This is a genomic window from Novosphingobium sp. 550D, assembly GCF_057401885.1.
In genome coordinates, this window is sequence record NZ_CM171613.1 from 2,594,307 (window position 1) to 2,707,880 (window position 113,574).

104 protein-coding genes, 3 tRNA genes and 2 riboswitches (2 of these 109 running past the window's edge) are annotated in these 113,574 nt (G+C 60.8%); of the genes, 56 read left to right on the top strand and 51 right to left on the bottom strand.

Annotation, left to right across the window (positions count from 1 at the left end; all coding sequences use genetic code 11):
- The 4 genes in view from AC2S2E_RS12285 to AC2S2E_RS12300 are tightly spaced (at most 59 nt apart) and all read right to left on the bottom strand, a layout consistent with a single transcriptional unit that may run on beyond the window.
- Positions 1-367: the beginning of a CCA tRNA nucleotidyltransferase gene (locus AC2S2E_RS12285; RefSeq protein ID WP_486522528.1), read on the bottom strand. The gene continues 800 nt to the left of window position 1, outside the view; only the first 367 of its 1,167 coding nucleotides appear in the window; it begins with the start codon at positions 365-367; its stop codon lies off the left edge, out of view.
- 7 nt (positions 368-374) lie between these two features.
- Positions 375-971, bottom strand: a complete 597-nt coding sequence (locus AC2S2E_RS12290; RefSeq protein WP_476103840.1) for a CoA pyrophosphatase — start codon at positions 969-971, stop codon at positions 375-377.
- Positions 968-1,537, bottom strand: a complete 570-nt coding sequence (locus AC2S2E_RS12295; RefSeq protein WP_476103837.1) for a DUF1285 domain-containing protein — start codon at positions 1,535-1,537, stop codon at positions 968-970. Before AC2S2E_RS12295 ends, AC2S2E_RS12290 begins: the two co-directional genes overlap by 4 nt.
- A gap of 59 nt (positions 1,538-1,596) precedes the next feature.
- Positions 1,597-2,112 carry a GNAT family N-acetyltransferase gene (locus AC2S2E_RS12300; RefSeq protein WP_476103835.1) on the bottom strand — a complete coding sequence of 172 codons (516 nt, stop codon included), beginning with the start codon at positions 2,110-2,112 and terminating at the stop codon, positions 1,597-1,599.
- An 83-nt stretch (positions 2,113-2,195) separates the two neighbouring features.
- Between AC2S2E_RS12300 and AC2S2E_RS12305 the strand changes: the two genes are divergently transcribed.
- The 3 genes from AC2S2E_RS12305 (at position 2,196) to folP (ending at position 5,286) form a co-directional block, all read left to right on the top strand.
- Positions 2,196-2,774 (top strand): ribonuclease HII, encoded by a 579-nt coding sequence (locus AC2S2E_RS12305; RefSeq protein ID WP_486522529.1) that lies wholly within the window; start codon positions 2,196-2,198, stop codon positions 2,772-2,774.
- A gap of 216 nt (positions 2,775-2,990) precedes the next feature.
- Positions 2,991-4,184: a DNA methyltransferase gene (locus AC2S2E_RS12310; RefSeq protein WP_486522530.1), complete on the top strand. Its 1,194-nt coding sequence runs from the start codon at positions 2,991-2,993 to the stop codon at positions 4,182-4,184.
- 19 nt (positions 4,185-4,203) lie between these two features.
- Positions 4,204-5,286, top strand: a complete 1,083-nt coding sequence (gene folP, locus AC2S2E_RS12315) for a dihydropteroate synthase (protein WP_486522531.1) — start codon at positions 4,204-4,206, stop codon at positions 5,284-5,286.
- Positions 5,287-5,493: 207 nt separating this feature from the next.
- On the opposite strand, the gene AC2S2E_RS12320 is transcribed toward folP, so the two are convergent.
- Positions 5,494-6,918, bottom strand: a complete 1,425-nt coding sequence (locus tag AC2S2E_RS12320) for a sigma-54-dependent transcriptional regulator (protein ID WP_486522532.1) — start codon at positions 6,916-6,918, stop codon at positions 5,494-5,496.
- A gap of 214 nt (positions 6,919-7,132) precedes the next feature.
- Between AC2S2E_RS12320 and AC2S2E_RS12325 the strand changes: the two genes are divergently transcribed.
- The 10 genes from AC2S2E_RS12325 to gcvPB all read left to right on the top strand — a co-directional run bounded on the left by AC2S2E_RS12325 (position 7,133) and on the right by gcvPB (position 16,818).
- Entirely contained in the window at positions 7,133-7,258 is a 126-nt protein-coding gene (locus tag AC2S2E_RS12325) for an aa3-type cytochrome c oxidase subunit IV (RefSeq protein WP_486522533.1), read from the top strand.
- A 22-nt stretch (positions 7,259-7,280) separates the two neighbouring features.
- Positions 7,281-8,399: an NAD(P) transhydrogenase subunit alpha gene (locus tag AC2S2E_RS12330; protein ID WP_486524596.1), complete on the top strand. Its 1,119-nt coding sequence runs from the start codon at positions 7,281-7,283 to the stop codon at positions 8,397-8,399.
- A 12-nt stretch (positions 8,400-8,411) separates the two neighbouring features.
- Complete coding sequence (locus AC2S2E_RS12335; protein WP_273619060.1) at positions 8,412-8,708, top strand: proton-translocating transhydrogenase family protein; 297 nt, start codon at positions 8,412-8,414, stop codon at positions 8,706-8,708.
- The gene (locus AC2S2E_RS12340; RefSeq protein WP_486522534.1) at positions 8,708-10,258 is read left to right on the top strand and encodes an NAD(P)(+) transhydrogenase (Re/Si-specific) subunit beta; all 1,551 of its coding nucleotides are present in this window, start codon (positions 8,708-8,710) and stop codon (positions 10,256-10,258) included. The genes AC2S2E_RS12335 and AC2S2E_RS12340 overlap by 1 nt, the downstream gene beginning before the upstream one ends.
- Positions 10,259-10,270: 12 nt before the next feature.
- Entirely contained in the window at positions 10,271-10,576 is a 306-nt protein-coding gene (locus AC2S2E_RS12345; protein ID WP_486522535.1) for a hypothetical protein, read from the top strand.
- 255 nt (positions 10,577-10,831) lie between these two features.
- Positions 10,832-11,992 (top strand): deoxyguanosinetriphosphate triphosphohydrolase, encoded by a 1,161-nt coding sequence (locus AC2S2E_RS12350; RefSeq protein WP_486522536.1) that lies wholly within the window; start codon positions 10,832-10,834, stop codon positions 11,990-11,992.
- A gap of 103 nt (positions 11,993-12,095) precedes the next feature.
- Positions 12,096-12,196, top strand: a riboswitch (glycine riboswitch).
- Positions 12,197-12,313, top strand: a riboswitch (glycine riboswitch).
- 34 nt (positions 12,314-12,347) lie between these two features.
- On the top strand, positions 12,348-13,535 hold the full coding sequence (gene gcvT / locus AC2S2E_RS12355; RefSeq protein ID WP_476103818.1) for a glycine cleavage system aminomethyltransferase GcvT: 1,188 nt from the start codon (positions 12,348-12,350) through the stop codon (positions 13,533-13,535).
- Entirely contained in the window at positions 13,532-13,903 is a 372-nt protein-coding gene (gene gcvH, locus AC2S2E_RS12360; RefSeq protein WP_476103816.1) for a glycine cleavage system protein GcvH, read from the top strand. The genes gcvT and gcvH overlap by 4 nt, the downstream gene beginning before the upstream one ends.
- A 6-nt stretch (positions 13,904-13,909) precedes the next feature.
- Positions 13,910-15,265, top strand: a complete 1,356-nt coding sequence (gene gcvPA, locus AC2S2E_RS12365; protein ID WP_486522537.1) for an aminomethyl-transferring glycine dehydrogenase subunit GcvPA — start codon at positions 13,910-13,912, stop codon at positions 15,263-15,265.
- Positions 15,265-16,818: an aminomethyl-transferring glycine dehydrogenase subunit GcvPB gene (gcvPB, locus tag AC2S2E_RS12370; protein ID WP_486522538.1), complete on the top strand. Its 1,554-nt coding sequence runs from the start codon at positions 15,265-15,267 to the stop codon at positions 16,816-16,818. Before gcvPA ends, gcvPB begins: the two co-directional genes overlap by 1 nt.
- Before the next feature lie 51 nt (positions 16,819-16,869).
- Here the strand turns inward: gcvPB and AC2S2E_RS12375 are convergent, their stop codons facing one another.
- Together AC2S2E_RS12375 and AC2S2E_RS12380 are read right to left on the bottom strand one after the other, a co-directional pair.
- Complete coding sequence (locus AC2S2E_RS12375; RefSeq protein ID WP_486522539.1) at positions 16,870-17,778, bottom strand: DMT family transporter; 909 nt, start codon at positions 17,776-17,778, stop codon at positions 16,870-16,872.
- Between the two features lie 64 nt (positions 17,779-17,842).
- Positions 17,843-19,360, bottom strand: a complete 1,518-nt coding sequence (locus tag AC2S2E_RS12380) for a TadA family conjugal transfer-associated ATPase (protein ID WP_476103804.1) — start codon at positions 19,358-19,360, stop codon at positions 17,843-17,845.
- A gap of 114 nt (positions 19,361-19,474) precedes the next feature.
- Here AC2S2E_RS12380 and AC2S2E_RS12385 point away from each other — a divergent pair, with 114 nt between their 5' ends.
- Complete coding sequence (locus tag AC2S2E_RS12385; RefSeq protein ID WP_486522540.1) at positions 19,475-19,816, top strand: HNH endonuclease; 342 nt, start codon at positions 19,475-19,477, stop codon at positions 19,814-19,816.
- A gap of 142 nt (positions 19,817-19,958) precedes the next feature.
- On the opposite strand, the gene AC2S2E_RS12390 is transcribed toward AC2S2E_RS12385, so the two are convergent.
- The 7 genes from AC2S2E_RS12390 to AC2S2E_RS12420 all read right to left on the bottom strand — a co-directional run bounded on the left by AC2S2E_RS12390 (position 19,959) and on the right by AC2S2E_RS12420 (position 27,988).
- Complete coding sequence (locus AC2S2E_RS12390) at positions 19,959-20,393, bottom strand: hypothetical protein (RefSeq protein ID WP_486522541.1); 435 nt, start codon at positions 20,391-20,393, stop codon at positions 19,959-19,961.
- 270 nt (positions 20,394-20,663) lie between these two features.
- Positions 20,664-20,921, bottom strand: a complete 258-nt coding sequence (locus AC2S2E_RS12395) for an ATP synthase F1 subunit epsilon (RefSeq protein ID WP_486522542.1) — start codon at positions 20,919-20,921, stop codon at positions 20,664-20,666.
- A 3-nt stretch (positions 20,922-20,924) separates the two neighbouring features.
- On the bottom strand, positions 20,925-22,361 hold the full coding sequence (gene atpD, locus AC2S2E_RS12400; protein ID WP_476103790.1) for a F0F1 ATP synthase subunit beta: 1,437 nt from the start codon (positions 22,359-22,361) through the stop codon (positions 20,925-20,927).
- A 29-nt stretch (positions 22,362-22,390) separates the two neighbouring features.
- Positions 22,391-23,263, bottom strand: a complete 873-nt coding sequence (locus tag AC2S2E_RS12405; protein WP_476103787.1) for a F0F1 ATP synthase subunit gamma — start codon at positions 23,261-23,263, stop codon at positions 22,391-22,393.
- Between the two features lie 30 nt (positions 23,264-23,293).
- Positions 23,294-24,823, bottom strand: coding sequence for a F0F1 ATP synthase subunit alpha (atpA, locus tag AC2S2E_RS12410; protein ID WP_476103785.1), 1,530 nt, complete (start codon positions 24,821-24,823; stop codon positions 23,294-23,296).
- Between the two features lie 66 nt (positions 24,824-24,889).
- Positions 24,890-25,444 (bottom strand): F0F1 ATP synthase subunit delta, encoded by a 555-nt coding sequence (locus tag AC2S2E_RS12415; protein ID WP_476103783.1) that lies wholly within the window; start codon positions 25,442-25,444, stop codon positions 24,890-24,892.
- Between the two features lie 372 nt (positions 25,445-25,816).
- Entirely contained in the window at positions 25,817-27,988 is a 2,172-nt protein-coding gene (locus AC2S2E_RS12420) for a primosomal protein N' (RefSeq protein ID WP_486522543.1), read from the bottom strand.
- A gap of 198 nt (positions 27,989-28,186) precedes the next feature.
- Here AC2S2E_RS12420 and fsa point away from each other — a divergent pair, with 198 nt between their 5' ends.
- The 5 genes from fsa (at position 28,187) to cysS (ending at position 33,418) form a co-directional block, all read left to right on the top strand.
- Entirely contained in the window at positions 28,187-28,837 is a 651-nt protein-coding gene (gene fsa / locus AC2S2E_RS12425; RefSeq protein ID WP_476103779.1) for a fructose-6-phosphate aldolase, read from the top strand.
- A gap of 20 nt (positions 28,838-28,857) precedes the next feature.
- On the top strand, positions 28,858-30,672 hold the full coding sequence (gene cobT, locus AC2S2E_RS12430) for a cobaltochelatase subunit CobT (RefSeq protein ID WP_476103777.1): 1,815 nt from the start codon (positions 28,858-28,860) through the stop codon (positions 30,670-30,672).
- A 31-nt stretch (positions 30,673-30,703) separates the two neighbouring features.
- Complete coding sequence (locus tag AC2S2E_RS12435; protein ID WP_486524659.1) at positions 30,704-31,294, top strand: hypothetical protein; 591 nt, start codon at positions 30,704-30,706, stop codon at positions 31,292-31,294.
- A 58-nt stretch (positions 31,295-31,352) separates the two neighbouring features.
- Positions 31,353-31,871 (top strand): DUF2846 domain-containing protein, encoded by a 519-nt coding sequence (locus tag AC2S2E_RS12440; RefSeq protein WP_486522544.1) that lies wholly within the window; start codon positions 31,353-31,355, stop codon positions 31,869-31,871.
- 77 nt (positions 31,872-31,948) lie between these two features.
- Positions 31,949-33,418: a cysteine--tRNA ligase gene (cysS, locus tag AC2S2E_RS12445; RefSeq protein WP_486522545.1), complete on the top strand. Its 1,470-nt coding sequence runs from the start codon at positions 31,949-31,951 to the stop codon at positions 33,416-33,418.
- Between the two features lie 44 nt (positions 33,419-33,462).
- Here cysS and AC2S2E_RS12450 read toward each other — a convergent pair whose 3' ends face one another.
- Together AC2S2E_RS12450 and AC2S2E_RS12455 are read right to left on the bottom strand one after the other, a co-directional pair.
- On the bottom strand, positions 33,463-33,888 hold the full coding sequence (locus AC2S2E_RS12450; RefSeq protein ID WP_486522546.1) for a hypothetical protein: 426 nt from the start codon (positions 33,886-33,888) through the stop codon (positions 33,463-33,465).
- A complete protein-coding gene (locus AC2S2E_RS12455) occupies positions 33,878-34,066 on the bottom strand; it encodes a hypothetical protein (RefSeq protein ID WP_476103769.1) in 189 nt (62 codons plus the stop codon). The genes AC2S2E_RS12450 and AC2S2E_RS12455 overlap by 11 nt, the downstream gene beginning before the upstream one ends.
- A 112-nt stretch (positions 34,067-34,178) precedes the next feature.
- Here AC2S2E_RS12455 and AC2S2E_RS12460 point away from each other — a divergent pair, with 112 nt between their 5' ends.
- A complete protein-coding gene (locus AC2S2E_RS12460) occupies positions 34,179-34,829 on the top strand; it encodes a S24 family peptidase (RefSeq protein ID WP_476103767.1) in 651 nt (216 codons plus the stop codon).
- Between the two features lie 16 nt (positions 34,830-34,845).
- Here the strand turns inward: AC2S2E_RS12460 and AC2S2E_RS12465 are convergent, their stop codons facing one another.
- Positions 34,846-35,361, bottom strand: coding sequence for a thioredoxin family protein (locus AC2S2E_RS12465; protein WP_486522547.1), 516 nt, complete (start codon positions 35,359-35,361; stop codon positions 34,846-34,848).
- A gap of 94 nt (positions 35,362-35,455) precedes the next feature.
- Between AC2S2E_RS12465 and AC2S2E_RS12470 the strand changes: the two genes are divergently transcribed.
- Complete coding sequence (locus tag AC2S2E_RS12470) at positions 35,456-36,142, top strand: MBL fold metallo-hydrolase (protein ID WP_476103762.1); 687 nt, start codon at positions 35,456-35,458, stop codon at positions 36,140-36,142.
- A gap of 16 nt (positions 36,143-36,158) precedes the next feature.
- On the opposite strand, the gene AC2S2E_RS12475 is transcribed toward AC2S2E_RS12470, so the two are convergent.
- Positions 36,159-36,572 (bottom strand): MAPEG family protein, encoded by a 414-nt coding sequence (locus tag AC2S2E_RS12475; RefSeq protein WP_476103760.1) that lies wholly within the window; start codon positions 36,570-36,572, stop codon positions 36,159-36,161.
- 161 nt (positions 36,573-36,733) lie between these two features.
- On the opposite strand from AC2S2E_RS12475, the gene rpmF reads away from it, so the two are divergent.
- The 5 genes from rpmF (at position 36,734) to AC2S2E_RS12500 (ending at position 39,861) form a co-directional block, all read left to right on the top strand.
- Positions 36,734-36,913 (top strand): 50S ribosomal protein L32, encoded by a 180-nt coding sequence (gene rpmF / locus AC2S2E_RS12480; protein WP_127707171.1) that lies wholly within the window; start codon positions 36,734-36,736, stop codon positions 36,911-36,913.
- 43 nt (positions 36,914-36,956) lie between these two features.
- Positions 36,957-38,024, top strand: coding sequence for a phosphate acyltransferase PlsX (plsX, locus tag AC2S2E_RS12485; RefSeq protein ID WP_486522548.1), 1,068 nt, complete (start codon positions 36,957-36,959; stop codon positions 38,022-38,024).
- Between the two features lie 14 nt (positions 38,025-38,038).
- Positions 38,039-39,007 carry a beta-ketoacyl-ACP synthase III gene (locus AC2S2E_RS12490; protein WP_486522549.1) on the top strand — a complete coding sequence of 323 codons (969 nt, stop codon included), beginning with the start codon at positions 38,039-38,041 and terminating at the stop codon, positions 39,005-39,007.
- A 123-nt stretch (positions 39,008-39,130) separates the two neighbouring features.
- Positions 39,131-39,424: an integration host factor subunit alpha gene (locus AC2S2E_RS12495; protein WP_486522550.1), complete on the top strand. Its 294-nt coding sequence runs from the start codon at positions 39,131-39,133 to the stop codon at positions 39,422-39,424.
- Positions 39,425-39,453: 29 nt separating this feature from the next.
- Positions 39,454-39,861: a MerR family transcriptional regulator gene (locus AC2S2E_RS12500; RefSeq protein WP_486522551.1), complete on the top strand. Its 408-nt coding sequence runs from the start codon at positions 39,454-39,456 to the stop codon at positions 39,859-39,861.
- A gap of 1 nt (position 39,862) precedes the next feature.
- On the opposite strand, the gene AC2S2E_RS12505 is transcribed toward AC2S2E_RS12500, so the two are convergent.
- Positions 39,863-40,423 (bottom strand): SixA phosphatase family protein, encoded by a 561-nt coding sequence (locus AC2S2E_RS12505; RefSeq protein WP_476103750.1) that lies wholly within the window; start codon positions 40,421-40,423, stop codon positions 39,863-39,865.
- 6 nt (positions 40,424-40,429) lie between these two features.
- Entirely contained in the window at positions 40,430-43,204 is a 2,775-nt protein-coding gene (locus AC2S2E_RS12510) for an ATP-dependent DNA helicase (RefSeq protein WP_486522552.1), read from the bottom strand.
- A gap of 390 nt (positions 43,205-43,594) precedes the next feature.
- Here AC2S2E_RS12510 and AC2S2E_RS12515 point away from each other — a divergent pair, with 390 nt between their 5' ends.
- Positions 43,595-45,187, top strand: coding sequence for a lysine--tRNA ligase (locus tag AC2S2E_RS12515; protein ID WP_486522553.1), 1,593 nt, complete (start codon positions 43,595-43,597; stop codon positions 45,185-45,187).
- Positions 45,188-45,413: 226 nt separating this feature from the next.
- Here the strand turns inward: AC2S2E_RS12515 and AC2S2E_RS12520 are convergent, their stop codons facing one another.
- The 3 genes from AC2S2E_RS12520 to ettA form a co-directional block, all read right to left on the bottom strand.
- Positions 45,414-46,100 (bottom strand): prolyl hydroxylase family protein, encoded by a 687-nt coding sequence (locus tag AC2S2E_RS12520; protein WP_476103743.1) that lies wholly within the window; start codon positions 46,098-46,100, stop codon positions 45,414-45,416.
- 73 nt (positions 46,101-46,173) lie between these two features.
- Positions 46,174-47,175, bottom strand: coding sequence for an RcnB family protein (locus AC2S2E_RS12525; RefSeq protein ID WP_486522554.1), 1,002 nt, complete (start codon positions 47,173-47,175; stop codon positions 46,174-46,176).
- 208 nt (positions 47,176-47,383) lie between these two features.
- Positions 47,384-49,063 carry an energy-dependent translational throttle protein EttA gene (gene ettA / locus AC2S2E_RS12530; protein WP_476103739.1) on the bottom strand — a complete coding sequence of 560 codons (1,680 nt, stop codon included), beginning with the start codon at positions 49,061-49,063 and terminating at the stop codon, positions 47,384-47,386.
- A gap of 154 nt (positions 49,064-49,217) precedes the next feature.
- Between ettA and AC2S2E_RS12535 the strand changes: the two genes are divergently transcribed.
- Positions 49,218-50,489 carry a M28 family peptidase gene (locus AC2S2E_RS12535; RefSeq protein WP_486522555.1) on the top strand — a complete coding sequence of 424 codons (1,272 nt, stop codon included), beginning with the start codon at positions 49,218-49,220 and terminating at the stop codon, positions 50,487-50,489.
- Here AC2S2E_RS12535 and AC2S2E_RS12540 read toward each other — a convergent pair whose 3' ends face one another.
- The gene (locus AC2S2E_RS12540; protein WP_486522556.1) at positions 50,490-51,554 is read right to left on the bottom strand and encodes a hypothetical protein; all 1,065 of its coding nucleotides are present in this window, start codon (positions 51,552-51,554) and stop codon (positions 50,490-50,492) included. It lies immediately after the preceding gene.
- A gap of 145 nt (positions 51,555-51,699) precedes the next feature.
- On the opposite strand from AC2S2E_RS12540, the gene AC2S2E_RS12545 reads away from it, so the two are divergent.
- From AC2S2E_RS12545 to prsR, 4 genes are all read left to right on the top strand, one after another.
- Complete coding sequence (locus tag AC2S2E_RS12545; RefSeq protein WP_486522557.1) at positions 51,700-53,232, top strand: methyl-accepting chemotaxis protein; 1,533 nt, start codon at positions 51,700-51,702, stop codon at positions 53,230-53,232.
- Between the two features lie 130 nt (positions 53,233-53,362).
- Positions 53,363-54,748, top strand: a complete 1,386-nt coding sequence (locus tag AC2S2E_RS12550; protein WP_486522558.1) for a TIGR03013 family XrtA/PEP-CTERM system glycosyltransferase — start codon at positions 53,363-53,365, stop codon at positions 54,746-54,748.
- A 1-nt stretch (position 54,749) separates the two neighbouring features.
- The gene (prsK, locus tag AC2S2E_RS12555) at positions 54,750-56,861 is read left to right on the top strand and encodes an XrtA/PEP-CTERM system histidine kinase PrsK (RefSeq protein ID WP_486522559.1); all 2,112 of its coding nucleotides are present in this window, start codon (positions 54,750-54,752) and stop codon (positions 56,859-56,861) included.
- 1 nt (position 56,862) lies between these two features.
- On the top strand, positions 56,863-58,224 hold the full coding sequence (gene prsR / locus AC2S2E_RS12560; RefSeq protein ID WP_486522560.1) for a PEP-CTERM-box response regulator transcription factor: 1,362 nt from the start codon (positions 56,863-56,865) through the stop codon (positions 58,222-58,224).
- 214 nt (positions 58,225-58,438) lie between these two features.
- Here prsR and AC2S2E_RS12565 read toward each other — a convergent pair whose 3' ends face one another.
- Together AC2S2E_RS12565 and panB are read right to left on the bottom strand one after the other, a co-directional pair.
- Positions 58,439-59,485, bottom strand: coding sequence for a DUF475 domain-containing protein (locus tag AC2S2E_RS12565; RefSeq protein WP_486522561.1), 1,047 nt, complete (start codon positions 59,483-59,485; stop codon positions 58,439-58,441).
- Positions 59,486-59,505: 20 nt separating this feature from the next.
- Entirely contained in the window at positions 59,506-60,378 is an 873-nt protein-coding gene (gene panB, locus AC2S2E_RS12570) for a 3-methyl-2-oxobutanoate hydroxymethyltransferase (RefSeq protein WP_486522562.1), read from the bottom strand.
- 200 nt (positions 60,379-60,578) lie between these two features.
- Between panB and AC2S2E_RS12575 the strand changes: the two genes are divergently transcribed.
- On the top strand, positions 60,579-62,108 hold the full coding sequence (locus AC2S2E_RS12575; RefSeq protein WP_486522563.1) for an amino acid permease: 1,530 nt from the start codon (positions 60,579-60,581) through the stop codon (positions 62,106-62,108).
- A gap of 54 nt (positions 62,109-62,162) precedes the next feature.
- Here the strand turns inward: AC2S2E_RS12575 and phoB are convergent, their stop codons facing one another.
- The 8 genes from phoB to AC2S2E_RS12615 form a co-directional block, all read right to left on the bottom strand.
- Positions 62,163-62,852: a phosphate regulon transcriptional regulator PhoB gene (gene phoB, locus AC2S2E_RS12580; protein WP_168605257.1), complete on the bottom strand. Its 690-nt coding sequence runs from the start codon at positions 62,850-62,852 to the stop codon at positions 62,163-62,165.
- Between the two features lie 30 nt (positions 62,853-62,882).
- Positions 62,883-63,563 carry a phosphate signaling complex protein PhoU gene (phoU, locus tag AC2S2E_RS12585; protein ID WP_476103718.1) on the bottom strand — a complete coding sequence of 227 codons (681 nt, stop codon included), beginning with the start codon at positions 63,561-63,563 and terminating at the stop codon, positions 62,883-62,885.
- Between the two features lie 120 nt (positions 63,564-63,683).
- The gene (locus AC2S2E_RS12590; RefSeq protein ID WP_486522564.1) at positions 63,684-64,940 is read right to left on the bottom strand and encodes a sensor histidine kinase; all 1,257 of its coding nucleotides are present in this window, start codon (positions 64,938-64,940) and stop codon (positions 63,684-63,686) included.
- 140 nt (positions 64,941-65,080) lie between these two features.
- Positions 65,081-66,472 carry an amidase gene (locus AC2S2E_RS12595; RefSeq protein ID WP_486522565.1) on the bottom strand — a complete coding sequence of 464 codons (1,392 nt, stop codon included), beginning with the start codon at positions 66,470-66,472 and terminating at the stop codon, positions 65,081-65,083.
- A gap of 67 nt (positions 66,473-66,539) precedes the next feature.
- On the bottom strand, positions 66,540-68,039 hold the full coding sequence (locus tag AC2S2E_RS12600) for a CoA-acylating methylmalonate-semialdehyde dehydrogenase (protein ID WP_486522566.1): 1,500 nt from the start codon (positions 68,037-68,039) through the stop codon (positions 66,540-66,542).
- 15 nt (positions 68,040-68,054) lie between these two features.
- Positions 68,055-69,470: a sodium:solute symporter family protein gene (locus AC2S2E_RS12605; protein WP_486522567.1), complete on the bottom strand. Its 1,416-nt coding sequence runs from the start codon at positions 69,468-69,470 to the stop codon at positions 68,055-68,057.
- A complete protein-coding gene (locus AC2S2E_RS12610) occupies positions 69,467-69,709 on the bottom strand; it encodes a hypothetical protein (protein ID WP_486522568.1) in 243 nt (80 codons plus the stop codon). The genes AC2S2E_RS12605 and AC2S2E_RS12610 overlap by 4 nt, the downstream gene beginning before the upstream one ends.
- A 39-nt stretch (positions 69,710-69,748) precedes the next feature.
- Positions 69,749-70,864: a P1 family peptidase gene (locus tag AC2S2E_RS12615; protein ID WP_486522569.1), complete on the bottom strand. Its 1,116-nt coding sequence runs from the start codon at positions 70,862-70,864 to the stop codon at positions 69,749-69,751.
- A 236-nt stretch (positions 70,865-71,100) separates the two neighbouring features.
- Between AC2S2E_RS12615 and AC2S2E_RS12620 the strand changes: the two genes are divergently transcribed.
- From AC2S2E_RS12620 to AC2S2E_RS12630, 3 genes are all read left to right on the top strand, one after another.
- Positions 71,101-71,646 carry a cupin domain-containing protein gene (locus AC2S2E_RS12620; RefSeq protein WP_476103706.1) on the top strand — a complete coding sequence of 182 codons (546 nt, stop codon included), beginning with the start codon at positions 71,101-71,103 and terminating at the stop codon, positions 71,644-71,646.
- A 175-nt stretch (positions 71,647-71,821) separates the two neighbouring features.
- Complete coding sequence (gene aptA, locus AC2S2E_RS12625) at positions 71,822-73,123, top strand: omega-aminotransferase AptA (protein ID WP_486522570.1); 1,302 nt, start codon at positions 71,822-71,824, stop codon at positions 73,121-73,123.
- 177 nt (positions 73,124-73,300) lie between these two features.
- Positions 73,301-75,496, top strand: coding sequence for a TonB-dependent receptor (locus tag AC2S2E_RS12630; protein ID WP_486522571.1), 2,196 nt, complete (start codon positions 73,301-73,303; stop codon positions 75,494-75,496).
- Between the two features lie 102 nt (positions 75,497-75,598).
- Here the strand turns inward: AC2S2E_RS12630 and AC2S2E_RS12635 are convergent.
- The 4 genes from AC2S2E_RS12635 to recJ form a co-directional block, all read right to left on the bottom strand.
- A tRNA-Glu gene (locus AC2S2E_RS12635) sits at positions 75,599-75,673 on the bottom strand.
- Positions 75,674-75,702: 29 nt separating this feature from the next.
- Positions 75,703-75,777 (bottom strand) — tRNA-Glu (locus tag AC2S2E_RS12640).
- A 28-nt stretch (positions 75,778-75,805) separates the two neighbouring features.
- Positions 75,806-75,880: transfer RNA gene (locus tag AC2S2E_RS12645), tRNA-Glu, on the bottom strand.
- Between the two features lie 129 nt (positions 75,881-76,009).
- Positions 76,010-77,800 carry a single-stranded-DNA-specific exonuclease RecJ gene (gene recJ / locus AC2S2E_RS12650; protein WP_486522572.1) on the bottom strand — a complete coding sequence of 597 codons (1,791 nt, stop codon included), beginning with the start codon at positions 77,798-77,800 and terminating at the stop codon, positions 76,010-76,012.
- Positions 77,801-78,005: 205 nt separating this feature from the next.
- Between recJ and AC2S2E_RS12655 the strand changes: the two genes are divergently transcribed.
- From AC2S2E_RS12655 to AC2S2E_RS12670, 4 genes are all read left to right on the top strand, one after another.
- The gene (locus tag AC2S2E_RS12655) at positions 78,006-78,752 is read left to right on the top strand and encodes a hypothetical protein (protein WP_486522573.1); all 747 of its coding nucleotides are present in this window, start codon (positions 78,006-78,008) and stop codon (positions 78,750-78,752) included.
- Between the two features lie 179 nt (positions 78,753-78,931).
- The gene (locus AC2S2E_RS12660) at positions 78,932-79,360 is read left to right on the top strand and encodes an AHH domain-containing protein (RefSeq protein WP_486522574.1); all 429 of its coding nucleotides are present in this window, start codon (positions 78,932-78,934) and stop codon (positions 79,358-79,360) included.
- Between the two features lie 30 nt (positions 79,361-79,390).
- Positions 79,391-80,014: a hypothetical protein gene (locus tag AC2S2E_RS12665; protein WP_476107871.1), complete on the top strand. Its 624-nt coding sequence runs from the start codon at positions 79,391-79,393 to the stop codon at positions 80,012-80,014.
- Between the two features lie 29 nt (positions 80,015-80,043).
- On the top strand, positions 80,044-80,577 hold the full coding sequence (locus AC2S2E_RS12670; RefSeq protein ID WP_476107870.1) for an EF-hand domain-containing protein: 534 nt from the start codon (positions 80,044-80,046) through the stop codon (positions 80,575-80,577).
- 53 nt (positions 80,578-80,630) lie between these two features.
- On the opposite strand, the gene trmFO is transcribed toward AC2S2E_RS12670, so the two are convergent.
- The 3 genes from trmFO to gyrA form a co-directional block, all read right to left on the bottom strand.
- On the bottom strand, positions 80,631-81,986 hold the full coding sequence (trmFO, locus tag AC2S2E_RS12675; RefSeq protein ID WP_486522575.1) for a methylenetetrahydrofolate--tRNA-(uracil(54)-C(5))-methyltransferase (FADH(2)-oxidizing) TrmFO: 1,356 nt from the start codon (positions 81,984-81,986) through the stop codon (positions 80,631-80,633).
- Between the two features lie 274 nt (positions 81,987-82,260).
- Positions 82,261-82,608, bottom strand: a complete 348-nt coding sequence (locus tag AC2S2E_RS12680) for a DUF952 domain-containing protein (protein ID WP_486522576.1) — start codon at positions 82,606-82,608, stop codon at positions 82,261-82,263.
- Positions 82,605-85,337, bottom strand: a complete 2,733-nt coding sequence (gyrA, locus tag AC2S2E_RS12685; protein WP_486522577.1) for a DNA gyrase subunit A — start codon at positions 85,335-85,337, stop codon at positions 82,605-82,607. Before gyrA ends, AC2S2E_RS12680 begins: the two co-directional genes overlap by 4 nt.
- A gap of 319 nt (positions 85,338-85,656) precedes the next feature.
- On the opposite strand from gyrA, the gene AC2S2E_RS12690 reads away from it, so the two are divergent.
- Complete coding sequence (locus AC2S2E_RS12690) at positions 85,657-86,913, top strand: tetratricopeptide repeat protein (protein ID WP_476107865.1); 1,257 nt, start codon at positions 85,657-85,659, stop codon at positions 86,911-86,913.
- Positions 86,914-86,967: 54 nt separating this feature from the next.
- On the opposite strand, the gene AC2S2E_RS12695 is transcribed toward AC2S2E_RS12690, so the two are convergent.
- Entirely contained in the window at positions 86,968-87,633 is a 666-nt protein-coding gene (locus AC2S2E_RS12695) for a carbonic anhydrase (RefSeq protein ID WP_486522578.1), read from the bottom strand.
- A gap of 157 nt (positions 87,634-87,790) precedes the next feature.
- Between AC2S2E_RS12695 and lipA the strand changes: the two genes are divergently transcribed.
- On the top strand, positions 87,791-88,735 hold the full coding sequence (gene lipA / locus AC2S2E_RS12700) for a lipoyl synthase (protein ID WP_476107863.1): 945 nt from the start codon (positions 87,791-87,793) through the stop codon (positions 88,733-88,735).
- A gap of 6 nt (positions 88,736-88,741) precedes the next feature.
- Positions 88,742-89,179, top strand: coding sequence for a type II toxin-antitoxin system RatA family toxin (locus tag AC2S2E_RS12705; RefSeq protein WP_486522579.1), 438 nt, complete (start codon positions 88,742-88,744; stop codon positions 89,177-89,179).
- A 125-nt stretch (positions 89,180-89,304) separates the two neighbouring features.
- Here AC2S2E_RS12705 and AC2S2E_RS12710 read toward each other — a convergent pair whose 3' ends face one another.
- From AC2S2E_RS12710 to AC2S2E_RS12720, 3 genes are read right to left on the bottom strand one after another with little or no spacing between them, the layout of a single operon-like run.
- Complete coding sequence (locus AC2S2E_RS12710; RefSeq protein WP_476107861.1) at positions 89,305-89,832, bottom strand: CinA family protein; 528 nt, start codon at positions 89,830-89,832, stop codon at positions 89,305-89,307.
- On the bottom strand, positions 89,829-90,359 hold the full coding sequence (locus AC2S2E_RS12715) for a hypothetical protein (protein ID WP_486522580.1): 531 nt from the start codon (positions 90,357-90,359) through the stop codon (positions 89,829-89,831). The genes AC2S2E_RS12710 and AC2S2E_RS12715 overlap by 4 nt, the downstream gene beginning before the upstream one ends.
- On the bottom strand, positions 90,359-91,525 hold the full coding sequence (locus tag AC2S2E_RS12720; protein ID WP_486522581.1) for a bifunctional 2-C-methyl-D-erythritol 4-phosphate cytidylyltransferase/2-C-methyl-D-erythritol 2,4-cyclodiphosphate synthase: 1,167 nt from the start codon (positions 91,523-91,525) through the stop codon (positions 90,359-90,361). The genes AC2S2E_RS12715 and AC2S2E_RS12720 overlap by 1 nt, the downstream gene beginning before the upstream one ends.
- Before the next feature lie 73 nt (positions 91,526-91,598).
- Here AC2S2E_RS12720 and dusB point away from each other — a divergent pair, with 73 nt between their 5' ends.
- The 7 genes from dusB to hflX all read left to right on the top strand — a co-directional run bounded on the left by dusB (position 91,599) and on the right by hflX (position 101,021).
- On the top strand, positions 91,599-92,612 hold the full coding sequence (gene dusB, locus AC2S2E_RS12725) for a tRNA dihydrouridine synthase DusB (protein ID WP_486522582.1): 1,014 nt from the start codon (positions 91,599-91,601) through the stop codon (positions 92,610-92,612).
- On the top strand, positions 92,612-93,766 hold the full coding sequence (locus tag AC2S2E_RS12730; RefSeq protein ID WP_476107857.1) for a two-component system sensor histidine kinase NtrB: 1,155 nt from the start codon (positions 92,612-92,614) through the stop codon (positions 93,764-93,766). Before dusB ends, AC2S2E_RS12730 begins: the two co-directional genes overlap by 1 nt.
- A 4-nt stretch (positions 93,767-93,770) precedes the next feature.
- On the top strand, positions 93,771-95,186 hold the full coding sequence (ntrC, locus tag AC2S2E_RS12735) for a nitrogen regulation protein NR(I) (protein ID WP_486522583.1): 1,416 nt from the start codon (positions 93,771-93,773) through the stop codon (positions 95,184-95,186).
- A gap of 76 nt (positions 95,187-95,262) precedes the next feature.
- Positions 95,263-97,521 carry a sensor histidine kinase gene (locus AC2S2E_RS12740; protein WP_486522584.1) on the top strand — a complete coding sequence of 753 codons (2,259 nt, stop codon included), beginning with the start codon at positions 95,263-95,265 and terminating at the stop codon, positions 97,519-97,521.
- 25 nt (positions 97,522-97,546) lie between these two features.
- Positions 97,547-98,932: a nitrogen assimilation response regulator NtrX gene (gene ntrX, locus AC2S2E_RS12745; RefSeq protein ID WP_476107854.1), complete on the top strand. Its 1,386-nt coding sequence runs from the start codon at positions 97,547-97,549 to the stop codon at positions 98,930-98,932.
- 149 nt (positions 98,933-99,081) lie between these two features.
- Positions 99,082-99,696 carry an RNA chaperone Hfq gene (gene hfq / locus AC2S2E_RS12750; RefSeq protein ID WP_486522585.1) on the top strand — a complete coding sequence of 205 codons (615 nt, stop codon included), beginning with the start codon at positions 99,082-99,084 and terminating at the stop codon, positions 99,694-99,696.
- Positions 99,696-101,021 (top strand): GTPase HflX, encoded by a 1,326-nt coding sequence (gene hflX, locus AC2S2E_RS12755; RefSeq protein ID WP_476107877.1) that lies wholly within the window; start codon positions 99,696-99,698, stop codon positions 101,019-101,021. Before hfq ends, hflX begins: the two co-directional genes overlap by 1 nt.
- A 30-nt stretch (positions 101,022-101,051) precedes the next feature.
- Here the strand turns inward: hflX and mazG are convergent, their stop codons facing one another.
- The 4 genes from mazG to AC2S2E_RS12775 all read right to left on the bottom strand — a co-directional run bounded on the left by mazG (position 101,052) and on the right by AC2S2E_RS12775 (position 105,643).
- The gene (gene mazG, locus AC2S2E_RS12760) at positions 101,052-101,798 is read right to left on the bottom strand and encodes a nucleoside triphosphate pyrophosphohydrolase (protein ID WP_486522586.1); all 747 of its coding nucleotides are present in this window, start codon (positions 101,796-101,798) and stop codon (positions 101,052-101,054) included.
- A 121-nt stretch (positions 101,799-101,919) separates the two neighbouring features.
- Positions 101,920-103,182, bottom strand: a complete 1,263-nt coding sequence (locus AC2S2E_RS12765) for an MFS transporter (RefSeq protein WP_486522587.1) — start codon at positions 103,180-103,182, stop codon at positions 101,920-101,922.
- Positions 103,183-103,236: 54 nt separating this feature from the next.
- Positions 103,237-104,028, bottom strand: a complete 792-nt coding sequence (locus AC2S2E_RS12770; protein WP_486522588.1) for a 2-keto-4-pentenoate hydratase — start codon at positions 104,026-104,028, stop codon at positions 103,237-103,239.
- Positions 104,029-104,134: 106 nt separating this feature from the next.
- Positions 104,135-105,643: a UxaA family hydrolase gene (locus tag AC2S2E_RS12775; RefSeq protein WP_486522589.1), complete on the bottom strand. Its 1,509-nt coding sequence runs from the start codon at positions 105,641-105,643 to the stop codon at positions 104,135-104,137.
- A gap of 164 nt (positions 105,644-105,807) precedes the next feature.
- Here AC2S2E_RS12775 and AC2S2E_RS12780 point away from each other — a divergent pair, with 164 nt between their 5' ends.
- The 5 genes from AC2S2E_RS12780 (at position 105,808) to AC2S2E_RS12800 (ending at position 111,086) form a co-directional block, all read left to right on the top strand.
- On the top strand, positions 105,808-106,827 hold the full coding sequence (locus tag AC2S2E_RS12780; protein WP_476107848.1) for a LacI family DNA-binding transcriptional regulator: 1,020 nt from the start codon (positions 105,808-105,810) through the stop codon (positions 106,825-106,827).
- Between the two features lie 124 nt (positions 106,828-106,951).
- Complete coding sequence (gene kduI / locus AC2S2E_RS12785) at positions 106,952-107,788, top strand: 5-dehydro-4-deoxy-D-glucuronate isomerase (RefSeq protein WP_486522590.1); 837 nt, start codon at positions 106,952-106,954, stop codon at positions 107,786-107,788.
- 7 nt (positions 107,789-107,795) lie between these two features.
- Positions 107,796-108,560, top strand: coding sequence for a 2-dehydro-3-deoxy-D-gluconate 5-dehydrogenase KduD (gene kduD / locus AC2S2E_RS12790; RefSeq protein ID WP_486522591.1), 765 nt, complete (start codon positions 107,796-107,798; stop codon positions 108,558-108,560).
- Positions 108,557-109,567, top strand: coding sequence for a sugar kinase (locus AC2S2E_RS12795; RefSeq protein WP_476107845.1), 1,011 nt, complete (start codon positions 108,557-108,559; stop codon positions 109,565-109,567). Before kduD ends, AC2S2E_RS12795 begins: the two co-directional genes overlap by 4 nt.
- Complete coding sequence (locus tag AC2S2E_RS12800; protein WP_486522592.1) at positions 109,554-111,086, top strand: carboxylesterase/lipase family protein; 1,533 nt, start codon at positions 109,554-109,556, stop codon at positions 111,084-111,086. The genes AC2S2E_RS12795 and AC2S2E_RS12800 overlap by 14 nt, the downstream gene beginning before the upstream one ends.
- Here AC2S2E_RS12800 and AC2S2E_RS12805 read toward each other — a convergent pair.
- Entirely contained in the window at positions 111,083-111,463 is a 381-nt protein-coding gene (locus tag AC2S2E_RS12805; protein WP_486522593.1) for a cupin domain-containing protein, read from the bottom strand. The genes AC2S2E_RS12800 and AC2S2E_RS12805 overlap by 4 nt on opposite strands.
- Entirely contained in the window at positions 111,463-112,776 is a 1,314-nt protein-coding gene (locus AC2S2E_RS12810) for a pectate lyase family protein (protein ID WP_486524597.1), read from the bottom strand. The genes AC2S2E_RS12805 and AC2S2E_RS12810 overlap by 1 nt, the downstream gene beginning before the upstream one ends.
- A 373-nt stretch (positions 112,777-113,149) precedes the next feature.
- Here AC2S2E_RS12810 and AC2S2E_RS12815 point away from each other — a divergent pair, with 373 nt between their 5' ends.
- Positions 113,150-113,574, top strand: the 5' portion of a protein-coding gene (locus AC2S2E_RS12815) for a TonB-dependent receptor (protein ID WP_486522594.1). 2,455 nt of this gene lie beyond the right edge of the window; only the first 425 of its 2,880 coding nucleotides appear in the window; it begins with the start codon at positions 113,150-113,152; the stop codon falls past the right edge of the window.

Below are 113,574 nucleotides of genomic sequence, written 5' to 3' on the forward strand. Positions count from 1 at the left end.
CGTTGATCGTGAAATCGCGCCGCGCCGCATCATCACGCCAATCCTGCGCAAAGGCGACCGTTGCGCGCCGCCCATCGGTGGACACATCATGACGCAGCGTCGTTATCTCCACCGGACCGCCCTCCAGCACCGCCGTCACCGTGCCATGTTCGATCCCGGTGGGCACGGTGCGAATGCCCGCCGCCTTGCATCGCGCCATCACTTCATCGGGCAGCAGCGGGGTTGCCGCATCAATATCCTTGACCGACAGGTCCAGCAGCGTGTCGCGCACCGCGCCGCCCACCCAACGCAAGGGGCCAACAGCGGCCACCAATTGCGCCAGATCATCCCGGCTCATCCAGCCGTCACGTTCAAGAAATTGCGTCATACCACTTTCAGATTTTGGGCCAATTCAGCCGTTGGGATAGATTGGCCAGAATGGCCCCGGTAATGCCCCAGATATGATGCCCTTCCCAAGGGATTTCGACCAGATGGCGCAGCTTGCCCTGCCATTCAATGGCGCGGCTTTGATGGTTGGCCGGGTCCATGACAAAGTCGAAGGGGGCCTCAAACCATTCCGCCACTTCATCGGGATTTGGCACCAGCGGCAGATCGGGCGGGATCAGCGCCAGAACCGGCGTTACCGCATAGCCAGATCCGGTAAGGAATGTGTCCAGAGGGCCGATGATGTCCACATGGTGCGGATCAATGCCCAATTCCTCATTTGCCTCACGGACGGCGGCGTCGATTTCATTCTCGCCGGGGTCAAGGCGGCCTCCGGGCAGGGCAACCTGTCCCGCATGGGCGCGCATCGTGCCGGGGCGGTGGATCAGTAAAACGCCGGGATTGGCCCTTTCGGTGACGGCAATCAACACGGCGGCGGGTTTGAATTCGACCATGCCTTCGGTGCGCGGATCGGGGAAAAGCGCGGGCGCAGGCCCGGCCATTCCGGCCTGATACAACCGTTCCAGCTTATGCCGCAGATTGCTCATTGCGGGGTAAGGGGGAAGTTTATCCCCAGACTATCCACAGCCAGTCCACCGTCTGTGCCATCGCCTGTACCGGGGTTTTCCAGCGCCATATCCACCAATTGTCCCCAAGTGGAGCGATTGATCCGCGCCAGACACCCATGGCGTACGCCAAGGTAAATGGCGGGCGTTTCCGCATCGCCCCGCGCGATCAAGGGATGGTCCGGCCCGGCAATCACCGTGTCATCGGTGTTCAACCGAAACGCCAGTGCCCCGTCAATCCGCGCCACATCCACCGCGACAAAGGCGGCATCGGCCACCGCGATCCTCTGTCGATCCTGCGGCGTGACCAGCCAGTGTTGGCCCGCTTCATCGCGCATCAACAGTGTTGAAAAGGCCCTCACCATGGCCGGACGGGTGATCGGCCCGCCCTGATGCCACCATGATCCGTCGGCACGGATCTCCATCTGGCTGTCGAGTTCTTCGGCCGGATGCCATTGATCGACCGGCGGCAGGCGGCGCTGTGCCACCATGTCGGCGATTTCCTGCAACGAAAGTGCGGCCAGATCGGGGGGCGGAGTATAAGGCATATCGGCAATATGGGGCAGGCGGTGGCTATGCGCCAGTGGTCCGTCTGCCCAAATTCTGTTTAAGCCCAGGGGCCAAGCATGCCCTTTTGCGGAAGAACGGCGGTGTTGTCACAGCGCACCAGCAGGCGGTGCTGTTCAAACGGTCCGGGCAATTCCCATTCGCCGGTGGGCGCATTGGTAAAGCCCCAGAAGCGGCCATAATATTCCGGGTCGCCAATCATCACCATCGGCAGCGGCGCCTGCGGGTTCATGGCCGAAATCGCGGCGGTGACCAGCGCCTTGCCAAAGCCGCGCCCCTGAATTTCGGGCAGGACGGCCACAGGGCCGACCATGACCATCGGATGGCGCCGCCCATCGGGATCGGTCAGCGCGACCGGCCAGCATTGGATCGAGCCGACCAGATGCTGTTCCTCGTCCACCGCGGCAAAGGAAAGCGCGGGCAGCCATTCGGCATCGCCGCGCACCTTATAGGCGGTGCGTCCGCGTCGTTCCGGCTCGAACGCACGATCAAGCAATTCCTCGACGAGCGAGGGGTCGACATTGTCCAGCGGAATGAGCGAGGGTTCGATTGCCATAATGCCCGGCGCGTTAGGGCAGGGGGGCACCATATGCAAGGAAATGCTTGCAGGGCGCAGGCTGTCGCGCCACGGATCGGCGCATGATCTTTGGTGTGGACGAAGCGGGGCGCGGCCCCTTGGCGGGGCCTGTTGTGGCGGGCGCGGTGTGGTTGGCCGACAGCGCCATTGCGGGGCTGAACGACAGCAAGAAATTATCGGCGAAAAAGCGCGGGCCATTGGAGGCGCGCATCATGGCCGAGGCGCATTGGGCCATTGGCGTGGTCGAGGCCGATGAGATCGACCGCATCAACATCTTTGCCGCCACGATGCTGGCCATGACGCGGGCTGTGGCCGGGCTGGTGGCCAAGGTGGGTGAACCGGCGATGGTGCTGATCGACGGCAACAAGACGCCGCAGGGGCGGGTCGCGGACTGGCGATGGGCGGCGCGGGCGATTGTGGGGGGCGATGCCAGTGAGGCGGCGATTTCGGCCGCCAGCATCATCGCCAAGGAACACCGTGATCGGGTGATGCGTGAATTGGCGGCGCTGCACCCGCATTATGGGTGGGACCGGAACGCCGGATATGGCACGGCGGAGCATCTGGCCGCGCTGCGTGAACATGGGGCCACGGTGCATCATCGGCGGTCCTTCGCGCCGGTTGCTCAATTGCCGCTTTTGTAAAAATTTGCGGTGTGAGTCTGCTTTGTCACGCCACTAGATGTTGAGTCTGTCGATTCGCCTGTGACTCTATCCCTTGTGTCAGACTCTTTCTGTTCTCCTGTTCTTGACTCGGTTCATACGCCGCGACTCGTGGTGACTCCACGAGTCGGGCCTTGACGAGAGTCTGTGTTTGAATCATTGAGGGGGTGTTAGAGACACTTATTCACAGGAATTATCATGGGCAACGTCCTTCTCAAGGAGCGCGCACGCTCCACCCCGGCTCCGCGCAAGATCGCCAGCCGCATCAGGAAGGATCTTGTCCTCAAGCCGGTCGAAACGCCCAAGGCCGACCTGCCGCTGGGCCGCATTCTGGACGGTGATTGCATCGAGGCGATGCGCAGCATCCCCACGGCCAGCGTCGATATGGTGTTCGCCGACCCGCCGTATAACCTTCAGCTCGGCGGCGACCTTGCCCGCCCGGATGGCAGCCATGTCGATGCCGTCACCAATGATTGGGACAAGTTCGACAGTTTCGGCACCTATGACCGTTTTACCCGCGCCTGGCTGGCCGAAGCGCGCCGCGTGTTGAAGCCTAATGGCTCGCTTTGGGTGATCGGTTCGTATCACAACATCTTCCGCGTCGGCGCGATCCTTCAGGACATGGGCTTTTGGATCCTGAACGATATCGTGTGGCGCAAATCGAACCCGATGCCCAATTTCAAGGGCACGCGCTTTACCAATGCCCATGAAACGCTGATTTGGTGCAGCATGGGCGAGGAGGCGAAATACACGTTCAATTATCGCGCGATGAAGACGTTGAACGATGAGCTTCAGATGCGCAGCGACTGGGTGCTGCCGATCTGCAACGGGGCCGAGCGGTTGAAGAAGGGCGGGTCGAAGGTCCACCCGACGCAAAAGCCCGAAAGCCTGCTCTATCGCGTGATGCTGGCCACGACCAACAAGGGCGATGTGGTGCTTGACCCGTTCTTTGGCACCGGCACGACCGGGGCTGTGGCCAAGCGTTTGGGTCGGGAATGGATTGGTTGTGAGCGTGAGCAGAACTATCGCGATGCCGCGATGGAACGTATCCAAATGGCGCTGCCTCTGGACGAATCCGCCATCAGCACGATGAAGAGCAAGCGCGCCGCGCCCAAGGTTCCCTTCGGCACGTTGATCGAAACCGGCTGGATTAAGCCGGGCACGGTTCTGACCGGCAAGAAGGGGCGCAATCGTCCGGCCTTTACCGCCGTGGTGCGCGCGGATGGCTCGCTGGTTTCGGACAAGATTGAAGGCTCGATCCATTCCTGCGGTGCGCAATTGCAGGGCGCGCCCAGCTGCAACGGCTGGACCTTTTGGAACATCGAGCATGAGGGCAAGATGAAGCCCCTCGACGCCATCCGTCAGCTTTATCTGCTGGCAAACGAGGACTGATCGGGTTTAGACGCGGCGCATGACTGTATATTTGCGCCCGATCGCCCTTGTCGACAGCCCCCAGTCCGAGGATGGTGAAGCCATCCGTCTGGCCGGGGGGCTGACTTATGCCAGCCGTTTTGCGCTGATCCGGCGCGAAGGCGGCAAGATTGTCGAACGCACCCGCTTTGGCGTGGCCGAGGCGGGGCGTGTGATCCGCGGCGATGTTGAGGAACAGTGGGAGGCTTTGCGCAACCCCCGCGCGCCGCTGATCATGGGCGAGCGCATCATCCGCCTTGATCAGCCCCAGATCATGGGCATTTTGAACATCACGCCCGACAGTTTTTCGGACGCCGGGCGCAACATGTCCGGCCCCAATGTCGCCATCGCCCATGCCGGCGCGATGCTGGAGGCAGGCGCGGCCATCATCGACATTGGCGGCGAAAGCACGCGCCCCGGCGCCCCCCCGGTGTGGGAAGGCGACGAGATCGAGCGCATTGTCCCCGTGATTGAAAAGCTGTCGCGTACCGGGGCGGCCATCAGCGTCGATACGCGCCGCGTGGGGGTATTCGAGGCTGCCTTGGCCGCGGGCGGGCATTTGTGGAACGATGTGTCGGGCCTGCGCCATGATCCGCGCAGCCGGGAATTTGCCGCCCATTCCGGCGCCCCGGTCTGCATTATGCATGCGCCGGGTAAGGGGGACGACCTGCACGATGACGGGATCTATCAGGACGTCGTGCTGGATGTCTTCGACTGGCTCAAGGCTCAGCGCGATGCGGCCGAGGCGGCAGGCGTGGCGCGGGACAGGATCCTGCTCGACCCCGGCATCGGCTTTGGCAAGACGTTGCAGGAAAACCTCGCGCTGATGAATGGTTTGCCGCTGTTCCATGCGCTTGGCTGTGCTTTGCTGGTCGGGGCCAGCCGCAAGCGGATGATCGGCGCGCTGTCCAATGAAGCGCCTGCGGATAAGCGTCTGGGCGGCTCGCTGATGCTGGCGACGAAGATGATGGACGCCGGGGTTCAGGTCATCCGCGTGCATGATGTGGCGCAGACGGTGCAGGCCTTGCACGTGTGGCGCGGGGTGCGGGACGCAGCGCTGACGGATTTTGGGCAGTTGGTTTAGGGTTAAGGGTGCCTCCGGCGGGCAAAGGGTCTTAACCCTTTGCGATCCCTTTAAGGGGTGGCGCTCCTAATCGTCCTTGTGCGAAGTTGCCGCGCCGCAGGCTATGAAACCACTTCGCGGATCGGCGTTATTTGGCAGGCCAAACGCTAAATTAACGGGATTGCAAAGGGTCGGGACCCTTTGCCCGCCGGAGGCTCAAATTAAAACCTAAGCCGCATCCCCAATGCCAAGCTCGCTCAATTTGCGATAGAGCGTCGAACGCCCGATCCCCAACCGCCGCGCCACTTCGGTCATACGCCCGCGATAATGGCCAATGGCCAGCCGGATGACGTCGGCCTCGATGTCTTCGAGCGGACGCAGATTGCCGTCGGCAGTGAACAGCATTACGCCCGCGCTTTCATGGGTAACGCCGCTATTTGCGCCAATGGGCTCGGCGGAAATCATGCTGGACAGCTGCGGGAAGTCGTCGGCGGTCAGCGCATCGCCATCACAGAAAACCGCAGCGCGGAAGAGCACCGCTTGCAATTGCCGAACATTGCCGGGCCAGTCATAGGCAGACAGCAGCGCCAGCGCCCCATCGGTAATGCCCAGTTGGCGCAAGCCGGGTTGCTCGCCAATCCGGGCCAGAAAATGCCGCGCCAGCGCCGGAATATCCCCCAGCCGCGCACGCAGCGGAGGCAGCGCCACTGTGGTTGCACAAATTGCCGCGTGCAATTCGGGCAGGAAATCGCCGTGGAGGATCAATTCCTTGAGAGGATAATTCGACGCCGCGATCAGGCGCACATCCACACGAAATGCATGGCGCGCGCCAATCGGTCGGCATGACCCCGTGGTCAGATATTCGGCCAGCCGCGCCTGAACCCCGATGGGCAGGCGGTCGATCTCATCAATGACCAGCGTTGCACCATCGCAATATTGGATCGCGCCCATTTGCCGGTCAAACGCGCCCGGAAATGCACCCTTTTCGTGGCCGAACAGGGCCGATTCAATTGAATTGCCCGGCGTTGACCCGGCATTGACGATACGCAGCGGCATTTTTGCGCGTTGCGAAGCGGCGTGAATGGCGCGCACCAGCATTTCCTTGCCGGTCCCGCTTTCGCCTTCGATCAGCAAATGGCCCTGACCCCGCGCCGCCTTTGCCGCAATGGCCAAAGCGGTGCGGAAGGAGGGCGCGGCCCCGATCATCGATTCAAAATCGGCAGGACCGTTCATCTTTTCGGTCAGCGGCTGCAATTCATCGCGCGGCGTTTCCCGCGTTGTGGCGTTGCGCAGCGCGCTCATCAACCGGTCGGGCGCGATGGGTTTGATCAGGTAATCGGTTGCCCCCGCACGCATGGCCTCGACCGCCAACAAAGGCGACGCCGACGTGGTCAGCATCAGGATCGGCAGCGCCGGACGGCGCCCGCGCAAATCGGCAATCAGCGAGCAGGCCTCGTCACCGGGCACCCATTGGTCAAGGATGACCGCGCCCAATTGCATGCCCTGACGCGTGCCCAGCATGGCCACCGCCGTTTCGGCATCATTGACCACCAGCGTCCGCCACCCTTCACGCGCGGCCAGAGCCGTGATCAGGCGGCTCTGCGCCGGTTCATCATCGATCAGCATCAACAGGCGCTGTTCGGATTCTGCCATATTTGCCCGGTCTGTCGTCATGGCTTTGGCATTTAGCCAATATGGGTAAAGACCTGCTTAAACCTGTCTTGTTTCGGGACCGGAATTCTTCTGAGGCCAATCCTACCTTTGGGCCATTTATCGCGGCGACATTCGAATGGGGCAGTTTTGCCTTGTGCCTCATGGGCGTGGTGATAAGAATTGCACAAGAACTAATGGGACAGGGGAAAAATCAATGGCGCAAAGTCAGGATATTACCGCGGCCAAGCAAACCTATGAAGGTTTCATTCGGCTGATCAAAATCAGTACCCCCATTATTGCTATTTTGGCTGCCTTCATCGTCTACCTTATCTCCCGCTGAAAGGTCTGGAATGGCTGAAAAATTGCGTATCGCTGCTCTTTGTGAAAGGGCGGCGGGGGAAACGCGCGTCTGTGTGACGCCGGAAACGGTCAAGAAATTCACGGCCTTGGGCGCTTTGGTCGCGGTGGAAAGCGGGGCGGGGCATGCCGCCTCGATTGCTGACGCTGATTATGCGGCTGTGGGCGCCATTGTCGGTGATGCGGCCTCGGTTGTGGCGGGCGCGGATATCGTGATGGGGGTTCAAGGGCCGGATGTGGCGATGCTGTCCGGTGCAAAACCGGGCGTATGGGTCGCGGCGGGGCTGGATCCTTTTGGCCAGCGTGCGCGGGTTGATGCCTATGCGGCGGCCGGTGTTGAGGCGCTGGCGATGGAATTCATGCCGCGCATCACCCGTGCGCAGTCGATGGACATCCTTTCGTCGCAATCCAACCTTGCCGGTTACAAGGCGGTGATTGATGCAGCGGCTACCTATGGTCGCGCCTTTCCGATGATGATGACGGCGGCGGGCACGATTTCGGCGGCCAAGGCCTTTATCATGGGCGTGGGCGTGGCGGGCTTGCAGGCTATCGCCACCGCGCGCCGTCTGGGCGCGCAGGTGTCGGCCACCGACGTGCGCAGCGCGACCAAGGAGCAGATCCAGAGCCTTGGTGCCAAGCCGATCTTTGTTGAAAAGGTCGCCGGCATCGAGGGCGAGGGCGCGGGTGGTTACGCCACCGAAATGAGCGCGGAATATCAGGCGGCGCAGGCCGAACTGGTGTCCAGCCATATTGCCAAGCAGGACATTGTCATCACCACGGCGCTGATCCCCGGACGGGCCGCGCCGCGTTTGATCACCGATGCCCAGATTGCCACGATGAAACCCGGCAGCGTCATTTTCGACCTTGCCGTGGCGCAGGGCGGCAATGTCGAGGGCAGCTTGCCCGATCAGATTGTCGAGCGCCATGGCGTCAAGATCATGGGCTATTCCAATACGCCCGCGCATCTGGCCGCCGATGCTTCGGCGCTGTTTGCGCGCAATCTCTACAACTTCCTCTCGGCCTTTTGGGACAAGGAGGCGGGGCGACCCGTTCTGGACGAGGAAATCGGCAATGCGATCCGGCTGACGCACGGCGGCCAGGTCGTCAATCCACGACTGCTCTGAGGGGAGGGCATTATGGACTTTATCTCGATCCTGTCGATTTTCGTGCTGGCGTGTTTCGTCGGCTATTATGTGGTGTGGTCGGTCACGCCTGCGCTGCACACGCCCTTGATGGCGGTGACCAATGCCATTTCCTCGGTGATCGTGGTGGGGGCGCTGATCGCGGCGGCGGCCAGCGGGATTGGCGCTGCGGGCGGCGTGTCGAAATGGCTGGGGCTGGGCGCGGTGGTGCTGGCCTCGGTCAACATCTTTGGCGGTTTTGCGGTGACGGCGCGCATGCTGGCCATGTATAAGAAGAAGGAGAAGAAGTGATGGAACATGTCACAACTCCTTCATGGGCGATGTTTGCCTATCTTGTTTCCGGCGTGTTGTTCATTCTGGCGCTGCGCGGCCTGTCGTCTCCGGCCACCAGCCGTTCGGGCAATCGCTATGGCATGATTGGTATGCTGATTGCGGTCGCCACGACGTTGGTGACGCATTTTCCTTTAGCACAGTATTATGAACATACGCCGCCTGATGGTTTACCGTTTTACGGTCCTGACTTTGGATCGTTTGCGCTGATTGTCGCTGCAATTGCTTTGGGCGGCGGGATCGGTTTTGTCATCGCTCGGCGGATTGCCATGACGGCGATGCCGCAATTGGTGGCGGCGTTTCACTCGCTGGTTGGGATGGCGGCGGTGATGGTGGGCTGGGCGGCCTATCTCAATCCTGAGGCTTTCGGGATTTCAGAAAAACACGTTGCTTTTATTTTGCACAGTATAACTGAACAAGAGGCTGCTGCTGGAGTGGTTCGGGGTGAACATACTGTTACGACAGTATATATCGCCGCCCAATCCTGCATCGAAATGGGCCTTGGCATCGCGATTGGTGCGATCACGTTCAGCGGCTCGATCATCGCCTTCCTCAAGCTGGCGGGCAAGATGTCGGGTTCGCCGATCATGCTGCCGGGGCGCCATGTCATCAACCTTGGCACGATCATCGCGATCCTTGGCCTTGTCGGCTATTTCACGATGGATCAGTCGCTCTGGGTGATCGGCCTGATCACGCTGCTGGCCTTCATCATCGGCTTCTTGCTGATCATTCCGATTGGCGGGGCGGATATGCCGGTGGTGGTCTCGATGCTCAATTCCTATTCGGGCTGGGCCGCCGCCGCGATGGGCTTCACGCTGCATAACAGCGCGATGATCATCACCGGCGCGCTGGTGGGGTCTTCGGGCGCGATCCTGAGCTACATCATGTGCAAGGCGATGAACCGCAGTTTCATCAGCGTGATCGCGGGCGGATTTGGCGCAGCGCCGGAAGCGGCCAGCGGCGCGGCCAAGGAACAGCGCCCGTGGAAGCGCGGCAGCGCCGAGGACGCGGCCTTCCTGATGAAGGAGGCCGAGAGCGTCATCATCATCCCCGGCTATGGCATGGCGGTGTCTCAAGCTCAGCACGCGCTGCGCGAAATGGCCGATGTGCTGAAAAAAGAAGGCGTCAGCGTCAAGTATGCCATTCACCCGGTTGCCGGGCGAATGCCGGGCCATATGAACGTCTTGCTGGCCGAAGCAAATGTGCCCTATGATGAAGTCTTCGAACTGGAGGACATCAATTCCGAGTTCGGCCAGTGCGACGTTGCTTTCATCATCGGCGCCAATGACGTGGTCAACCCCGCCGCCAAGACCGACAAGTCCAGCCCGATCTATGGCATGCCCGTCTTCGACGTGGACAAAGCCAAGACCGTCATGTTCGTCAAACGCTCGATGGGCGGCGTGGGTTATTCAGGTGTTGATAATGATGTCTTCTACATGGACCAGACCATGATGCTGCTGGCCGACGCCAAGAAGATGGTGGAAGACATCGTCAAGGCGCTGGCCCACTAAAGGGTCCATTGAATGCGTAAAGTTCTGACAGTCCTTGCCCTTACCCTTGCCCTGTCGGGCTGTGTTCAGGGGATCGCCAGAGGCCGGGTGAAATCGGCCCTTGTCGGGGCGGGGCTGTCCGAACCGGTGTCGGCCTGCATGGCCGAGCATATGGTGGACAAGCTGACCATCACCCAATTGCGCCAGTTGGAGGCGTTGCAGGGGCCAAAGCGGTCGCTGTTTGATTACGTGATGGCGGTGCGCCGAATTCAGGACCCGGAAGTCATTCGCGTGACGGCGGCGGCGGCTGGGTTGTGCATGAGCGGGTGGGAAAGATAAGGTTTGCCTCCGGCGGGCAAAGGGCGGTGGCCCTTTGCAATCCCATTAATGGGTGGCGTGAAATTGCCCGGTTGTGTGATGATTTTTAAAGCCTGCGGCGCTGGTTATGGGCGCCGCAGGCTTTATCATTTCAACGCCGCGTCCGACACCTGAGGCAGAACCCGTGGCGCAACAAAGACAGTAATAGGAGCGCGAGGGACAAGTCCCTCGCATTTTCCCCTTTTTCTTCAACTGAAATCCGCCTACCCCAACCCGATGCCTCTATCCCCCCTGGCCTGTGACCCATCGCAAACCCTTGGCCGTGAATTCGCGCTGGAAGGCTCGATCGCCCGCGGTCCGCGCAGCCCGTATCAGCGCGACCGCGACCGGATCATCCACTCGATTGCGTTCCGACGTTTGCGCCATAAAACGCAGGTTTTCGTTGCCCCCGACGGAGATCACTACCGCGTCCGCCTGACCCACAGCCTTGAGGTGGCCCAGATCGGCCGCGTCATTGCCCGCGTGCTGGGGCTGGACGAGGATTTGACCGAGGCGCTCTGCCTTGCCCATGACATCGGCCACCCGCCCTTTGGCCACAGCGGCGAGGACGCGTTGGACGAAGCGCTCAAAGAGCAGGGTGGATGGGACCACAATGCCAATACGCTCCGGACGCTGATGCGTCTGGAAAGCCCTTATTGCGAGCATGAGGGGCTGAACCTGACTTGGGAGACGCTGGAGGGGCTGGCCAAGCATAACGGGCCGGTGCGCAATCCCAACTGGGCGTTGGCCGAACTGGATGCGGCCTATCCGCTGCATCTGGGCGAATGGTCATGTCTTGAGGCGCAGGTGGCCGCGATTGCCGACGACATCGCCTATGACAATCATGACATTGACGATGGGCTGCGCGCCGGATTCCTGCATCTCGACGATCTGTTGACCCAACCCTTCGTGGCCGAACAATGGTGCGCGGTGGAGGCAAAGCACCCCAACGCCCCTCATGACCGCAAATTGCGCGAACTGGTGCGCAGCCAGATTGGCATCATGGTCAATGACGTCATCGCGCAAACGCAGGCCCGCACGGCGGGCATGGCCAGCATCGCCGATGTGCGCGCCGCCACGCGTGCCAGCGTCGCCTTCTCGCCCGCGATGGGTGAGGCCGAGCGTACGCTGAAGCGCTTTATGTACGCCAAGCTCTATTATCACCCCGAACAACTGGCCACGGCGGAAAAGGCGCATCAGGTCGTATCGGGCCTGTTTGCTGCCTATCGCGAAAATCCGGGGCACATGGGGGCGGATTGGGCCGCGCGCCTGCCTGCGGCTGAACCTCAACGCAGCCGCCACATCGCCGATTTCATCGCCGGCATGACGGATCGCTTCGCCATCGCACAATATCGGACCATTTTCGGCACCGCGCCGGAGGGTTTGAGCAACGTCTGAGCCACATCGTGCCGGATTTGGTGACCAGATTGCGTATTGGGGTAGAATTTCTGACACTCTGTTTGACTTTTGCGCCGCAAAAAGAGAAGGCGGACATCAGTCGCTGAACGATGCGGGAGAGTTCGGATGATTCGAAAGAATTATCCGGCGCCGAAGGAGCAACCGCCCCGGAATCTCTCAGGCAATAAGGACCGTGTCGGTCAATAGCGACGCTCTGGAAAGTGCAATCGGACCAATCGGTTCGAGGGCCGCCGAAGGGGTAAATCTGCGCATTTCCATGTGCGGGCTAAGCTCTCAGGTTTCCGTGACAGAGGGGGCACCGAGATTGGTGCAACGCTGTGCGGAAGGCTGATTAGTGAGCGACACATACGATTCTGACTCGGTCGAAGAGATCGAAACCCCCGAAACCCTCACGCTTCCCCTTGATGCATGGCACCGCGCACGCGGTGGCCGCATGGTCGAATTCGCCGGTTACTGGATGCCCGTGCAATACGAAGGCATCATGGGCGAACACCTGTGGACCCGCGAAAACGCCGGCCTGTTCGACGTCAGCCACATGGGCCAGTTGGTCGTGTCGAGCGAAGACGAAGCGCAGGAAGACGCCATCACTGCGCTGGAAGCGCTGATGCCCGCGGACCTTTCGATCCTCAAGGTTGGTCGTCAACGTTACTCGCTGCTGCTCAACGAAACCGGCGGCATTATCGATGATCTGATGATCACACGTTGGGCCAATGGTTTCTTCCTGATCGTCAATGGCGCGACCAAGTGGGACGACATCGGCCATTTGCGCGAATTCCTGCCCGACGACATCACGCTGACGCATCGCGACGATTTCGCGCTGCTCGCGCTGCAAGGCCCCTGCGCGGCGGAGGCTCTGGCCTCTTTTGGTATCGAACCGGCCCAGCCGGAGGTTGCCGCGGTGGACCAGCTCTCCTTTATGCAGGCCGGACATTATGTCTGGAACGGCGTCGAACTGCATATCAGCCGTAGCGGTTATACCGGCGAAGATGGCTATGAAATCGCGGTCCCGGCCGAGAGCGCCGAAGCCTTGGCCGAAATGCTCTGCACCCATCCGGCGGTCAAGCCCATCGGCCTTGGCGCGCGTGACAGCCTTCGTATGGAAGCTGGCCTGCCGCTCTACGGTCATGACCTGAACGAAGAAATCGACCCCATCAGCGCGGGCCTGTCCTTCGCTATTTCCAAGCGCCGCCGCGCCGAAGGCGGTTTCCCCGGCGCCGACCGCATCCTGACCGGCCTGTCACAGGGCACGGAAACGGTCCGTGTCGGCCTGAAACTGTCGGGCCGTCAGGCCGCGCGCGAAGGCGCTGAGGTTTACAGCGGCGAGGAAAAGGTCGGCGTGCTGACCTCGGGCGGTTTCGCGCCCAGCCTTGGTTGCCCCATCGCCATGGCCGATGTGCCCGCCGCTCTGGGCGAGCCCGGCACCGAACTCTTCATCGACGTGCGCGGCAAGAAATTGCCCGCCACGGTCGCTGCCATGCCTTTTGTTCCCCATCGCTATTTCCGCAAAGGAGCCGCAAAATGACCCGTTATTTCACCAAGGACCACGAGTGGATTTCCGTTGACGGCGACGTTGCGACCGTTGGGATCACCGATTTCGCGCAGAACGCTCTGGGCGACATCACCTTTGTCGAAGTTCCCGAAGCGGGCAAGACCCTGGCCAAGGGCGACACCGCCAGCGTGGTGGACAGCGTCAAGGCCGCCAGCGACGTTTACGCCCCCGTTGCGGGCGAAGTGACCGAAGGCAATCCGGCGTTGGAAGAAGCGCCCGAACTGGTCAACACCTCGCCCGAAAGCGAAGGCTGGCTGTGGCGCATGAGCGTGGCCGATGCCGGTGATCTGGCCGATCTGATGGATGAGGCCGCCTACGCCGCCTATATTGCGGAGCTCTAATCCCTTATGCGCTATTTGCCTCTCACCCCGGCCGATCGCGCCGCCATGTTGGCGCGGATCGGCGTGGACAAGATTGACGCGCTGTTTTCCGATGTGCCCGCCGATGCTTTGCAAAGCGGGCCGATCGCGGGCCTTCCGGCCCATGCCAGCGAAATGGCTGTGGAACGCCACATGGGCCGCCTTTCGGCGGAAAACCTGTCGGCGGGCGCGGCGCCCTTCTTTCTGGGCGCGGGCGCGTACAAGCACCATATTCCGGCCAGCGTCGATCACCTGATCCAGCGCGGCGAATTCCTGACGGCCTATACGCCCTATCAGCCGGAAATCGCCCAAGGCACGCTTCAGGTGCTGTTCGAGTTCCAGACGCAGGTAGCGCGTTTGCTGGGCACCGACATCGCCAATGCCAGCCTCTATGACGGTTCGACCGCATGCTGGGAAGCGATCGCCATGGCGCATCGCGTGACCAAGCGGAAGAAGTCGATCCTGACGGGCGGTTTGCACCCGCATTATGTAGCTACCGCGCAGACTATGGCGCGTTTCACCGATGACGTGCTGGTGGCGCAGGCCCCGGTGCTGTCGGCGGACGCCGAGGATGCCGCGATCATTGCGGCCATCGACGGTGAAACCAGCGCGGTTGTGGTCCAGTACCCTGACATTCTGGGCCGCATTCCCGATCTGGCCGCGATTTCTTCGGCGGCGCAGGCCCAGGGCGCGCTGCTGATCGTGGTCGTGACCGAGCCTGTGGCGCTGGGTCTGCTCGAAGCGCCGGGTGCGCTGGGCGCCGACATCGTCGTGGGTGAGGGGCAGTCGCTGGGCGTAGGCCTGCAATTTGGCGGGCCGTATCTGGGCCTGTTCGGTTGCCGTGAAAAGTTCCTGCGCCAGATCCCCGGCCGCCTTTGCGGCGAAACGGTGGATGCCGAAGGTCGCCGCAGCTTCGTGCTGACGCTTTCCACCCGCGAACAGCACATCCGCCGCGAAAAGGCGACCAGCAATATCTGCACCAATTCCGGCCTGTGCGCGCTGGCTTTCAGCATTCACATGAGCCTGCTGGGCGGCGCTGGTCTGGAACGTCTGGCCCGCATCAACCATGGCAAGGCGCAGGCTCTGGCGGCCGCTTTGGCGGCGGTTCCGGGCGTGTCGGTCCTGAATGATGCCTATTTCAACGAATTCACGGTGATCCTGCCCAAGGATGCACGTGAAGTGGTTGATGCTCTGGCGGCGCGGGACATTCTGGGCGGTGTGCCTTTGGGCCGCCTCTATGCCGAGGTTCCAGCGCTGGCCAATGGCCTGCTGCTGACGGCGACCGAATGCACGAGTGATGAAGATATTGCGGCGCTGGTTGCGGCGCTCAAGGAGGTGCTGTGATGAACGCTCCCAACGCTTCGGGCTGGCGTCCGGAAATGGGTGAGGCCGGCGCGATCCTGCCCCCCACCAACAGCGGCGATCATGGTCTCAACCTTGAAGAAAAGCTGATCTTCGAACTGGCCGAGCCGGGCACCTATGGCGTCGATTTTGACGACGCCGATGTGGCCCCCGCGCCCGCGCTGGGCAAATTCCTGCGCAAGGCGGCTCCCGCTCTGCCGGGCCTGACCGAACCGGAAGTGGTGCGCCACTATACCCGCCTCTCGCGTCAGAATTATGCCATCGATCTGGGGCCGTTCCCGCTCGGCTCCTGCACGATGAAGCACAATCCGCGCCTCAATGAAAAGGTCGCGCGGATGGCCGGTTTTGCCGACGTTCACCCGTTGCAACCGACCCAGACGGTGCAGGGCGCGCTGAAGGTCATCACGCAATTGGCCGACTGGCTGATGGCGCTGACGGGCATGCCCGCTGTGGCCATGACGCCCAAGGCGGGCGCGCATGGTGAGCTTTGCGGCCTGCTCTGCATCCGTGCCGCTCTGACCGCTCGCGGTGAGGAACGCCCGGTCGTTCTGGTCCCCGAAAGCGCGCATGGCACCAATCCTGCCACGGCCGCCTTTGCCGGGTTCCGCGTGGAAAATATCCCTGCGACTGCTGATGGCCGCGTGGATGTTGACGCTCTGACCGCTCGCCTTGGGCCGGATATTGCGGGCGTGATGATCACCAATCCGAACACCTGCGGGCTGTTTGAACGTGATCTCAAGACGATCTCGGATGCGGTTCACGCCATTGGCGGCTATGTTTACTGCGACGGCGCGAATTTCAACGCCATCGTGGGCAAGGTGCGCCCCGGTGACCTTGGCATCGACGCCATGCACATCAACCTGCACAAGACCTTTTCGACGCCCCATGGCGGCGGTGGTCCGGGTTCGGGTCCGGTGGTGCTGTCGGCGGCGCTGGCGCCGTTTGCGCCTCTGCCCTTTGCCACGCTCGATGCTGATGGCGTTGCGCATCTGGTCGAAGAGGGCGATGCCGAAACCCACGGCCACCCCAGCAGCTTTGGCCGCATGACCGCATTCCATGGCCAGATGGGCATGTTCACCCGCGCGCTGACCTATATCCTCAGCCACGGGGCCGATGGTCTGCGTCAGGTGTCGGAAGATGCGGTGCTGAACGCCAATTACATCCTGCGCTCGCTTGAAGACGTGCTGGATGCGCCTTTTGCCGCTTCTGGCCCGTGCATGCACGAAGCCCTCTTCAGCGACGATGGCATGGCCGATGGCTTCTCGACGCTGGATATTGCCAAGGGTCTGATCGACGAGGGTTTCCACCCGATGACGGTCTATTTCCCGCTGGTGGTCCATGGCGCGATGCTGGTCGAACCCACCGAAACCGAAAGCAAGGCAGGCACCGACCGCCTGATCTCCTCGCTCCGTTCGCTGGCCGAGCGTGGGCGTGCCGGGGACGTCACGCTGAAAAGCGCGCCCCACTATACACCGCGTCGCCGTGTTGATGAAACATTGGCAGCGCGCAAGCCCAAGCTGGTCTGGAAGGACTAAGCTATAGGGTCGCAGGAGGAGGGCCGTTGCGTTCGCGCAGCGGCCCTTTTTCTATGCGGTTTCGCGCGCGGCCTTGATGCGGCGATGTTCGCGCAGGGCAATCATCATCCCCGCCGCCACGATCAGCGGCGCCCCGGCCCAAGTATGCGCGGGCGGCAATTGCGCAAAGATCGCCCAGCCATAGAATGTGGTCCAGATCAGCGTCGCGTAATCCATGACCAGAACGCTGGCCGCCGAACCAAAGCGCAAGGCGGCGGTCATCAGGACCTGTGCCAAGGTACCCACCACGCCCATGGCGATGATCCCGGCCCAGACCATGGCGGGATGGGGCGTGCGGTAGAGCAGCATCGGGATCAGCGTCAGCAATGAGCCAAAGAGCGCGAAATAGAACACCACGGAAATCGGCGTTTCGGTGCTGGTCAGATCGCGGATCTGAAGGCTGATAACGGCCACCAGAAAGCCCGAACACAGACCTGCGGCAAGGCCGAGCGGCGAGATGGAACCGGCCATGGATGGGCCGCCGCCCGCCGGGGCGGTGATGATCAACACGCCGGCAAAGCCCAGCGCGACCGCCAGCCAGCGCAACATACCCGGCGCTGATCTATAGACAATCGCCGTCAACAGCACCGCAAAGAGCGGCGTGGTAAAGCCAAGGATCGTGGCCACCGGCAAGGGTAGCAAAACCTGTGCACCAAACAGGCAGACCATGCCGATTGTCCCCGTGACGGTGCGCATCGCATGGTTCTTTAACCGCTTGGTATAAAGCGAATAAAGTTTGCCCCGCATCAACAGCCAGCCGCCCAGCAAGGGCAAGGTGATCGCCTGGCGCCAGAACATGATTTCGGGCAGGGGGACGCCGTGCTGATGGAGCAATTTGACCATCATATACAGCGTTGCAAGCGCGACCGTTGCCGTCAGGCGAAGGCCCAGCGCAAGAAAGGGGCGTTGATTTTGAAGCACAGTCGGGCCTTAGTGCAAAGAGGCGGTTTGTGGCACCGCTTTTTTCGCAAGGCCCGCCTGCGCGTTAAAGACAGGCTTCGAGGAAAGTCTGATCAAAGCCGAATTGGCGCGCTTTTTCCAGCGTATAGGGGCGCAGGCCCGATGAACGCCATTCGCCGATGATCTTGCCGTCGTCGGTTTCGTCCAGATATTCGAATTTGAACAATTCCTGCGTCACGATCACGTCGCCCTCCATCCCGATCACTTCGGTGATGTTGGTGGTGCGGCGGCTGCCATCGCGCAGGCGCTTGACCTGAACGATCAGGTCCACCGATTCGGCGATCTGACGGCTGATGGCTTCCTTGGGGATCTTGATGTCGCCCATCAGGATCATGTTTTCCATACGGCCAAGACATTCGCGTGGGCTATTGGCGTGGAGCGTACACATCGAGCCATCGTGACCCGTGTTCATTGCGGCCAGCAAGTCGAAACATTCCGCGCCGCGAATTTCGCCCAGGATGATGCGGTCGGGGCGCATACGCAGAGCGTTCTTCACAAGGTCGCCGATGGTGATCGCGCCCTGGCCTTCAAGGTTGGGCGGGCGGGTTTCCAGCGGCAGCCAGTGCGGCTGCTGCAGGCGAAGTTCGGCCGCGTCTTCGATGGTCAGCACACGCTCGCCCGGATCGATCATTTTGGACAGGGCGTTGAGCATCGTGGTTTTACCCGAACCCGTACCGCCCGAAATCACGATGTTCATCCGGCAGGCGCCCGCGATTTTCAGCGCCGTGGCCATCTTGTCATTCATCGACCCGAAATCGCGCAGCATGTCGATCGTGATCGGCTTTTCGGAAAATTTACGGATCGAGATCGCCGTGCCGCGCAAGGAGAGCGGTGGGACGATCACGTTCACACGGCTGCCGTCCTTCAAACGGGCGTCGGCCAGCGGCGTGGTCTGGTCAACGCGGCGGCCGACCTGATTGACGATGCGCTGAGCGATCTGGAACAGATGCTGTTCATCGCGGAAACGGATCGTTGAAAGGGTCAGTTTGCCCTTCTTTTCAATATAGGTCTGGTCCGGCCCGTTGACCATGATGTCGGACACGTCAGGATCGTTGAGCAATTCCTCAAGCGGACCAAAGCCGAGCAATTCGTCGATCAGCACCTTTTCCAGCGCGAATTGTTCGCGACGGTTAAGCGTGATTTTCAGCTCGGCCAGCACCTCCATGATGATCGGGCGGAATTCCTCGGCCAACTCATCCTTGGTCAGCGTCGCGGCCGCTTCCGGGTCCACACGTTCCAGCAGGCGGGGAAGCACCTGCTCCTTGATCTTGTGGACGCTGGCCTCGAAACCTTCGGCCTGACGGGTGCCCTCGACGGTGGAATTCATCCGCTCGGCAAGGCGGGCCATGGCATCGCCGCCTTTGGACATTTCCATCGGCATGTCGGGTTCGGCGGGCAGGGGAGGGAACTGTTCCCCGCCCGATGGCGGCGGGGGCGCACCGGCGGGCAGGCCATCGGCCCGCATCGGACGCGCCACGCCAAATTGCGGTCTTGCGCCAGCGCCGAAGCTGCCGGGGCCAGTGCGTCGACCGAATGCGCTCATCGTTCGTCCATTCCTTCACAAACCACACAATTTTCGCGCAGGCCCGCTTTGGAACGCGAACAGCCTGTGCCAATTTGACAAGGTGAATAGAGTGCAAACTTTGAGGATTTGCTAATGGCCAAGCGGCGCTATCGGGCAAATACCGATTTTGATGAGGCAGATGAGCCCAATTCGGTAACCCCACCTGCAACATGCTGGCTGTGCGAACGGATGTTGGGCGATCTTGTCGAATGGCACCACCCCGTACCAAAATCGCGAGGGGGCCGCGCCGTGGTGGGCGTTCACCCGATTTGCCATCGCATTTTGCATACCACTTTCACCAATGCCGAATTGGCGCGGGTGGGCATGGATGTCGACCTGCTGCGTGACCATGAGGCTATCGGGAAATTCATGAAATGGGTGGCCGGAAAGGATCCAAATTTTCATGCGCCAACGGCCAGAAAGGGAAAGCGATAGGGATTTGATAGAAGGTTTGAGCCTCCGTTTGATGCCTCCGGCGGGTAAAGAGTAGGGGCCCTTTGCAATCTCGCTGTTGTAGGTATGGCGTTTCGGAAGACTTTGTTGCCTGAATGACAGCAATCGCCCCAAAGTCGGTCGTTCAGTCTAGCGCCGCTCTGGTGCGAAGAAAGGACAGGTATCGTTGATCTTCGTTGGCAAACAATTCCGCTCCAGCACCCATATAAGCCCGCATTAACTCGTCGCCAGCGCGATCATGCTCCCCCATATCGAGAAGTACCTGTCCCAGCCTAAGATGAAGGAATGGATTGCCTACCGCATCGGGACAAACCATCGCGTATTCCAGCGCCTCTTTCGCTGAGGTGTTGTAGTTTGCTAGAAACGCCGCGTCACCGATTGCCGCCAAAATCCAAGTGGATGCATTCCATTGGCTCTTTGGCTCGGGAACGATCTCCCATGCTCGATTATATTCGGCGATGGCTTCTTCATATCTGCCAGCAGAGGCCAGTGCATCACCATCGGCGCAAAAATGCTGGATCGCATCATGGACAGTCGATGATAGTTCTGTGGTCGCCATAACGACTAATTGTAGTCGGATGCAGATCATCACTCAATGACTGCTTTCCACCATTTCCGGTCTTTCCCCGCTGCGAAGCAGCTTTCAAAACTAGCGGTCCCCGATTACACGAGCTGATCCTGTAACTTCACATTGACGGTATCGGGATTGCAAAGGGCCGCCGCCCTTTGCCCGCCGGAGGCAAAATTCCCGCCCTAAACAGAAAAGGGGCCGGAAAAAGGCGCAAACCCCTTTCCAGCCCCTCAATCTGATTTCCGTCAATCGTGACGTTTACCCGGCAAGCTTTTCCGCCAGAACGGTCAGGCCCTTGGGCGTCACTTCGGCAAAGCCGCCGACGATGACGATTTCTTCCGGTGCGCCGTTTTCGGTCTTGTAAACCTTCACGGTGCCGTCGGTGATGGTCGAAAGGAAGGGCGCATGCCCTTCCAGCACGCCGAACTCACCTTCCGAACCGGGGACGACCACCATGTGGACTTCCTCGGAGCGGACCAGCTTCGCAGGCGTGACGAGTTCGAAGTGCAGGGCCATGACTTAGGCCTCCGCAGCCAGCTTCTTGGCCTTTTCGACCGCTTCGTCGATGCCGCCAACCATGTAGAAGGCTGCTTCGGGCAGGTGGTCGTATTCGCCGTCCACAACTGCCTTGAACGAACGGACCGTGTCTTCGACCTGAACGAACTTGCCGCTGATGCCGGTGAACACTTCGGCCACGTGGAAGGGCTGCGACAGGAAGCGCTGGATCTTGCGGGCGCGGGCAACGGTGAGCTTATCTTCTTCCGAAAGCTCGTCCATGCCCAGAATCGCGATGATGTCCTGCAGCGACTTGTACTTTTGCAGCGTTTCCTGAACGCGGCGGGCGGTTTCGTAGTGCTCTTGGCCGACAACGGCGGGCGTCAGCACGCGCGAGGTCGAGTCGAGCGGGTCAACCGCCGGATAGATGCCGAGTTCCGAAATCGCACGGTTCAGCGTGGTCGTAGCGTCCAAGTGGGCGAACGAGGTGGCCGGCGCCGGGTCGGTAAGGTCGTCCGCGGGAACGTAAATGGCCTGAACCGAGGTAATCGAACCCTTGGTGGTCGAGGTGATGCGTTCCTGCAGCGCGCCCATGTCGGTCGACAGGGTGGGCTGATAACCCACGGCCGAAGGAATACGGCCCAGCAGAGCCGACACTTCCGAACCGGCCTGCGTGAAGCGGAAGATGTTGTCCACGAAGAACAGCACGTCCTGGCCTTCCTGGTCGCGGAAGTATTCAGCCATGGTCAGACCCGACAAAGCCACGCGAGCGCGCGCGCCCGGCGGTTCGTTCATCTGGCCGAACACCAGAGCAACCTTCGAACCATCGGGGGTCGGGTTGCCATCGGCGTCCTTGGCGATAACGCCGGCGTCGAGGAATTCGTGGTAAAGGTCGTTACCTTCACGGGTACGTTCACCGACGCCCGCGAAAACCGACACGCCGCCGTGGCCCTTGGCGATGTTGTTGATCAGTTCCTGAATGAGAACCGTCTTGCCAACGCCCGCGCCGCCGAACAGACCGATCTTACCACCCTTGGCATAGGGAGCCAGAAGGTCGATGACCTTGATGCCGGTCACGAGGATCGCGGCTTCGGTCGACTGGTCGATGAATTCCGGGGCCTTGGCGTGGATCGGGGCAACCTGAGCAGCGCCAACCGGACCGCGTTCGTCGATGGGATCGCCCACGACGTTCATGATGCGGCCCAGCGTCATCGGGCCAACCGGCACCGAAATCTGCGCGCCGGTGCTGGTCACGATCTGACCACGGGTCAGCCCGTCGGTCGCGTCCATGGCGATGGTGCGGACGGTGTTTTCGCCAAGGTGCTGAGCAACTTCGAGAACCAGACGGTTGCCGTTGTTGTCGGTTTCCAGAGCGGTCAGAATCGCCGGGAGTTCCCCGTCGAAGGCAACGTCGACGACGGCGCCGATAACCTGGGCAATTTTGCCAGTGCTGGTGGACATGGGTTTCTTCCTTGCCTGCTGTGTCGTCGTCAGAGCGCTTCGGCGCCCGCGATGATTTCGATGAGTTCAGTGGTGATCGCGGCCTGACGGCTGCGGTTATACTGGATGGTCAGCTTGCTGATCAGTTCGCCGGCGTTGCGGGTGGCGTTATCCATGGCGGTCATGGATGCACCCTGCTCGCTGGCCGAATTTTCCAGCAGCGCGCCAAAGATCTGGGTCTTGAGATAGCGCGGCAGCAGAGCGGCGAGGATTTCTTCTTCCTCGGGCTCATACTCGACCACCGAATCCGCGGCCACTTCCGACTTGGGAGCGGGCACGGGGATGATCTGCTGTTCGGTCGGTTCCTGCAGCAGGGCGCTGCGGAAACGGCTGAAGAACAGGTGCGCTACGTCAAACTTTCCAGCTTCGTACAGCGCCATCAGTTCGGCAACGATCGCGTCCGCTTCGGCATATCCTGCTTCGCGAACGGTCGTGGTGTCAAAGCCACCGATGATTGCGTTAGGATATTCGCGACGGATAACCGCGCGGCCCTTGCGACCGATCAGATAGAACGCCACCTTCTTGCCTTCGGCTTCCAGAGCCTTGGCCTTCAGGCGAGCGGCCTTGACGATGTTCGAGTTGAACGCGCCGCACAGACCACGGTCCGAATTGGCCACCACCAGCAGATGCACCGCATCCTTGCCGGTGCCCGCCAGCAGCTTCGGGCTATTTTCGCTGACCACAATGCGCGAGGCGAGGCTGGCGACAACGCCGGCCAGCCGCGATGCATAGGGGCGCGCGGCCTCGGCAGCGGATTGCGCTTTACGCAATTTCGCTGCCGCGACCATCTGCTTGGCCTTGGTGATCTTCTGGGTCGATTTGACCGAGTTGATCCGGCCTTTGAGTTCCTTAAGGCTGGCCATTGCCAACTACCTTTCGTAGCTAGAACGGACTTAAGCGAACTGCTTGGCGAAGGCGTCCAGAGCGGCCTTGAGCTTGCCCTTGGCTTCGTCGCCCAGATCCTTGGTGTTGCGGATCAGGTCGAGCAGATCGCCATGCTGCGAACGCAGGAAGCTGAGCAGTTCGGCTTCATATTCGGTGACGCGGTTGACCGGAACGGTGTCCAGATAGCCGTTGGTGCCAGCGAAAATGACGCAGGTCTGTTCTTCAAAACCGAGCGGCGAGAACTGAGCCTGCTTGAGCAGCTCCGTCAGACGCGCACCGCGGTTCAGCAGCTTCTGGGTCGAAGCGTCGAGGTCCGAACCGAACTGGGCAAACGCGGCCATTTCGCGATACTGGGCCAGTTCCAGCTTGATCGAGCCGGCAACCTTCTTCATCGCCTTGGTCTGAGCCGACGAACCCACGCGCGACACCGACAGACCAACGTTAATGGCCGGACGGATGCCCTGATAGAACAGGCCGGTTTCAAGGAAGATCTGGCCGTCGGTGATCGAGATCACGTTGGTCGGAATGTAGGCCGACACGTCGCCCGCCTGCGTTTCGATGATCGGCAGGGCGGTCAGCGAACCGGCGCCCATGTCATCGTTCAGCTTGGCAGCGCGTTCCAGAAGGCGCGAGTGCAGATAGAATACGTCGCCCGGATAAGCTTCACGGCCCGGAGGACGACGCAGCAGCAGCGACATCTGACGATAGGCCACGGCCTGCTTGGAAAGGTCGTCATACACGATCACGGCGTGCATGCCGTTGTCGCGGAAGAATTCACCGATCGCAGCGCCGGTGTAGGGCGCCAGGTACTGAAGCGGAGCGGGTTCCGAAGCGGTCGCGGCGATCACGACCGAATATTCCATCGCGCCGTTTTCTTCGAGCTGACGCACGATCTGGGCGACTGTCGAACGCTTCTGACCCACGGCGACGTAGATGCAGTACAGCTTCTTCGATTCGTCATCACCGGCGTTGGCGGCCTTCTGGTTGATGAACGTGTCGATCGCCACCGCAGTCTTGCCGGTCTGACGGTCGCCGATGATCAGTTCGCGCTGGCCGCGGCCAACCGGAACCAGAGCGTCAATGGCCTTGAGGCCGGTCTGCACGGGTTCGTGCACCGACTTGCGGGGGATGATGCCCGGAGCCTTAACTTCGACGCGGCGGCGCTCGGTGTACATGATCGGGCCCTTGCCGTCGATCGGGTTGCCCAAAGCGTCCACCACGCGGCCCAGCAGACCCTTGCCGGTCGGCACGTCCACGATGGTGCCGGTGCGCTTGACGGTGTCGCCTTCCTTGATCTCGCTGTCCGAGCCAAAGATCACGACGCCGACGTTGTCGGCTTCCAGGTTCAGAGCCATGCCCTGAACGCCGTTGGCGAATTCCACCATTTCACCGGCCTGAACCTTGTCCAGACCATGGATGCGGGCAATACCGTCACCCACCGAGAGAACGGAGCCGACTTCCGAAACCTGGGCTTCGGTGCCGAAGTTGGCAATCTGGTCCTTGATGACCTTCGAGATTTCTGCGGCGCGAATTGTCATGTTCAGCCTTTCATCGAACCTTGTTGGGGGCCAAGGCCCCGCAATCGACCCTTTAGGAGGGGCCTGTTAGCCCCTCATCTTTTGGGCGAGAGAATTGAGACGGGTGCGGATCGAGCTATCGATCTGCTGGCTGCCGATGCGTACAACCAGACCGCCAAGCAGTTCCGGATCCACGCTGGTCTTCAGCTTGATGGCCTTGCCTTCGCGGGCCGCCAGCTTGGCCGAAAGGGCCGAAAGCTGATCGTCGCTGAGCGGATGGGCGCTGGTGACCTGTGCCGTCACTTCGCCGCGCGCCGCAGCCGCGATGGCTGCAAATGCACGAAGAATGTCGGGCAGGGCCGAAAGACGGCGGCCAGCAGCCAACACGCCAAGGAACTTGCGGGTCACATCACCAAGGCCCAACACCCCGGCGACACCCTCTACCGCACGGCCAGCCGCATCGCGGCTGATCTGCGGGTTGCGAATCAGGGCACCCAGATCGTCGGATTCGGCAATGGCCGCACCCAAAGTCTCAAGGTCCGCTTCTACGGCGCTGACCGCGCCCAAATCCTGCGCCAGTTCAAACAGGGCGGACGCGTAGCGCCCCTGAAGACTGGCAGTAATGCCGGCGGAATTGTCCACGCTTTTACGTCCCCTCTTGCCGGAAGGCTCTATGCCGGTTCGCAAAGGTAAGGATGCGCAGCGTCAAACTGCGTATCTGTCCCCCTTGGGCGGCGCGCATAGCGACGATTACCGCACGATGCAAGCGGCCCGATGCGACCTGATTCCAAAGTCCATGGTCCAGCGCCGAATTGGTCAGATTGTCTGAGAAATGCGCAATGCATTCCTATGCGTCACTTTGCCCGAAAAATCATTGATCGCAAGGGGACCATTGGATGCCATGGACGGCGTTACGCGTATTTCTATCGGTGATGCGCTGAATTGAATTTTTTTGGGGCATAATCGGCCCGTTCGGCGCATGGTTTAGTCGATGGTCGCCTGTGAAGGCCGCCTTTAGACAAAGGAATAAGGGTCGATATCGATGCTGACTCGCACGCCTTGCGGGAATTTCAGCGCGCCCAGCCATTCGCGCAGCACCTTTTGCAATTCAGCGCTGCGCTTGGCGTTGACCAGCAGGCGATAGCGATAGCGCCCGCGCAAGAGGGACAAAGGCGCCGGCGCCGGCCCCAGAATCGCGACATCGGGCAGGTTGGGGCGCGTGCCGCCAATGGCCCTTGCGGCCTCCTTGGCCTCCGATTCTTCCTCGCTGGAAACGATAATGGCCGCCCAGCGACCAAAAGGCGGCGCACCGGCATGGCGGCGCCCCTCCGCCTCGGCCTCATAAAAGGCGTCGCGGTCGCCTGCGGCCAGAGCGGCGATGACGGGCGCGGTGGGGTGGCGGGTTTGAATCAGCACTTCGCCCGGCTTTTCACCCCGCCCCGCGCGCCCGGCCACCTGCGCGATCTGTTGATAAGAGCGCTCGCCCGCGCGCAGATCGCCGCCTTCCAGCCCCAGATCGGCATCAATCACGCCAACCAAAGTCAGGTCAGGGAAATGGTAACCTTTGGTAACCAGCTGCGTGCCGACAATCACATCGACCATTTTGGCTTCGGCCGTCGCCACGAATTCGGCCACCTTGTCGGGCGTGTTCAATGTGTCCGACGTGACCACCGCGACGCGGGCCGATGGCAAAATCTCGGCCACTTCGTCGGCGATGCGTTCCACCCCCGGCCCGCAGGCCACCAGGCAATCGGCCTCGCCGCATTCGGGGCAGGCGGTGGGCATGGGCTGTTCCTGTCCGCAATGGTGACAGGCGAGGCGGCGCGAGAGGCGGTGTTCCACCAGCCACGCGCTGCACGTATCACATTGAAACCGATGGCCGCATGATCGGCACAGCGTCAAAGGCGCATAACCGCGCCGGTTGAGGAACAGCAGCGATTGCTCACCCTTCTCCAACCGTTCCTCCAGCTTTTTGACCAATGGCGGCGAAATCCAGTGGTTTCGCTCTGGCGGATGCTGGATCAGATTGATGATCTGAATATCGGGCAATTGCGCCCCGCCGAAACGATCGGGCAGGATGATTCGTTTGTATACGCCCGCCTCGGCCAAGGTCAGGCTTTCCAGCGCGGGAGTGGCCGAAGCCAATACGACGGGGATCTTTTCAAACCTTGCGCGAATCACCGCCACATCGCGGGCATTATAGCGCACGCCATCGTCCTGCTTGAACGACACCTCATGCGCTTCGTCCACCACGATCAGGCCAAGGCGCGGGAAGGGCAGGAACAGTGCCGATCGCGCGCCCACCACCACTTGAGCTTGGCCCGCGGCGATGGCCCGCCACGCCCGACGGCGTTCGGCTGATTTCAGGCTGGAGTGCCACAAGACCGGCTCCACCCCGAAGCGCGCCTCGAACCGGCGCAGGAAGTTCTGCGTCAGTGCGATTTCGGGCAGCATCACCAAAACCTGTCGGCCAAGGCGGATTGCCTCGGCCACGGCCTCGAAATAGGTTTCGGTCTTACCGCTGCCTGTCACGCCGTCGAGGAGGAAGGGGGCAAAGGCTTCACCACGCACCGCATCGACCATCTGATCGGCGGCGGCCTGTTGCCCTTCGGACAGGTCGGGTTGATCAAAGGCCGGGTCGGCCAATGGATAGGGGCGGTCCAGATCGACCCGCACCGTTTCCATCATCCCGCCATTGACCATGCCGCGCAAGACGCCCTCGGTCACGCTGGCGGCCTCGGCCAATTCGCGTAGGGTGCCCTGCATGCCCTGTAAGGTTTCCAATGCGGCGGCGCGTTGCGGGGTCAGGCGTTTGGGCGGTTCGGCATTGGGCGCCAGCCGATATTCGGTCATCATCCGCCCGCCCTGCAATGCGGCGGTGGAAGACAAGGCCATGCGCGCGACGCTGGCCAGCGAGGCGCAGTAATAATCCGCCGTCCATTCAATCAACCGGCGCAAAGGTGCGGGCAAGGGCGGCACCGGCAACACAGAGAGCAGCGGACGCAGGCGATTGTCGCCCACTTCTTCACCGGGCAGGCGTTCAGGTTCCCACACGATGCCCATAACCTGACGAGGCCCGAGCGGCGCGATCACCACGCTGCCGTGTTCGACCTCCATGCCATGGGGCACCCGGTAATCCAGCACCGGCAGGGCAGAGTTCATCACAAGCAGGCGCGCGCGGGTCATGGGCAAGGCCATGCGACCAAACGCCCCGGTGGGTCAAGTCGCCTTCGCGCAGGCATAATTTGGCCGACGAGCGATGTGGCGATAAAACTCGTGCAAGTGGGGGCTTGGGTTGCGCGGCGCTCATGCCTATAGGCGGCGGGGTAGAGCGTTTCAAGAATCGCGCCCACCGCCGGGCGCGCGCCAATCAGGGGACACCCCATGAAGTTTTTCGTCGATACCGCCGAGATCAACGACATCAAGGAACTGGCCGCAACGGGCCTGCTTGATGGCGTCACCACCAACCCTTCGCTGATCGCCAAGTCGGGCCGTGATTTTCTGGAAGTGACCAAGGAAATCTGCGGCATCGTCGATGGCCCGGTTTCGGCCGAAGTCATTGCCCTGGACCACGAAGGCATGATGCGTGAGGCCGAAATCCTGCGCAAGATCGCCGACAATGTCTGCATCAAGGTTCCGCTGACCATTGATGGCCTGAAAACCTGCAAGGCGTTGACCGGCGACGGCACCAAGGTCAACGTGACGCTGTGCTTCTCGGCCAATCAGGCTCTGCTGGCCGCAAAGGCGGGCGCGACCTTCATCTCGCCCTTCATCGGTCGTCACGATGACAATGGCTTTGATGGTCTGGACCTGATCCGTGACATCCGCCTGATCTATGACAACTATAACTATGCGACCGAAATTCTGGCCGCTTCGATCCGTCATGGCGTGCATGTTCTGGAATGCGCCCGCATCGGCGCCGACGTGATGACCGCGCCGCCCGCCGTCATCAAGGGGCTGGTCAAGCATGTCTTGACGGACAAGGGCATTGAAGGTTTCATGGCTGACTGGGCCAAGACCGGCCAGAGCTTGTAATAATTTCCGAAGGATAGACATTGGCCGAGGAAACTCCTCTCGACCGTTTCAAGGCTGCGCTGACCGGGGCCTCACGCGCGATCGCTGAACGCGCGGATATTGAGGTGAACTGGAGCGCGGATAACCCCAGCCAGACGGGTGCGACGTTCCGCATCCCGATGCCGGGGCGTGGCATCCCGCGCGAAGCCGCCATGGAGGCGCGCGGGTTTGCCGATTCCTATGCGCTGCGTTTGAAGCACCATAATGAGGCGCTTCACCGCAAGAACGCGCCGCAGGATGCGGTGGCTCGTGCGGCCTTTGATGCGGTGGAAACCGTGCGCTTTGAGGCGCTCGGGGCCAATGACTATGCCGGAATGCGTGAAAATCTGGGTGCGGCGCTGGATATGCGGATGGCGACAGACGCCATTTCCCGCGCCGAACGCGCAGAGCAGGTGCCGATGCACACGGCGCTTGCTCTCATCCTGCGCGAAAAGCTGACTGGCCAGCCGATCCCGGAAATGGCCAGAGGCGGCGTTGAAATGCGCCGCGCCTTTATCGAGGAAAAGGCGGGCGGGGATATTGCCGCGCTGGCCGAAAAGCTGAACGATCAGCGCGCCTTTCAAAGCCTTGCTTTGGACATGCTGCGCCATTTGGAATTGACCAAGCCCGAAGCCGTGGATGAACCCGGCGAGGATGAGGACAATGAGGATGCCGAGCAGGACAAGGAAGAGCAGCAGGACGAGGATCAGCCCGGACAGGAGCAGCAGCCTGTTGAAATGGCCGCCGACCGCAGCCAGGGCGACGAACAGGGCGACAGCGAACAACAGACCGAAATCGAAGATGACGGTCAGATGGACGACGAAGGCGACGACAGCGACGAAGGCATGTTGCCCACGCGCCCCAATCGCCCGTGGACCGATCTGCCCAATGATTTTGATTACAAGGTCTTTTCGGAAAAATTTGACGAGGTCGTGGCTGCGCAGGATCTGTGCGACGACGATGAACTGACCCGTCTGCGCGCCTATCTGGATGCACAGTTGAAGGGGTTGCAGGGTATTGTCACGCGCCTTGCCAACCGGCTCCAGCGGCGTCTGATGGCGCAGCAGAACCGCAGTTGGGACTTTGATCAGGAAGAGGGCATTTTGGACGCGGCGCGTCTCTCGCGTATCGTCGTCGCGCCCGGTTCCTCGCTCAGTTACAAGGTCGAGCGCGATGTCGAGTTCAAGGATACGATCGTCACGCTGCTGATCGACAATTCCGGCTCGATGCGCGGGCGGCCGATTTCCATCGCGGCCATTTCCGCCGATGTTCTGGCGCGCACGCTGGAACGTTGCGGGGTCAAGACCGAGATCCTTGGCTTTACCACCCGCGCGTGGAAGGGCGGACAGAGCCGCGAGGCGTGGCTGGCCGCGGGCAAGCCGGCGCATCCGGGGCGTTTGAACGATCTGCGCCATATCGTGTATAAAAAGGCCGATGAACCTTGGCGCCGGGCGCGCAAGAACCTTGGCCTGATGATGCGCGAAGGTTTGCTGAAAGAAAACATCGACGGCGAGGCGCTGAAATGGGCGCATGACCGTCTGCTCTCGCGACCGGAAGATCGCCGCATCCTGATGGTGATTTCCGACGGCGCGCCGGTTGATGACAGCACTTTGTCGGTCAATGCTGCGGGCTATCTTGAGGGCCACCTGCGCCGCGTGATCGGCTGGATCGAAAGCAAGTCGCCGGTGCAACTGGTGGCCATCGGCATCGGGCATGATGTGACGCGCTATTACCGCCGCGCCGTGACGATCATGGATGTCGAACAATTGGGCGGCACGATGATCGAACAATTGGCTGGTTTGTTCGAAGATGGATGAATCACGTTATTGGTGATTGCCACTAAGGAATTTGAACGATAGCTTCCACAGGGTCTGGGGGGGCTATCACTTTATGATTAGGCTTTTTTTGCGCTCGGCGGCATGTGGCCTTGCGCTGTTCTCTTGTCATTTGTTTGCCCAGGAAGCGCCTAATGGGGCTGTGCCCGTAACCAATGCGAAGGTTATTGCGGCATTGACCCCTGTCCGCATCGAGATTCTTGAAGCGCAAGGAAGTGCGATTTCAAAGCCGGATGCGCATTTCCCCATCCGACTGGCCGACCCCATTGTCATGGATGGTAAAACCATCATCGCCGCAGGCGCCTTGGGCGAAGGTGAAGTCGTGCACGCCAAAAAATCCAGTATGAGTGGCGGGCCGGGTGAGCTTATTCTGGCCGCCCGCTGGATTGACGTGAATGGACAGCATTTGCGTTTGCGTTCGATGCATATGGCGGAAAACGGGAAAAGCGGCATCAAAGACGTCAATCGCATCATGATAGCTTCAGCGGCAACCGTTCCAATCGCGGCCATGGCGGGCTGGTTCATGAAGGGCAAGGAAGTGGTTGTTCCTTCAGGTACGATCGCGGAAGCCAAGGTGGCCGCCGATTTTTCGGTCGCTCCCTGACGGTTGAGCGCTGAAACTCGATCCAAACGAAAGCAGTTTTACAACGGGAGTGGGTTTAATGCGTTTCAAACAAATGGCGGTGTTTGCATCGGTGTTGGCATGTGGGATTTCGATGCCGGCGATGGCTTATGACACGCCGCCCGAATTGATGATGGTTGTGCCCCCCGCGCCCAAGGGCAAGGGTTTGGTGGTTTTCTATCGCAGCGCGTCGATCTTTGGCGCGGCCATCAGCTGTGCTGTTTCGGAAAATGACAAGAAGATCAGCTCAATGGGGGTCGGGCGCTATTTCGTCTATGCCGCTGAACCGGGCAAGCACAGCTTTTCGGTGTCCAGCGAAGCCAAGGATAAGGTGACGCTCGAGCTTGAAGCCGATGAAGTGCAATATGTCGGTTGCCGGATCAAGATGGGCATCATGACGGGCCGCCCGGATCTGTTCCCTGCCAAAGAAGCCGATTTCCGGGGTAACAAGAAGCTCTCGCTCTCCGATCCGAAAAATTATGGCGAAGGTGTGCTCAAGCCTGACGAGATCGCTACGCTGGCCGGGGTGACGGTTTCGGCGCCGGTCGCTGCACATTGATGAATTTCGTGCGGGCCGCTTTATGCGCGCCCGCGCCCTCTTGACCTTTTGCCGGGCGGGCGTTTACGCCGCGCGCCATGACCGAGCAAACGCCTCTTCGGCTGTTCAACAGCCTGACCCGCCAGACCGAGACCTTTACGCCTGTCCATCCCGGTGAGGCGCGGGTCTATTCCTGCGGGCCGACGGTCTATAATTATCCCCATATCGGCAATATGCGGGCTTATGTGTTCGCCGATATTCTGGGGCGCACGCTCTCGTTCAAGGGGTTGAAGCTGACCCATGTGATCAACATCACCGATGTTGGCCATTTGACCGATGACGCCGATGCGGGCGAGGACAAGATGGAGAAGATGGCCCGCACGCAGGCCCAATCCATCTGGGACATCGCCGAGCATTACAAGCAGGCCTATTGGGCCGACGTGCGCGCGCTGAATATTCGTCAGCCTGCCAAGTGGACCATCGCCACCGATTACGTGCCCCAGATGATCGAGTTTGCGAAGAAGATCGCGCCCGCTCACTGCTATGAACTGGACAGTGGCCTCTATTTCGATGTGTCGACTGTGGCCGACTATGGGCGGTTGGCCCGCGCCAATACCGAGGAGGGCGAGGGGCGCATCGAAAAGGTCGATGGCAAACGCAATGCCGCCGACTTCGCTATCTGGCGCAAAACTCCGCCGGGTGAGAAGCGGCAGATGGAGTGGGACAGCCCGTGGGGTCGCGGTGCGCCGGGCTGGCATCTGGAATGTTCGGTCATGTCGGGTGAGGTGCTGGGCTTTCCCTTTGACATCCACACCGGCGGGATCGACCATCGCGAAATCCACCACCCCAATGAAATTGCCCAGAATCAGGCCGCTTGTGGTTGTGGCGGGCTGGATCACGCCGCCAATTCGGGCGCGCAATTCTGGATGCACAACAATTTCCTGGTTGAACGCAGCGGCAAGATGTCGAAGTCTTCGGGCGAATTTCTTCGGCTGCAATTGCTGATCGACCGTGGTTATCACCCGCTGGCCTATCGCCTGATGTGCCTTCAGGCGCATTATCGCAGCGAACTGGAGTTCAGTTGGGAAGGTCTGGGCGCGGCATTGGTACGCCTGAAACGTCTGTTGATGGCCGTGGCGCAGGTGAAGGCGCAATGCGCCGACGCCGGCTATGCGGCCATCGGCGGTTGGGGCCAGAAGATCGCGCCGGTGATGGAGCGTTTCGAAGCGGCCATCAGCGATGATCTCAACACGCCGGTCGCTCTGACGCTGCTGGAGGAAGTCGCCTCGATGAAGAAGGTGCCGGCCACCGAAAAGCTGGGCGCGATCACGGCGATGGACAATGTGCTGGGCCTGAACCTGCTGGCCATGGAACGCGGTGATCTGCGGATCCGTCCCAAGGCCGCCTCGATCACCGAGGGAGAGATCGAGGCCGTTCTGGTTCAGCGCAAGGAAGCGCGGGCGGAAAAGGATTTTGCGCGATCCGACGCGCTTCGTGATGAATTGGCGGCCAAGGGTGTCGAGGCCATGGATGGCGACCCGCTTGGCTGGGAATGGAAATTGGGTTGAGGATTTAGGCAAGGGGCCGGATGCCCCTTGCCATCCAGCAAGGCTTATCCGTCGGCCAAAAGCAGCAGTTCGGTTTCCACAACGACGCGCTCCACGGGCAATTGAACGTGGGTGACTTCGCTGACCACCGCATCGGCGACCAGTTGGCCGCGGATGGTGAATTCATGTTCGGGAATGCTGGCGATAAATTCCTCGGCGGCGGCGGCGCCGTCCTTGCCATTGAACAGCAGCGTGATCGTATGGCGCGAGCCGTTAAAAGTCGCGCTGGCCCAAGGCCGTTCGGCGTGAGAGATCAATTCGCCACGTTCCCCCGCAAGGCGCATAACCGCATCGAGCAGAAGGACCGAAGGGTGGCGTAAACGGGCGCGCGGGGCGCCGACGCCCTTGGTTTCATTCATGCGGGCGGCGGGGCTGAACAGGGCTACGCGCTGGGCGTCGATGTCGTTGCTGGTGCGAAAGTCAAAGCGCATTGGGCATCTCCGAATAGGTGGTGATATAGTTTTCGATGCGGGCGGCCAGATCGGGCCGGGGGCTGCGCCCATTGCGCATATCGCCGACAAGACGCGGATCATGGGCCACGATGCGCCCGAACTTTGTCCACGGCATGCCGGTACGGCACAGGAAATCCTCTATCATTCGCAACAGCATGAAGCCCCCTTCATTGGTTTGAAGTTAGGTCCGATTCGCCGGATCTGTTGCTCATTTGTTCTCATAAGAAATCCTACTTGTCTAGGAAATTTCCTATGGTATAAATTTGGACATGGAACAGGAAAATGCGCAATCCACTCTGATGGCTCTTTCGGCAGAGCGAGGCGTGAGCCTGGCGGCGCTTTCCGGGTTAATAGGTCGTAATTCCAGTTACTTGCAGCAATTTGTCAAAAAGGGCAGCCCGCGCAAGCTGGAGGAAGGTGACCGGCGGAAACTGGCCAATTTCTTTGGAATCGACGAGTCGCGATTGGGCGGATCAGAGGAAAAATCCTTTTCTCCGCTGGAAAAATCCCCGCGCGAACATTGGGTCGATGTGCCGCGTCTGGCGGTTGACGCCTCGGCGGGGCCGGGCGCCTTTGCGGGTGGAGAGGTGCCGTTCGGCGCCCTGCGTTTCTCGCGCGATTGGTTGCGCAGCATGGGGCTGACCCCGTCGCAATTGACGACGATCGCGGTGGCGGGGGATTCGATGCATCCCGTGCTCAATGATGGCGATGAAATTCTGGTCGATCAGTCGCGCCGCGCCTTGGCCGATGGCATCCATGTGGTGCGCGTGGGGGACCATGTTCTGGTCAAGAGGATCGACATGGGGCGCCCCGGAAAGGTGCGCCTGAAAAGCGAAAATCCGGCCTATGATCCCATCGATCTGTCGCCGGAGGAGGTGGCCGTGATCGGCCGCGTCGTGTGGAAGGGCGGGCGGCTTTAAACCGCCCGCATCCCGATTACTTGGTCCACTGTGCCAGCCAGTCGGCCAGCGATTGCGGCGTCATCGAACGCGCATCGGCCAGAGCCGTAACGGAAGTGGTTGGGTTGAGCAGCTTGTTCGTCTTGGGATCCACTACGAACAGCGCGGGAACACCCTTGGGACGCGTCACGCCATAGGCCGCGCCGATGTCCAGATTTTTGGTGTAGCGGCCCACGTCCACGGTCACCAGTTCAAAGTGCTTTTTGACCCAGGGATTCAGGCTGGGCAGAGCCATGGTTCCGGCCAGAATGCGGCAATCTGGGCACCAGTTGCCGCCCAGATCGATCAGCACCAGTTTCTTGGCCTTTTTGGCGCGGGCGATGGCGGCGGCCACGTCCTTATGCGCGTCGGCGGCCTCATCATAGGGCAGCGGCAACGGCTGGGGCAGGGCGGCAAAGCTGGTTTCGGGCAGGCGCGGGGCGGGGGCGGCCATGGCGGGCGCGCTCATCATGGGAGCAGCGGCAAGGGCGAGGCCGACGAGGAGGTGACGCATCTCGTAATCCTTAGTAAGACGATAGAGTATATATAGCGATCCTTTCGCTCTTCTCTACTGGCCTTCGCGCCGCGGTGGCACTAGGATTTCCGTCATGGCTGAAAGCAAACCTACTGACACCGGTGCAAGCGGTGAACCGCCGCTGCGCATCCATCTCATCCCTGTCACCGCGTTCCAGCAGAATTGCTCGCTGGTGTGGTGTACGAAAACCATGCGCGGGGCGTTGATCGATCCGGGCGGCGATCTGGATAAATTAAAGGCCGAGGTGGCACGGCGCGGCGTGACGCTGGAAAAGCTGCTCGTCACGCATGGGCATATGGATCATTGCGGTCTGGCGGGCGTTTTGGCGCAGGATCTGGGGTTGACGATCGAGGGGCCGCATGAAGGCGACCGCTTCTGGATCGAGGGCCTCGACAACCCCAATATGCGCATGGGCCTTGCGGGCAAAAGCTTTGAGCCTGACCGCTGGCTGGTCGATGGTGATACGGTGACGGTGGGCGAATTGGAGTTTCAGGTCCTGCATTGCCCCGGCCATACGCCGGGGCATGTGGTGTTTTTCCACGAACCCTCGCGTCTGGCCATTGTCGGCGATGTTTTGTTTCAGGGCAGCATCGGGCGCACCGACTTTCCCAAGGGCGACCATCAGCAATTGATCGATTCGATCACGGGCAAGCTCTGGCCGCTGGGCAAGGACATTACTTTCGTCCCCGGCCATGGTCCGTGCAGCACATTCGGCCATGAGATGCTGACCAATCCTTTCGTGGGCAGCATCTATGGCTAAGTAAGTGTACGGCGGTTCAGATAACGCGGACCGCCGTCAACACGGCCACTACGGCAAGGCCCAGTTGCACCAGATAGGCGCTGGCCGTGCCAAAGGGGCGGCCGGGTTTGAAATTACCGTCCATGCCAAAGGCGTGCATGATCCGCCCGGCCATAAATACCGCGCCCACAAGCGCGAGCCACCAGCTGCCCTTGCCCGCGAGTTCCACGGCGGCAAAGAGAATCAGGGTGATGGGCGTATTTTCGATGAAATTGGATTGGGCGCGCATCCGGGCATAGATCAGAGGGTCATTGCCATCGCCCATTTCCACCTTTCGTGCGATGCGAAGGCGTCCAATGCGCAGGCCAAGCCAGAAATTGATGACAGCCGCCGCCGCGCAAAGGCATAGAGTTGTGGGCAAAAGCACGGCGTTGAGGTTCAGTAAGTTCATATTTGCAGCTCCCTCTCGATCTTTCGTGGTCGCCATAGCCATCAGCGACTTGCAACGCACGAGAAATCCGGTATAGGCGCCGCTTCGCATCCGCCTGTGCGGCAACGCATATCGGGCGGCTTTTGTCGTCTAATTCGTATATTTCAGGAATAGGTGCCGAAATGGCTGTCCCTAAGAGAAAAACTTCCCCCAGCCGTCGCGGCATGCGTCGCAGCCATGATGCGCTGAAGGTCGAAGCTTTCCACGAGTGCTCGAACTGCGGCGAACTGAAGCGCCCGCACAACCTCTGCCCGTCCTGCGGCCATTACAATGGTCGTGAGATCATCGCAGTCGGTCTTTAATGTCCGGCTCCCGATTGGGGGCCTGTGAAGGGGTAGTTGCACCATGAATTTTCCGCGTATCGCAATCGACGCGATGGGCGGGGATGAAGGTGTGCAGGTCATGGTCGCTGGTGCGGCCCTGGCGGCGGACCGTTATCCGCAGGTGCGCTTCCTCCTCGTAGGTGACCAATCCGGGATTGAGCGGGCGCTGGACCGTCATTCGGCCCTTCGTCCGCTGGTAGAGATCCTCCATGCTGATGATGCCATCAGCGGCGAGGACAAGCCAAGTCAGGCTCTGCGCCGCGCGCGGACCACTTCGATGGGCATGGCTATCCATGCGGTCAAGGATGGTTCGGCGGGCGCAGCCCTGAGCGCGGGCAACACAGGCGCGCTGATGGCGATTGCCAAGCTGGCCCTGCGTACAATTCCCGGTATTGATCGTCCGGCTCTGGCCGCAATCATGCCCACATTGCAACCCAGCGATGTCGTGATGCTCGACCTTGGTGCCAATACCGAGTGCGACGCACGCAATCTGGTGCAATTTGCCATCATGGGCGCCGCTTACGCGCGCATCGTGAACAGCCAGCCTGAGCCGCGCGTGCGCCTGCTCAACATTGGCACCGAAGATATCAAGGGCACCGAAGAATTGCGCGAAGCCGCGGCTCTGTTGAAAGAGCGTGCGGGTGATCTGTCGATGGCCTTTGACGGCTTTACCGAGGCGGACAAGATCTGTCGCGGCGAGGTGGACGTTGTCGTCACCGACGGTTTTTCGGGCAATATCGCGCTCAAGGCGATTGAAGGTACCGCGCGTTTTGTCGGTGACCTGCTGCGCCGTTCGTTTTCATCCTCGCTGCGTTCGAAGGTCGGTTTTCTGATCTCACGTCCTGCGACGGATCTTCTCAAACATCATCTTGACCCCAACAATCATAATGGCGCGGTTTTTCTGGGCCTGAACGGGGTTGTCGTCAAAAGCCACGGCAGCGCCAATGCGGTTGGCGTGGCCAATGCGGTTGGGGTGACTCAACGGCTGCTGGAGGAAAATCTGACCGAACGGATCAAGGCCGACCTGGCAAGGCTTGGCACCGAGACGCTGCGCGCACCCCACAAGATCGCGGCCGAGGCCGGTCGATAAATATGGGGCAGGTCATGCGGCGTTCGGTTTTGATCGGTACGGGCAGCGCTCTGCCTTCGCGTGTGGTTCCCAATGTGGAACTGGCGGAAAAGGTGGACACCAGCGACGAATGGATTGTCGAACGCACCGGCATCCGTCAACGCTATCTGGCGGGTGAGGGGGAAACCACCAGTTCGCTGGCCACGGCTGCGGCGCGTCAGGCGCTGGAAGCGGCCGGGGTTGAGGGCAAAGACATTGACCTGATCATTCTGGCGACCGCCACGCCTGATCAGACCTTTCCCGCCTCCGCAACGATCGTTCAGAATGCGATTGGCGCCAATGGTGGGATCGCCTTTGACGTGGCGGCGGTATGCTCGGGCTTTCTTTATGCCATGGGCGTGGCCGATTCGATGTTGCGCTGTGGTCAGGCGCGCCGCGCGCTGGTGATCGGTGCGGAAACTTTCAGTCGAATTCTCGATTGGGACGATCGCGCGACTTGTGTTCTGTTCGGCGATGGCGCCGGCGCGGTGGTTCTCGAGGCGCGCGAAAGCGAAGATGCTGATGCGCCGGGCATTCTTGCCACCAAGCTGCATGCCGATGGCGCGCATAACCAGTTGTTGTTCGTCGATGGTGGCGTTTCGACCACCGGCGATGTTGGCAAACTGCGGATGAAGGGGCGCGAAGTGTTCCGTCATGCCGTGGTCAATCTGGCCTCTGTTCTTGGCGAAGTGCTTGAAGAAGCAGGATTTACGCCGAAGGATATCGATTGGCTGGTCCCGCATCAGGCCAATGCGCGCATCCTTGAGGCGACCGCCAAGAAGCTGAACATGCCTTCGGCAAAGGTCGTGATGACGGTGCAGGATCATGCCAATACCTCGGCCGCATCGGTGCCCTTGGCGCTGGATTGCGCGGTGCGTGACGGCCGGATTCAACCGGGGCAGCTGGTCATGCTCGAGGCGATGGGTGGCGGATTTACATGGGGCGCAAGCCTGATCCGCATCTAAACTCTTTATTGCGAATTTGCTTATATTGCGTCGAATCCGACGCGGGATGGCATTGTATTACCCGCGATATTTGCTATCTTGTGTGGTGAGGGGTGCCCACAAGAGGCCTTTGGAGGGGTGATAGTGCGATCTATGTCTACACTGACAAGAGCTGATCTGGCTGAAGCCATCAACCGCAAGCTGGGCCTGTCTCGGGCCGATTCCCTGAACATGGTGGAATCGATCCTTGATCTGGTCTCCGACTCTTTGGCCGAGGGCGAGAACGTGAAGATCTCGGGCTTTGGCACCTTTCTTTTGCGCGACAAGACCGAGCGCATCGGGCGCAATCCCAAAACCGGGGTTGAAGTGCCGATTACGCCGCGCCGCGTGCTGACGTTCCGCGCCAGCCAGATGTTGAAAGACCGGGTTGCCGGTTGATCGGGTCGGGACAGTGGGAAGTTTCGGGCATGGCTGAAGAAGTGAGCGCATCAACGTCCACCGACGACGGCAAGGCGCCCGAAGCATTTCGCACGATTGGTGAAGTTTCCAAGGCGCTGTCGATCCAGCCGCATGTCCTGCGTTATTGGGAAGAGCAATTCCCGATGTTGCGTCCGGTCAAGCGTGCTGGTGGACGGCGCCTTTACCGTCCCGAAGACGTGGAACTGATCAGCACGATCGACCGACTGGTCCATCGTGAAGGGTTCACGTTGCGCGGCGCCAAGAAATGGCTCCAATCGCAAAAGAAGGTCGAAACGGCGCCGGAACTGGAAACTGTGCCGGAAACTGCGCCAGTGGTGGCAGCGTCCGTCAATGACTCTCAATTGCTCGCCGACCTGATCGCCCTGCGCGCGCAACTGGCCGCGGCGCTGGCCTGAATTAGAGCCTTTCCGGCCCCAAGGCGGGGTCCAGATCACGGGGGCGCATCAGGTGGACCAGGCGCGCCTGACCTTCTTCAATGTCTTTCCAGCTATCAACATCCACCTCCATCACTGCAAAGGCGGAGGTGGGGAATTTCTGTTCGACCACATCGCGCAAGGGCGATGAACCGTCGTCGGGCACGAGATCAAAGATCAGATCTTCCAACCCAGGATTATGGCCGACCAGCAAGACGGATTCGATATCATCGGCCTGATCACGCAGCACATCGAGCAGCGATGCCGAGGATGCCAGATAGATCCGGCGGTCCCAATTGACCGGCAGGGCGTGGCCATAGCCGGCCCCCTGCGCGCCCAATTCGATGGTTTCGGCCGCCCGCACCGCAGGCGATGCCAGAATGCGGCCCCAGCGCAGACCACGATCTGCGCAATATCGGTCGATATGCTTACCCATCAACGGCGCGCCCTTTCGCCCGCGCTCGTTCAACGGGCGGTCGAAATCGCGCGCGCGGGCATCGCCCCAATCGGATTTGGCGTGACGCAACAGGCCCAGCGTTTTCATCGGCGTTCAACCATTCTGGCAATCATTTCGACTTTGGGCCGAAGACTCGGCCCGCGAAAAAGGAGAAGCATCGCCTGAAGCATGGGCGCGCAGCCTTTGTAAAGCCTCTGCAAGCGTGCAGCGCACAACAGGCGTGCCGGCGGGAAAGGCCGTCAACAATCGCGACGGGAATGCGGCGGACAAAACAACGAAATGGCCCCGGTCGCCGCGACCCCGGATCAACCGGCCAAAAGCCTGTGCCAGTCGTGCGCGGATGATGCGGTCGTCATGGGCCTGACCGCCCTGCGGATGCGCCAATCGGCGCGCGCGGTGCAGGATCGACGGTTTGGGCCAAGGCACCTGTTCCATGATGACCAGACGCAGGGAATCGCCCGGCACGTCCACGCCGTCGCGCAAAGCATCGGTGCCCAGCAAAGACGCATGGGGATCATCGCGAAAAATATCGACCAGCGTTCCGGTATCAATCGGATCGACATGCTGGGCATAGAGCGGCAGGCCGTTTCGCGCCATGCGGTCGGCAATGCGCCCATGCACGGCGCGTAACCGCCGGATCGCGGTGAACAGGCCCAGCGCGCCGCCACCGCTCGCCTCGATCAATTGGCCATAGGCCCCGGCCAGCGCCGGAATATCGCCGCGCGGAATGTCGGTGACGATCAAAACTTCGGCCTGACTGGCGTAATCGAAAGGACTGTCGAAAGCCGCGACTTCGGGCGCGACCTCGATATGCGACGCACCGGAACGGGCCACCGCGCCCTCCCAGCTTTGGTCCCAATCCGCGTCCCCGGCCCGGTCGCGCAGGGTGGCGCTGGTCATCATTACCCCATGCGCTCCGTTCAGAACTGTGGCGGCAAAAGGCTGCATCGGATCGACCCAGCGGCGGTGCAGGCCCATGTCATATTCGCGCCCATCGGCCCGGTCCACCGCCAGCCAGTCGACAAAGGCGGGATCGGCTGGCCCCGACAGGCGCGCCAGCAAAACCTCCCACGCGGCGATCAGATCGACACGCCAGCTCAGCGATGCGCGCGCGCCCTCGATGCGCGCACGGCCCTGGCCGTCGAGCCAGTCTGGCGGTTCATCCATGATCGCTTCCAGCCGCAAGCCCAGTTGGATCAACGGTTTGCGCAAGGCCGCCAATGCCTCACCTGCGGCCAGTGCGGCCTCGATAAAGGGGCCATCGAGCGAGGCGGCCTCGGTTTCCAATCCATAGCCCGCTTCCTGTCCGCCACTTTCATCGCGGGCAAAGGTTGTGGCCCGGACGGCGGCCAGCAAACATTCAATCTCGCCGCTAGGCTCGCCCTCGACCACGCGCTGCAACCAGCCATCGCCGGGTAATGCCTCGGCGGCCTCGCGCGCGGCGGCGATGGCGCGGGCGCCTGCTTCGTCATAGCTGGCCACATCGGCAAGGCGGGCGGACAGGCCCCGGCGGCGGCCCTTTGATCCCTTTTCCGGCCCGATGACCCAGCGGCGCAATTCGATCGCCTCGGCCCCGGTCAGGTCGGCGGAAAAGGTGCTGTCTGCCGCCTCGAACACATGGTGGCCTTCGTCAAAGACGATGCGCGTGGGGCGCTGGGCGACATCCTTGCCGCGCGCCGCGTTGACCATGACCAGCGCGTGGTTGGCGATCACCAGATCGGCGTCGGCGCTGGCCCGGGCGGAGCGTTCGATGAAGCATTTGCGGTAATGCGGACAACCGGCATAGACGCATTCACCCCGCCGGTCGGTCAGGGATGTAATGCCCCGCTGGCGAAACAAAGTGCCCAGCCAGCCCGGAAGATCGCCCCCGATCATATCACCGTCCTGCGTATAGGCGGCCCAGCGGGCCACCAGTTGCGCAAGGATGGCGGCACGCCCGCCAAATCCGCCTTGCAGCGCGTCCTCAAGGTTCAGGAGGCACAGATAGTTCTCGCGCCCCTTACGCACCACAACGCGCTCAGAATCACCCCAGACGCGCCGGGCCTCACGGCGCAATTGGCGTTGCAACGCCTTGGTATAGGTCGAAACCCAGACTGTCCCGCCGCTGGCATGCGCCCAGAGCGAGGCGGGAGCAAGATAGCCCAGCGTCTTGCCCGTACCCGTGCCCGCCTCGGCCAGCAGCATGTGCGGGGCGCCACGCGACGTGCGCGGGGCAAAGATATGCGCGGCGCGGGCGGCATATTCCTGTTGGCCCTGCCTGCTCTCGCTGCCATGGCCGGTGATATGGTCCAATTGACCCAACACATCGGCCTGAAGCAAATCAACCTGCGCGGGTTGGGGGCGTTCGGCGGTCTCCTCCCATTCGGGCAGGCGTGAGAACAACCAGCGTTCCGCCCGCGCCGGTTTATCAATGGCCGTGGCCAGCACCGGCGCCCAAGACCAGCGCAATTTGGCCAGCCCCTGAAGCGCGGTCCACGCGCCTTCGCGTTCGACCCAATCGCGCGCGGAACAATGGGCCAAGAGCGCCGCCGCCGCCTGTTGCAGCAAGAGCGGCACATCATCATCCCCCCCCGGTACCGGCAGTCCCAAGGCTTGCGCCAGCCCCTTGGGCGTGGGCACAACGAAACGCGCCGGATGGACAAAGGCGTAAAGTTCCAGAAGATCCAGCCCCGACAGGTCGGGATAGCCCAACCGGCTGGCCACCAGCGGCGCGTTCAGGATCAGCAGCGGCGTATCGGCCGCCGTGACAATCGCCTCACCCTTGCCCACGGCATTGGTGACGCCGCCCCGCAATCGCAGCCAGCAACCGCTGTGATTGGCATGAAGGGCGGGCAATTCCAGCGTGGGCAGGGCGGGGGCGTCATCCATTGGCTCGACTGATGCCGGGGCGCAGGCCGATTGGCAATGGAGCAGCGGGCGGTTTTACCCCGTCAGGAGAACAAAATGCGCTCAATCAGGCTGGGGCGGTTTTGCATCGGGCGGATTGGGCCATATCGGCGCAGGCGATCGCACGGGTCCATCGGTCGGGATGTGCAATATGTGGGGCTATGGCCTTCAGGTTTATGAACATTCCGGGGTGTTTGCACCATGTTCGGACACCTCTGTTGGACGGTTCTGGGCGACTGTGATGGTAAATGATGGCGCAGGGTGGGCTTCGATAATGTAAAGCGGGGATGCGTGTTCGCGCGGGCCGGGTGTTTCCCTATGCGCCATTCCCTGCTTGCCATTTCGGCCCCCTTGGGCAAAAGGCGTGGCATTATGACAGACGAAGCACTTCTTGCCGCCGCACAGGTTTCCAAAGCATGGCCTTTCGAGGAGGCCCGCAAGATCGTGAAACGCTATCCGAATGGGAAACCGAACGGAGAGCCGGTGCTGTTCGAGACGGGCTATGGCCCATCGGGCCTGCCGCATATCGGCACGTTTCAGGAAGTGTTGCGCACGACGCTGGTCCGCCGCGCCTATGAGACGTTGACGGGTCTGCCCACGCGTCTGGTGGCGTTTTCGGACGATATGGACGGTTTGCGCAAGGTGCCCGACAATGTCCCCAATGGGCAGGTGTTGGCCGACAATCTGGGCAAGCCGTTGAGCCGGATTCCCGATCCGTTCGGCACGCATGAATCTTTTGCGCATCATAACAACGCCATGCTGCGTGAATTCCTTGATCAGTTCGGTTTTGATTACGAGTTCGTTTCGGCCAGCGACCGCTATAATTCGGGCGCCTTTGACGATGCGCTGCGCGGCGTGCTGCGCGCCTATGACAAGATCATGGGTATTATGCTGCCCACGCTGCGCGAAGAGCGCCGCAAGACCTATTCGCCGATCCTGCCCGTCAGCCCCAAGAGCGGGGTGGTGTTGCAGCTTCCCATCGAGGTGGTCGACGCCGAAACCGGCATGATCCGTTTCGAGGACGAAGGCGAAGTGATTGAGCAGACCGTGTTCGGTGGCTGGTCCAAGCTGCAATGGAAGGTCGATTGGGCCATGCGCTGGGTGGCGCTGGGCGTCGATTATGAAATGTGCGGCAAGGATCTGACCGACTCGGTGACGCAATCGGGCAAGATTGCCCGCGTTCTGGGCGGGCAGAAGCCGGAAGGGCTGATCTACGAACTTTTCCTCGACGAAAAGGGCGAGAAGATCAGCAAGTCCAAGGGCAACGGCCTGACCATCGAGCAATGGCTGACCTATGGCAGCGAGGAATCGCTGGGCTTCTATCTGTTCCGTGACCCTAAGAGCGCCAAGAGCCTGCACCCCGGCATCATCGGCCGCGCGGTGGACGAATATTGGCAGTTCCGCGAAAAGCTGGCGACCCAGCCGGTCGAGCAGCAGCTGGGCAATCCGGTGTGGCATCTGCTGCGCACCAATGGCTATCAGGGCGGTGAGGGCGACAAGCTGCCGGTCAGCTTTGGCCTGCTGCTCAACCTTGTCGGTGTGTTGGGCGCCCATGCAACGCGCGATCAGGTCTGGTCCTACCTTGCCAATTATGTCGAGGATGCCCGTCCCGAAGCACATCCCGCGCTCGATGCTCTGGTGACGCGGGCGTTGGCCTATAACCGCGACTTTATCGCACCCACGCTACATCGCCGCAAGCCGGAGGAAGGTGAGGCCGCCGCTCTGGCCGCGCTGGACGAAGAACTGGCCGCGACGAGCGACGATGCCACGGCGGAATTGCTGCAAAACATCGTCTATGAAATCGGCAAGGACCCGCATTTCGGCTTCGAAAGCCTGCGCGACTGGTTCAAGGCGCTGTATGAAACGCTGCTTGGTTCTAGCCAAGGGCCGCGCATGGGGTCGTTCATTGCGCTCTATGGCGTTGAGAATACACGCAAGCTGATTGCGGAGGCGTTGGAGGGGTAAGGGTTTAATGCGAGGGTCTAGACCCTCGCGCTCCCATTACTGTCTTCGTTGAGCCATGTGTTCGGCCAATTGTGTCGGACGCGATGTTTGGAATTTTAAAGCCTGCGGCGCATCATCCTCGCGCCGCAGGCTTTAATATATCCGTACCAAGGCCCGCGTTCCAACCACCACCCCATTTACGGGATTGCAAAGGGACCGAGTCCCTTTGCCCGCCGGAGGCAAAACTCTAAACATCCGCCACCCGCGCCGCCCATTCCCGCGTGCGATACCATTTGGTGATGACATATTTCTGCCCCTTCAGCACAGGCTTGGCCGCGTGTTGGGTGTATGTGTTCACCACGCCCTCGCGATTGGCATTGTTCCATGCCAGCAACATGCCCTGGCGCGGCGCGACGCAGACGCCGACATGCATGAAATCGGTCTCGCCGCCCTCGTCGGGTTCGTTCAGGTAAATCATCGCGGTCCAACTGCGTTGCCCGCCGCATGGGATCTCTTTGCGGAAATAGGAGGAGAGGGGGGGGAACCAGTCGCAATGCCCGCGATATTCCTGACCCACGGCATAGCGTTGGCCCTGAATGGCCTCACCGAAATGCGGGTCGATTCCCATCAGGTCGTCGATCCGCCGCTCGATCATTGCAACAAAGGGATTGGCCCGGTCCACGTCGCCCGAAAAGCTGGTGCGATAGTCCTGCTGATCGCCCGGTTCAAAGGTTGCCGAAGGTCGTGCCACCTCGTCCACCAGCGTCATGAACCGATGGCATTCGGCCGGCGACAGGAAATCGGTAATCGCATACATGTCCATCGTGTCCAGCGGGACGCGATAGGCATAGGGATCGCCGTCGAGGCGCGCACGAACCGCATCACCCTGCGCAACAAGGGCATCGCGGTCTGGCGCTGGATCAGGTTTCTTCATGATGGCCGATTATGAAACAGAACAGGGCGGGGGATCAACCCCGCCCTGTCCCTTGCGACCCATTCGGGCTTTTTTACCAGAAGAAATCGTAGAGAACGTCCACCACTTCGCCGGTGTATGTATCCACCAGCATGGCGTCATCGTAATAACGCACCCATTGATAGGGGCCGTAAACCGCCGGCAGGCGATAGGTATAGGGATCGTAGATCACATAGCTCTGGCTGTAGAACAGCGGTTGCAGGAACAGACCTACGCTGAGCCGACGATAGGCATAGCCGCGATAGGGCGGGTTATAGCGTCCGACGTGAAACGCCATCCGGTTGCTGGACCGAAAACGCTGCCAGTCATACCGGTTGTCGCGCCGCCAATCCTGTGTCCAGCGGCGATAGTCACCGCGCGGCGCATTGAAGCCGCCCGGACCACGGTTGCCGTTCCAACCTTGATTATACCCGCCCGGACCGCGATTCACGCCGCCCTGCGGCCAACCCGGCGTGCCGCGCCAGCTTTCATTGCCGCCGCGCATTCCATCGCCGCGGAAACCGTCGTTACGCCCACGATCACCACGAAATTCGTCATTACGGCCCGGCTGAACATTGCGCTGGGGTTGCCCATCGCCGCGACCGTTGTTCCAGCCGCCGCCTATCGCCCCCCGATCATACCCGCGATCAGGGCCGCGCTGGCCTCCATTCCACCCACCCAGCGCGGCCGGGGCCGAAGGTGCCGCCGGAGCAGGGCGCGCCGCAGGTGCCGACGGGGCAGCATTGCCGCCGCCCCATGAGGGGCGACCACCCTGTTGCCATCCACCCGGCTGGCCACCGCCAAAACCGCCGCCCGAAGGCTGCGCCTGAGCCGGAGCGCCGCGAGGGGCCCCCATATCGCCGCCACCGCGTGCCATCGGGGCGCCGCCGCCCATGCGTTCGCCGCCCGACATTTCCGCACCGCGACCGCCGCCGCGATTGCCGCGTTCACCGCCACCATGGCCTTCCTGCGCCATCGCCTGCATCGGCATCGAAACCAGAGCCAGACCCATCGCCAGATTGGCCAGAGGGCGCATACGCCCATAAATTGTCTTCATAAGCCACCTCCCAGTCAAAGCGTTGGCCGGTCGGCATGCTTCCCATCGCATGGCCGGTGCACTTCCTGTGATCATGCGTATATCTGCTGGCCTCTGTCGGCAGTCTGAACCGCCTTGTTGGCGATCATTCATCTATAAGCAAGGGCTAATACAAAAAAGGGCGGCAAGCGCGATGCCTGCCGCCCTTTTTGTTATCGCTAAGCTACTATTAGCGCGTCAGCTTTTTGTACGAGCCGGAGCTTGCCCGGTCGGCCGCATCACCAAGGCGGCGGCGCTTGTCTTCTTCATAGGATTCAAAGTTTCCTTCGAACCATTCGACATGGCCATTGCCCTCAAAGGCGAGGATATGCGTGGCCAGACGGTCAAGGAAGAAGCGGTCGTGGCTGATGACCACGGCGCAACCGGCAAAGTTTTCGATGGCTTCTTCCAAAGCGGCCAGCGTTTCCACGTCAAGGTCGTTGGTCGGTTCGTCGAGCAGCAGCACGTTGCCGCCACGCTTCAGCATCTTGGCGATGTTGACGCGGTTGCGTTCACCGCCCGACAGCTTGCCGACGTTCTTCTGCTGATCCTGACCTTTGAAGTTGAAGGCCCCGACATAGGCGCGCGTCGACATCTCGTGCTTGTTGACGGTCATGTAATCCAGCCCGTCCGAGATTTCTTCCCAGACGTTCTTGGAATCATCAAGGTGGTCACGGCTCTGGTCAACGTAGCCGAGGCGGACGGTCGAACCGATTTCGATCGTGCCGCTGTCGGGGGTTTCCTGACCGGTGATCATCTTGAACAGCGTCGATTTACCCGCGCCGTTCGGACCGATCACGCCCACGATGCCGCCCGGCGGCAACAGGAACGAAAGGTCGTTGAACAGCACCTTGTCGCCAAAGGCCTTCGAGATGTTCTTGGCCTCGATAACCTTGCCGCCAAGGCGTTCGGGCACCTGAATGACGATCTGGGCCTTGCCGGGGGTGCGGTTTTCCTGACTGGCGACCAGTTCGTCGAACTTCTTGATACGGGCCTTGGACTTGGTCTGGCGGCCCTTGGTGCCGGCGCGGATCCATTCCAATTCGTCGTTGATCGCCTTCTGGCGGCCGGTGGCCTCGCGGTCTTCCTGCGCCAGACGCTGCGACTTCTTTTCCAGATAGGTCGAGTAATTTCCCTCATAGGGGAAGTACTTTCCGCGGTCGAGTTCGAGGATCCAGCCCACCACATTGTCAAGGAAGTAGCGGTCGTGGGTGATCATCAACACCGCGCCGTGATATTCCTTGAGGTGGTTTTCCAGCCATTCCACGCTTTCCGCGTCCAAGTGGTTGGTCGGTTCGTCGAGCAGCAGAATGTCAGGCTTCTGGATCAGCAGGCGGGTCAGCGCGATACGGCGCTTTTCACCGCCCGACAGGCTTTCCACCGACCAGTCGCTGGGCGGGCAGCGCAGCGCTTCCATCGCGATTTCAAGCTGGTTGTCGAGCGTCCAGCCATCGACCGCGTCGATCTTGCCCTGAAGATCGCCCATTTCTTCCATCAGCGCGTCGAAATCGCAATCTTCTGGCGGGTCGGCCATGATGTTGCTGATTTCGTTAAAGCGGTCCACCAGATCGGCGGTAGCGCGCGCGCCATCCTTGACGTTTTCCAGAACCGTCTTGGAATTGTCGAGCTGGGGCTCCTGCTCCAGATAGCCGACGGTGATGTTTTCACCCGGCCATGCTTCGCCCGTGAAATCAGTGTCGATCCCGGCCATGACCTTGATCAGCGTCGATTTACCCGCACCGTTGGGGCCAACGATACCGATCTTGGCGCCCTGATAGAATTGCAGGCTGATGTTGTTCAGCACCGGCTTTTGCGCGCCGGGGAAAGTTTTCGTCATGTTCTTCATGACGAAGGCATATTGGGCGGCCACGTGGCGGTCTCCGGATAAAGGAATGTGAATTTGCGCGCCGCTCTACAACCTGGGCGCGCAGTTGCCAAGCGCGCGCTTGGGCGATAGCCTGGGCCCCATGCGAAAATTCTGTAGCCTGTTGGCCTTATCCGTTGGATTGATTGCTTCTCCTGCCATGGCGGCGGGGGGCGATGCTCTCTCGATTATCACCGATTTGACCACGGATGTGGGGCAACGCCTTGGCGGCACCGATCGAGAGGCGGCAGCGCGCGATTGGGCCGTGGCGCGGTTAAAGGCTTTGGGCTTTGCCAATGTCCATGCCGAACCTTTCCCGATCAAGGGTTGGGTGCGTGGCGAGGAACGTGCCGCAATCACCGCGCCGGTTCCGCAGAAACTGGCCGTGACGGCGCTTGGCTATTCCGGGGCCACCCCGGCGCAGGGTGTGAGCGGCGAACTGGTCTATTTCCCGACACTGGACGCTCTGAAACTGGCGCCCGAAGGTTCGCTTCGGGGCAAGATCGCCTTTGTCGATCACGCGATGAAGGCGGCGCAGGATGGCGGCGGATACGGCCCGTTCGGCGCGGCCCGTCGTCAGGGGCCGACCATTGCCGCGGCCAAGGGCGCGTCGGCGCTGTTGATCCGTTCCATCGGCACCGATCATGCGCGTGATCCGCATACCGGCGTCACCCGTTTGCCGCCGCAGGGCGAGCCTTTGCCCTCGGGCGCGGTGTCCAATCCGGATGCCGATCTGATCGCGCGACTGGCCGCCAAGGGTAAGCCTCTGACCGCCAGCGTCACCTTGACCCCTCGTTTCACCGGGCAAGTGATGTCGGGCAATGTGATTGCCGAATTGCCGGGGCGTGATCCCAAACTGGCGCCGATCCTTGTTGCTTGCCATCTCGACAGCTGGGACCTGGGGCAGGGGGCGATTGATGACGCATCGGGTTGCGGCATCATCACCGCCGCCGCGCTGGAGGCCAGCAAGTCGGGCCAGCTTGCCCGCACGATCCGCGTGCTTTGGGCCGGGACCGAGGAAATGGGCGGCTTTGGCGGGCAGGCCTATGCGGCGGCCCATGGCAATGAACCCCATGCCATTGTGATGGAATCGGACACGGGCGCGGACAAGGTTTTCCGCGCGCTGTTCAAATTGTCGGCGCAGGACAAGCCCTTGGCCGAGCGCATCGGTGCCGAATTGGCCAAGATGGGCATCTATACCGGCGAGGGTACGCCCGAAGGCGGCGAGGACGTGGGCTATATCGCCCAGAAGCAGAAGTTGGCGGTCATCGACCTCAATCAGGACATGACGCGCTATTTCGACTGGCACCACACGCCCGACGATACGCTGGACAAGGTCGACCCGGTGCAATTGCAGCAGAATGTCGATGCGTGGAGCACCGTGCTGAAAATTCTGGGTTCCTATACCGGCACAATCAATCCGGCCGGATAATCACGCCCCGGCGGGCAGCGGGGGCACTTGCGCCTTTCGCTGTCCCCGGACGGCCCAATAGAGTTGCACCGATGCGCGGGGCAGCAGCGCATAGCCGACCAGATACCAAGGGTTCATGATGGCCCCCCAATAGAACGTGTCGGCCCGCGAAAACATCGCGATCATAATCGCATAGCCCCAGACCAGCAGATTGGCGAAAACGCCTTCTCGCCCGCCCAGCGAGAGCCAACCCATCAACGGCAAACTCGCCCCGAACAGCGCCCAGTGCAAAGGCAGACGTTGCAGCGGGGTGGTGTAAACCACCGCCTTCAGAAAGCCTGAAAAGCCCTGCATCGCGTGCCAGCCTTGGCTTTGAATATCATTGGGCAACCATTGCGCCATGGCCAGTTGCGCATGAATGGCCATGAACACGCCCCATGCCGCGATCAGCAGCGCCCATGCGCCGACCTCGACCCAGCGCCTGTTCCATCCGGCAAATACCATGGCCAACAAGGCAAAAGGCAGCGCCAGTTCGCGGATAAACAGGCCCGCGCCCAGCACCGGCACGACATACCACCATTGGCGCGGCCAACCGATGATCCCGGCAAAGGCGACCGTGATGCACAGGCCCGCGGGATATTCCTGCAACGCCATCAACCAGTCCGAGGACACCGCCGTCCCCCCCGCCGCCACCGCAGCGCCAGCCAGAAAACGCTCGATCCCGGTCAATCGCCCTTCATGCGCGATGGCCCAGGTGAAGATCGCGGCCACCAGCATCAGGATGCAGAGCTTTTGAAAACCCTTCCACCCGATAAAGGCGGCGATTTCCATTTCCGTGGGCGGGCGCATCGTTACAAAGGGTTTAAGCGGATAGTGATGCGCGCGATGCAATTCGGCGGCGGCCTGATGATAGGGCTTTCCCTTGGCCACTTCGGCGGCAATGTCGTGATACAGGCGCGCGTCGGTATATCCGCCCTTTTTCGCGGTCTTGATCGGCGGGGGCGTGACCGAAAAACACCATGCGGTCGTTGCAAGGACAAGCAAAGCGAACAGGATCGCGGCGGGGCGGGGAAGGAGAGCTATCACGCGCTCTCCTTTGGACAATCCGATTACGGATGCAAGTGCCAAGCGAATAAGTGGAGTTACCTAAACGCCGATAAGGGGTGATTTGGCGAGGGCCATATTATCAGCGCATCACACGAAACATCGGAATCAATAAGGGGACGCTTGCGTGCTTTCCGGCGATGGTTTTTCCGGCACGGCCAATTCCGGCAGGGCTTTTTTCGGTGGTAATTCAACCGCAAACAGCCTCCGGCAAAAGCTGGTCTTCTGTCTTGGCGCTCTGGCATTGGTCAGTGTGGTGCAGGTGTCGGCGGCAACTTTCCTGCATTATCGGCTCTATGCCGCCAATCAGGCGTTGAGCGCGGCGGCCGGGTCGGCTGGCGGTGTGGATTGGTTGATCATGGCGGCGGTGATCACAACACTGATCACCATTGCGGTGGGTGCCGCGACGCTGTGGTGGGCATGGACTTTTGTGTCGAGCGCGATTGTTGATCCTGTCTCGCATCTGGCCGAAAGGTTGAACGCGATGGCGGCGGGCGACTATGGCGTGGCGCTGGAAGGCGACAATCAGGGCGATGAAGTGGCGCAAATGTACGCCGCCGCTGCCGTCTTTCGCGAAACCGCCTTGGCCAAAGTTGATGCCGATGATCAGCAGAAAATGGTTGTACGCGCCCTGACCGAAGGTTTGGACAAGCTGGCCGGACAGGATCTGGAGTTTCGCATCGAAACGCCTTTCCCGCCTGAATATGAACAATTGCGCGTCAATTTCAATCTGGCGCTGGTGTCTTTGGCCAAGGCCATCGGGTCGGTGCGCGTGGGCGCGGCCAGCGTCATGGAATCCATTCAGGACATCCGCAGCGCCAGCGACGATATGGCCCATCGCAACACGCAGCAGGCCGCCACGTTGGAAGAAACCGCCGCCGCAATGAGCCAGGTTACCGATGGCGTACAGGAAACCGCGACCCGCGCGACCGAGGTGCAGCGATCCATTGCCGAAACCTGCGCACAGGGCGATGAAGGGGCCGGCGTCATCACCCGCGCCATCGACGCCATGGCCGCGCTGGAAAGTTCGGCCACCGAAATCGGCAAGATTGTGGGCGTAATCGACGGCATCGCGTTCCAGACCAACCTGCTCGCTTTGAATGCAGGCGTAGAGGCCGCGCGTGCGGGCGAGGCGGGCAAAGGCTTTGCCGTGGTTGCCGCCGAAGTGCGCGCTCTGGCCCAGCGCAGCGCGGATGCGGCCAAGAATATCGGCCACCTGATCCATGATTCGACCGATCAGGTTGCCGGCGGTGTCGTGCTGGTGCGCGAAACGGGCGATCTCTTGCGCCTTATTCTGGGGCGAGTGGGTCAGATCAACGAAGTCATCACCGAAATTGCCACCAGCGCCGAATTACAGGCCCAAAACATCCATCAGGTTAACAATGCCGTGGGCGAATTGGACCGCGTGACCCAAAAGAATGCCGCCATGGTCGAACAGACCACCGCCGCGACGCGCGATCTGGCCAATGAGGCTGAACAACTGTCCACGCTGGTGCGCGCATTTCGCACGCGCGAGATTGAAACACGCCAGAATTCAAAAGCCAAATCCACCGCAAGGCGGATCAGCAACGCGGCGGAACGTCCCTTTATGCCCATTACCGGCAATCTGGCATTGAACCCTACGCCAACGCCGACCAATGATGATTGGAGCGAATTCTAAATCGCGCAGGGCCGGACCGGTCATCGGCCCTAATTCCCGCAATCACTGTAAAATTTACCGACATTTTACGTCTCATCCCTAATCCATGCTCAAAGCCCGCCTGATGGCTGGCGCATAATTGAGCAGGCCGATGATTCGTCTTTTCAAACATTACATCCCCCATTCGGTCATTCTGTTGGGTTTGATTGATCTGGTGCTGCTGATGATTTCGGCGGATTTTGCCTGGCGTTTGCGGGCGGACCAATTGGGCATGCCGCCGGAAAGTTTTGAAACGCGGCTTCAACCACTGATCGCTTTTGCATTGGTGATGTTGATGGCGATGATCGCGGTGGGCGTTTACGGCGCCGATGCGCTGCGTTCGGTGCGCTTTGCCTCGGCGCGGTTGCTGGTGGCGGTGTCGCTGGGCGTGATCGGTTTGGCGCTGTTCAATTCGATGTTCACCAGCCAGATTTTTTGGCGTTCGACCCTGTTCTACGCGATGCTGGGTTCGATCGTGATGCTGGTGATGAACCGGCTGATTGTGGGCGGAATTTTGGGCACTTCGGCGTTCCGTCGACGGGTGCTGGTGCTGGGGGCGGGTCTGCGCGCCCAACGCCTGCGTGAATTGGGTGATCGCCCCGAAAGCGGCTTTGCCATCGTCGGCTATGTCGCGATGAGCGAAGCAACCCCCGTGGTCGAAGAAGCGATCCCGCGCACCGCGATCCACAATCTGAAGCGCCATGTCGAAAACCTTGGCGTGTCCGAGGTCGTGCTGGCGCTGGAAGAACGCCGCAATGCGCTCCCGCTCAAGGATCTGTTGCGGATCAAGACGGCGGGTGTCCACGTCAATGACTTCTCCAGCTTTATGGAGCGCGAGACGGGCCGCGTCGATCTGGACACGGTGAACCCCAGTTGGTTTATCTTCTCGGACGGCTTTTCCTCTGGCCGCGCCTTTTCCAGCGCAGCCAAGCGGATCTTTGACGTGATCGTCAGCCTTGTACTCCTGCTGCTGACCGCGCCCATTATCCTGATTTTCGCCGCGCTGGTAAAACTGGACAGCAAAGGCCCCGCCTTCTTCCGCCAACGCCGCGTCGGCCTTTATGGCCAGAATTTCGATGTGATCAAATTGCGCTCCATGCGTTTGGACGCAGAGGTCAATGGCGCGCAATTTGCCGCCAAGAATGACCCTCGCGTCACCCGCATCGGCAATTTCATCCGCAAGGTCCGCATCGACGAATTGCCCCAGACGTGGAGCGTTCTCAAAGGCGAGATGAGCTTTGTCGGCCCGCGCCCGGAACGCCCCGAATTCGTCTCCGATCTGGAAGACAAGCTGTCCTATTATGCCGAGCGGCACATGGTCAAACCGGGCATCACCGGATGGGCACAGGTCAACTATCCCTATGGTGCCAGCCTTGAGGATTCGCGCAACAAGCTGGAATATGACCTTTATTACGTCAAGAATTACACGCCTTTCCTCGACATCCTGATCATCCTTCAAACGCTGCGCGTGGTCCTCTGGCACGAAGGGGCGCGGTAAGATGGCGGCTGGCCCCAGCCTGTGGGACTGGGTGTCCAACGCCAGCCATGTGGCCGGCGCATGCGCCGCGATTACCGTGGCCGTCAGCCTTTGGGGACAGCGCGAACGCTACAGCGGCGCGGGAAAGGCCATTGTCGCCGCCCTGGTGATGACTGCGCTGTGGTGCCTTGCCGTGGCGGCCGAGGGCGAACTCAGCCTTGTCGCGCAGGGGCTGATGGGCCTGCGCAATCTGACCTATCTTTGGGCCACCTATGCCATGTTCGCCAGCGATGGACGGCACACCAGCCTGGCCGAGGTCGGGCCGGTGGTGGCGGCGCTGTGTCTGGTCGATATTCTGGTGCCGACGGTGCAATTCATCGAGCATCGGATCAACCCGGCGCTGCTTAATGAAGTGGCGCTGTATCAATTGAACATCATGCTGGCGATGCTGGGCGTGGTGGGGTCGTTGGTGCTGGTCCACAACCTCTATGCCAGCGCGTCGAGCAGTTCGCGCCAGATGTTGCGCTGGCCCGCTTTGGCGCTGGCGGCGGTGTGGGTGTTCGAACTCAACCTGTTCACGGTCGCCTATCTGGCCAAACATTGGCCGGTCGAACTGGCCTCGCTTCATGGGCTGCTCGATGTGGGCTTTGCGGGCATTCTGGCGCTGGGCGCGATGAAGGGGCGGGAACCGCTGCGCCTGAAACCTTCGCGGACGGTGACGTTTCAATCGATGTCGCTGATCGTGATCGGCGGCTATTTTATCGCCATGATCGCGATTGCCCGTTGGCTGGCCAATGCGGGCGGCGAATTGGGGCGTTGGTGGCAATTCAGCTTCCTGATCGCGTCGATTTCGGCGGCGGCGCTGCTGCTGCCTTCGCGGCGCCTGCGCGGTTGGATGCGGGTGATGTTCACCAAGCATTTCTTTCAGCACCGCTATGACTATCGCGAGGAATGGCTCCGCTTTGCCCGCACCATCGGGGGGCAGGGCAAGGATGCCGCCCCATTGCACCAGCGCGCGGTACAGGCGATGGCCGATATTACCGACAGCCCGGCGGGCCTGCTGTTGACGCCCGATGAAACGGGCGAATTGGTGCTGGCCGCGCGTTGGCAATGGTCGACCGCCGATGTTCCGGCCCAAGCCATGGGGTTGGCCGCCGCCCACTTCCTTTCCGCCAGCGACCATATCGTTGATCTGGATACCGTGCGCGCGGGCGCGCCGGGAACCGAGATCATGGGCATCCCCGATTGGCTGCGTGAGGAAAGCCGCGCATGGGCCATCGTCCCGCTTCAGCATAATGGGCGTTTGGTGGGCGTGGTCATCCTGGCCCGTCCGCCGCAGGATCGCCAACTCGACTGGGAGGATTTCGACGTTTTGCGCGTTGTGGCCCAACAGATCGGCACCTATCTGGCCGAGCATCTGGGGCAACAGGCCTTGGCCGAGGCGGCGCGTTTCGATGAATTCCATCGCCGCATCGCCTTTGTCATGCATGACATCAAGAACCTGTCGAGCCAGCTTGCCCTGTTGGCCCGCAACGCCGAGCGTCATGCGGAAAATCCGGCCTTTCGCGCTGATATGCTGGTTACTTTGCGTAACTCATCCGACAAGCTTAACCATCTGGTCGCCCGCCTGTCGCGTTATGGTTCCAGCACGGTGGACAAGGTCGAGCCGGTTGAGGTGGGCGAATTGGCCCAGCAATTGGCCGAGACTTTCCGCGTGAGGCACAATGTTCAGGTGATCGAGCGCGACGAATGCACCATCGCGGGCCAGCGTCACAGTATCGAACAGATCTTGACCCATCTGATCCAGAACGCCGTGGATGCCAGCGCGCCCGAAATGCCGGTGTTTGTTTCGATCACCGGCGACGGGCTGTTTTGTCGGATCGAGATTGACGATTCCGGGCATGGCATGGCGCCGGAATTTGTCCGCAACCGCCTGTTCAAACCCTTTGATTCCTCGAAACCCGGCGGTTTTGGCATTGGCGCCTATGAAGCGCGCGAATTGGTCCGAGCGATGCACGGGCGGTTGGACGTGGAGAGCCGCGAAGGGATCGGCACACGCTTCATCATCCGTCTGCCTTTGGCCAGCGCGGCCGAAATCTTGAAAACTCTGGATAATGAAACAAAGGTTGCCTGAAATGAGTGAGACGCGCCCCAAATTGCTGGTCGTCGAGGACGATCCGGGTCTGCAGGCGCAGCTCAAATGGGCCTATGAGGATTTCGACGTGATCGTCGCCGGCGACAGGGCCAGCGCAATGGCGGCTCTGCGTTCCGAGGAGCCGGCGGTGGTGACGCTCGACCTTGGCCTGCCGCCCGACCCGGATGGCACCAGCGAGGGCTTTGCGGTGCTGGACGAAATCATGGCGTTGAAACCCGACACCAAGATCATCGTGGCCAGCGGCCATGGCGCGCGGGAAAGTGCGTTGCAGGCGATCGAGCGCGGGGCTTATGATTTCTATCAAAAGCCGATGGATTTTGACGAAATGGCGCTGATCGTGCGCCGGGCCTATCGGCTGTATCGGTTGGAGGCCGAAAACCGCCAGCTTGCCTCACGCGCGGGCAAGGATAATCGCGTGCTGGGCACGATGATTACCGCGGCGCCGGAAATGCTGCGGGTTGCGCGCACGATTGAACGCGTGGCGGGCACGAATGTGTCGGTCATGCTGCTGGGCGCCAGCGGAACGGGCAAGGAATTGCTGGCCCGCGGCCTGCATGAGACCAGCGGGCGGGCAGGGGCCTTTGTCGCGATCAATTGCGCGGCCATCCCGGAAAACCTTCTCGAATCCGAATTGTTCGGCCATGAGAAGGGCGCCTTTACCGGGGCCATCAAGACCACCGAGGGCAAGATCGAGCAGGCCCATGGCGGCACGCTGTTCCTGGACGAAGTGGGCGATATTCCCTTTGCGCTTCAGGTCAAATTGCTGCGGTTTTTGCAGGAACGGGTGATCGAGCGGATCGGTGGACGGCGCTCAATCGCGGTCGACACTCGTATTGTTTGCGCGACTCATCAGAACCTTGAGGCCATGATCATCGATGGCCGGTTTCGCGAAGATCTGTGGTACCGACTGGCCGAAATCGTGGTGAAAATACCTTCTCTGTCGGAACGTCCCGGCGATGCGGGACTGTTGGCCAAGGCCTTCCTTGTACGTTTTGCCAAAGAAATGAACCCGCAGGTCAAAGGCTTTGCGCCTGATGCTCTGGCGGCGATGGACGCATGGAATTGGCCCGGTAATGTCCGCGAACTGGAAAACCGGATAAAGCGCGCCGTCATTATGGCCGATGGCAAACTGGTCCATGCCGGTGATCTTGATCTGGCCGCGCCGGGGGCCGAGGAGGATTTTCCGCTCAACCTGAAATCGGCGCGGGAAATGACCGATCGGCGCGTGATCCGCCATGCTCTGGCGCGTAGCGAAGGGAATATATCGTCGACCGCCAAGCTGCTCGGTATCAGCCGTCCGACGCTTTATGATTTGCTGAAACAGTATGACATGCAGAATTGATGAAAAGATGTACCATATCGTACAATTTTTCGTCTGCGATTTCGATTGTCCGAAATGAAAAAGGGCGGCCCGAAAGCCGCCCTTCCTCTCCCATTTTTTCTTCCGCCGCCCGATTTGCACAGAAAGTGCGGGGCTTCAATGGCGGCGCAGCACTCACCGGGTAATTTGCCGCCTATTGTGGCAAACGAACCACACTGGCACCCTTTGTTCGAGATTAACCTTCTTCCCGCCGGTTCAACCGAACCGAGGCCCAAAGCGCCGCGCCGATAAGAACGGCACCGATCAGACCCGTCACGGTTTCAGGAATTTCGACCAGCGCCGAACCCAACATGATCGCCGCCAGCGCAATGATCGCCCAAAATGCGCCATGTTCGAGGAAGGCATATTCCGACAGCGTGCCTTGTTCGACCAGCATCACCGTTAACGAACGCACAAAGATTGCGCCGATCGACAGGCCCAGCGCGATGATCACCATATTGTTCGACAAGGCAAAAGCACCGATCACGCCATCAAGGCTGAACGAGGAATCGAGCACGTTGAGATAGAGGAAGCCACCAAGCCCCGACCGTACAGCGGTCCCAGCCAGCGCGCGCGCCGCCTCACGGCTTTCCAGATAATGGCCCAGCCCTTCCACCGCGATGAAGGTGATGATGCCGAAGATGCCCGACACCAGCAAAGTATAGGCCTCGTCCGCGGGCAGCCAGCGTCCGATCACGACAAGGGCCAGCAGCAAAAGTGCCACTTCGCCCGCCTTGATCGACCCGACCAGTTTCAACCGCACCTCGACCCAGCGCAGCCAATGGGTTTCCTTGTCCGGATCGATGAAAAAGCCGAGGCCCACCATCGCCAGAAACGCCCCGCCAAAGCCCGCAATCGGAATATGGGCATGGCGCATGATCGCCTCATATTGCGCGGGTTGGTTGAGCGAGAGATGGATCGCCTCAATCGGCCCAAGCCCGGCAGTCAGCCCCACGATCAGCAGCGGAAAAGCCACACGCGTCCCGAACACCGCAAACAACATGCCCCATGTCAAAAAGCGCTTGCGCCAGATGAGGTCCATGTCTTTTAGAACGGCGGCATTGACCACGGCATTGTCGAAAGACAGCGACACTTCAAGTACGGCCAGCACCAGCACGACCCAGAGCATGCCGCCCACCGCCGAAACCGATCCGGTGTCATTCCACCCATAGGCCGCGGCCAGCGCCAGACAGACCGCGGAAAAGATCAGCGATCCGCTGAAATGGCGAAAAAATTGAGCCACTTGAGAATTACTCCGAAGGATTAGGATTTGGGCTGATAGGTTTGTTCGATGCCGGGAAAACTGCGCTCGCGCACTTCCTGGGCGTAATGGGCGGCAGCGTCGGCAATCAATGTTGCGACATCGGCATAGCGTTTGACAAAGCGGGGAACACGCTCGAACATCCCCAGCATGTCCTCGGTCACAAGGACTTGCCCATCACATTGCGCCGATCCGCCAATGCCGATGACCGGGCATGCGACCGCCTGTGTGACGGCGATGGCCAAAGGTTCCACCACGCCCTCCACCACAATGGCAAAGGCGCCCGCATCGGCCAGAGCGCGTGCGTCGCCAACGATCTTTTCGGCTTCCGCCTCGCTGCGTCCGCGCGCGCCATAGCCGCCGAGCTGGTTCACCGCCTGCGGCGTCAGGCCGATATGGCCCATCACCGGAATGCCGCGTTGCGAAAGGAACGCGACCGTTTCGGCCATGGCGACGCCGCCTTCCAGCTTGACGCCCGCGCATCCCGTTTCGCGCAGGACGCGTGATGCCGTTTCAAATGCCTGCACAGGTGACGCTTCATACGTGCCAAAGGGCAGGTCAACGATCACCGCCGCATGCCAGCTGCCCCGGACGACCGCCGCCCCATGGGCCACCATCATGTCCAGCGTAACGGGCAGGGACGAGGGCAGGCCATAAATGACCTGGCCCAGCGAATCGCCCACCAGCAAAAGGTCGCAATGCGCGTCGAGCAATTGGGCCTGGCGCGCCGTATAGGCCGTCAGCATCACCACAGGATCGGCGGTGACGCCGTCCACTTTACGTTGGCGTATGGCCGGAATGGTCAGGCGGCGCATCGGCGCGGGCGTGGGATGGGCCCGGCTGGTGGCCGTATCGATCTGAAAGGTCGTAGACATGGCGCCGCTTCTAGCCCGCCAAGCCCCAAAGGGTAAAGCGCGATGAATGACCTGTTCATAAAGCGCGAAGCGGGTGACAGGCGATCCGCTTTGAGGCAAGGTGGTTCATCAGACGGGGGACTACGCATAATCCGCCCTTGCGAATGTTGCGCGATCCGTTAATTTTCTTTCCCATTGCTTATTGCGTTCAGGGGAACTGCATGTTCGGTCGCGTCAAGCCGTTGGATGCCATATTGGCCACGGCTGAGAAAAAATCACTTCATCGCTCGCTGGGCGCCTTTCAATTGACCATGCTGGGTGTTGGCGCGGTGATCGGGACGGGTATCTTCGTTCTGACCGCCGAAGCCGCACAAAAGGCTGGCCCCGGCATGATGATCAGCTTCATCATCGCTGGTCTTGTCTGCGCCGTGGCCGCGCTGTGCTATGCCGAAATGGCCAGCATGGTGCCGGTTTCCGGCTCTGCTTATACTTATTCCTATGCCGTGATGGGCGAATTGGTCGCCTGGATGGTGGGCTGGGCGCTTATTCTGGAATATGCCGTGGCCGCTGGTGCGGTTTCGGTCGGGTGGTCGGGCTATGTCGTGGGCCTGATCGAGCATGCTTTCCATATCGATATTCCCGATATGCTGGTGCGTGGCCCCTATGACGGCGGCGTGGTAAACCTGCCGGCAATGTTGATTGCTTCGCTGGTGACATGGCTGCTGGTGATCGGGACGAAGGAAAGCGCGTCGGTCAACGCCGTGCTGGTGGCCATCAAAATCACCGCGCTGACGCTGTTTGTGGCGCTGTCGGTTCCGGTCATCAAGATGCAGAATTTCGATCCTTTTGCTCCGCTCGGCTTTGCGGGTATCGGCGCGGCTGCGGCGTCGATCTTCTTTGCCTATGTGGGTTTTGACGCGGTTTCCACCGCCGCCGAAGAAACCAAGAACCCCCAGCGCAACATGCCGATCGGCCTGATCGGCAGCCTTGCGATCTGCACGATCTTCTATCTGCTGGTGGCCTCTGGCGTGATCGGTTCGGTCGGCGCACAGCCCGTGTTCGGGCCCGGTGGCGTTGAACTGGAACCCGGCAGCCGTGAATTGAGCGCCGCCTGTTCGGCCGTTGGCGATCAGGCCGTTGTCTGTTCCAAGGAAGCACTGGCATGGACGCTGCGCACGATCGGCTGGCCCCAGATCGGTAATCTGGTTGGTCTTGCCGCCGGCCTTGCTTTGCCCTCGGTTATCCTGATGATGATGTTCGGCCAGACCCGCATCTTCTTCGTGATGAGCCGTGACGGCCTGCTGCCCGAAGTCTTTTCGCGCATCCACCCCAAGTTCAACACGCCCCACGTGATCACGATCATCACCGGCGTGTTTGTGGCTCTGTTCTCGGCCTTTTTCCCGGTCGGTCTGCTGGCCAATATTTCTAACTCGGGCACGCTGTTTGCCTTTGCGGCCGTTTCGATTGCCGTGATGGTCATTCGCAAGAAAGACCCGCATCGTCATCGCCCGTTCCGCACTCCGGCGCTGTTTGTCACGGCGCCGTTGTCGTTTTTGGGCTGCCTTTATCTGTTCTACAAGCTGGACGTGAAGAGCCAGATGCTGTTCGGGATTTGGGGCCTGATCGGTCTGGTGGTCTATTTCACTTATAGCCGCAGCCGTTCCTATGTCGGTCGCGGGATCATCGATGTTCATGAAGATGACGCCGATGCGCCGGATCTTCCGGTGCCGCCGCTTCCGGGCGTTGATTAAAAGAAAGGGCGGCCTGATCGGGCCGCCCTTTTTGATTCCGGGGTGTGCGGTGTTTTACACCGCTTCCAACGCATAACCTGCCGAGCGGACGGTGCGGACAGGGTCAACCGCGCCTTCCAACTCGATACCCTTGCGCAACCTGCGGATATGGACGTCCACGGTGCGCAATTCGATATCGCTGTCTGTGCCCCATACCGCGTCCAGCAATTGCCCGCGCGAAAACACGCGGCCCGGATGCTCCATAAAGAATTTCAACAGGCGGAATTCCGTCGGCCCCAGCGCCAGGATGGTCCCCTTGCGCGTCACCTTATGCGCGGTGGCGTCCAGCGTCAGGTCGCCCACCGTGATCTGTTCCCCGGCCAGAGCGGGGCGGATGCGGCGCATGATGGCCGAAACGCGTGCGATCAATTCGCGGGGGCTGAACGGTTTGGTGATGTAATCATCGGCGCCGGTTTCAAGGCCGCGGATCATGTCATCCTCGGCCCCGCGCGCGGTCAGCATGATGATCGGCACATGTGCGGTCGCCTTGTCACGGCGCAACCGGCGGCAAACCTCGATCCCGCTGGTGCCCTCGATCATCCAGTCGAGCAGGACCAGATCGGGCGCCTCTTCGGCGGCCAGCAACAGCGCTTCGTCGCCATCGGGCGTTGAAAGGACGGTATAGCCCTCCGCCTGAAAGCGAAATTCGAGCAGTTCCGCCAGCGCCGGATCATCTTCTACCAGCAAGAGCCGGGGTTGTTTCATGGTTGCCCCCTGATACCTTCTAAAAAGAGGTTAGTTTTCCGGACGTTCCAGCCGGTCGACCACATATTCAGCGGTGGCCGCGAAATAGACCTGTTCGGCAATATTGGTGGCGTGATCGCCGATCCGTTCAATATTGCGCGCAATGAACAGCAGATGTGCCGCAGAGGTGATGGTGGAGGGATTCTCCATCATGAAAGACACCATGTTGCGGAAAATGCTGTCATAAAAAGCATCCACGCGGGCGTCGCGCTCAATCACATCCACCGCCAGCGAGGGATCGCGCGCCGCAAAGGCGGTCAGCACGTCATGCACCATTTCACCTGCGATTTCGGCCATGGCCGGGATCAGTGTCTGCGTTTCGGAATTGAGCCTGCCTTCGATCCGTGACACCCGCTTGGCGATGTTTTTGGCATAGTCGCCAATGCGTTCCAGAATGCCCGCGATCTTGAGCGCGGCCAGCACTTCGCGCAAATCATCCGCTACCGGCGCACGCAAAGCGATGATTTTGACAGCAAGGCGGTCAACCTCGGCCTCAAGCCGGTCGATCCTTTTATCCCGCTCAATGACCTGCGCGGCCAGCTCCAGTGACCGCTTGGTGAGCGCTTCGACCGATTCCCCAATCGCCAGTTCGGCCAGACCGCCCATTTCGGCGATCAGCCCACGCAGCGTGGTGATTTCTTCGTCAAAGGCTTTGACCGTATGTTCTGCCACTGGACGCAATTCCCTGTTCAAGCTGTGATGGATGCCTTGTCACATATGTGTAACAAGGTTGGAAGCTTTCGCTCGATCCATCGTGCCTTGAAAGCGCCATGCAGCGTTTTGGTGACAGGACTATGACAGGCTTGTGACTTTTTCCTGCGCTGGTGTCATCAAGGGCAAACGCACGGAAACCTTGGTGCCGACGCCCACCTTGCTGGTGATGTCCAGTTTGCCGCGATGGCGTTCGACGACATGTTTTACAATCGCAAGACCAAGGCCGGTGCCGCCCGCCGCGCGGCTGCGGCCCGGATCGGTGCGATAGAAACGGCGAGTGAGGTGGGGAAGGTGATCGGCCGAAATGCCAGCCCCGCGATCGGTCACCAAAAGTTCGGCCATGCCGCGCGGCGCATGGGTCAACGCAACGGTCACGGGTTGATCCGCGTCGCCATATTTCAACGCATTGTCGATCAGGTTGCGCAGCACCTGCTCGATCTGCTTGACGTCGCCGGCGACCTCGAACGGTTCATCGGGTTTGGCAAATTCTACGCGAACCGGATTGCCCGGCGGCGGCGCAAATTCGCCTGCGACACGCGCGGCAAGCGGCGCCAGATCGATCAAGGCCGTCGGCGCATCATGCTTTTCCGCCTCCAATTGTGACAGCGACATCAGATCGTTGAGCAATGCCTGCATCCGCTTGGCCTCGCGCAGGACGGTGCCGAGGAAACGCTGCATGACCGAACTGTCCATCGACCCGGCACTCTCGCTGATCGTTTCGACATAGCCGATGACCGAGGAGAGGGGCGTGCGCAATTCATGGCTGGCATTGGCGACGAAATCGGTATGGGCGCGGCTGATGTCGGCCTCTGCGGTGCGGTCGCGCGCCTCGATCACCCAAAGGCCGGGATAGACCGGGCGGCGCGTCAATTGCCACAGGCTGCCACTGCGGGTCAGGCCGCGAATGCTGGCCGTCGCGCTTTCATCATCGGGGCTGTCCAAAAGGCGGATGGCATCGGGGTGACGAAGGGCGATGCGCGGGTCCTGTTCCAGAATATGATCGCCAAGGGCCGCACGGGCCGCGCTGTTGGCGTCGATGATCCGCGCCCGGTCGATCAGCAGCATGGGCGATCCGGTGCCCTCCAGCGCCGATGACAGCGCGCGGCGCACCATATGCCCCTGCTCCAGTTGCAATTGGCGGGCCGTCCCCTCGATTTCACGCGGGGCGTCGGGTTCGGCCTGATCGCTGCACCACCACCATACGGCCAGCAGCGAGAAGGTCCAGAATGCCCCCGTCAGGCACACCATCAACAGCCCCACCCCATCAAGGTAGAGCAACAAAAGCGTCAGCAATTCAAGAATTATGGCAGGCCAGGGAAGCTTGCTGTCGCGCATTGCTTGGATCGTCCATTCCTTGGCGCCTGCATCAGGCGAGGCGCTTTGTTCTGCGCATGGGGAAGACGTATGACAGTTTTATGAAACAGCCAAGCATTGACCACAAGAATGCATGTTAATTGGCGCCCCTCGGCATAGGCCTATTTCAACGACATAGGCCACGGGCGCTGGGCGGGGCGGGCCTTTTCATACCAGCGTGACGCGCGCATGACGCCCATGTCATCAAACCGCCGCCCGACAATCTGTAACCCGATGGGCAGACCATCCGACGTATAGCCGCAATTGATCGAGCTGGCGGGTTGTTCGGTCATGTTGAACGGCACGGTAAAGCCGATATGTTCAAACGGGCGCGCCGGATCATTGGTGGGCGAGGGCAATTCCGCCGCAAAGGCGGGCATGGGGGAAACGGGCGAGAGGATCAGGTCATAGTCATTATAGGCCCGTCCGCGTTCGCGCATTTTGATGATCTGATCAAATCCGGTATAGACCGACGCGCCATCATAGCCCGCCGCCGGTTCAACCCATTGGCGAATATATTCAAGGATCAGGCCATAGCGATCGGGCGGCAAATACCTTGTTTCCTCCCAAAAGCGCGTGCGCCAGAAACGGTCCAGACCGTCCAGCATGGCCGGGGTCATAAAGGGTTCGACGGGCTCGACAATTGCGCCGCCTTCTTCAAACAGATGCGCTGCCGCCTCAACGGCCTCGACAATCTCTGGCTCGGGGGCGGAACCGCAACCGGCATCCATCATCAAACCGATGCGCAGGCCCGCCACATCGGCGTTCAGATCAAGCCACGGCAAGTCCTGATAGGGAAGATCCATGTAATCACGCGGATCGGGGCGCGACAGCATGGTCATCATTAGCGCCGCGTCCGTCACTGTCCGGGTCATCGGCCCGGCAACCCGGCCAATATAGGGCGGGTCAATCGGAATGCGCCCGTTGCTGGGCTTTAACGCAAAAACCCCGCACCACCCCGCGGGCAGGCGCACCGACCCGCCAATGTCGGTTCCGACATGAAACGGACCGTAACCGGCCGCCGCCGCCGCGCCGGCGCCTGCGCTGGACCCGCCGGGGTTTTTGGCAATGTCCCAAGGGTTGCGGGCCAGTTTGTGAAAGCTCGACAGGCCCGATGACAGCATGCCGTAATCGGGAACGGTGGTTTTGGAAAAAATCGCGCAGCCCGCTTCAAGCAGGCGCGCGGCGGGTGGGGCGTCAACGCTTTGCGGGGTCATGTCACCGGCGGCGGTGCCCACCGGCTTTGGCGTGCCCCGCGTGGCGATCAATTCCTTGATCGTCGCCGGTATGCCGTCGAGAGGGCTGAACGCCACCCCATCCGTCCAACGTTGTTCGGACGCGCGGGCCGATTCCAGCGCCGCGACGGGATCAAAAGCATAGGTGGCGCATAGATGAGGTTCCAGCCTTTCGACACGGGCAATGACGTGGCGCATGACCTCCACCGGCGACAGGCTGCGCGCTGCAAAAGCCTTGGCCATGTCGGCGGCGGTCAGATCGGCCAGTGTCTCGTCCATGCACATGTCCTCGTTTGGCGGCGATGGGGCCGCATGTCATACTTGGCATTGGGGTTGGGGCCGCGCTTTACTTCATGACGGGCATCACAAAGGCATTGCCCGCGCTTTCACCCGCCGCTGGCCAGCGCTGCGTCACGGTCTTGACCCGCGTGAAGAAGCGGAAGCTTTCGGTGCCATATTGATTGTGGTCGCCAAAGGCCGAACGCTTCCACCCGCCAAAGCTGTGATAGGCCACCGGCACCGGGATCGGCACATTGATGCCCACCATGCCTACCTCGACCGCGCTGGCATAGGCGCGCGCCGCGCCGCCATCGCGGGTGAACAGCGCGACGCCATTGCCATAGGCATGGCGGCTGGCCAGTGCGGTGGCTTCCTCCAGCGTGTCGGCGCGCAAGATCTGGAGGACGGGGCCGAAGATTTCGTCCTGATAACTGCGCATGGTGGGCGTAACATGGTCAAACAGGGTCGGCCCGACGAAATAGCCGCCTTCATAGCCCTGAAGCACGAAACCGCGCCCATCGACGACCAGTTCAGCGCCTTCCTCAACGCCCATGGTGATATAATCTTCGATGCGCTTTTTATGCTGGGCGGTGATGACGGGGCCGTAATTGGCCTGTGGGTCGGTGGAGATGCCCACCTGCAAACCGGCAATCGCATCGACCAGCTTGCCACGCAGGCGATCTGCGGTTTGCGCGCCCACCGGCACCACCACGGGCAAGGCCATGCAGCGTTCGCCCGCCGAACCAAAAGCCGCGCCAACGATGTCGGCCACGGCCTGATCCATATCGGCGTCGGGCATGACGATGCCATGGTTCTTGGCCCCGCCCATCGCCTGAACACGCTTTCCATTGGCGGTTCCGCGCGCATATATCGCCTGTGCCACATCGGATGAGCCGACAAAGCTGACCGCCTTGATCGCGGGGTGGTCCATGATCGCTTCGACGATGGTGCGGTCGCCATGGATGACGTTGAAAATACCGTCGGGCAATCCGGCTTCCCGCGCCAGTTCGGCAAGGCGGACGGGCACCGAGGGCGCGCGTTCGGAAGGTTTGAGGATAAAGGCATTGCCCGAAACAATCGCGGGCGCCGCCATCCACAGCGGGATCATCGCGGGAAAGTTGAAGGGCGTGATCCCAGCCACGATGCCCAAAGGCTGGCGCATGGAATAGACATCGATGCCGGGGCCTGCGCCTTCGGTATATTCGCCTTTCAGCAGATGGGGCGCGCCGCAGGCAAATTCGACCACGTCCAGCCCGCGCTGAATATCGCCCTTGGCGTCCTCAATCACTTTGCCATGTTCGCTCGACAGCAGGATGGCGAGTTCATCCATCTGTTCCTCGATCAAGGCCTTGAAACGGAACATGACGCGGGCGCGGCGCTGCGGGTTGGCGGCGGCCCATGCGGGCTGTGCCGCCTGCGCCACGGCAATGGCCAGATCGAGTTCGACCTGCGTGGCCAATTGAACCTGCGCCTGCACCTCGCCGACATTGGGGTTGAACACGGGCGAGAGCGCATTGTCGGCGCCGCTAAGGGCCGAACCGTTGATGAAATGCAGGATCAGAGACATGGATTTCTTTGTGCCTTATGTCTGGATTGCATGATTGGCGGGCGAGGCAAATTGCTGCATGACCGATTGATGGCCGATCCTTGGCCAAAGGGTGGCGATGGTCGACATTATCGCCGCGTTGACACCCAGACCGATAAGGCCCGGATTGATCCCGCCCAGATCCACCTGTGCCAAACGGGCATAGAGGACAAAGGCATCGCCCGACAGAATGCCGATAATCACCGCCTTGGCCGGAACGCGGGGCAGCAGCATCGCCGCGACAAATCCTGGCAATGGCTGGACTATGCCGAAATAGAAAATGTTGTTGAGCGTGGCGATCAGCGGCACCGACATTTCCGCCGCGATCAGCGAGAACAGGATGAACAGCGCAATGATGATCCGCGACCAGCGCTGTTGCGCCTGACCATTCAAACCCGGCACGATGTTGCGCGCAAACAGGGGGCCAATGGCAAGGCACACGCTGCTGAGCACGACCAGACCGGACAGAACCACCGCCGCCATGACCACCCCCACCATCCAGCCCGGCAGCAGAGCCGTGGCCGTTGCCAGAAAGACATAATCGGGCACATGCGGCACGATCCCGCCCGTCTTGGCATAATAGGCCACGATCATCAGCAGCGGAAACATCAGCATATAGATGGGCGCGACAACCTGTGCCCGCTGGATGGCGCGCGGGGCGCGCGCGGAAAATATGAAGGCCCAGTTCTGCGGGATCATCAAAAAGCCTGCCGCCTGCAACACGATGGTTGAAACGGCAAAAGTCATGCTGGCCGGGCTGGCCGGTTTCGGCGCGGGCAGGGGGGAGGATGGATGCACCGTTCCCCACATCATGATGGCCATGCCGCCTACCAGCACGATCGAGCCCATCATCAGCACGTCTTTCAAAACCGCGACAAAGGCCGATGCCCGCAAGCCCGCCAAGGCGACATAAGTAAAGGTCAAAAGCCCCGCCATGGCGGTCAACATCACCGTCGGCAGGCCCGGCGCCAATCCGCCAAAGACCAGCCGCAGCCCCAGAAACTGGGTCGTGCCGATAGGGATCAGCAGGATGATGGCGCTGGCCGCAATCAGAACTTCGAGTGTCCGGCTGTCGAAATGAGAGCGGAAGAAGTCCGGTATCGTCGCGCTGGAATAAAGCGCGCCCGCCCGCCAGATCCATGGGCCTACGAAATAGATCGCCGGTCCCGCCATCAGGATATAGCCGAAGAACCACAGGACAAAGCTTTCCCCCCCGGCATAAACTCCGCCCGGAAAGCCCAGCATCGTGGCGATGGAATAAGTTTCGCCCACCGAGAGGAAGAAGAACAGGATGGGGCCGAACTGTCCCGATGCGGTGAAGAATTCGCGCGCATCGGGCCGGTCATGCCCGCGCCGAGACCATATGGCCAGAGCGAGGGAAACCAGCATGATGGCGATAAACGCCGCGATCATGAACCATCCCCAGAGCCATAGCGCCAGCACAGGGCCAGACACAGGCTGACCACCGGCGCGCATGCAAACAGGCACCATGTGGCCAAGGATATGCCCAGAAACCGCCCCGCATCCGCCGGAATGGCCAATCCGCAGGTGATGACCAGAACCAGCGGCAGGATCAGCCCGACCAACACCGTCCAACGCGGTTGCGGCGTATCGGGCAGGTCGGTCGGTCTGTCTTCAGGAATTTCATGCATGGGTCTATTCCTGTTGATGGCAAATCCGGCTGGCGATGGTTACTTGGGTTTGAGCGAGGACCAGGTTTTCACATTCGATCCGGGCGGGGCAACGGCCTCATGCACGCCGCGTGCGATGGCGCGGGCCAATGTGTCGGCGGCAATGGTGCCGACCTTCAGCACGGCGATCTGGCGCGGCCCCTTGGGTTCGATGCGGCCCGTGGAAATGCCGAAAACCACATCGCCATCAAAGGGCGTATGCACCGGACGAATGGCGCGCGACATCCCATCCTGCGCCATGATGACCACGCGCTTCATTTCATCGGGCGTCAGCGCCAGATCGGTGGCGATACAGGCGATGGTCGTGTTCTCGCGCGCGGCTGGCGTCTTGGTATAGCCCCATTCCTCCGGCCCCACGCGCATGGGGGTGGGGGTCAGGCCGCCGAATTCATCGCCGATTTCAAAGGCGCCCGCCCAGAATTGTTGCGTGCCGGGGATGACGGTTGAACCCATCGAATTGACCGCGACAATCGCGCCCACCATGACCCCGTCGCTGGTAAGAGTAGAGGCCGAACCAAGCCCGCCTTTCAGCCCCCCCGACATCGCGCCATAACCGGCGCCCGATGTGCCAAGTTTGAATTGCGATCCCGCCGCCGCCAGTGCCTTTATGCCAAGGTTGCGATAGGGCGGCTCTGTGCCCCAATTCTTGTTCCCGCCATTGGCAAGGTCATAAAGGATGGCCGCAGGCACAATGGGCGAGACCGGAACGCCGGGACGCGCCATGCCGCCATAGCCAATACCCTTTGCGCCCAAATGCGCCGCGACCCCATCGGCCGCGGCAAGGCCCCATGACGACCCGCCCGACAGGACGATGGCATTGACCGCCGCAACCAGATTATGCGCATCCAGAGCATCCGTTTCCCGCGTTCCGGGGCCTCCGCCGCGCACATCCACCGCCGCCGTCGCCAATTTGTCGGGCAGGATGACCGTCGTGCCGGTCCGCACCGCCGGATCTTCGGCACAGCCCACCAGAATGCCCGGCACGTCGGTGATCAGATTGAACGGCCCCGTCTGGCCGCCGACATAGGGCACCCCGGCAGCGCGCGCCAAACCCCAAGGGGTCATCGAAAGACCGGCGAGATATCCCGCACCCTTTAACAGATGGCGACGATGCATGACGATCCTTTCGCTATTGGGATGCTAACTGAATCAATTGGGCCTTGGCGGTCAAACCCTGTTTGCGACCTCGCGCTCTTTGTGGTGGGGCAAGTAGAGAGCCAAGGGCGTTCACCGGCAAGCCTGTTTTTTGCAGTGCAACCAATATGAAATATTGAACACCACAAACGTCTGATGCACCATCTTATTCCGTAAGGCGACACGCAAAGCTCGGCCTGTAGGTGACGGAGATCGTGATGGACAATGAGGTTGGCATGCGCCTGCGTCTGGTGCGGGAGAAAAAAGGCTTGAGCCAGCGGATGCTGGCCAAAATGGCCGGGGTGCCCAGCAGCACGATCTCGCTGATTGAAAGCGGGGCCACCAATCCGTCGGTGGGGTCGCTCAAGCGGATATTGGGGGCGATCAACATGCCCTTGGGCGAGTTCTTCAACCTGGAGGCGGCGCAGCAGGAGCGCTTCTATTTCCGCAGCAGCGAATTGATCGAAATAGGCAAGGATGGCGTCAGCTATCGTCAGTTGGGCAGCATGGCCTCATCCTCGATCCAGATGTTGTATGAGGTTTACCAGAGCGGGGCGGAAAGCGGTCGTGTGATGCTGAGCCATGAAGGCGAGGAAGTGGGCATTGTCATTTCCGGCAAGCTGGAAGTGACGGTCGCAGGCGAAAAACAGGTGTTGGAGGCTGGCGACGGTTATCTCTTTGCCAGCACCAAGCCGCATCGGTTCCGCAACATCGGCAAGGAAAAATGCGTTGTCGTCAGCGCCTGTACCCCGCCAAGTTTTTGATGGATGCATGGTGGAAAGTGATTGATCCGCTCAGGATAATGAGCGCGCAATCGCTGGAATGCTTGGATCTTGTTGCATTGCATCGCTGCGGATTGCCACGCAAATAACAGTCTTGTGGGAATGGGGCCTGTGCCGTCAATCTGTCATCGACAGTGGAATGGAGACCCCTTTTATCATGCATTCGCCCGACAATTTCTGGATGCCGTTTACGGATAACCGGGGCTTCAAGGCATCGCCCAAACTTTTCGCCTCGGCCAGCGGGTGTCATTATACCGATGTTGCCGGGCGCAGCATTCTGGACGGGACGGCGGGGCTTTGGTGCGTGAATGCGGGGCATGCGCGGCAACCTATCGTCGATGCGATCCAGAAACAGGCGCAGGTGCTGGATTACGCGCCGACGTTCCAATTGGGACACCCGCTGGCCTTTGAATTGTCCACGCGATTGGCCGAAGTGTTTCCCGCGGAAATCGACACATTCTTTTACGCCAATTCCGGTTCGGAGGCGGTTGATTCGGCGCTGAAAATCGCCTTTGCCTATCATGCGGCGAAAGGGGAACCGGGGCGCACGCGCCTTGTCGGGCGGGAACGGGCCTATCACGGAGTGGGGTTCGGCGGGATTTCGGTGGGCGGATTGCCCAATAACCGCCGTGGTTTTCCGCTCTTGGCGGACGTCAGCCACATGCCCGCGACATTGGTCATCAACCGCACCGCCTTTTCCAAGGGACAGCCCGAATGGGGCGCGGAACTGGCCGAGGAATTGCTGGATATTATCGCCGAACATGGTGCGGAAACCATCGCGGCGGTGATTGTCGAGCCGTTGTCGGGGTCGGCTGGCGTGTTGGTGCCGCCGGTGGGCTATCTGGAGCGCCTTCGCGAAATCACCCGCGAACACGGCATCCTGTTGATCTTTGACGAGGTGATCACCGGTTTCGGGCGTCTGGGCGCGACGACGGCGGCGCAACGTTTGGGCGTCATTCCCGACATTATCACCACGGCCAAGGGCATTACCAACGGCACTGTTCCCATGGGCTGTGTCGGTGTGCGCCGCGAGATTTACGACACCGTGATCGCCCATGCGGCCAAGGGGATCGAATTCTTCCACGGCTATACCTATTCGGCGCATCCTTTGGCCTGTGCGGCCGCGCTGGCGACGTTGGACGTCTATGCACAGGATGATCTGTTTGGGCGGGCCTTGGCGATGGAGGCTGGTTTCGAGGCCGCCGTCCACAGTCTGGCCGATGCGCCCCATATTATCGACATCCGCAATCTGGGCATGGTAGCCGGGATCGAACTGGCCCCGCGTGAAAATGAACCGGGCGCGCGGGCCAAGGAATTGTTTGACGCCTGCTGGAATGCGGGCGTGCTTATCCGCGTAACGGGCGACATTGTCGCGCTTTCCCCACCCCTTATCATCACACAGGAGCAGATTGACGAGATCGTGCATGTGATCCGGCGAGAGTTGGCCGCGATCCGATGATGCGTAACGCCGGATCGCCGGCGCAATAGAAACAAGATCAGTAAATCGCAGGGCAAAGACAGAGGGCGGCCCAAGCCGCCCCAACCCAAATCGGGAAATACGGGACAACAGAGGGTGCCTCCTTTGGCCGATCCTGTCGTGCAATTTCGCATGGCGGCAATTCGACGAGGAGCCAAGATGAAGCGTTTACTGACCAGCGCAGCCATCTGCGCCATCATCGGGGGCTATGGCGCGCCCCTGTTTGCAGCGGAGGCCGGTGCCGAAAAGGGGCCGGAATCCGAAATCGTCGTGACCGTTCAACGCCGCGCCCAATCGGCACAGGACGTGGGCATCGCGCTCAGCGTGGTGAACGCCGACATGTTGAAAGAGCGCGGGATCACCAACGTCAATCAGTTACAGGACGCCACGCCCAGCCTACAGGTCGAACCGGCCTTTGGCGGGGGCGCCCCGCAATTCCGCCTGCGCGGGGTGGGTTTTCAGGATTACGCGTCGAACAATTCGCCCACCGTCGGCGTCTATGTGAACGAAGTGGCCTATCCGGTGCCGATCATGACCCAGGGCCTGATCTTTGACGTCAGCCGGGTCGAGGTGCTGCGCGGGCCGCAGGGGACGCTTTACGGGCGCAACACGACCGGGGGCGCGATCAATTTCATCACCAACCGTCCGACCAGCGAATTCCACGCAGGCGGCACGATGGAATATGGCCGCTTTGGCGCCTTTAACGGCGAGGCCTATGTTTCGGGCGCGATTACCGAGGGCGTGAACCTGCGCGTTGCGGGCGCGACGCAGCAGGGCGGGGCCTATCAATACAACCGCAGCACGGGCGCGTCCTTGGGCGACGCCAACCGCTGGGGCGGTCGCGCTTTGCTCTCCGTCGCGCCGACGGGCAGCAAGTTTACCGCCTTGATCGATTTCCATTATGGGCGCGATAAATCGGAGGCGACGGGGCTCTATCTGCTCAATCCGTTGCGAACGGCCGGGGGCACGGGGGTGACCATCCCGGCCGACAGGGATCGTTTTGCCACGGGTTGGGGCGTGTCACCGCAATTGATCGCGGACGCCGGGCTGACCAAAAATTCCAAGCCCGGCGTCAATAACCGGACATGGGGCGCATCGGCCAATATGGCCTATGATTTTGGTCCGGCCACCTTAACCAGCATAACCTCCTATGACTGGCTGGACCGGCGTCAGTTTGGTGATTGGGACTCATCCTCCTCGATCGAGGCCGACACGTTTTTCGGGTCCAAGGTCAAGGTTTTTGCCCAGGAACTGCGTCTGAGCAATTCCAAGCCGGGGCGCCTGACATGGGTGGCGGGGGTCTATTACGCCAAGCAAAATCTGAACGAGCGCTACTATTCCGACTTCATCAACATCTACGGCACCTATGCCCGCGTGAATTATGCGCAAGAGGTCGAATCGATCAGCACCTTTGGTCAGGCCGAATATGCGATCACGCCCAAGCTGAAGGCGACGGTGGGCCTGCGCTATGAATATGAAAAACGCTCGCTTCAGGGCTTCGGCAGCGCCTTTGGCGGGGCGCAGGCCCTACGCCCGACCAGTGTGGATACCAGCATGAGCCCTGTGACCGGCAAGATCGCCCTGCAATATCAACCCAGCCGCGCATTGATGGTCTATGCCTCGGCCAGCAGGGGCACAAAGTCGGGCGGCTTCACCACCTATAACACCGGCAATTCCAGCGGTATTCAGCCCTTTGCCCCGGAAAAGATCAACGCCTATGAAGTGGGCTTCAAGAGCAATCCTCTCAGCTTCCTTCAGGTCAACGGGTCTTTCTATTATTACGACTATCGTGATCAACAGGTGCTCTCGGCGGTTTGGGGCGCCAATGGTCCGGTGGGCCGATTCACCAATGCCGACAAATCCCGCGTGCTGGGCGGCGAATTGGAAATGACGCTGCAACCGGTCAAAGGGCTGATGATCAGCCAATATCTTGGCTACAGTTCGGGGCGTTATCTCAGCTTCAGCGATCTGAACGTGGCGGCATCGCGCGCGGCGGGGGCGGCGGTCTATTCCGACCGGTCGCATACCAGCATTCCGTTTCCCAAATGGTCATGGGGCGCGGCGATCAGCTATGCCAAGCCGGTTGGCGATTTCGTGGTGACGCCATCGGCCACCTTTACCTATCGCTCGAAATATCCGTCATGGCTGGGCAGGACCTATGACATTGGCGCCTATTTCGTCACCAATGCCGAAGTGTCTTTGGCGCCTGCCGATGGAAAATGGACGCTCTCGATCTGGGGGCGCAACATTTTCAACGAGAAATACGACCTGACGCGTAACTTCTTTACCAGCGCCGACATCGCGCAACCGGCGCGCCCGGTCAGCTATGGCGTCCGCTTTGGCCTGAAATATTGATGGATGACGCATTTTCGCATCCTCGGATCTTTACTGGTCCGGGGGTGCGGCATGTTGCGCAACATATGGGATGGTGGGCGCAGCCTTTGCTGCAAAATCAAGTGGTGACCCCTACGAGAATCGAACTCGTGTTTCAGCCGTGAAAGGGCCGCGTCCTAACCGCTAGACGAAGGGGCCATCCTTGAAAGCCAAGGAAGGCTATATAATGGTGACCCCTACGAGAATCGAACTCGTGTTTCAGCCGTGAAAGGGCCGCGTCCTAACCGCTAGACGAAGGGGCCATCCTTGAAGCCAAGGTAGGCTATATAATGGTGACCCCTACGAGAATCGAACTCGTGTTTCAGCCGTGAAAGGGCCGCGTCCTAACCGCTAGACGAAGGGGCCACGTTGGCTTGCGCCGTTGTGAGGCCGCGCATTTATGAAGAGGGGGCCGATTGGTCAAGCCTCAAATCGCGTTACTATCGGAAAAAACGAAAAAAATATCAAAAACCGTTAAATACCAATGCGTTGCGTTCAATCGACCCATGCCGCATCATCGACATGCAATTCGGCCGCGCGGCGTGAACCCCAATCATCGATTCGCGCACGACCCGCCAACCACAGCTTTCGCCCGCCATCGCCATGCAGCAAGGTCTGGCCCATGTCGGTTTGCGCGGCGCGGAAAGCCATCGCTTTGAAACTGGCGCCATCTTCTCCCCGCACGATCAGCCGCAGGTGATCGGCGCCCACGACATCGGCCTTGACCACGCGCACCGGCCCGACGGCCACACGCGGTCCCGGCCAACCCATGCCATAGGGGCCGGCGCTCTCCAGCAATTCGACCAGATCGGGATGCAGCCCGCGCGGCGCCACGGCCAGATCGAGCAAAAGCGATTGCGCCCCCTGCGCCCGGGCCACATCACCGGCCAGCCTGTCGTCCAGCCATTGCGCAAAATCATCCAGTTTGTCGGGCGATACGGTCAAACCTGCGGCCATCGCATGACCGCCACCTGCCACCAGATAGCCCAATTCACGCGCGCCAATAATGGCCGCACCAAGATCGACGCCCGAAATCGAACGCCCCGACCCCTTGCCGTAACCCCCTTCTTCATCGTCCAGCGCGATAACCAGCGTGGGCTTGCCGGTCTTTTCCTTGAGGCGCCCCGCCACAATGCCGATGACGCCGGGATGCCAACCCTTGCCGGCCAGCACCATGACGCTGCGATTGCCTTGGCGTTCGACCTGCGCTTCTGCGGCTTCCTGAACGGCCATTTCGATCGAACGGCGTTCTTCATTCAGGCGGGATAGCTGTGCGGCGATTTCACGCGCCTCCTCGGCGTCTTGTGTGGTCAGCAGGCGTACGCCCAGCGTCGCCTCGCCAACGCGCCCACCGGCGTTCACACGCGGCCCCAAGGCAAAGCCAAGGTCGGTGGCTGTCGGTGCGCGGTTCAGGCGACTGGCATCGATCAGCGCGGCCATGCCTATATTCTCGCGCCGGCCCATGACTTTAAGCCCTTGCGCCACCAGTGCGCGATTAAGCCCATGCAGCGCCGCCACGTCCGCCACCGTGCCCAGAGCCACCAGATCGAGCAGCGCAAAGAGGTCCGGCTCCACACGATCCTTGAACCATCCACGCCCGCGCAGCACCCGCACCAAGGCGACGCTGAGCAGAAAGGCCACGCCCACCGCGGCAAGATGGCCATGGGCCGCGCCAATATCGCTCTCGTCAAATCGATTTGGGTTAACCAGAGCGACCGCCTGCGGCAATTCGGCGCTGCATTTGTGGTGATCAACGACGATGACATCGACACCGGCCTGTGCCGCCATGGCCAACGCCTCATGCGCCATGGCCCCACAATCAACCGTGACGATCAATTGTGCCCCTTCGGTCCCCAGTCGCACCAGCGCCTCTCCGGTCGGGCCATAGCCTTCGAGCAGGCGGTCGGGGATATAGTGCCGGGCATCATGGCCTAGCATACGGATCAGGCGGATCATCAAGGCCGCGCTGGTTGCCCCGTCAACGTCATAATCGCCGTATATGGTAATGGCTTCACGGCGCGTGATGGCGTCGGCGATTCTTTCTGCCGCTTTTTCCATGTCCTGAAATTCGGACGGATCGGGCAGGAACGCGCGCAAGGTGGGCGCGCGATGCCGGTGCAGATCATCACGCGCAACGCCGCGGGCCAGCAGCAATTGCGTGACGATATCGTCATTCAATCCGCCAGCAGCGCCTTGCGCCATATCCATATTGCCGCCGCGCCAGCGCCAGGCCTTGCCGGAAAGAGATGCTTCGGGGCGGATCCATTGGGTCAATTCTGGGTGCATGACGGATGCGATTAGAGCATGTTTGCCTCGACAGAAAGGGTAGGGTTTTCGTTAAGAACATCAGATCATAAATCGTAAAGTATGATTCGGCCTGTCCGTGCCATTCCGGTTAACGAATGTGCAAGACTCGACGCTGCACAAGGTAAAATGCCATAGCAGATGTTCGAAGGTGATTTCTTTGGGGGGCCAACGCGCGATTGAGTTCATGACAGTACCTGCTGCCGCCACGTCCGCTTTTTATATTCAGTTTCCGTTGGAAAACATTCCCAACGGGGCGGCGGTTTTTGCTCTTTTGGCCCAAGGTGGCCATGCCGCCAGCATTTTTACAGTTACTCATCAACCGTTTGATGATGGCGACTGGCTTGAATTGCTTTCAAGTGGGTTGACGTTCGACTTGTCCGGCCTGTCCGGGAATGGCAGCATTCCTGATGTATCCGTTCGGTATGGCGTCGATGCGAATGTCGATCTGGCGCAATCTGGATGGTTGCGATTGACGCCGGGGGAGCATCTTGGCGGCGGACGGACCCAAATCCCCGTAATTCGAGGTATGGCCGCTATCGCACTGGCTTTATTGGATTTACCCGGTGCAACCGGCGTGGCATGGGGCGCGGCCCAGACGTTGATGAGCGCAGAACATTTTCGGCGCATTATCCCATCGTGGTTAACGGGCGGGGCGTTCCCGGCGTTGGGGCTCACGGCCTTGTCGCGCGATGCCTCCGGGGCCGTTCGTAGTTCGGGGCTAAGTTTTTTTACTGGACTCGAACTATGTATCGATCCACTTCTGGCAAAACAGCCCGGCTTGGCTGGCAAGATCGCCGTTCGACTTATCCACAGTTTGGTGGGTGGGTGGAAGGTGGTCGAACCTGTCGAAGTTGAAGGGCCGGAAGGGGATATTCTCGGGGTGTTTCCCGAGGAAAATGGAAAATTATTAAGGGTATGTCGAAAACGTTGATTCGTCATGTCGCTAAATCGACGCCTCTGGCTGTGACAGGGGCTGCTCTTTCGGAAAGTCACGTCATCAACAGCCTACGTTATCGGGCCAGACATTTTCTCTCATTCCGATCGGTTAACCATACGGCCGGTCCACACTATGATCCGGGTCTGCAACGCCATCATCTGTTGCCAAAACGATTGCTCAATCAGCGTTGCTTTGGGCCGATGCTGGACACAATCGGCCGCGATCGCTTTGGTTTTGACGATTTTCGCAGCAATGGCCTGCTTCTGCCTTCCAACCATTCCGCTGCGATCAGGATGGGATTGCCGATGCACCGCGGGCCGCATCGCGATTACAATGCCCTGGTGATGGAACGTGTGGGCCAGGTCGAAGCGCGGTGGTCTGTGTACCGTGCCAAGGCGTCGGAAATGGCCACGGTTGGAGCGGTACAGCGTCTGACGCTGCTGCAAAAGGCGTTGCGACGCCGACTGTTGAACCCGCATTCGCAGCCAATCATCCTGAACCGATTTGACCCCATGCAAAAGCAGGTCGATTTTACCGAACTGGACGCGATGGTCGATATGTTGTGGCCCGAAACGCAGGAAATGGCGGATCTGGGGCTGTAATCGTGGCGGGGTTGGGCTAAGTGGCCCCCGATGTCTCAGGATCTTCTTGATAGTTTGCCCGCGCCATGGCGCCTTGCTGTTGCCTATGCCCCGGCATCCACGCGTGATCGTTGGTTGACGCTGCTGGCTTTGGACATACGTCTGGCTGGCGTGGTGCGCAGCGCGCGTGAGCCAATTTTGGCACAAATGCGTCTGGCATGGTGGCGTGATCGCCTGCGCGATTCGTCTGCGAACTGGCCTAAGGGCGAGCCGCTTCTGGCAGCCTTGAAGTGCTGGCAAGATGGGCATGGTGCCTTGATCGCGCTGGTCGATGGGTGGGAGGCGTTGTTGGGCGATGCGCCATTGCCCGTAGACGCGTTTGAAACATGGATACACGGCAGGGTCACCGCTTGCGCCGCTTTGGGCAAGGGCGGCGAGGAAATGGCGCGTGGCTGGGCGCTGTCTGATCTTGCCTCGCATATTGGCGATGCGCAGGAGCAACTTCTTCTGGCCGAATTGGTCGAGGCTCACCGTTGGAAGGGAGCGCGTCTGTCACGTGCGATGCGCCCTTTGGTGGTCCTTCACGGTCTGGCCGCACGCACCAAGGGGGGCGTGCAGGGCGCGGAAAACATTTCACTTTTCACCCTTTTGCGACTTGGCATCCTCGGTATCTAAGGTACTCTCCACCATAAATCGGAGGGGTGATGAGCAGGATTGTGATTGGTGCAGTGTCGGCGCTGACCTTGGTCGGGGCTGGTTTTTTCTGGTGGCAAGGGCGCGCCAACCTTGAACATGCCGCGCCTTTGCCGTTGGCCGCAGAGCCGCAGGCCGACAATACCATCGCTCTGCCAGAGGCCGATCCGCATGGTCGCGGGGCCGCTCTGCCCAACGCGGTCAAGAAAGAGGTATCGAAGGAAGATCGCCGCTTTAATCGTTATGACCGCAATCGGGACGGCACAATCAACCGCAATGAAATGCTGTCCACCCGCGTAAAGGCGTTTCAGAAACTGGACCTCAACCATGACAATTTGCTGAGTTTCGAGGAATGGGCGGTCAAAACCTCCAACCGGTTCAAGGAAATCGACCGGAACGGCGATGGCATCCTCAGCCGCGCGGAATTGAACGCCTATTACGCCGCGCAGGATGCCCAAAAAGCCGAAAGATCGCGCGCGAAATCCGCCCAATGCGCATGTGGAAAGCCGGGGCCGCAAAAGAATGGGGATGATGACGAGGATTAAATCTCGTCACAAGGATGGCGCGACATTCGGGCGCGCGCCATCCTGATCCAGCCTCATACGATGGTGGAAACCCAAGGCGCCAGATCGCCCTTGGCACGCTCGGTATAGACCAGTTTGCGGCCTGCTTTCTTGATCTTCTTTTCCGTGATGATCGGCGGGAAAAGCCCGAAATTGATGTTCATCGGTTGATAGGTGTCGGCTTCGGCATCGCCCGTAATATGGGCGAGCAGCGCGCCCAACGCCGTTGTGCGCGGCGGTTCGGTCCACGCGCGACCGGCCAATTCACACGCTGTCATGATACCGGCCAACATGCCGACACTCGCGCTTTCGACATAGCCTTCGCAGCCGGTGATTTGTCCGGCAAAGCGGATGTGCGGCGAGGATTTCAGGCGCAGTTGGCGGTCCAGCAAGGTCGGCGAATTGAGGAACGTGTTACGGTGCAAACCGCCCAGCCGCGCAAATTCGGCATTTTCAAGGCCCGGAATCATGCGGAACACGCGGGTCTGCTCGGCATATTTCAACTTGGTTTGAAAACCGACCATGTTGAACAAAGTGCCCAGCTTGTTATCCTGTCGCAACTGTACCACCGCATAGGGCCAGCGCCCGGTGCGTGGATCGTCCAGCCCCACCGGCTTCATCGGGCCAAAGCGCAAAGTATCCTCGCCACGCTCGGCCATGACCTCGATGGGCATACAGCCGTCGAAATAGGGGGTGTTGGCCTCCCATTCCTTGAACACGGTCTTTTCGCCGGTCAGCAATTCTTCGCGAAAGGCCAGATATTCGGCCTTGTTCATCGGGCAATTGATGTAATCCTTGCCGTCCGATCCCAGCGCGATGCTGGCTTCGGCCCCTTTGTCCCAACGGGCCGCGCGCCAGGCGATGTCCATGTTGATCGTTTCAGCATAGACGATGGGCGCGATGGCGTCGAAAAAGGCAAGGCTGTCCGCACCGGTCGCCGCGCCGATCTTTTCGGCCAACGATGCCGCCGTCAAAGGCCCGGTCGCCACAATCGTCAGGCCCGCATCGGGCAGCGTGTCGATCCGTTCCCGCGTAAGGGTCAGATTGGGCAGGGCGGTCAACTCTGCCTCAATCGTGTCGCTGAACACATCGCGGTCGACGGCCAGAGCGGACCCCGCCGGAACCCGCGCCTTGTCCGCCGCACGCATGATCAGGCTGTCGAGTTGACGCATTTCGTAATGCAGCAGACCCACCGCATTGGCTGTATCATCATCGCTGCGCAGCGAATTGGAACACACCAGTTCGGCCAGACCGTCGCCCTGATGCGCGGGGCTGCGCTCTCCGGTTCCGCGCATTTCTGAAAGGCGTACCTTGAAACCGCGCTTGCCCAATTGCCAAGCCGCCTCGGTTCCCGCCAGGCCGCCGCCGATGATGTGTACGTCATATGTCATGGGGCGGGGCTTTAGCTATTGTGGGGGGAAGGGGCAAGGTTGGGGAAAGAAAGGTGCCTCCGGCGGGCAAAGGGCTGGTGCCCTTTGCAATCCCATTAAGGGGGGGATGGTTTGCCACGTTGTGGGTTTAATGATGAAAGCCTGCGGCGCGGACAGGTCCGAGCTATCCGCGCCGCAGGCTTTCCAATTTCGCGTCCAAGGCGCAACGCCGAATTTATCGCGCCGCGCAGACATTAATGGGAGCGCGAGGGTCTAGACCCTCGCATCTAACCCCTTATGCCGCAGGCAATACCACCGAACCATCGGCGGCCCGCACCAACGCCCCATGCGCCAAAACGGCCGACAGCGGCAGATCCGCGTAAATATGCGGGAACAGTGCCCCGCCGCGCGAAACTTCCCACTTTACGGCATCGCCCAGCGCCGCCAGGTCGACCGTCGCGATAAACAGATCGCTTTGCCCGGCGAAATGTTTGTCGATGGTTTCGGCCAACTGCGGCTCGGCGGAAAGGTGGATATAGCCATCGGCCAGATCGACCGGCGCGCCCTGGAACACGCCATCGGCCAGAAACTGCGCCATTTGCTGCGCAGTCAGGACCTTATGGGCAACAGGCGGCAGGCTCATTCGCCTGCTTCCCCTTCGGGCGCCGTTGCTTCAGGCGCTGCTTCTTCGCCGCCTTCTTCCTCGGTTTCGCTCTCGGCCAAACGAACCGCCGAAACGACATGTTCATTGTCGGCCACGTTGAACAGGCGCACGCCTGCCGAACCACGGCCAATCACACGCAGTGTCGTCAGCGGCAGACGGATCATCTTGGCCTGATCCGTCACCAGCATCAACTGGTCGGCCTGAACTGCGGGGAAGCTGGCCACGACCTTACCGTTACGGGCGATATTGTCGATATTGGTGATCCCCTGACCACCGCGGCCCGTCCGGCGATATTCATAGGCCGAGGACAGCTTGCCATAGCCATTGGCGCAGACCGTCAGGATGAATTCCTCACGCGCGGCCAGTTCTGCCATATATTCCGGCGACAGCGAAGGTTCACCCTCGCGTTCACCCTTCCACGGCGCGAACTTCAGATATTCCTCGCGATCTTCGGCGCTGGCATCGACGCGGTGCAGGATCGAGAGTGAAATGACCTCGTCATCGCCCTTGAGCAACATACCGCGCACGCCCGTCGAGGTACGGCTGGTGAATTCGCGCACATCGTCCCCGGCAAAGCGGATCGCCTTGCCCTGACGCGAGGCGAGCAGCACATCGTCATCTTCTGACAACAGCGCCACGCCGATCAGGCGATCATCATCGCCTTCGTCAAAGCGCATGGCGAATTTGCCGTTGGACGGAATGTTGGCAAAAGCGTCCATGCTGTTGCGGCGAACATTGCCCTTGGCCGTGGCGAATACGACCGACAGAGCGCCCCAATCGGCCTCATCCTCGGGCAGCGGCAGCACGGTGGCAATCGTCTCATCCTTGTCCAGCGCGGGCAGCATGTTGACGATGGGGCGACCACGCGTGGCCGGACCGCCTTCGGGCAGCTTGTAAACCTTGAGGCGATAGACCTTGCCCGCCGTCGAGAAGAACAGCACCGGATTATGGGTGGTGGTGACGAACATCGTCCCCACGGCATCCTCTTCCTTGGTGGCCATGCCCGCACGGCCCTTGCCGCCGCGCGCCTGAGCGCGGAACGTGCTGAGCGGGGTGCGCTTGATATAGCCGTCCATCGTCACGGTCACGACCATGTCGTCGCGCTCGATCAGATCTTCGTCATCAATGCCATCGGCGGCGGCGGTGATTTCCGACACGCGCGGCGTGGCGAATGCGGCGCGCACCTCGATCAACTCCTGACGGATCACGCCATAGAGCTTGGCACGATCACCCAGAATCGAGAGATATTCGGCAATCGCTTTGGCCAGTTCTTCCAGTTCGGCGCCGATTTCGTCGCGGCCCAGAGCGGTCAAACGGTGCAGGCGCAGGTCAAGAATGGCCTTCACCTGCGTTTCGCTCAAACGATAGGTGGGGGCCGACAGTTCATCGCTGCCTTCCTCAATCGCTTCAACCAGACGGATGTACGAGGCGATCTCACCCATCGGCCATTCGCGCGCCGACAGGGCCGCACGCGCCGCACCCGGATTGGGCGAGCCGCGGATGATGCGCACCACCTCGTCCAGATTGGTGACCGCGATCACCAGACCCAGCAAGATATGCGCCCGGTCACGCGCCTTGTTCAATTCGAACTTGGTGCGGCGGGTGATCACTTCTTCGCGGAAGGCGATGAAGGAGGTGAGAATATCCTTGAGCCCCAGCACTTCCGGTCGACCGCCACGGATGGCCAGCATATTCGCCGGGAAGCTGGACTGTGCAGGCGTGTTGCGCCAGATCTGGTTGAGCACGACCTCGGGCGTGGCATCGCGCTTCAAATCGACGACGACGCGCACGCCTTCGCGGTTCGATTCGTCGCGGATGTCGGAAATGCCCTCGATGCGCTTTTCCTTGGCCGCCTCGGCGATCTTTTCGACCAGACCCGATTTGCCCACCTGATAGGGGATCGAGGTCAGCACGATCGAGCGGCGATCATTGCGTCCCGTTTCAATCACATGGCGCGCACGCATGATAATGCTGCCGCGCCCGGTATTATAGGCGTTGCGCGCGCCGCCCTGACCAAGGATCAACGGAGCGGTCGGAAAGTCCGGCCCCGGAATGATCTTCATCAATTCATCGGTGGTGATTGCCGGATTGTCGATCGTGGCCAGACAGCCATCGATCACTTCGCCCAGATTGTGCGGCGGAATGTTCGTGGCCATGCCGACCGCGATACCGCCCGCGCCATTGACCAGCAGGTTGGGGAAACGCGCGGGCAGGGCCTGCGGTTCGCTCTCCGATCCGTCATAGTTGTCGACGAAATCGACGGTGTTCTTGTCAATATCGGCCAGCAGGCTGTCGGCCACCTTGGCCAGACGCGCTTCGGTATAACGCATCGAGGCCGGCGGATCAGGGTCCATCGATCCGAAGTTACCCTGACCATCGATCAGCGGCAGGCGCATCGACCAGTCCTGCGTCATGCGCGCAAGGGCATCATAGATCGCCGCGTCGCCATGCGGGTGATATTTACCCATCGCGTCACCGACGATACGCGCCGATTTGCGATAGGCCTTTGAGTGGGTGAAGCCATTTTCATGGCACGTCCACAGAATACGGCGATGCACGGGCTTCAGGCCGTCGCGCACATCGGGCAAGGCGCGCGCCACGATCACGCTCATCGCGTAATCGAGATAGCTCGTCTTCATCTCGTCGACGATGTCGACGCGGGTGAATTCGCCCATGGGGCTGGCAGAAAGGGTGTTTTCGTCGCTCACGCGCGTGCTTCAATCTTTGGTTTGTTTTAGGGCATGGCCCGGGGTGGACTGTCTCTAGGCCATGGCGTCGCCTATGGCCAGCATTTGCGCGCACCATCAGCCTATATTGCCAGCGTTTTCCACAATCGGGCGCGCATTTGTCATGGCGGCGTCATTGCAATGCCCAATGTGAATGCGCACAAAGTCGTAGTTCAATCGCGGTTCACACGCGATGGCTCATTACGCCGATAGTTGCATTGACGGCATTTTGCCTTAACTAGCGCAACGTTCAGTTTGGGGGGGCACGGTGGTGGCCCATGCCAAGAGGAGATACATTGCAATGAAGCTTTCCCTTTCGCGCCTTGCATTGGCCGTGGCGCTGGCCTTGCCCGTGGCGGGCGCTGGCGTGATGGTGTCTGCCCCCGCTATGGCGGCGCCGGCCGGTCCCGATCTCTCCAAGCCGTTCCTGGCCGTTGGCGTGCCTTTTCAGACCGCTCTGGAAAAGGTGAAGAAGGCGCCCAGCCCCGAAGGCATTGCCGATCTGCGCACGCAGTATGACAAGGTTCTGGCCGCCGCGACCAAGCCCGATGACAAGTTCACCGCAGGCAACTGGGGCATTCAGCTTGGCAGCCTGGCCAAGGACGACGCGCTTCAGGGCAAGGGCATTCAGTTGATGGTCGACAGCGGCAAGACCCCGCCTGACCTCCTGCCCAAGCTGCACTTTGCGCTGGCCCAGATGGCGCTGCAGGCCAAGGACAATGCGGGCGCCCGCAAGAACCTTGATGCCTCGATCGCGGCCGGTAACAAGGAAGCTGAACCCCATGTTTGGCTGGCCGAAATCAATTTCGAGGAAAAGCAGACCAAGGCCGGTTTTGACGAGCTGAATAAGGCCATCGAAATCGCTGGTACGGCGGCCCCTGAAAACTGGTATCGCCGCGGTCTGGGCTTTGCCTATGAAAGCCGTGACTATGCTCAGGCGGTGAAGTTCTCGACCGGTCTGGTCAAGGCCTATCCCGTCACCAAGAGCTGGTCGGCTGCCATCGCCGTGCTGCGCGATCTGGGTCAGCTGCCCTCGCAGGACACGATCGACCTGATGCGCCTGATGGCCCGCACCAACAGCTGGGCTGAAGAACGCGACTATGGCGAATTCGTGCAGGCCGCTGACGCTCGTCGTAACCCGGCCGAAGTGAAGGCTGTGATCGAAGCGGGCGTTGCCTCGGGCAAGCTGGATGCGTCCAAGACCTTCTATGCCGAAGCGCTCAAGACCGCGACCACGCGTATCGGCCCCGACAAGGCCTCGCTGCCCGGCTTTGAAAAGGACGCTCGTGCGCCTGCCGCCACGGTTGGCACGGTTGCCGGTGCTGGTGACGCCTTTCTGTCCTATGGCGAATCGGCCAAGGCGATTGATCTGTACAAGATCGCTCTGAACAAGCCGGGCGTGGACAAGCCGGTCGTCCTGACCCGTCTGGGCATCGCGCAGGTTGATGCTGGCGATTATGCCGGTGCGCAGGCGACGCTGGCTCAGGTCGAAGGTCCGCGTAAGCCGATGGCTGAACTCTGGTCGCTCTATGCGGCGCAGAAGGCCGCTGGCAAGTAAGGCTAACGCCTTGGAAATAGGAGAGGGGCGACGGGAAACCGCCGCCCCTTTTCTTTATTCAACCGGGGCGAATTCGCCGGTGCTTTCGTCCAGCAGGTGCAGCACGCCATCCGAAATGGCAAAGAAGGCGCCGCGCAGGGTGAGGGCGCCCTTGGCCTCCTTTTGCTGAACGCAGGGGAAGGTGCGCAGGTTTTCAAGGCTGACCTTGACGCCGGCCTGCTCCATGGCGCGTTCGGCGGGGCGGCCGGTGGTGCCATGAACATGCGCCACCGAATCGCGCGCTTCGTCGAGCAGCGCAATCCAGTCGGCGACAAAGCCGCCCTGACCCGGTTCGGTGCCTTGCAATTCCTGCGTCAGCGCCGCCTTGCAGCCACCGCAAAGGCCGTGGCCCATGACGATGATTTCGCGGACCTTCAAAACCTGCACCGCAAATTCCAGTGCCGCCGACACACCATGATGCCCCGGCGTGGTTTCGAACGGCGGGACCAGAGCAGCGACATTGCGCACCACAAAGATTTCGCCCGGATCGACGTCGAAAATCTGCGAAGGGTCGACGCGGCTGTCGGAACAGGCGATCACCATGACCTGCGGCTGCTGGCCTTCGCCCAATTCGCTCCAACGGGCGCGGTGCGGGGTCCATCCGGTTTCGCGAAAACGGCGATATCCGGCGATAAGACGGTCAAGGGGCGGGGTTGCGGGGGCGTTACCCGTATCTGACATGTCGTTCTCCTGACGATGAAAGCGGTTGAGGGGCAGCATCGGGCAAAGATTCGCCGCAAGCCGCATCCTTGGCCCGTCGATTGCCCCGAAGCATTGGCAAAGGCCAGCATAAACTTAGCTCTGGAAAGAGGCGCGTCATGCGCCTATCTGGCAGGCCATGAACGAGCTCTCCACCCCTCCTTCGCCCGATTCCAAGCCCGCAACCCAGCGCAAGCCCGACTGGATCCGCGTTAAAGCGCCCGTCAGCCGGGAATATGGCGCCACGCGCGACCTGATGCGTGGGCTGGGGCTGAATACGGTGTGTGAAGAGGCCGCGTGCCCCAACATCGGCGAATGCTGGACCAAGAAGCACGCCACGGTGATGATCCTTGGCGATGTTTGCACCCGCGCCTGCGCATTTTGCAACGTCAAGACCGGCATGCCGCGCAAGGTGGATGTCAATGAACCGGCCCATGTCGCCGAAGCCGCCGCCAAGCTGGGGCTGGAGCATATCGTGATCACCTCGGTCGACCGCGACGATTTGCCCGACGGCGGCGCCAGCCAGTTCGTCAAGGTCATCAACGAATTGCGCCGCACGACGCCCAACACGACGATCGAGATCCTGACCCCGGATTTTCGCAACAAGATGCGCCCTGCGATCGAGGCCATCGTTGCCGCCGGGCCGGATGTGTACAACCACAATCTGGAAACGGTTCCCCGCAACTATCCGACCATTCGTCCCGGCGCGCGCTATTATTCTTCGCTCCGTCTGCTCGAAGAGGTAAAAGCCCATAACCCGCTGATCTTTACCAAGAGCGGCATCATGCTCGGCCTTGGTGAAACGCGTTTGGAAGTCCATCAGGTGATGGATGACATGCGCAGCGCCCAGATCGATTTTCTGACCATGGGCCAATATCTGCGCCCGACGCCCAAACATGCCGAGGTCAAGGAATTCGTCACCCCCGCCGCCTTCAACGCCTATGGCGCGATTGCCCGGGCCAAGGGCTTCCTTCAGGTCGCGGCCAGCCCGCTGACCCGCTCGTCCTATCACGCGGGCAAGGATTTTGCCGAGATGCGCGCGGCTCGCGAGGCCAAGCTCGCCAAGGCAGCGGCTAAGGCCTAATTCGCGATGCCGAGTATTCACGAAACGCGCCGCCTGCCCTATTCGGCCAAGCAGATGTTCGATCTGGTGGCCGACGTGGGCCGCTATGGCGAATTCCTGCCTTGGGTGGTGGCCACCCGCGTCAAAAGCAATGACGGCCGCGAAATGGTGGCCGACATGCTGGTTGGCTTCAAAATGCTGCGGGAAAAATTCACCAGCCGCGTGGTGTTTGACGCCCCGCGCGAATTGACCGTGCATTACCTTGACGGGCCGATGCGCGATCTGGACAATCATTGGCAATTTCGTGATGTCGAGGGCGGCTGCGAGCTGGAATTTGACGTCAGCTTCACCTTCCGCAACCCCTTGTTCGAAAGCCTTGCCGGGCAATATTTTGACAAGGCGTTTCGCAAGATGGTGGCCGCTTTTGAAGAGCGTGCGGCCAAACTCTATGGCGAGCCTGCCTAGAGCGTTTTTTCGATCATTCGGGATCGAAAAAACGCGACTAGCCCGCGCGGCGCTTGAGCGTCGCATTTCCGTTCGCGTCAGCTTGAACGGAAAACGCTCTAAACGCAGCGCCCCGGCGTTGAGGATTATTCCTCTTCGGCCGGGGCTTCCATTTTCGGCAAGAGCAGTTCGAGCGCGACCTTGACGGCTTCAGCGCGGATTTCGCTGCGCCCGGTCGGGGCAAAGAAACGTTCCTCGGCCAGAACTTCTTCGCTGTTGCGTTCGGCCTTGGCAAAGACCACCAGACCAACGGGCTTTTGCGCGGTGCCGCCATCAGGGCCGGCAATGCCGCTGATCGCGACGGCGACATCGGCGTCCGAATTGTTCAGCGCGCCCTGCGCCATCGCCCATGCGCAGGCGCAGGATACCGCGCCAAACGTGTCGATGATATCGGGCGAAACCGACAGCAACTGCTTCTTTGCCTGGTTGGAATAAGTAACGAAACCGCATTCCACCACCGAGGACGACCCGGCAATTTCCGTCAGCGCGGCCGAGACCAACCCCCCGGTGCAGCTTTCCGCCAGCACGACCTTGCGCCCGATCGCCGCATTTTCGGCAATCACCTGCGCGGCGAGTTCGAGGATTTCGGGGGAGAAGAAGGATGCATTGTTCATGGTGTGCAAATCACGATTTTGCCAATACGCGCCTGTCCAGCGCGCGAGCCCAAACCAATGGCAAGGCCAATAGCCTCAGCCGTGCTTTCAGGCGGCAGGGGGGAAAGGATCGCCAGCAACCGGTCCAATACCGGGCAACGGGCGATGGGCAGTTTTTCGGCGACCATGCCGGTCACCATGGTTTCCACGATCTGTTGTTGTTGCGGATCGGGTAATTGGCCCAAAAGGGCGGAAATGTCGGTGGGCGCACTGGCGCTCAATTTGCCGATGGCGGCTTTGGCGCCGGGCCACAGCGAGGGTTTGACGGCGGCATAGCGGTCGATCATGCCCCGCGCCGGGCCACGCAAAAACGCGCCTTCGGGCAGAGTGGGGCCGCAACGCTTTGCCACGCCCGCAATTGTGCCGGGCATGGCAAAGCCCACCAGTGAGGAAAATTCGGCGGGGGCAAGGCAGGGCTCAGCGGCGCGCACCATTCCCGGCGCCATCACCAGCAGGGCCGAAGCCGTCAGGGCGAAAATCCGCGCCATCAGGCCAGAAGCAGCGTTGCGGCGGCCTGCGCGGCAATACCTTCGCCGCGCCCGGTAAAGCCCAGCTTTTCGGTCGTCGTCGCCTTCACACTGACCACGGCGACATCGACGCCCATGATCTGGGCCAGTCGGTTGCGCATGGCATCGCGATGAGGGCCGATCTTGGGCGCTTCGCAGATGATGGTGACATCGACATGGCCGATGGCATAGCCTGCCTCACCGGCCAGTTTCACGGCATGGGCAAGGAAACGATCCGAAGCCGCGCCCTTCCACTGGGGATCGCTGGGCGGGAAATGCTGGCCAATGTCGCCGCGCGCACAGGCGCCGAGGATGGCATCGACCAGCGCGTGAATGGCCACATCCGCATCGCTATGCCCGGCAAGACCCTGGTGGTGATCGATCTTGACCCCGCACAGCCACAATTCCTCGCCATCTTCGAGTCGGTGGACGTCATAGCCCGTTCCCATCCGCACCGGCGGCATGGCGGGCGCGAAATCGCTGGCATAGGTCAGCTTGTGCAAGGTCTCATCTCCATCAACCAGCGCGACGCTCAGGCCGTAAGCCTGCGCAACCTGTGCATCATCACCCGCATTGGTTGGACCGTCCCACGCGCGATGCGCGGCCAGAATATCGGCAAAGCGAAAGCTCTGCGGCGTCTGGACCCGGCGCAAGGCCTCGCGGCGGGCAGGGGCCCCCATCAGATTGTCGGCCGCGTTACACAAACTGTCTACGACAGGCAGGACGGGAATCACGCCGGGTTGAGCCAAAAGCGCGTTTTCCAGCCGTTCCACCACCGCCAAGGGCAGGATCGGCCGCGCCGCATCATGGATATGAACGATGGCGGGCGAGTCTGCGGCCAATGCTTCAAGCCCGGCGCGCACCGAATCCTGTCGCGACGCCCCGCCCGTGACCAGCCGAACGGGCAGTCCATCAAGCGCCCGTCCCGCCACTTCATCCGCGCCTTCGGGAATGACGACCACGATGGGCGCGACGTCCGCTGCAATCAAACGCTCGACCGAATGGCGCACTACGGGCTTTCCCCGCCACATGGCAAATTGCTTGGGCAAAGGCTGGCCTGCGCGCAAACCTGCGCCTGCGGCCACAATGATCGCGGCCTTGAGTGTATTCGCTGAAGGGTCCATCTCTGGAGTCGGGGCGCTGCTCATGGTTCGCGCCGGTAATCCCTTGCCGGGCGGCGCGCAATCCTTTATGCGCTGCCCACTTTTTAGGCATGCCCCAATGATAGACACTCCGACCCCGCCCGCCCTCAAGCCGATCCATATCGGCCCCGTCCAGATTGACTGCCCGGTTGTGCTGGCGCCGATGACGGCTGTTACCGATCTGCCGTTCCGCCGGATTGTGCGGCGTTATGGTTCGGGGTTGAATGTCACGGAAATGATCGCTTCGCCGGCGGCCATCCGTGAAACACGCCAGTCGATCCAAAAGGCCGCGTGGGATCCGATGGAGGAGCCCGTTTCAATGCAATTGGTCGGGTGCGAACCCGATCAGATGGCCGAAGCGGCCAAGATTGCCGCGGACAAGGGCGCATCGATCATCGACATCAATATGGGATGTCCGGTGAAAAAGGTCGTCAATGGGGATGCTGGGTCGGCATTGATGCGCGTGCCCGATCTGGCCGCCCGCCTGATCGAGGCTTGCGTCAAAGCTGTCGACCTGCCCGTTACGGTCAAGATGCGCATGGGTTGGTGTCATGACAGTTTGAACGCCCCTGAACTGGCGCGGATTGCGCAGGACCTGGGCGCGAAAATGATCACCGTTCATGGCCGCACCCGCAATCAGATGTATAAAGGCACCGCCGATTGGGCCTTTGTCCGCAACGTCAAGGAAGCGGTAGACATCCCCGTCATCGTCAATGGCGACATTTGCGAAATCGAGGATGTGACCGCCGCCATTGAACAATCCGGTGCCGATGGTGTGATGATCGGTCGTGGTTCCTATGGCCGTCCGTGGTTGTTGGGCCAGATGATGCATTGGCTGGCGACGGGTGAACGTAAGGCGGAACCTTCATTGGCCGAAAAATATGCCGTTATTCTCGAACATTATGAGGATATGTTGGCGCATTATGACATCAAGACCGGCGTCAATATGTTCCGCAAACATATCGGCTGGTACACCCATGGCCTGCACGGGTCGGCCGCATTCCGCAACAAGGCCAATTTCATGGATGATCCCAAGGATGTGAAGGCGGCGCTCTACGAATTTTATATGCCGTTGTTGCAAGACGCGGCCTGATGGCGCCTGAACAGACCGATGTGATTCCACCGGCGCCCGATGCGCGCCGTATGCTGCTCAGCCTGCCGCAGGCGGTGATGCTGCTGGCGCCGGGGCAGAAGATTTCGATGGCCAATCCGTCGGCGGAACAGTTTCTGGGCCAGAGCCAGCGTCGATTGTTGGGTCGCTCTTTGTCCGATGTCGTGGCGCTGGACGATGAAAGGTTGATGCAGCGCATTTATGAAAGCGATGCGCCGATCAGCGCCCGCCATGTCGATGCGCACGTATTGGGGATGGGCGCGCGGCGGATCGACATTGCCACGACGCCCGTTTTGGACGCGCCGGGTTGGCTGATGGTCACTCTGGCCGACAGCGCGACGGTCGAGCCGTTGGGCCAGTCAATGCCGGGGGATGGCGACGGGCGTCTGCGCGGGCCGGAAGTTTTGGCCCATGAAATCAAGAACCCATTGGCGGGCATTCGCGGCGCTGCGCAATTGCTGGCCCGCAAGGTGGAGGGCAGCGACCGCGCCCTGACCATGTTGATTGCCGATGAGGTGGATCGCATTGCCAAGCTGATCGACCAGATGCAGACGCTCTCGCGCCGCACCGCCGACCCGGTGGAGCCATGCAACCTGCACGAGACGATCCGCCGGGCCAGCACGATTATTTCGGCAGCGGGGGGGGCAAAAGGTCAAGGGGCACGGATTGAGGAAGAATTCGATCCGTCCCTGCCCGCAGTCTTGGGCAGCGCACATGGCTTGGTGCAGGTCCTGATCAACCTCCTTTCCAATGCGCGTGAGGCGACGCAGGGCGTCAAGAACCCCCGCATTATCGTGCGCACACGCTTTGTTTCGGGCCTGCAACTGCACGCGACCGATAGCGGCAAGGCCGTGCGCCTGCCCATCGAAGTTCGGGTTTCGGACAATGGCGCGGGCATTGATCCATCCGTCCGAGACCAGATTTTCGAACCTTTCGTCACCAGCAAAAAGACCGGGCAGGGGCTTGGGCTGGCGCTGGTGCGCAAATTGATGCGCGATATGAACGGGCGCATCACCCATGATCGTGACGAGGCGGCGGGCTGGACCCATTTCCGGCTGCATCTGCCGATGGTTGCGATTACCCCGACGGCATCAAAATCTCGCCGCAAGCCTGCCTCAGACGCGCTGAACGGATAAATCTATGACTATTCTGCTGGTCGAGGACGACGAGTCCATCGCCATCGTCATCACCGCCGCGTTGGAGGCCGAAGGCTTTGACGTGGTGCGTTGTGATTCGATTGTTGACCGCGATCTCTTGCTTTCGCACCGTGAATTTTCGGCGCTGGTCACCGATGTGATGTTGACCGATGGCGACGGGATCGAGACGTTGGGGCGCGTGCGTCAACACCACCCTGATCTGCCGGTGATTGTCCTGTCGGCGCAAAATACGCTGGATACGGCGGTTCGCGCATCGGATACGGGTGCGTTTGAATATTTCCCCAAACCTTTCGACATTGACGAACTGGTGCGCACCGTCCGTCAGGCCGCCGGTTCGCAAGGCAGCGCGATGGGTGCTGGCGGGGATGACGGGCCGGGGCAGGGCTTGCCTCTGGTCGGTCGGTCGCAGTCGATGCAGGCGGTCTATCGCATGATCACGCGCGTCCTGCGCAATGATCTGACCGTATTGATCCTGGGCGAAAGCGGGACGGGCAAGGAATTGGTGGCAGAAGCCATCCATCAGTTGGGGCACCGCCAAAAGGGGCCGTTTGTGGCGGTCAACACGGCGGCCATTCCGGCAGATTTGATCGAGAGTGAGTTGTTCGGCCACGAAAAGGGCGCTTTCACCGGCGCTGTGGCCCGTCATATCGGCAAATTTGAACAGGCGGCGGGCGGCACTCTGTTCCTTGATGAAATTGGCGATATGCCGATGCAGGCGCAGACCCGTTTGCTGCGCGCTCTGCAATCCGGAACCATCCGGCGCGTTGGCGGGCGTGAAGAGGTCAGGATTGACGCCCGCATCGTGGCCGCGACCAACAAGGATCTGGAACCGATGATCGCGGCGGGTCAGTTCCGCGAGGATCTCTATTACCGCCTGAACGTGGTGCCGATTCATTTGCCGCCTTTGCGGGAAAGGGCCGATGACATTGCGGCTCTGGCGCGCCATTTCCTCTCGCTGGCCGCGTCCGAAGGGCTGCCGCGCAGGCGGCTGTCGCAAGAGGCCGAGGAAATTTTGCAACGCCAGTCGTGGCGCGGGAATGTGCGCGAGCTTCGCAATTTCATCTATCGACTGGCGCTTTTGGCGCGAGAAGACGTGATTGACGCCGCCGCGCTTGAACCGCTGCTGGCCACAGCGCCTCGCCCGGATGAAGTGGTGGAAACCCCGCTCGATCTGGCCGGTGCGGTGGAGCGCTGGTTGCAGGAACATAACCCTTCGGCGGGTACGGTTTATGACACCGCTCTGGCCGCGTTTGAACGTCCGCTGTTCAACCGTATCCTTGCGGCCACAGGCGGCAATCAGTTGCGGGCGGCTCAGGTGCTGGGCATCAACCGCAACACTTTGCGCAAAAGGCTGGGGGAATTGGCGATAGACCCGGATATTTTCCTGCGCCGCCCATGATGCCTGTGCGACCTTTCGGGTAATCTGTCGCTTTCCTCTTGCATTCTTGCCACAGTGGCGTTGTAACACGGCCACGATGGTGAGCGATGGCAAGGTAAAGTTGAAAAGATGGCCCCGCTGGTGGCGGCGGGCCTTGGTCTATGCCCGGCGCGCCAATCTGGAACCCTATGTCTGGGGCATCTGCATATTCGGCTTTCTGGCGGCCAGCCTTTCGGCATGGCTTGCCGTGTCGGATCAGGCGGAAAAGGGGCAATTGCTGTCGGGCGGGATGACCGCTTCGCTGCTGGTGGGCATGTTGTTGCCCGCGATGGCCATTCTGGTGCTGATCGGCCGCTGGATCGCGGTTCGGCGGGGGGCCAGTATTCCGGGCGGCAAAGGGCGGTTGCACACACAGCTTGTGTTTCTGTTCTCGCTGATTGCGGCTGTGCCGACGCTGCTGGTCGTGATCTTTGCATCGTGGCTGTTTCAGTCGGGCGTCGAATTCTGGTTTTCCGATAATTCGCGTGGGCTTTTGGAAAACGCGAATAAACTGGCCCGCGGCTATTACGAACAGACCCAGCGCGACGTTTCCAACGAAGCCATCGCGATGACCAGCGACCTGCGCTATATTCTGAGCCAGACCAGCATTGTCAGCCTCGATTTTCAGCGGGCGCTTTCGTATCAGGTGCTGCAACGCGGCCTTGATGAAGTGGCGATCCTGCAAAAAGGCCCGGATGGGCGGATGATCACCGTCGCCATTGTCGATCCTGCGCGCGATGATACGCGGGTTCAGATTTCGCCCGAAGACCGCCGCCGCGTCGATGGTGGCGAAGCGATTGTGGTCAACGCCAAGGCCGACCGTATCGAGGCCGTCACCGCGATTGATCAACGCATCGGTCTCTATCTTTATGCCGCGCGAACATCCGACCTTTTGGCAATCAGTCAGGGCAAGCGCGCCGATAATATAGTCAAGGCCTATCAGGTTTTGACGCAAAGGGCGCGATTGCTCCAATTGCGGTTCAACATCGCGCTGTTTGTCATATCCTTGGTGCTTGTGGGTCTGTCGGTGGTCTTTGCCTTGCGTTTTGCCGACAGACAGGTGCAGCCGCTCTATGACCTTGTCGCGGCGGCCCAGCGGGTCGGTGCGGGCAATTACGAAATCCGCATCACGGGGCGCACGGGGGCCGAGGAAATCGGCCTGCTCAACCGGGCTTTTAACCGGATGACCGAACAGATCGAGCGTCAGACTGCTGCCCTCGTCCGCGCCAATATGCAGATTGATGAGCGCCGCGCGCTGATGGAGGCGGTGCTGGAATCGGTGACAGCGGGGGTTATCTCGCTGGATGCGACGGGGGCGGTCCGCTTGATGAACTCCTCGGCGCAAAAGCTGTTGTTGGGACGCAGCGATGGCGCCCCTATTGGCCAACCTCTGAGCGAACTCTCTCCGCAGATCGCGGGGATGGTGTATGAAGGAAAGCGCGAGGGCGTTGTTCAGCACGGCATTTCCTCCGACCGCGGCGGCGATCTTCTGACGCTGGCGGTGAAACTGACGGCCAACAGTTCGGCGTCGGGCGAGGCGCAGGGCGGCCATGTGATCACCTTTGAGGATATTACACGCCAATTGCTGGATCAGCGTCAGGCGGCATGGTCGGACGTGGCCCGCCGCATTGCGCATGAAATCAAGAACCCGCTGACCCCGATCCAGTTGGCGACGGAGCGCCTGTCGCGCCGTTATCGCAAGCAGATCAGCGACAACCCCGAATTGTTCGAGGAATTGACCGCGACCATCATCCGGCAGGTGGGTGATCTGCGCAAGATGGTGGACGAATTCTCCTCCTTTGCCCGTATTCCAAAGCCGGTATTCCGGTCGGAAGATCCGGTGGATCTGGCGCGGCAATCTTTGTTCCTTCAGGAAGTGGCGCGGCCCGATATCGACTTCTCGATCGAGAATCCCGCCGATATCGGCCTGATCGGTTGCGACCGGCATCAGTTTGGTCAGGCGATGACCAATGTTCTGAAGAATGCGACAGAGGCGATTGAAGCAAAACAAAAACAGGCTGGCGACGACTATCGCGGTGCTATCCACCTCAGCCTGATTGACGAAGGCGAAAGCATCGTGGCGGTGGTGGCCGACAATGGCATCGGCCTGCCGCAGGATCGGGACAGGATTGTCGAACCCTATGTCACCACCCGTGAAAAGGGGACGGGGCTGGGTTTGGCCATTGTGAAGAAAATTGTCGAAGAACATGGCGGCGACATGAATTTTGCCAGCGCCGAGGGCGGTGGCTCCATCGTCTCCCTGCGTTTCGCCCGCGATCCGTTGAGTGCAGGCAAAGTCATGGAGCCGGGCGAATGATCCGATTGAGAAGAGGAAGAGCCTGATGGCAGTCGATATCCTGATCGTTGATGATGAAAAGGACATCCGCGAACTGGTGGCGGGTGTGCTTTCGGACGAAGGCTATGAATGCCGGACCGCAGGCGACAGCCGCGCCGCGTTGGACGAGGTGGACCGCAGGCGACCCTCGCTGGTGCTGCTCGATGTGTGGCTGCATGGTTCGCCCATGGATGGGCTGGAAGTGCTGGACGCGATCAAGACGCGTGAGCCGGATCTGCCGGTCATCATCTTTTCCGGCCATGGCAACATCGATACGGCGGTGGCCGCGATCGGGCGCGGGGCGATGGATTTCATCGAAAAGCCGTTTGAGACCGAACGCCTGTTGCATCTGGTGGAACGCGCGACGGAAACGGAACGGCTGCGGCGCGAAAACGCGCGGCTGAAGCTGGATACGGCACAGGGCACGGAATTTCACGGTTCATCCAGCGCAATCAACCATGTGCGTGCGACACTTAAACGCGTTGCGAATACCGGCAGCCGCCTGTTGATCTCTGGCCCATCGGGTGTGGGCAAGGAAGTGGCGGCGCGCTTGCTCCATTCGTGGAGCGGGCGGGCGGAAAAGCCCTTTGTCAGCGTCAATTCGGCCCGCATCACCCCCGAACGGTTCGAAGAAGAATTGTTCGGCGAGGAAGCCAACGGCAAGCTGGTCCGCGCCGGTTTGCTCGAACTGGCCGATGGGGGGACGCTCTATCTGGATGAAGTGGGCGATATGCCGCTTTCGACTCAGGCGCGTATCCTGCGGGTGCTGACCGAGCAGGCCTTTGTCCGCGTCGGGGGCAATCGCCAGATCCGCGTCGATGTGCGGGTCGTTTCCTCGACCAGCCGCAATTTGGAAAAGGAAATTACGGAAAAGGCTTTCCGTGAAGACCTCTTCTATCGCCTGAACGTGGTGCCGGTGGTTGTCCCGCCGCTGGCCGAGCGGCGTGAAGATATTCCGGTGCTGGTTCAGCACTTTTTTGCCCGATACGCCAATGATCAGGGTATGCCGCCACCCGAAATCAGCATCGAGGCGATGGCCGCGCTTCAGGCCTATGAATGGCCGGGCAATGTGCGTCAGTTGCGCAATGTGGTGGAACGCACGGTCATTCTGGCCCCACGCGAAAGGTTGGGGCGGATTGAGGTCGATATGTTGCCCGCCGAAATCAACAATGGCCGATTGGCGGGCGATTCGGGCATGTCTTCGCTGATGGGCGTGCCCCTGCGCGAAGCGCGTGAGAATTTTGAGCGTGAGTATCTTCGCGTTCAAATCCGGCGCTTTTCCGGTAATATTTCCAAGACGGCGGCCTTTATCGGCATGGAACGCTCGGCTCTCCATCGCAAGCTCAAGCTGCTGGGCATGGGTGACAAGCGGGATGATGAAGACGAAGAATGAATGGGGGGCGTGAATACGTCTTCCCCATTTTGACCATTTACGCTGCAACTGCGAGAGGCTAGAAACAGTATTCAGTCGGTCGAGAGCGCAGAGTCGCTTTCGGCCAGAATGCGGACCGTAGAAACGGCCGCCAACAATAGGAGCAAGCAATGACTACTGGGTCCACTGGCCGCACGCTTTCTGCCCGCCCTCGTTCGAAGCCTGCCGAACCCGAAGTTGAAGATGGTGCCGAAGGCATCGAAGCCGCGCCCGTTCATGTTCCCGCCCCGTCGGGCAAGGGCAATCAGAATTTGCAGGATCAGTTCCTGAACTATCTGCGCAAGAACAAAACCCCGGTGACCATGTTCCTTGTCAAGGGCGTGAAGTTGCAGGGTATTGTCACGTGGTTCGACAATTTTTCGATCCTGTTGCGCCGCGATGGTCAGTCGCAGCTGGTCTATAAGCACGCCGTTTCCACCATCATGCCCAGCCAGCCCATCGACACGCGCCTGTTCCCGCAGGGCGGCGACGCGTCGAAGAAGGCGCGCCTGTTGCAGGATGTGTTCCTTTCCTCAATCCGCTCGTCCAGCGTGCAGGTCACGATGTTCCTGGTGAATGGCGTGATGCTTCAGGGCCGCGTGGCCGCCTATGACCTGTTCTGCATGATGCTGGAACGCGAAGGTTATGTGCAGTTGGCCTATAAGCACGCGGTGTCGACGATCCAGCCGCTCGGCCCGGTCGATCTCACCGGCGAGTGGGATGGTGAAGAAGGTTCCGACGCCTGATTTTCGGTGAAGAAGCAGAGGGCGAAGTAACTCGGGGCGCACGCGCCCTGATCGTCTGCCCCGAGATTCGGGGGCGCCCCAGCGCCTCCGATACGGATTCACGCGTCGAAGAGGCAAAGGGGCTGGCGCTGGCCATCGGGCTGGTGATTGCCGAGGCCTTTCCGATTCCTATTCGTGACCCGCGCCCAGGCACGCTGTTTGGCGAAGGCCAGATCCAGAACATCATCACCCAATGCAATCTGCATGAGGCCGAGCTTGTCATCGTCGATGGCGCGCTGACCGCCGTGCAGCAGCGCAACCTTGAGGATAAGCTCAAGCGCAAGGTGATCGATCGCACGGGCCTGATCCTTGAGATCTTTGGCGAACGCGCGGCAACTGCTGAAGGGCGGTTGCAGGTCGAACTGGCGCATTTGGATTACCAGCAAGGTCGTCTGGTACGCAGCTGGACCCACCTTGAGCGTCAGCGCGGCGGCTTTGGCTTCCTTGGCGGTCCGGGCGAAACCCAGATCGAGGCGGACCGTCGCATGATCCGCGACCGCATGGCCCGTATTCGGCGTGAGCTGGAGCAGGTACGGCGGACACGCGGCCTGCATCGCGACCGCCGGGAAAAGGCGCCTTGGCCGGTGCTGGCTTTGGTCGGCTATACCAATGCGGGCAAGTCCACGCTGTTCAACCGCCTTACCGGGGCGGAGGTGATGGCGCAGGATCTGTTGTTTGCCACGCTTGACCCCACAATGCGCGCCATTCGTTTACCGGGCATCGAAAAGGCGATCATGTCGGATACGGTAGGCTTTATCTCCGACCTGCCGACGCAGTTGGTTGCGGCTTTTCGCGCTACGCTTGAAGAGGTGACGGCGGCCGATATCGTGATCCACGTTCGCGACATTGCCAACCCCGACACGGCGGCGCAAAAGGAACAGGTGCTGTCCGTGCTCGAAGATCTCGGCTTGCTGGAGGAGGGCACGCGCGCTCCCTCGGTGCCGATGATCGAGGTCTGGAACAAGTGGGATCTGCTCTCCGCCGAGCAGTCAGCGCACCTGTGGCATGCGGCGCGTGAGGCGGCGCATGATGATGAGGTTGTGGTTCCACTATCAGCCGTAACCGGCGAAGGTTGCGAGGAATTACTTGAAACCGCCAACCGGCTGCTGACCGGGGATGCGCGGGAACATCGCTTTACGATCCCCGTGCATGATGGCGCGCGCATCGCGTGGCTTTATGCCCATGGTGAGGTCTTGGCCGATGAAGATGCCGGGGGCGAAGAACCCGCGCGTTTGGTGTCGGTGAAGCTGAGCCCCAAGGAATTTGGGCGGTTCGTCCGGCTGTAACGCCGGACGGAAATAGAGAAAGCGAGGCGGTTAGCCCCTCGTTTTCTCCCCCTTCTTGACCTCCTGCCACAGCGCTTCCTGCTCATCGAGGGAGAGCTTGGCAAATTCCATGCTGCTCGCTTTGGCCAAGGCTTCCATACCCTTAAACCGCCGTTCGAATTTGGCATTGGCGGCACGCAGGGCTTCTTCAGGTGCAATGCCATAAGCGCGAACTAAATTGGCCGCTGCAAACAGGAAATCGCCTGCCTCCATGATGCGGTCTTCCTGTGTTTCGGCTTCGGCCAATTCGATCACTTCCTCGGCAACCTTGGCCGCCGGGCCGGCAGGGTCGGGCCAATCAAAGCCTACCCGCGCCGCGCGCTTCTGTAACTTTTCTGCGCGCATCAAGGCGGGCAGGGCCAGCGCCACGCCATCCAACGCACTGTTGGCTCCTTTATCGGCGCGTTCCTGTTCTTTCAGCTTTTCCCAACGCACTTCGCGTGATTGGCCTTCATCGGCGACATCGCCGAAAACATGGGGGTGGCGCGCCTCCATCTTGTCGCTGATCGCATCGGCGACGTCGTCAAAGGCAAACAGGCCCGCTTCCTCCGCCATCCGGCTGTGGAACACGACCTGCAGCAACAGGTCGCCCAATTCCTCGCGCAGGCCCGCCATGTCATGGCGTTCAATCGCGTCGGCCACCTCATAGGCTTCCTCAACCGTATAGGGCGCGATGGTGGCAAAGGTTTGCGCCACATCCCATTCACATCCCCTTTCCGGGTCGCGCAGCCGAGCCATGATGTTCAGAAGCCGGGTAAGTGAAGCGGACATAGGGTTCTCGCAAAACAAAAAGACCGGGAAAGCTTTAAGCAGCCTTCCCGGTCCAGACAATCCATGAGCGATCATGGAGGGGATTTCGTCATTCCACCTTTGCCGGAGCCAGCTTCGGGCTGAGCAGGTGGACCACCGCCAAGGCAATCAGATAGGCGCTGGCGCAAATGGCGAAGAGCAATTCGTAGCTGTGCGTCGCATCAAGGATATAGCCGGTGAACAGCGCCATACCCATGCCGCCCAGCGCGCCCACTGTCCCGCCAATGCCGACCACGCTGCCCACCGCGGCGCGGGGGAACATATCCGAGGGCAGGGTGTACACATTGGCCGAAAATGCCTGATGCGCGGCCGTGGCAAGACCGATGACCAAAACAGCCCCCCAAACACTTTCAATACTTTGCGCGAAATAGATCGGCAGGACGCAGAAGGCGCAGATCAACATCGCCAGTTTGCGCGCCACATTCACCGAATAGCCGCGCTTAAGCATGAAGGACGACAACCAGCCCCCCGCCACGCTGCCCAGATCGGAGATGATGTAGATCGCGGCAAGCGGCAGGCCAAAGCTCTTGAGATCAAGATGATAGCGCTCGAACAGATAGCCCGGCAGCCAGAAAAGGAAGAACCACCAGATAGGGTCGATCAGGAACTTGGCCAAGGCATAGGCCCAGGTTTCGCGCAGCGTAATCAGGCGGCCCCAACCGATCTTTTCGGTCTTGTCGGCGGGATCTTGTTGAATCCACGCCAATTCGCCTTCGGTCATGCCCGGCTGCTGGCTGGGATGGCGATAAAGCGTCCACCATGCAATCAGCCACGCGACACCGAAAATGCCCGTGATGAAAAAAGCCGAACGCCACCCGAACCACAGCACCAGTGCAGGCACCAGCAAAGGGGTGATGATCGCGCCCACATTGGCCCCGGCATTGAACAGGCCGATGGCAAAGGCGCGTTCACGCTGTGGGAACCAGTCCGCCACCGCCTTGATACCCGCCGGGAAATTCCCCGATTCACCAAGGCCGAGGCCGAAACGCGCCGCGGCGAAACTGGCGACGCCGCTGGCAAAGCCGTGGGCCATATGGCCTGCGGTCCACACCACAATCGCCACCGCATAACCCAGACGCGCGCCCAGCACGTCAACGATGCGGCCAAAGGAGATATAGCCGATCGCATAGGCCATCTGGAACCAGAAGACGATCGTGGCAAAATCGGATTCCTGCCAGCCCAGTTCTTCCTTGAGCGTGGGTTTGAGGACGCCGATCATTTGCCGGTCGATGTAATTGACCGCCGTTGCCGCAAAGAGCAATCCGCACACGACCCAACGGCGTCGGCCGGCCCTGGGGTCCAATGCGGGCATGGCTTCATTCAAGCCTGTCATCATCCAATCTCCAATTGCGCTTCTTATGGCGCGTTAACGGGGCTGCGCTTGGGTCAAGGTGCAGGATACGGTGCCCAGATCGCCGAAACTGGCGTTTACGCTCTGGCCGACGACGGCCTGATGGACGCCGGTGACCGCGCCCGATGAAACCCAGAGGCCGCCCGAAACATCAATTCCGCGCGCCATCAGATTGCCGAGCAGGAACCGCACCGCACCATAGGGGCCGTCGAGCATGGTTGCCGCCGTGGCTTCGCCAACGACTGCGCCGTCGATCTGGGTCGTGATGGAAATGGCGCAAAGGTCAAGGTCCGCCCAGCCTTCAACCTGTGTACCCAACACGAGACCGGCATTGTTACCGTAATCCGATACCGTTACACAGGGGCCATCGGCATTGATGCCGGGATAGGGCGAGCTGGCGATTTCGATTCCGATCCGGATATCATCGATGATGGCTTTGGTTTCGGCATCGTTCGTCGGGACCGGCCCCACAAAGCCGGGGGCGACATGAAGCAACCACTCAGCCTCTCCCGCGACGAAACCTTCGGCAAAGACCGGCATGGCCGCGCCATCTTCGGCCAGAGCATCGGAAAAGATTGGCCCGGCAAGGCGATTGGCCCCCAATTGCGCGTCCAGCGGCGCATTGATGCGGCCAACCTTCCATCCGGCCACTTTGCGCCCGTCAATCGACAGGGCGGTGTCCTGAATGCGATAGGCGTCGGCCAGAGTTGTGGGGGCCGTGCCGGGATAAGCGGCCAACCCGGAACCTGCGCGGCGGGCTTCGACAAAGGCCTTTGCGATGGCCTGTTCTATTTCTTGAGTTTGCATCCTGATCCCACAATCCTTTGGGTGAATTCAATATTGGAAACCGGTGTCATTGACAATCATCATGACGGGCATGCGATGACGCAAACCGGGTCTCAGCCTGTCTCGGTCATAAGGTTACCCCCCGCCGCCAGATCGCGATGGCGCGCTGGCCATGACGTTCGGCGGCCGTCTTTTCGCCACTGGCAATTGCAATGAGGCGCGACAGAAAGGCCGCGTCGCTGGCTTCCTGCCCTTGATCCAATGCCATGGCGGCGTCAAAATCGATCCAGTGGGGTTTGTTGGCGGCCAATTGGTGGTTGGATGCAACCTTGACCGTGGGCACCGGAAACCCCAGCGGGGTGCCGCGCCCGGTCGTGAAAAGAACCATCGTGGCACCCGCCGCCGCCAAAGCGGTCGAGGAAATGGCGTCGTTCCCCGGCGCCTCCAAAAGCGTCAGGCCACCAAGGGGCGACGTCTCTCCATAATTTATCACCGCGCACAGCAAGGCATGGCCCGCCTTCTGCACCGCCCCAAGCGATTTTTCCTCCAGCGTCGTAATCCCGCCGGCCAGATTGCCGGGCGAGGGGTTCTCCGAAACCGGCAGCCCCTGATCGAGGTAATAGCGTTTGAACCGATTGACCAAGGCGGCCGCGGCATCGAAGGTTTGCCGATCACGCGACCGCGACAGCAATGCCTGCTCTGCGCCAAAGATTTCAGGAATTTCGGTCAGGATCGGCGTCCCGCCTGCGCCCGCCAGCGTTTCGGCAAACCGGCCCAGCAAGGGATTGGCCGTCAGGCCGGAAAAGCCATCGGACCCGCCACATTTCAGACCGACGACCAGCGCCGATAGGGGCAATTCCTCGCGATGCGCCATGGCGGCCTGGGCCACCATCGCATCGATCAGCGCGCCAGCCTCGGCCAATTCATCGCCTGCACTTTGCGAAGAGAGCGTGGCGATCTTGCCGCGCGCGCTGTCGGGCACCAGTGCCATCAATTCGTCAATCTGATTCGATTCGCAACCAAGGCCAAGAACAAGCACCCCTGCCGCATTCGGGTTCGCCGCCAATCCGGCCAAAACCGCACGCGTTCCGCCCAGATCATCGCCCAATTGCGAACAGCCATGGGGGTGCGAGAAGGCGTGAATGCCATCGATCTGGCCCGATGCAATCTTGTCGGCATGACGCAGACTGGCTTCGCGCGCGACTTGTTCAGCGGTCAGGCCGACGCATCCGACCGTCGGCAGGATCCAGATTTCGTTGCGTGTCGCCGCACGGCCATCGGCGCGAAGATAACCTCGCCAGGTGGCGTCATGCGCGCGGACCGCCGCCACATCGGCATCATCATCGGGCGCATAGGACAATTCGCCTGCCAGCGCCGTCGCCAGATTATGGGTGTGAACGTGGTCGCCAATGGCGATCGGGGCTGTGGCCTTGCCGATGGGCTGGCCATATTTGACCACCATGTCGCCGATGGCGCGGGTGATCAGCGCCAGCTTGTGCCCTTGTGGTATGGCGGCAAGGGCGGTGAAACTGTGTTTGCCCAGCGCAACTTCTTCTCCCGCCGCAATCGGGCGCAGCGCCACGGCGACGCTGTCATCGGGATGCACGCGGATCAGGGCAGGTTGCAGGCTCATCATTCTCCCCGGGGGTCTGGCATTGCGAATCTCCCCCTTTGGGGTTTCGCCTTTGCGTGGGAATGTCGTTTATGGTAACCGGTGTCAATAAGTCTCCTGCTTGCGCCCATCAACTTGCACGGGCAAGGCAGCAAAACAGCAGACGAGCCAAGAGAGGTGGGAACAACGTGGCCATTCGCGAGCCCAAGCCGACGATCAACGATGTGGCGCGCCTTGCCGGCGTGTCGAAAAAGACCGTCAGCCGTGTGATCAACAACTCTCCCTTGCTCAACGATGCAACGCGCGACAAGGTGACAGCGGTTATCCGCGACCTAGGTTATGTGCCAAATCCGCAGGCCAGAGCCCTGGCATTGCGGCGAAATTTCCTGATTGGCCTGATCCACGACAACCCGAACGCGCAGATGGTCCTGTCGGTGCAGGAAGGTATGCTCGACGCCATGAAGGGCACCGAATTCGCGCTGGTGGTACGGCCTGTGGATCGCAAAAGCCCGCGCCTGTTTGAAGATATTCGCCACTTTATCGAGCAACAGCGTCTCTACGGCATTTATGTCCTGCCCCCGGTTTCGGAAAATGATGAGGTCGCCCGACTCTGCGCCGAATTGGGGTGCCGCTATGTCCGCATGGGGTCGGCGCGGCTGGACGATGAAGAACATCTGGTCGAATCGAACGATCGTGAGGCCGTGCGCGAGGCGGTTGATAAATTGATTCGCGATGGGCACACGCGCATTGGCCATGTCGCAGGCCCCGACGGGTTCCGTTCTGCGCGTGAACGAGAGGCCGGATTGCGCGAGGCCTTGATGGCGCATGGATTGGGCCTGCCGGATGAATGGCGGGCGACAGGCAATTACACGTTCGATTCGGGCTATGTCGCGGCCAAACAGGTTTTGAGCGCCAATCCGCGCCCCAGCGCCATTTTCGCCGCCAATGATGAAATGGCCGCCGCCGTCCTGCATGCCGCCTTGGAGCAGGGGTTGGAAGTGCCCCGCGAGCTGTCCATTTTGGGCTTCGACGATACGCCGATCGGCGCGCATATCTGGCCTCCGCTCAGCACGGTGCGGTGGCCGATCCGGGCGATGGCGCGCTCGGCTGCGTTCAAATTGATCCAGCCGGACAAGGCCGCAGAACACAAATCCTTCTTCCGTTCCGAACTGGTCGAGCGCGCTTCAACCGCCCCGTTCAAAGGCTGATTTCGCATCGCTCGCTTTCGTTCGAGGGTCTGTTTGCGAGTTATTGACACCGGTTACCAAAAGCCGCTACCAAGCGATCAATCACGTGCCACAGGGCACAAAATCTTTGCTGGGAGAGCTACCCATGTTCTGTAAGACCTATCATGCCACACATCCCGATATGATGGAATGTGTTTCGAATGATGAACTGCGTGACCGTTATCTGGTATCAGGCATGTTTGTCGAGGGGCAGGTGAACCTCAACTACTCGCATAACGAACGCTTCGTTATCGGTGGTGCGGTGCCGGGCAAGGACCCGATCAAGCTGCCCGAACAGACCGAACCGGCCTCGGCCGCGGGGCATCCTTTCCTTGAGCGCCGCGAAGCGGGCATCGTCAATATCGGTGGTCCGGGCGCGATCACGGTCGATGGCACGCGCTATGAAATGGGCAACAAGGAATGCCTCTACGTCCCGATGGGCACCGGCGAGGTGATCTTTGAAGGCGAAGGCGCACGTTTCTACATCGCTTCAGTTCCCGCGCATAAGGCATTCCCGATCAAGCATATTACGCTCGATCAGGCCAACCCGCTGGCGCGCGGCGATCTGGCCAATTCGAACCAGCGAACGATCTATCAGCTGGTCATTCCCGGCGTCTGCGAGAGCGCGCAACTCCTGCTCGGCCTGACCGTGCTGGAGGAAGGCAGCGTTTGGAACACCATGCCCCCGCACCTGCATGATCGCCGCAGCGAGATCTATCTGTACTTCGACATGCCGACCGAAGCCGACCGCGTGTTCCACTACATGGGCCAGCCCGAAGACCTGCGCCACATCGTGATCGGCAATGAAGAAGCCGTGATCAGCCCGCCGTGGTCGGTCCACATGGGTTCGGGCACCAAGAAATATGCCTTCATCTGGGCGATGGGCGGGGAAAACCTCGACTATACCGACATGAAGGTTCTCGACATCTGCCAGTTGAAGTGAGGCCCAAATGAGCTTTGACCTGACCGGCCGCGTGGCCGTTGTGACCGGTGCCAATACGGGCATCGGTCAGGGGATTGCCGTGGCCTTGGCGCAGGCCGGGGCCGATGTGGCACTGGTGGGGCGAACACCTGCCGAAGAAACCGCCGCTCTGGTGCGCGAAACCGGGCGCCGGGCCGAGATCATCGGCGCGGATCTTTCCTCCATCGCACCGGTGGGCGATGTGGTGGCGCAGGCTGTCGAAAAGTTGGGCGGCCTGCACATTCTGGTCAACAATGCCGGGATTATTCGCCGCAATGACGCGGTGGATTTTACCGAGGAAGACTGGGATGCGGTGGTCGACACCAATCTCAAATCGGTGTTCTTTCTTTCGCAAGCTGCCGGTCGGCACATGATCGCCAACCATGAGACCACGGGCCAACGCGGCAAGATCATCAACATCGCCTCGATGCTGTCGTTTCAGGGCGGCATCCGCGTGCCGTCTTACACCGCGTCCAAATCGGGCGTGGCGGGGCTGACCAAATTGCTGGCCTGCGAATGGGCGAGCAAGGGCGTCAACGTCAACGCGATCGCGCCGGGCTATATCGCCACCAACAACACGGCCGCGCTTCAGGCCGACGAGGCGCGCAACCGCCAGATCATGGAGCGCATCCCCGAAGGCCGCTGGGGCAGTCCGGCGGATATGGGCGGCGCGGCGGTGTTCCTTTCGAGCAGCGCGGCCGATTATGTTCAGGGCCATGTTCTGGCCGTTGACGGTGGCTGGCTGGCACGATGAGCGGCCATGTCGTTTGTTTCGGCGAGGTGATGCTGCGTTTCGCCACGCCGGCGGGGCGGGTGATTGCTGATGCGCAATCGCTCGACCTGACCATCGGCGGGGCAGAGGCCAATGTCGGCGTGGCGCTGGTGGCGATGGGGCATCAGGCGCGCTTTGTGTCCAAGGTTCCGGCCAATGCGCTGGGCGACAAGGCGCGTGCCGCTTTGGCAGGCGCTGGCGTGGACGTTGCGCATTTCGTGCGCGGAGACGGCCGTATGGGCCTCTATTTCCTTGAGGTTGGCGGTTCGCTGCGGCCCTCGGCCATCACCTATGATCGCGCCGGTTCGGCCTTTGCCACCGCTGTGCCGGAGGAGTTTGACTTTGCCGCCGCGCTCGACGGGGCGGCATTGTTCCACATCTCCGGCATCACGGCGGCGCTTGGTCCGGGCGGGGTCGAACTCGCCCGTGCCGGGATCAAGGCGGCCAAAGCGGCGGGCGTTCCGGTCAGCTTCGACTGTAATTTCCGTGAAAAGCTCTGGGGCGCGTGGGACAGCAATCCGCGTGAGATTCTGCTGGAACTGCTGGCCGAGGCGACGATCATGTTCGGCAATCACCGTGACATGACACTGCTGTTGCAAAAGCCTTTTTCCGGCGATGGGGCAGAACGGCGGCGTGAGGCGGTCGAGGCGGCCTTCGCGACTTTTCCGGGCCTTCAGGTCATGGCCAGCACGGCGCGCCATCCGATTACGCAGACCCACCACCGCCTCTCGGCCCGCGTGGACCTGCGCGAGGACCGGCATCAGACGCCGGAAATCGAGATCACCGATATCGTCGATCGCGTCGGCAGCGGTGATGCCTTTGCCGCGGGTGTGCTGACGGGCTGGCTGGAGGGTGGAGACGCCAAAAAGATGGCGCAGCTTGGCCTTGCCATGAACGCGCTCAAACATTCGCTGCATGGCGACTGGCTGCGGCTGCCGCGCGCGGAAATCGACGGGTTTACAGGCAATTCCGGCGATGTTCGCAGGTAATCTATCGCGTAGAAACCTCTTGGGTGGAGCGGCCACATTGGTCGCTTCACCCGCTTGGGGACTTTCGCGCGAACCCAAGGTCGGCCTTTATTCCGGTTGCCGCGATGGTTCGGTTTTGGCTTTCAAGGGCATTCGTTACGCACGCGCGGCGCGGTTTGCCCGGCCGCAAATGGAGCCATTCGCCACCCAGCCAACCAAGGCCCAAGAATTCGGTCCGATTTGTCCCCAACGCGGTTTGGGTGAGCAACCGCAATCTGAAGATTGCCTGTTCCTAAACATCTGGGCGCCGGAGACCAATCCGAATGCGCGCCGGGCAGTGATGGTTTACTTCCACGGCGGGGCTTATACGACCGGAAGCGTGACCGACCCTCTGACCCATGGCGGTCATTTGGCGCAGCAGGGCGATGTTGTGGTGGTCACAGTCAACCATCGCCTGAACGCGTTGGGATATTTGTGGCTGCAACCGTTGGGCGTGGAATTTGCCGACAGCGGTAATTTGGGTCAATTGGACTTGATTTGTGCGCTGAAATGGATTCGTACAAATATTCATAAGTTTGGCGGCGATTCCTCACGTATCTTTACCTTTGGCCAATCCGGTGGAGGGGCCAAAATCGCGACATTGATGGCCATGCCCGCCGCCAACGGCCTGTTTCATGCCGCCGCCACCATGAGCGGCCAGCAAGTTGTCGCCAGCGGTCCGGCCCATGCATGGGAGCGGACCAAAGCGTTCTTGGACCGTGTTAAGATCGCGCAAGGCGATGTTGAAGCACTGCGACACTTGCCGATAGAGAAATTGGTTGAGGGATTGGTAGCCGCAGACCCGATTATGGGCGGATCGGTCTATTTCGGGCCGGTTTTGGACATGACCAATCTGCCGCGCCATCCTTTCTGGCCTGACGCTGCGCCGCAATCACTGAACATTCCGATGATCCTGGGCAATGTGATGGAGGAAACGCGGGCGTTCCTTGATCCTCGCGGCCCAAAATTGCGCGGCCTGTCTTGGGACAATATCGCAAATCGTGTGGCGGCAGAGGTCAAGATCGATCTGCGGCCCGATCATGTGATCTCGCAATATCGCATGCATCGCCCGGATTGGTCGCCAGAGCAGGTCTATTACGCCGCCACCACCGCCGGGCGCAGTTGGCCCGGTCAGGTGATCGAGGCCGATGCGAGGGCGGCGGCTGATGCCGACAAGACCTGGGTCTATTGCCTGACACGGCGTTCGCCGGTCGATCCGTTGCGCGGCGCGGCGCATACGGATGACATTCCCTATGTCTTTGGCACTTTGGATGCGCCGGGCAGTTTCAGCGGCAGTGATGCCGGAGCGCGGGCGACGCGCGATGCGCTTCAGGCGGCCTTTGTGAAAATGGCCAAGACGGGGCAGGGGAGCTGGACGCCCTATCGCCTGCGGGAACGCGCGACGATGATGATGAATGAAACACCACACGTTGAAAATGATCCGCGCGGGTGGGAGCGGGCCTTGTGGGCAACCGCTCCCTATGTGCAGCCCGGCAGCTAGGGCTTGACCGGATAGGCGATGACGAGCGCCAGCGGTTCCTTGCCAACCTGACGAATGCCGACATTGGCGCCATCATAAAGATAGGCGGTCATTCCGGGCTTTAGCGGGGCTTTCTGACCATCGCTCTCAACTTCGCCTTGGCCCGACAGGACGTAATAGACCTCATCATGGGCAATGATGTGGAGGCCGATAGCGGCCCCAACATCCAAAGTTCGCCGCCGGAATTCCATTCGTCGCGGCTGGGGTGCGGCGTCGCTGATCCGCCACGCTGTTGACATGCCGATGGCGCCGTGCGGCACGGGCTCGCGCCGCATCACGTCGCGCTCATCGATCACCGCCATGGGTGGGGCCGCGGCCAGCAAGAGCGCGGCCAGCATCAGACGCCCCCCTGCCGCATGGCCTTGTCACGGTCGCTCAACTTTTCCTGCGCGCCACCCTTTTGGCCGGGATAGAGGCCGTTCTTGGGGGTCATCGTCGTCAAATCCCATGCAGCCTCGACAAAAGGCGCACGCTTTTCCGTGGCATGGGGATAGCCGCCAACCTGCTTTTCATCATCAATGATATCGCCGCGCCCTTCGGCCACAAAGAACAGCACGCGGATGTCCTGCGGATCCCGATCCCATGGGCGAGCGCCGACGGTGTTGAGAACGCTGGTTTCCACATCACCCGATGGCAAAACGGTATAGCCATCGATCTTGGCCAAAGGCTTGTCCGAAGTAATCAGCTTCGCCTTTGTTTCGCCATAGCGGCCGAACATGGGCAAGGGATTGCCGTGACGATCTACGGCGCGGTTGTCCTTGCCATAGAACGCCAGATCGCCGTCGCCGCCCAGCATCAGGAAGGGCAGGCCCGGATCGGTCTGATTGCCGCCGCGCATGACGTTGCCAACGGCGGTAATCTCGCCGGTCACATAATCATGGCCCGCCCATTCCAGCGCCATCAGGTTGTAATGCACCGCGCGGTGGCCGGGGTTATAGATGATGTTGTTGACCATCGCGACCTGCGCACCGCCCTTTACAAGAGGGGCGCGTTCGACATTATGCGCCCAGACATTGCGATAAAAGGTGATGTTGGTCGTGTTGTCATGGATCAGCGAACCCTTGGAATGCTCGCCCTTGGGGTGGCTGGCAAAGGCGAGGCCTTCCGCATCAAGGTTCTCACGGAAAACCACGTCATGGCTGGTATTTGCACGCCATTCCTGAACCGTTTTGCCGTTAAATCGCGGGCCGCTGGCCGACATATTTTCGTCGATGGCCCACAGGAAGGAGCAATGTTCCACCACCACATTATGCGCAGCCACAGTCGAAAATGCGTCGGGTTCCCAATCGGAAAAATGTGGCTTGCCCATGGCGCCGGTCATAACGCGAAGGTGGCTGATGATGACATCATGGCCGTGCAGATCGATCCCGGTGCGGATCAATGTGACGGGCGAGGGGGCGGTCTGGCCCGCAATGGTCAGGAAAGGTTCCTTGATGACAATTTCGGTGCCGGCCATGTCGATGATGCCGCCAACCTCGAACACGACGATGCGTGGGCCTTTGGCTTCGATGGCCTCTTTAAACGAACCGGGGCCGTCCTTTGCCAGCGTGGTCACGCGGATGATCCGGCCGCCGGCGCCGCCCTTTGTGGGGTCGGTGGGATGGGCAAAATTGGCTGCGACGGGCGCATTGGGCGTCTCGGCATGGGCCATGGTCGCCAACGGCAAAAGCGCAGCGGCAAGCAAGAAACGGGCGCGACGGAATCCGGGGGTGGGCAAAAATGTCACCGGGGCCTCTCCTGTGGGGCATATTGTTGGTGGTTCTTGACAGAGGCCGGGGCCTCGTGCCAAGACTTATGACACCGGTTACCAAATCGGACAAGAGGTTCCCTTCGGCCTTCGTCAAAAACGTTGATCGATAACCACTTGAGAGAATAAATTGGCCCCAGAGGGCAGGGATCTGGATGCAAGAGGCTGCGGAAAAGCGATTCGCTTTTCCCCCTTATGACACCGGTGGCAATCCCTTGGGGCGCTGATGAGGATTGGGGCGGTTTGCCGCCCGCAGGGAGTTTAAGGGGGAGTTATAATGCCTCGTTTCGTCACACGTCTCACAACCCTTCGTCTGGCACTTGCAGCCAGCACCGCGCTCGCCGCTCCGGCAGCCTATGCGCAGAATGCCGCGCCGGCGGCCGATGCGGCGTCACCCGAAGCCATTGTTGTAACGGGCTTCCGTCGCTCGCTCGAAGCGGCGCTGAATCTGAAAAAGAACTCGGTGGCTGCGGTCGATGCCATCGTTGCTGAAGATATCGCCAAGTTTCCTGATCAGAACCTTGCCGAATCGCTTCAGCGTATTCCGGGCATTTCGATCGTGCGCGACGGCGGTGAAGGCCGCTCGATTACGGTTCGCGGCCTGTCATCGCAATTTACCCGCGTCCGGGTGAATGGCCTTGAAACCATCGCCACCTCGACCGACGGGGCCAGCGCCAACCGCGACCGCGCCTTTGACTTCAA

What these genes read in the sequence shown, in the direction of transcription:
- AC2S2E_RS12290 (WP_476103840.1), bottom strand. Translation starts at nt 971, where the DNA reads ATGAGCAATCTGCGGCATAAGCTGGAACGGTTGTATCAGGCCGGAATG.
- AC2S2E_RS12295 (WP_476103837.1), bottom strand. Translation starts at nt 1,537, where the DNA reads ATGCCTTATACTCCGCCCCCCGATCTGGCCGCACTTTCGTTGCAGGAA.
- AC2S2E_RS12300 (WP_476103835.1), bottom strand. Translation starts at nt 2,112, where the DNA reads ATGGCAATCGAACCCTCGCTCATTCCGCTGGACAATGTCGACCCCTCG.
- AC2S2E_RS12305 (WP_486522529.1), top strand. Translation starts at nt 2,196, where the DNA reads ATGATCTTTGGTGTGGACGAAGCGGGGCGCGGCCCCTTGGCGGGGCCT.
- AC2S2E_RS12310 (WP_486522530.1), top strand. Translation starts at nt 2,991, where the DNA reads ATGGGCAACGTCCTTCTCAAGGAGCGCGCACGCTCCACCCCGGCTCCG.
- folP (WP_486522531.1), top strand. Translation starts at nt 4,204, where the DNA reads ATGACTGTATATTTGCGCCCGATCGCCCTTGTCGACAGCCCCCAGTCC.
- AC2S2E_RS12320 (WP_486522532.1), bottom strand. Translation starts at nt 6,918, where the DNA reads ATGGCAGAATCCGAACAGCGCCTGTTGATGCTGATCGATGATGAACCG.
- AC2S2E_RS12325 (WP_486522533.1), top strand. Translation starts at nt 7,133, where the DNA reads ATGGCGCAAAGTCAGGATATTACCGCGGCCAAGCAAACCTATGAAGGT.
- AC2S2E_RS12335 (WP_273619060.1), top strand. Translation starts at nt 8,412, where the DNA reads ATGGACTTTATCTCGATCCTGTCGATTTTCGTGCTGGCGTGTTTCGTC.
- AC2S2E_RS12340 (WP_486522534.1), top strand. Translation starts at nt 8,708, where the DNA reads ATGGAACATGTCACAACTCCTTCATGGGCGATGTTTGCCTATCTTGTT.
- AC2S2E_RS12345 (WP_486522535.1), top strand. Translation starts at nt 10,271, where the DNA reads ATGCGTAAAGTTCTGACAGTCCTTGCCCTTACCCTTGCCCTGTCGGGC.
- AC2S2E_RS12350 (WP_486522536.1), top strand. Translation starts at nt 10,832, where the DNA reads ATGCCTCTATCCCCCCTGGCCTGTGACCCATCGCAAACCCTTGGCCGT.
- gcvH (WP_476103816.1), top strand. Translation starts at nt 13,532, where the DNA reads ATGACCCGTTATTTCACCAAGGACCACGAGTGGATTTCCGTTGACGGC.
- gcvPA (WP_486522537.1), top strand. Translation starts at nt 13,910, where the DNA reads ATGCGCTATTTGCCTCTCACCCCGGCCGATCGCGCCGCCATGTTGGCG.
- gcvPB (WP_486522538.1), top strand. Translation starts at nt 15,265, where the DNA reads ATGAACGCTCCCAACGCTTCGGGCTGGCGTCCGGAAATGGGTGAGGCC.
- AC2S2E_RS12380 (WP_476103804.1), bottom strand. Translation starts at nt 19,360, where the DNA reads ATGAGCGCATTCGGTCGACGCACTGGCCCCGGCAGCTTCGGCGCTGGC.
- AC2S2E_RS12385 (WP_486522540.1), top strand. Translation starts at nt 19,475, where the DNA reads ATGGCCAAGCGGCGCTATCGGGCAAATACCGATTTTGATGAGGCAGAT.
- AC2S2E_RS12390 (WP_486522541.1), bottom strand. Translation starts at nt 20,393, where the DNA reads ATGGCGACCACAGAACTATCATCGACTGTCCATGATGCGATCCAGCAT.
- AC2S2E_RS12395 (WP_486522542.1), bottom strand. Translation starts at nt 20,921, where the DNA reads ATGGCCCTGCACTTCGAACTCGTCACGCCTGCGAAGCTGGTCCGCTCC.
- atpD (WP_476103790.1), bottom strand. Translation starts at nt 22,361, where the DNA reads ATGTCCACCAGCACTGGCAAAATTGCCCAGGTTATCGGCGCCGTCGTC.
- AC2S2E_RS12405 (WP_476103787.1), bottom strand. Translation starts at nt 23,263, where the DNA reads ATGGCCAGCCTTAAGGAACTCAAAGGCCGGATCAACTCGGTCAAATCG.
- atpA (WP_476103785.1), bottom strand. Translation starts at nt 24,823, where the DNA reads ATGACAATTCGCGCCGCAGAAATCTCGAAGGTCATCAAGGACCAGATT.
- AC2S2E_RS12420 (WP_486522543.1), bottom strand. Translation starts at nt 27,988, where the DNA reads ATGACCCGCGCGCGCCTGCTTGTGATGAACTCTGCCCTGCCGGTGCTG.
- fsa (WP_476103779.1), top strand. Translation starts at nt 28,187, where the DNA reads ATGAAGTTTTTCGTCGATACCGCCGAGATCAACGACATCAAGGAACTG.
- AC2S2E_RS12440 (WP_486522544.1), top strand. Translation starts at nt 31,353, where the DNA reads ATGCGTTTCAAACAAATGGCGGTGTTTGCATCGGTGTTGGCATGTGGG.
- cysS (WP_486522545.1), top strand. Translation starts at nt 31,949, where the DNA reads ATGACCGAGCAAACGCCTCTTCGGCTGTTCAACAGCCTGACCCGCCAG.
- AC2S2E_RS12450 (WP_486522546.1), bottom strand. Translation starts at nt 33,888, where the DNA reads ATGCGCTTTGACTTTCGCACCAGCAACGACATCGACGCCCAGCGCGTA.
- AC2S2E_RS12455 (WP_476103769.1), bottom strand. Translation starts at nt 34,066, where the DNA reads ATGCTGTTGCGAATGATAGAGGATTTCCTGTGCCGTACCGGCATGCCG.
- AC2S2E_RS12460 (WP_476103767.1), top strand. Translation starts at nt 34,179, where the DNA reads ATGGAACAGGAAAATGCGCAATCCACTCTGATGGCTCTTTCGGCAGAG.
- AC2S2E_RS12465 (WP_486522547.1), bottom strand. Translation starts at nt 35,361, where the DNA reads ATGCGTCACCTCCTCGTCGGCCTCGCCCTTGCCGCTGCTCCCATGATG.
- AC2S2E_RS12470 (WP_476103762.1), top strand. Translation starts at nt 35,456, where the DNA reads ATGGCTGAAAGCAAACCTACTGACACCGGTGCAAGCGGTGAACCGCCG.
- AC2S2E_RS12475 (WP_476103760.1), bottom strand. Translation starts at nt 36,572, where the DNA reads ATGAACTTACTGAACCTCAACGCCGTGCTTTTGCCCACAACTCTATGC.
- rpmF (WP_127707171.1), top strand. Translation starts at nt 36,734, where the DNA reads ATGGCTGTCCCTAAGAGAAAAACTTCCCCCAGCCGTCGCGGCATGCGT.
- plsX (WP_486522548.1), top strand. Translation starts at nt 36,957, where the DNA reads ATGAATTTTCCGCGTATCGCAATCGACGCGATGGGCGGGGATGAAGGT.
- AC2S2E_RS12490 (WP_486522549.1), top strand. Translation starts at nt 38,039, where the DNA reads ATGCGGCGTTCGGTTTTGATCGGTACGGGCAGCGCTCTGCCTTCGCGT.
- AC2S2E_RS12500 (WP_486522551.1), top strand. Translation starts at nt 39,454, where the DNA reads ATGGCTGAAGAAGTGAGCGCATCAACGTCCACCGACGACGGCAAGGCG.
- AC2S2E_RS12505 (WP_476103750.1), bottom strand. Translation starts at nt 40,423, where the DNA reads ATGAAAACGCTGGGCCTGTTGCGTCACGCCAAATCCGATTGGGGCGAT.
- AC2S2E_RS12510 (WP_486522552.1), bottom strand. Translation starts at nt 43,204, where the DNA reads ATGGATGACGCCCCCGCCCTGCCCACGCTGGAATTGCCCGCCCTTCAT.
- AC2S2E_RS12515 (WP_486522553.1), top strand. Translation starts at nt 43,595, where the DNA reads ATGACAGACGAAGCACTTCTTGCCGCCGCACAGGTTTCCAAAGCATGG.
- AC2S2E_RS12520 (WP_476103743.1), bottom strand. Translation starts at nt 46,100, where the DNA reads ATGAAGAAACCTGATCCAGCGCCAGACCGCGATGCCCTTGTTGCGCAG.
- AC2S2E_RS12525 (WP_486522554.1), bottom strand. Translation starts at nt 47,175, where the DNA reads ATGAAGACAATTTATGGGCGTATGCGCCCTCTGGCCAATCTGGCGATG.
- AC2S2E_RS12535 (WP_486522555.1), top strand. Translation starts at nt 49,218, where the DNA reads ATGGCGGCGGGGGGCGATGCTCTCTCGATTATCACCGATTTGACCACG.
- AC2S2E_RS12550 (WP_486522558.1), top strand. Translation starts at nt 53,363, where the DNA reads ATGATTCGTCTTTTCAAACATTACATCCCCCATTCGGTCATTCTGTTG.
- prsK (WP_486522559.1), top strand. Translation starts at nt 54,750, where the DNA reads ATGGCGGCTGGCCCCAGCCTGTGGGACTGGGTGTCCAACGCCAGCCAT.
- prsR (WP_486522560.1), top strand. Translation starts at nt 56,863, where the DNA reads ATGAGTGAGACGCGCCCCAAATTGCTGGTCGTCGAGGACGATCCGGGT.
- panB (WP_486522562.1), bottom strand. Translation starts at nt 60,378, where the DNA reads ATGTCTACGACCTTTCAGATCGATACGGCCACCAGCCGGGCCCATCCC.
- AC2S2E_RS12575 (WP_486522563.1), top strand. Translation starts at nt 60,579, where the DNA reads ATGTTCGGTCGCGTCAAGCCGTTGGATGCCATATTGGCCACGGCTGAG.
- phoB (WP_168605257.1), bottom strand. Translation starts at nt 62,852, where the DNA reads ATGAAACAACCCCGGCTCTTGCTGGTAGAAGATGATCCGGCGCTGGCG.
- AC2S2E_RS12590 (WP_486522564.1), bottom strand. Translation starts at nt 64,940, where the DNA reads ATGCGCGACAGCAAGCTTCCCTGGCCTGCCATAATTCTTGAATTGCTG.
- AC2S2E_RS12595 (WP_486522565.1), bottom strand. Translation starts at nt 66,472, where the DNA reads ATGGACGAGACACTGGCCGATCTGACCGCCGCCGACATGGCCAAGGCT.
- AC2S2E_RS12600 (WP_486522566.1), bottom strand. Translation starts at nt 68,039, where the DNA reads ATGTCTCTGATCCTGCATTTCATCAACGGTTCGGCCCTTAGCGGCGCC.
- AC2S2E_RS12605 (WP_486522567.1), bottom strand. Translation starts at nt 69,470, where the DNA reads ATGATCGCGGCGTTTATCGCCATCATGCTGGTTTCCCTCGCTCTGGCC.
- AC2S2E_RS12610 (WP_486522568.1), bottom strand. Translation starts at nt 69,709, where the DNA reads ATGCATGAAATTCCTGAAGACAGACCGACCGACCTGCCCGATACGCCG.
- AC2S2E_RS12615 (WP_486522569.1), bottom strand. Translation starts at nt 70,864, where the DNA reads ATGCATCGTCGCCATCTGTTAAAGGGTGCGGGATATCTCGCCGGTCTT.
- AC2S2E_RS12620 (WP_476103706.1), top strand. Translation starts at nt 71,101, where the DNA reads ATGGACAATGAGGTTGGCATGCGCCTGCGTCTGGTGCGGGAGAAAAAA.
- aptA (WP_486522570.1), top strand. Translation starts at nt 71,822, where the DNA reads ATGCATTCGCCCGACAATTTCTGGATGCCGTTTACGGATAACCGGGGC.
- AC2S2E_RS12630 (WP_486522571.1), top strand. Translation starts at nt 73,301, where the DNA reads ATGAAGCGTTTACTGACCAGCGCAGCCATCTGCGCCATCATCGGGGGC.
- recJ (WP_486522572.1), bottom strand. Translation starts at nt 77,800, where the DNA reads ATGCACCCAGAATTGACCCAATGGATCCGCCCCGAAGCATCTCTTTCC.
- AC2S2E_RS12655 (WP_486522573.1), top strand. Translation starts at nt 78,006, where the DNA reads ATGACAGTACCTGCTGCCGCCACGTCCGCTTTTTATATTCAGTTTCCG.
- AC2S2E_RS12665 (WP_476107871.1), top strand. Translation starts at nt 79,391, where the DNA reads ATGTCTCAGGATCTTCTTGATAGTTTGCCCGCGCCATGGCGCCTTGCT.
- AC2S2E_RS12670 (WP_476107870.1), top strand. Translation starts at nt 80,044, where the DNA reads ATGAGCAGGATTGTGATTGGTGCAGTGTCGGCGCTGACCTTGGTCGGG.
- trmFO (WP_486522575.1), bottom strand. Translation starts at nt 81,986, where the DNA reads ATGACATATGACGTACACATCATCGGCGGCGGCCTGGCGGGAACCGAG.
- AC2S2E_RS12680 (WP_486522576.1), bottom strand. Translation starts at nt 82,608, where the DNA reads ATGAGCCTGCCGCCTGTTGCCCATAAGGTCCTGACTGCGCAGCAAATG.
- AC2S2E_RS12690 (WP_476107865.1), top strand. Translation starts at nt 85,657, where the DNA reads ATGAAGCTTTCCCTTTCGCGCCTTGCATTGGCCGTGGCGCTGGCCTTG.
- AC2S2E_RS12695 (WP_486522578.1), bottom strand. Translation starts at nt 87,633, where the DNA reads ATGTCAGATACGGGTAACGCCCCCGCAACCCCGCCCCTTGACCGTCTT.
- lipA (WP_476107863.1), top strand. Translation starts at nt 87,791, where the DNA reads ATGAACGAGCTCTCCACCCCTCCTTCGCCCGATTCCAAGCCCGCAACC.
- AC2S2E_RS12705 (WP_486522579.1), top strand. Translation starts at nt 88,742, where the DNA reads ATGCCGAGTATTCACGAAACGCGCCGCCTGCCCTATTCGGCCAAGCAG.
- AC2S2E_RS12710 (WP_476107861.1), bottom strand. Translation starts at nt 89,832, where the DNA reads ATGAACAATGCATCCTTCTTCTCCCCCGAAATCCTCGAACTCGCCGCG.
- AC2S2E_RS12715 (WP_486522580.1), bottom strand. Translation starts at nt 90,359, where the DNA reads ATGGCGCGGATTTTCGCCCTGACGGCTTCGGCCCTGCTGGTGATGGCG.
- AC2S2E_RS12720 (WP_486522581.1), bottom strand. Translation starts at nt 91,525, where the DNA reads ATGAGCAGCGCCCCGACTCCAGAGATGGACCCTTCAGCGAATACACTC.
- dusB (WP_486522582.1), top strand. Translation starts at nt 91,599, where the DNA reads ATGATAGACACTCCGACCCCGCCCGCCCTCAAGCCGATCCATATCGGC.
- AC2S2E_RS12730 (WP_476107857.1), top strand. Translation starts at nt 92,612, where the DNA reads ATGGCGCCTGAACAGACCGATGTGATTCCACCGGCGCCCGATGCGCGC.
- ntrC (WP_486522583.1), top strand. Translation starts at nt 93,771, where the DNA reads ATGACTATTCTGCTGGTCGAGGACGACGAGTCCATCGCCATCGTCATC.
- AC2S2E_RS12740 (WP_486522584.1), top strand. Translation starts at nt 95,263, where the DNA reads ATGGTGAGCGATGGCAAGGTAAAGTTGAAAAGATGGCCCCGCTGGTGG.
- ntrX (WP_476107854.1), top strand. Translation starts at nt 97,547, where the DNA reads ATGGCAGTCGATATCCTGATCGTTGATGATGAAAAGGACATCCGCGAA.
- hfq (WP_486522585.1), top strand. Translation starts at nt 99,082, where the DNA reads ATGACTACTGGGTCCACTGGCCGCACGCTTTCTGCCCGCCCTCGTTCG.
- mazG (WP_486522586.1), bottom strand. Translation starts at nt 101,798, where the DNA reads ATGGCTCGGCTGCGCGACCCGGAAAGGGGATGTGAATGGGATGTGGCG.
- AC2S2E_RS12765 (WP_486522587.1), bottom strand. Translation starts at nt 103,182, where the DNA reads ATGCCCGCATTGGACCCCAGGGCCGGCCGACGCCGTTGGGTCGTGTGC.
- AC2S2E_RS12770 (WP_486522588.1), bottom strand. Translation starts at nt 104,028, where the DNA reads ATGCAAACTCAAGAAATAGAACAGGCCATCGCAAAGGCCTTTGTCGAA.
- AC2S2E_RS12775 (WP_486522589.1), bottom strand. Translation starts at nt 105,643, where the DNA reads ATGATGAGCCTGCAACCTGCCCTGATCCGCGTGCATCCCGATGACAGC.
- kduI (WP_486522590.1), top strand. Translation starts at nt 106,952, where the DNA reads ATGTTCTGTAAGACCTATCATGCCACACATCCCGATATGATGGAATGT.
- kduD (WP_486522591.1), top strand. Translation starts at nt 107,796, where the DNA reads ATGAGCTTTGACCTGACCGGCCGCGTGGCCGTTGTGACCGGTGCCAAT.
- AC2S2E_RS12795 (WP_476107845.1), top strand. Translation starts at nt 108,557, where the DNA reads ATGAGCGGCCATGTCGTTTGTTTCGGCGAGGTGATGCTGCGTTTCGCC.
- AC2S2E_RS12800 (WP_486522592.1), top strand. Translation starts at nt 109,554, where the DNA reads ATGTTCGCAGGTAATCTATCGCGTAGAAACCTCTTGGGTGGAGCGGCC.
- AC2S2E_RS12805 (WP_486522593.1), bottom strand. Translation starts at nt 111,463, where the DNA reads ATGCTGGCCGCGCTCTTGCTGGCCGCGGCCCCACCCATGGCGGTGATC.
- AC2S2E_RS12810 (WP_486524597.1), bottom strand. Translation starts at nt 112,776, where the DNA reads ATGGCCCATGCCGAGACGCCCAATGCGCCCGTCGCAGCCAATTTTGCC.